General features: G+C 73.2%; 84 protein-coding genes and 3 pseudogenes (2 of these 87 cut by a window edge). 54 read left to right on the top strand and 33 right to left on the bottom strand.

Annotated features, from left to right (window positions below; genetic code table 11):
- From scpA to IE275_RS15360, 3 genes are all read right to left on the bottom strand, one after another.
- Nucleotides 1-278 carry the beginning of a methylmalonyl-CoA mutase gene (gene scpA / locus IE275_RS15370; protein ID WP_189711825.1) on the bottom strand. 1,897 nt of this gene lie to the left of the window's left edge, so the window shows 278 of its 2,175 coding nt (coding positions 1-278); its start codon is at nucleotides 276-278; its stop codon lies off the left edge, out of view.
- Nucleotides 278-2,086 (bottom strand): methylmalonyl-CoA mutase family protein, encoded by a 1,809-nt coding sequence (locus IE275_RS15365; protein ID WP_189711824.1) that lies wholly within the window; start codon nucleotides 2,084-2,086, stop codon nucleotides 278-280. Before IE275_RS15365 ends, scpA begins: the two co-directional genes overlap by 1 nt.
- A 264-nt stretch (nucleotides 2,087-2,350) precedes the next feature.
- Nucleotides 2,351-3,298, bottom strand: a complete 948-nt coding sequence (locus IE275_RS15360) for a methionyl-tRNA formyltransferase (RefSeq protein WP_189711823.1) — start codon at nucleotides 3,296-3,298, stop codon at nucleotides 2,351-2,353.
- A 253-nt stretch (nucleotides 3,299-3,551) separates the two neighbouring features.
- Here IE275_RS15360 and IE275_RS15355 point away from each other — a divergent pair, with 253 nt between their 5' ends.
- Both IE275_RS15355 and IE275_RS15350 read left to right on the top strand, forming a co-directional pair.
- Entirely contained in the window at nucleotides 3,552-4,892 is a 1,341-nt protein-coding gene (locus IE275_RS15355; RefSeq protein ID WP_189711822.1) for a lysine N(6)-hydroxylase/L-ornithine N(5)-oxygenase family protein, read from the top strand.
- Between the two features lie 416 nt (nucleotides 4,893-5,308).
- On the top strand, nucleotides 5,309-5,812 hold the full coding sequence (locus tag IE275_RS15350) for a GNAT family N-acetyltransferase (protein WP_189711894.1): 504 nt from the start codon (nucleotides 5,309-5,311) through the stop codon (nucleotides 5,810-5,812).
- Nucleotides 5,813-5,873: 61 nt separating this feature from the next.
- On the opposite strand, the gene argB is transcribed toward IE275_RS15350, so the two are convergent.
- The 8 genes from argB to IE275_RS15310 all read right to left on the bottom strand — a co-directional run bounded on the left by argB (nucleotide 5,874) and on the right by IE275_RS15310 (nucleotide 15,276).
- Entirely contained in the window at nucleotides 5,874-6,719 is an 846-nt protein-coding gene (gene argB / locus IE275_RS15345; RefSeq protein ID WP_268255266.1) for an acetylglutamate kinase, read from the bottom strand.
- Between the two features lie 18 nt (nucleotides 6,720-6,737).
- The gene (locus tag IE275_RS15340; RefSeq protein WP_189711821.1) at nucleotides 6,738-7,403 is read right to left on the bottom strand and encodes an isochorismatase family protein; all 666 of its coding nucleotides are present in this window, start codon (nucleotides 7,401-7,403) and stop codon (nucleotides 6,738-6,740) included.
- 121 nt (nucleotides 7,404-7,524) lie between these two features.
- Nucleotides 7,525-8,910, bottom strand: coding sequence for a Tat pathway signal sequence domain protein (locus IE275_RS15335; RefSeq protein ID WP_189711820.1), 1,386 nt, complete (start codon nucleotides 8,908-8,910; stop codon nucleotides 7,525-7,527).
- A gap of 170 nt (nucleotides 8,911-9,080) precedes the next feature.
- Complete coding sequence (locus IE275_RS15330) at nucleotides 9,081-9,776, bottom strand: response regulator (RefSeq protein ID WP_189711819.1); 696 nt, start codon at nucleotides 9,774-9,776, stop codon at nucleotides 9,081-9,083.
- A gap of 195 nt (nucleotides 9,777-9,971) precedes the next feature.
- On the bottom strand, nucleotides 9,972-12,170 hold the full coding sequence (locus IE275_RS15325; protein ID WP_189711818.1) for a sensor histidine kinase: 2,199 nt from the start codon (nucleotides 12,168-12,170) through the stop codon (nucleotides 9,972-9,974).
- Between the two features lie 291 nt (nucleotides 12,171-12,461).
- The gene (gene dmpG / locus IE275_RS15320) at nucleotides 12,462-13,481 is read right to left on the bottom strand and encodes a 4-hydroxy-2-oxovalerate aldolase (protein WP_189711817.1); all 1,020 of its coding nucleotides are present in this window, start codon (nucleotides 13,479-13,481) and stop codon (nucleotides 12,462-12,464) included.
- Nucleotides 13,478-14,413: an acetaldehyde dehydrogenase (acetylating) gene (locus IE275_RS15315; protein WP_189711816.1), complete on the bottom strand. Its 936-nt coding sequence runs from the start codon at nucleotides 14,411-14,413 to the stop codon at nucleotides 13,478-13,480. The genes dmpG and IE275_RS15315 overlap by 4 nt, the downstream gene beginning before the upstream one ends.
- A complete protein-coding gene (locus IE275_RS15310; RefSeq protein ID WP_189711815.1) occupies nucleotides 14,410-15,276 on the bottom strand; it encodes a 2-keto-4-pentenoate hydratase in 867 nt (288 codons plus the stop codon). The genes IE275_RS15315 and IE275_RS15310 overlap by 4 nt, the downstream gene beginning before the upstream one ends.
- A gap of 108 nt (nucleotides 15,277-15,384) precedes the next feature.
- Between IE275_RS15310 and IE275_RS15305 the strand changes: the two genes are divergently transcribed.
- A complete protein-coding gene (locus IE275_RS15305) occupies nucleotides 15,385-16,107 on the top strand; it encodes an IclR family transcriptional regulator (RefSeq protein ID WP_189711892.1) in 723 nt (240 codons plus the stop codon).
- 56 nt (nucleotides 16,108-16,163) lie between these two features.
- Here IE275_RS15305 and IE275_RS15300 read toward each other — a convergent pair whose 3' ends face one another.
- Both IE275_RS15300 and IE275_RS15295 read right to left on the bottom strand, forming a co-directional pair.
- Entirely contained in the window at nucleotides 16,164-19,124 is a 2,961-nt protein-coding gene (locus IE275_RS15300; RefSeq protein ID WP_189711891.1) for a glycosyl hydrolase 115 family protein, read from the bottom strand.
- A 229-nt stretch (nucleotides 19,125-19,353) separates the two neighbouring features.
- Entirely contained in the window at nucleotides 19,354-20,013 is a 660-nt protein-coding gene (locus IE275_RS15295; protein WP_229870246.1) for a sigma-70 family RNA polymerase sigma factor, read from the bottom strand.
- A gap of 74 nt (nucleotides 20,014-20,087) precedes the next feature.
- On the opposite strand from IE275_RS15295, the gene IE275_RS15290 reads away from it, so the two are divergent.
- Together IE275_RS15290 and IE275_RS15285 are read left to right on the top strand one after the other, a co-directional pair.
- A complete protein-coding gene (locus IE275_RS15290) occupies nucleotides 20,088-21,038 on the top strand; it encodes an alpha/beta fold hydrolase (protein ID WP_189711814.1) in 951 nt (316 codons plus the stop codon).
- A complete protein-coding gene (locus tag IE275_RS15285) occupies nucleotides 21,035-21,925 on the top strand; it encodes an SCO6745 family protein (protein WP_189711813.1) in 891 nt (296 codons plus the stop codon). Before IE275_RS15290 ends, IE275_RS15285 begins: the two co-directional genes overlap by 4 nt.
- A gap of 312 nt (nucleotides 21,926-22,237) precedes the next feature.
- Here IE275_RS15285 and IE275_RS15280 read toward each other — a convergent pair.
- A pseudogene (locus IE275_RS15280) lies at nucleotides 22,238-22,732 on the bottom strand (methyltransferase domain-containing protein); the annotation flags it as partial.
- A gap of 28 nt (nucleotides 22,733-22,760) precedes the next feature.
- On the opposite strand from IE275_RS15280, the gene IE275_RS15275 reads away from it, so the two are divergent.
- The 4 genes from IE275_RS15275 to IE275_RS15260 all read left to right on the top strand — a co-directional run bounded on the left by IE275_RS15275 (nucleotide 22,761) and on the right by IE275_RS15260 (nucleotide 27,614).
- On the top strand, nucleotides 22,761-23,180 hold the full coding sequence (locus IE275_RS15275) for a MerR family transcriptional regulator (protein WP_189711812.1): 420 nt from the start codon (nucleotides 22,761-22,763) through the stop codon (nucleotides 23,178-23,180).
- Between the two features lie 10 nt (nucleotides 23,181-23,190).
- The gene (locus IE275_RS15270) at nucleotides 23,191-23,649 is read left to right on the top strand and encodes an RpiB/LacA/LacB family sugar-phosphate isomerase (protein ID WP_189711811.1); all 459 of its coding nucleotides are present in this window, start codon (nucleotides 23,191-23,193) and stop codon (nucleotides 23,647-23,649) included.
- Between the two features lie 248 nt (nucleotides 23,650-23,897).
- Nucleotides 23,898-26,282 (top strand): phosphoketolase family protein, encoded by a 2,385-nt coding sequence (locus IE275_RS15265; RefSeq protein WP_189711810.1) that lies wholly within the window; start codon nucleotides 23,898-23,900, stop codon nucleotides 26,280-26,282.
- Between the two features lie 354 nt (nucleotides 26,283-26,636).
- Nucleotides 26,637-27,614, top strand: a complete 978-nt coding sequence (locus IE275_RS15260) for an ATP-grasp domain-containing protein (RefSeq protein WP_189711809.1) — start codon at nucleotides 26,637-26,639, stop codon at nucleotides 27,612-27,614.
- On the opposite strand, the gene IE275_RS15255 is transcribed toward IE275_RS15260, so the two are convergent.
- Nucleotides 27,598-29,553 carry a PAS domain S-box protein gene (locus tag IE275_RS15255; RefSeq protein ID WP_189711808.1) on the bottom strand — a complete coding sequence of 652 codons (1,956 nt, stop codon included), beginning with the start codon at nucleotides 29,551-29,553 and terminating at the stop codon, nucleotides 27,598-27,600. The two genes, IE275_RS15260 and IE275_RS15255, sit on opposite strands and share 17 nt — an antisense overlap.
- 107 nt (nucleotides 29,554-29,660) lie before the next feature.
- Nucleotides 29,661-30,464 (bottom strand): polyphosphate kinase 2, encoded by an 804-nt coding sequence (ppk2, locus tag IE275_RS15250; RefSeq protein ID WP_189711807.1) that lies wholly within the window; start codon nucleotides 30,462-30,464, stop codon nucleotides 29,661-29,663.
- Between the two features lie 120 nt (nucleotides 30,465-30,584).
- On the opposite strand from ppk2, the gene IE275_RS15245 reads away from it, so the two are divergent.
- Complete coding sequence (locus IE275_RS15245; protein WP_189711806.1) at nucleotides 30,585-31,442, top strand: fructosamine kinase family protein; 858 nt, start codon at nucleotides 30,585-30,587, stop codon at nucleotides 31,440-31,442.
- Between the two features lie 26 nt (nucleotides 31,443-31,468).
- Here IE275_RS15245 and IE275_RS15240 read toward each other — a convergent pair whose 3' ends face one another.
- On the bottom strand, nucleotides 31,469-31,831 hold the full coding sequence (locus tag IE275_RS15240; protein ID WP_189711805.1) for a DUF6479 family protein: 363 nt from the start codon (nucleotides 31,829-31,831) through the stop codon (nucleotides 31,469-31,471).
- Nucleotides 31,832-31,961: 130 nt separating this feature from the next.
- Between IE275_RS15240 and IE275_RS15235 the strand changes: the two genes are divergently transcribed.
- Nucleotides 31,962-32,345, top strand: a complete 384-nt coding sequence (locus IE275_RS15235; RefSeq protein WP_189711804.1) for a four-helix bundle copper-binding protein — start codon at nucleotides 31,962-31,964, stop codon at nucleotides 32,343-32,345.
- A gap of 176 nt (nucleotides 32,346-32,521) precedes the next feature.
- Here the strand turns inward: IE275_RS15235 and IE275_RS15230 are convergent, their stop codons facing one another.
- Together IE275_RS15230 and IE275_RS15225 are read right to left on the bottom strand one after the other, a co-directional pair.
- Nucleotides 32,522-33,085: a histidine phosphatase family protein gene (locus IE275_RS15230; protein WP_189711803.1), complete on the bottom strand. Its 564-nt coding sequence runs from the start codon at nucleotides 33,083-33,085 to the stop codon at nucleotides 32,522-32,524.
- The gene (locus IE275_RS15225; RefSeq protein ID WP_189711802.1) at nucleotides 33,082-33,339 is read right to left on the bottom strand and encodes a hypothetical protein; all 258 of its coding nucleotides are present in this window, start codon (nucleotides 33,337-33,339) and stop codon (nucleotides 33,082-33,084) included. The genes IE275_RS15230 and IE275_RS15225 overlap by 4 nt, the downstream gene beginning before the upstream one ends.
- Before the next feature lie 109 nt (nucleotides 33,340-33,448).
- On the opposite strand from IE275_RS15225, the gene IE275_RS15220 reads away from it, so the two are divergent.
- Entirely contained in the window at nucleotides 33,449-34,627 is a 1,179-nt protein-coding gene (locus tag IE275_RS15220) for an acyl-CoA dehydrogenase family protein (protein WP_189711801.1), read from the top strand.
- Nucleotides 34,628-34,855: 228 nt separating this feature from the next.
- Here IE275_RS15220 and IE275_RS15215 read toward each other — a convergent pair whose 3' ends face one another.
- Entirely contained in the window at nucleotides 34,856-35,311 is a 456-nt protein-coding gene (locus tag IE275_RS15215; RefSeq protein ID WP_189711800.1) for a hypothetical protein, read from the bottom strand.
- 43 nt (nucleotides 35,312-35,354) lie between these two features.
- The gene (locus IE275_RS15210; RefSeq protein ID WP_189711799.1) at nucleotides 35,355-35,744 is read right to left on the bottom strand and encodes an amidase domain-containing protein; all 390 of its coding nucleotides are present in this window, start codon (nucleotides 35,742-35,744) and stop codon (nucleotides 35,355-35,357) included.
- Between the two features lie 130 nt (nucleotides 35,745-35,874).
- Between IE275_RS15210 and IE275_RS15205 the strand changes: the two genes are divergently transcribed.
- The 18 genes and pseudogenes from IE275_RS15205 to IE275_RS15120 all read left to right on the top strand — a co-directional run bounded on the left by IE275_RS15205 (nucleotide 35,875) and on the right by IE275_RS15120 (nucleotide 56,579).
- Nucleotides 35,875-36,150, top strand: coding sequence for a hypothetical protein (locus IE275_RS15205; protein WP_189711798.1), 276 nt, complete (start codon nucleotides 35,875-35,877; stop codon nucleotides 36,148-36,150).
- A pseudogene (locus tag IE275_RS15200) lies at nucleotides 36,150-38,469 on the top strand (heavy metal translocating P-type ATPase). Before IE275_RS15205 ends, IE275_RS15200 begins: the two are co-directional and overlap by 1 nt.
- Nucleotides 38,466-39,005, top strand: a complete 540-nt coding sequence (locus tag IE275_RS15195) for a copper chaperone PCu(A)C (RefSeq protein ID WP_189711797.1) — start codon at nucleotides 38,466-38,468, stop codon at nucleotides 39,003-39,005. Before IE275_RS15200 ends, IE275_RS15195 begins: the two are co-directional and overlap by 4 nt.
- 69 nt (nucleotides 39,006-39,074) lie before the next feature.
- The gene (locus IE275_RS15190; protein WP_189711796.1) at nucleotides 39,075-39,743 is read left to right on the top strand and encodes a hypothetical protein; all 669 of its coding nucleotides are present in this window, start codon (nucleotides 39,075-39,077) and stop codon (nucleotides 39,741-39,743) included.
- A 228-nt stretch (nucleotides 39,744-39,971) separates the two neighbouring features.
- On the top strand, nucleotides 39,972-40,577 hold the full coding sequence (locus tag IE275_RS15185; protein ID WP_373299227.1) for a sigma-70 family RNA polymerase sigma factor: 606 nt from the start codon (nucleotides 39,972-39,974) through the stop codon (nucleotides 40,575-40,577).
- A gap of 191 nt (nucleotides 40,578-40,768) precedes the next feature.
- Complete coding sequence (locus IE275_RS15180) at nucleotides 40,769-41,524, top strand: aspartyl/asparaginyl beta-hydroxylase domain-containing protein (protein ID WP_189711794.1); 756 nt, start codon at nucleotides 40,769-40,771, stop codon at nucleotides 41,522-41,524.
- A gap of 217 nt (nucleotides 41,525-41,741) precedes the next feature.
- Nucleotides 41,742-43,112: an MFS transporter gene (locus tag IE275_RS15175; RefSeq protein WP_229870245.1), complete on the top strand. Its 1,371-nt coding sequence runs from the start codon at nucleotides 41,742-41,744 to the stop codon at nucleotides 43,110-43,112.
- Between the two features lie 33 nt (nucleotides 43,113-43,145).
- On the top strand, nucleotides 43,146-44,198 hold the full coding sequence (locus tag IE275_RS15170; protein WP_189711793.1) for a beta-ketoacyl-ACP synthase III: 1,053 nt from the start codon (nucleotides 43,146-43,148) through the stop codon (nucleotides 44,196-44,198).
- Entirely contained in the window at nucleotides 44,195-44,437 is a 243-nt protein-coding gene (locus IE275_RS15165; RefSeq protein ID WP_189711792.1) for an acyl carrier protein, read from the top strand. The genes IE275_RS15170 and IE275_RS15165 overlap by 4 nt, the downstream gene beginning before the upstream one ends.
- A gap of 22 nt (nucleotides 44,438-44,459) precedes the next feature.
- A complete protein-coding gene (scoE, locus tag IE275_RS15160; protein WP_189711791.1) occupies nucleotides 44,460-45,350 on the top strand; it encodes a (3R)-3-[(carboxymethyl)amino]fatty acid oxygenase/decarboxylase in 891 nt (296 codons plus the stop codon).
- On the top strand, nucleotides 45,347-45,865 hold the full coding sequence (scoD, locus tag IE275_RS15155; protein ID WP_189711790.1) for a (2E)-enoyl-ACP glycyltransferase: 519 nt from the start codon (nucleotides 45,347-45,349) through the stop codon (nucleotides 45,863-45,865). Before scoE ends, scoD begins: the two co-directional genes overlap by 4 nt.
- Before the next feature lie 14 nt (nucleotides 45,866-45,879).
- Nucleotides 45,880-47,409, top strand: coding sequence for a fatty acid-ACP ligase ScoC (gene scoC, locus IE275_RS15150; RefSeq protein WP_189711789.1), 1,530 nt, complete (start codon nucleotides 45,880-45,882; stop codon nucleotides 47,407-47,409).
- 27 nt (nucleotides 47,410-47,436) lie between these two features.
- On the top strand, nucleotides 47,437-47,682 hold the full coding sequence (locus IE275_RS15145) for a phosphopantetheine-binding protein (protein ID WP_189711788.1): 246 nt from the start codon (nucleotides 47,437-47,439) through the stop codon (nucleotides 47,680-47,682).
- Complete coding sequence (locus IE275_RS15140; RefSeq protein WP_189711787.1) at nucleotides 47,679-51,953, top strand: non-ribosomal peptide synthetase; 4,275 nt, start codon at nucleotides 47,679-47,681, stop codon at nucleotides 51,951-51,953. The genes IE275_RS15145 and IE275_RS15140 overlap by 4 nt, the downstream gene beginning before the upstream one ends.
- 88 nt (nucleotides 51,954-52,041) lie before the next feature.
- Nucleotides 52,042-53,082, top strand: coding sequence for an ABC transporter substrate-binding protein (locus tag IE275_RS15135; RefSeq protein WP_189711786.1), 1,041 nt, complete (start codon nucleotides 52,042-52,044; stop codon nucleotides 53,080-53,082).
- Nucleotides 53,083-53,138: 56 nt separating this feature from the next.
- Nucleotides 53,139-54,104 carry a FecCD family ABC transporter permease gene (locus IE275_RS15130; protein WP_189711785.1) on the top strand — a complete coding sequence of 322 codons (966 nt, stop codon included), beginning with the start codon at nucleotides 53,139-53,141 and terminating at the stop codon, nucleotides 54,102-54,104.
- A gap of 3 nt (nucleotides 54,105-54,107) precedes the next feature.
- Complete coding sequence (locus IE275_RS15125; RefSeq protein WP_189711784.1) at nucleotides 54,108-54,932, top strand: ABC transporter ATP-binding protein; 825 nt, start codon at nucleotides 54,108-54,110, stop codon at nucleotides 54,930-54,932.
- A gap of 408 nt (nucleotides 54,933-55,340) precedes the next feature.
- A complete protein-coding gene (locus IE275_RS15120) occupies nucleotides 55,341-56,579 on the top strand; it encodes an MFS transporter (protein ID WP_189711783.1) in 1,239 nt (412 codons plus the stop codon).
- Between the two features lie 210 nt (nucleotides 56,580-56,789).
- Here IE275_RS15120 and IE275_RS15115 read toward each other — a convergent pair whose 3' ends face one another.
- The 3 genes from IE275_RS15115 to aceA form a co-directional block, all read right to left on the bottom strand.
- The gene (locus tag IE275_RS15115; protein ID WP_189711782.1) at nucleotides 56,790-57,659 is read right to left on the bottom strand and encodes a 3-hydroxybutyryl-CoA dehydrogenase; all 870 of its coding nucleotides are present in this window, start codon (nucleotides 57,657-57,659) and stop codon (nucleotides 56,790-56,792) included.
- Nucleotides 57,656-59,254 carry a malate synthase A gene (gene aceB / locus IE275_RS15110; RefSeq protein ID WP_189711781.1) on the bottom strand — a complete coding sequence of 533 codons (1,599 nt, stop codon included), beginning with the start codon at nucleotides 59,252-59,254 and terminating at the stop codon, nucleotides 57,656-57,658. Before aceB ends, IE275_RS15115 begins: the two co-directional genes overlap by 4 nt.
- 81 nt (nucleotides 59,255-59,335) lie before the next feature.
- Complete coding sequence (aceA, locus tag IE275_RS15105; protein ID WP_189711780.1) at nucleotides 59,336-60,619, bottom strand: isocitrate lyase; 1,284 nt, start codon at nucleotides 60,617-60,619, stop codon at nucleotides 59,336-59,338.
- 377 nt (nucleotides 60,620-60,996) lie between these two features.
- On the opposite strand from aceA, the pseudogene IE275_RS15100 reads away from it, so the two are divergent.
- From IE275_RS15100 to IE275_RS15065, 8 genes and pseudogenes are all read left to right on the top strand, one after another.
- Nucleotides 60,997-62,410, top strand: a pseudogene (locus IE275_RS15100) (short-chain fatty acyl-CoA regulator family protein).
- A gap of 194 nt (nucleotides 62,411-62,604) precedes the next feature.
- On the top strand, nucleotides 62,605-63,450 hold the full coding sequence (locus tag IE275_RS15095) for an oxygenase MpaB family protein (RefSeq protein ID WP_189711779.1): 846 nt from the start codon (nucleotides 62,605-62,607) through the stop codon (nucleotides 63,448-63,450).
- A gap of 54 nt (nucleotides 63,451-63,504) precedes the next feature.
- The gene (locus IE275_RS15090) at nucleotides 63,505-65,808 is read left to right on the top strand and encodes a serine/threonine-protein kinase (RefSeq protein ID WP_189711778.1); all 2,304 of its coding nucleotides are present in this window, start codon (nucleotides 63,505-63,507) and stop codon (nucleotides 65,806-65,808) included.
- A gap of 83 nt (nucleotides 65,809-65,891) precedes the next feature.
- The gene (locus IE275_RS15085; protein WP_189711777.1) at nucleotides 65,892-67,460 is read left to right on the top strand and encodes a phytoene desaturase family protein; all 1,569 of its coding nucleotides are present in this window, start codon (nucleotides 65,892-65,894) and stop codon (nucleotides 67,458-67,460) included.
- Nucleotides 67,461-67,621: 161 nt separating this feature from the next.
- Complete coding sequence (locus tag IE275_RS15080; protein ID WP_189711776.1) at nucleotides 67,622-68,746, top strand: NAD(P)H-dependent flavin oxidoreductase; 1,125 nt, start codon at nucleotides 67,622-67,624, stop codon at nucleotides 68,744-68,746.
- The gene (locus IE275_RS15075; RefSeq protein WP_189711775.1) at nucleotides 68,743-70,296 is read left to right on the top strand and encodes an acyl-CoA synthetase; all 1,554 of its coding nucleotides are present in this window, start codon (nucleotides 68,743-68,745) and stop codon (nucleotides 70,294-70,296) included. The genes IE275_RS15080 and IE275_RS15075 overlap by 4 nt, the downstream gene beginning before the upstream one ends.
- A gap of 57 nt (nucleotides 70,297-70,353) precedes the next feature.
- On the top strand, nucleotides 70,354-71,847 hold the full coding sequence (locus IE275_RS15070; protein ID WP_189711774.1) for an acyl-CoA synthetase: 1,494 nt from the start codon (nucleotides 70,354-70,356) through the stop codon (nucleotides 71,845-71,847).
- 63 nt (nucleotides 71,848-71,910) lie between these two features.
- Nucleotides 71,911-72,765: an alpha/beta fold hydrolase gene (locus IE275_RS15065; protein WP_189711773.1), complete on the top strand. Its 855-nt coding sequence runs from the start codon at nucleotides 71,911-71,913 to the stop codon at nucleotides 72,763-72,765.
- Between the two features lie 11 nt (nucleotides 72,766-72,776).
- Here IE275_RS15065 and IE275_RS15060 read toward each other — a convergent pair whose 3' ends face one another.
- Nucleotides 72,777-74,381: an acyl-CoA synthetase gene (locus tag IE275_RS15060; protein ID WP_189711772.1), complete on the bottom strand. Its 1,605-nt coding sequence runs from the start codon at nucleotides 74,379-74,381 to the stop codon at nucleotides 72,777-72,779.
- 243 nt (nucleotides 74,382-74,624) lie between these two features.
- On the opposite strand from IE275_RS15060, the gene IE275_RS15055 reads away from it, so the two are divergent.
- The 7 genes from IE275_RS15055 (at nucleotide 74,625) to IE275_RS15025 (ending at nucleotide 80,698) form a co-directional block, all read left to right on the top strand.
- Nucleotides 74,625-75,425, top strand: coding sequence for a crotonase/enoyl-CoA hydratase family protein (locus tag IE275_RS15055; protein WP_189711771.1), 801 nt, complete (start codon nucleotides 74,625-74,627; stop codon nucleotides 75,423-75,425).
- 21 nt (nucleotides 75,426-75,446) lie between these two features.
- Nucleotides 75,447-76,388: a Zn-ribbon domain-containing OB-fold protein gene (locus IE275_RS15050; protein ID WP_189711770.1), complete on the top strand. Its 942-nt coding sequence runs from the start codon at nucleotides 75,447-75,449 to the stop codon at nucleotides 76,386-76,388.
- A complete protein-coding gene (locus IE275_RS15045) occupies nucleotides 76,385-77,461 on the top strand; it encodes a thiolase family protein (protein WP_189711769.1) in 1,077 nt (358 codons plus the stop codon). Before IE275_RS15050 ends, IE275_RS15045 begins: the two co-directional genes overlap by 4 nt.
- Nucleotides 77,458-78,624 (top strand): thiolase family protein, encoded by a 1,167-nt coding sequence (locus IE275_RS15040; protein ID WP_189711768.1) that lies wholly within the window; start codon nucleotides 77,458-77,460, stop codon nucleotides 78,622-78,624. Before IE275_RS15045 ends, IE275_RS15040 begins: the two co-directional genes overlap by 4 nt.
- An 83-nt stretch (nucleotides 78,625-78,707) precedes the next feature.
- Complete coding sequence (locus tag IE275_RS15035; protein WP_189711767.1) at nucleotides 78,708-78,950, top strand: DUF397 domain-containing protein; 243 nt, start codon at nucleotides 78,708-78,710, stop codon at nucleotides 78,948-78,950.
- Nucleotides 78,951-79,060: 110 nt separating this feature from the next.
- Entirely contained in the window at nucleotides 79,061-79,954 is an 894-nt protein-coding gene (locus IE275_RS15030) for a universal stress protein (RefSeq protein ID WP_189711766.1), read from the top strand.
- A gap of 246 nt (nucleotides 79,955-80,200) precedes the next feature.
- On the top strand, nucleotides 80,201-80,698 hold the full coding sequence (locus IE275_RS15025) for a glycosyltransferase family protein (RefSeq protein ID WP_189711765.1): 498 nt from the start codon (nucleotides 80,201-80,203) through the stop codon (nucleotides 80,696-80,698).
- 10 nt (nucleotides 80,699-80,708) lie between these two features.
- On the opposite strand, the gene IE275_RS15020 is transcribed toward IE275_RS15025, so the two are convergent.
- Entirely contained in the window at nucleotides 80,709-82,616 is a 1,908-nt protein-coding gene (locus tag IE275_RS15020; protein ID WP_229870244.1) for an N-acetylmuramoyl-L-alanine amidase, read from the bottom strand.
- A gap of 267 nt (nucleotides 82,617-82,883) precedes the next feature.
- Entirely contained in the window at nucleotides 82,884-84,023 is a 1,140-nt protein-coding gene (locus IE275_RS15015) for an aminoglycoside phosphotransferase family protein (protein ID WP_189711763.1), read from the bottom strand.
- Nucleotides 84,024-84,255: 232 nt separating this feature from the next.
- Here IE275_RS15015 and IE275_RS15010 point away from each other — a divergent pair, with 232 nt between their 5' ends.
- Nucleotides 84,256-85,752 (top strand): DNA-binding protein NsdB, encoded by a 1,497-nt coding sequence (locus IE275_RS15010; RefSeq protein ID WP_189711762.1) that lies wholly within the window; start codon nucleotides 84,256-84,258, stop codon nucleotides 85,750-85,752.
- A gap of 33 nt (nucleotides 85,753-85,785) precedes the next feature.
- Here IE275_RS15010 and IE275_RS15005 read toward each other — a convergent pair whose 3' ends face one another.
- Nucleotides 85,786-87,186 (bottom strand): PP2C family protein-serine/threonine phosphatase, encoded by a 1,401-nt coding sequence (locus tag IE275_RS15005; protein ID WP_189711761.1) that lies wholly within the window; start codon nucleotides 87,184-87,186, stop codon nucleotides 85,786-85,788.
- Nucleotides 87,187-87,535: 349 nt separating this feature from the next.
- Between IE275_RS15005 and IE275_RS15000 the strand changes: the two genes are divergently transcribed.
- Nucleotides 87,536-87,949, top strand: a complete 414-nt coding sequence (locus tag IE275_RS15000) for an SsgA family sporulation/cell division regulator (protein WP_189711760.1) — start codon at nucleotides 87,536-87,538, stop codon at nucleotides 87,947-87,949.
- Between the two features lie 13 nt (nucleotides 87,950-87,962).
- Here IE275_RS15000 and IE275_RS14995 read toward each other — a convergent pair whose 3' ends face one another.
- Together IE275_RS14995 and IE275_RS14990 are read right to left on the bottom strand one after the other, a co-directional pair.
- Nucleotides 87,963-88,988, bottom strand: a complete 1,026-nt coding sequence (locus IE275_RS14995) for a Gfo/Idh/MocA family protein (protein ID WP_189711759.1) — start codon at nucleotides 88,986-88,988, stop codon at nucleotides 87,963-87,965.
- 78 nt (nucleotides 88,989-89,066) lie between these two features.
- Complete coding sequence (locus IE275_RS14990; RefSeq protein ID WP_189711758.1) at nucleotides 89,067-90,164, bottom strand: baeRF3 domain-containing protein; 1,098 nt, start codon at nucleotides 90,162-90,164, stop codon at nucleotides 89,067-89,069.
- Nucleotides 90,165-90,455: 291 nt separating this feature from the next.
- On the opposite strand from IE275_RS14990, the gene IE275_RS14985 reads away from it, so the two are divergent.
- From IE275_RS14985 to IE275_RS14965, 5 genes are all read left to right on the top strand, one after another.
- Nucleotides 90,456-92,165, top strand: coding sequence for a fatty acyl-AMP ligase (locus tag IE275_RS14985; RefSeq protein ID WP_189711757.1), 1,710 nt, complete (start codon nucleotides 90,456-90,458; stop codon nucleotides 92,163-92,165).
- Between the two features lie 133 nt (nucleotides 92,166-92,298).
- Nucleotides 92,299-105,987, top strand: a complete 13,689-nt coding sequence (locus IE275_RS14980; RefSeq protein WP_189711756.1) for a type I polyketide synthase — start codon at nucleotides 92,299-92,301, stop codon at nucleotides 105,985-105,987.
- Between the two features lie 79 nt (nucleotides 105,988-106,066).
- Entirely contained in the window at nucleotides 106,067-108,613 is a 2,547-nt protein-coding gene (locus tag IE275_RS14975; RefSeq protein ID WP_268255265.1) for a thioester reductase domain-containing protein, read from the top strand.
- Nucleotides 108,610-109,746, top strand: a complete 1,137-nt coding sequence (locus IE275_RS14970; protein ID WP_189711754.1) for an alpha/beta hydrolase — start codon at nucleotides 108,610-108,612, stop codon at nucleotides 109,744-109,746. Before IE275_RS14975 ends, IE275_RS14970 begins: the two co-directional genes overlap by 4 nt.
- A gap of 63 nt (nucleotides 109,747-109,809) precedes the next feature.
- Nucleotides 109,810-110,586 carry an alpha/beta fold hydrolase gene (locus tag IE275_RS14965; RefSeq protein WP_189711753.1) on the top strand — a complete coding sequence of 259 codons (777 nt, stop codon included), beginning with the start codon at nucleotides 109,810-109,812 and terminating at the stop codon, nucleotides 110,584-110,586.
- A gap of 21 nt (nucleotides 110,587-110,607) precedes the next feature.
- Here IE275_RS14965 and IE275_RS14960 read toward each other — a convergent pair whose 3' ends face one another.
- Complete coding sequence (locus IE275_RS14960) at nucleotides 110,608-112,221, bottom strand: alpha/beta hydrolase (RefSeq protein ID WP_189711752.1); 1,614 nt, start codon at nucleotides 112,219-112,221, stop codon at nucleotides 110,608-110,610.
- Nucleotides 112,222-112,519: 298 nt separating this feature from the next.
- Here IE275_RS14960 and IE275_RS14955 point away from each other — a divergent pair, with 298 nt between their 5' ends.
- Entirely contained in the window at nucleotides 112,520-113,206 is a 687-nt protein-coding gene (locus tag IE275_RS14955) for a chaplin (RefSeq protein ID WP_229870243.1), read from the top strand.
- Nucleotides 113,207-113,268: 62 nt separating this feature from the next.
- Here IE275_RS14955 and IE275_RS14950 read toward each other — a convergent pair whose 3' ends face one another.
- Nucleotides 113,269-113,745, bottom strand: a complete 477-nt coding sequence (locus IE275_RS14950) for a nucleoside deaminase (protein ID WP_189711750.1) — start codon at nucleotides 113,743-113,745, stop codon at nucleotides 113,269-113,271.
- A 49-nt stretch (nucleotides 113,746-113,794) separates the two neighbouring features.
- A complete protein-coding gene (locus IE275_RS14945; RefSeq protein ID WP_189711749.1) occupies nucleotides 113,795-115,063 on the bottom strand; it encodes an MFS transporter in 1,269 nt (422 codons plus the stop codon).
- Nucleotides 115,064-115,121: 58 nt separating this feature from the next.
- Here IE275_RS14945 and IE275_RS14940 point away from each other — a divergent pair, with 58 nt between their 5' ends.
- Nucleotides 115,122-115,343: the 5' portion of a MerR family transcriptional regulator gene (locus IE275_RS14940; protein WP_189711888.1), read on the top strand. Its footprint extends 147 nt past the window's final position; 222 of the gene's 369 nt are visible here — the first part of the coding sequence; the start codon lies at nucleotides 115,122-115,124; its stop codon lies off the right edge, out of view.

The following is a 115,343-nucleotide window of genomic DNA, read 5'->3' as shown; positions in this document are numbered from 1 at the left end:
GAGAAACCCGCGTACTGGCGGATCGTCCACGGCTGGTTGACGTACATCGTGGGGTACGGGCCGCGCAGATACGGGGCGATACCCGGGTGGGTGCCCAGGAAGTCCAGGCCCTCCAGGTCCTGCCCGGTGTAGAGCGGCTTGACCGGGATGCCCTCCGGGGTCTCCCAGAGCAGGTCGTCCCCGCCCGCCGCCCTCTTCACTGCGGTACGCCACTCGTCGGCGCCGCCGCCGGTGGTGGGGGTCCCCAGGTCGATCCCGGAGAAGTCGGGGATTTCCATCAGGACACTCCCATGCGGTCGAGGGTGGCGGTCAGGACGGCGACGGCGTCACAGCCCGCGAAGACATGGGCGTCGACGTCGGCGTACGTCCCGGGACGGCCGGCGAGGAACACCTGCGTGGCACCGGCGGCCTTCAGCCGCCCGGCGACGGCGGCCGCCTGCTCCTCGTACACCGCGTCGCTGGAGCACAGCACGGCCTCGGTGGCGCCGCTCTCCTCGAAGGTGCCCTCGGCGACGGGCTCGATACCGCCCGCCTGGAAGAGGTTGGCGGCGAACGTGGTCCGCGCGGTGTGCGCGGCGGCCGGGCCGAGCGAGGCCAGGTAGATCCGCGGCCGGGCGCCGGTGGCGGCGAGGTGGGCGTCGGAACGGGCGCGCAGGACCTCGTAGGCCTCGTCGCGCCGTACGCGCGGCAGACCGCCGGAGGGCCGCTCGGGCGCGGGGGCGCGCTCGACGGGCCGCTCCCCGAGGAACGGGAACTCGCTGACCCCGGTGACGGGTTCGCGCCGCTTCGCGAGCCGTGCGGCGCGCACCGCCCAGGTGCCGGCCAGGTCGCGGCCGAGGTCACCGGAGCGCAACGCGGCCGCCTGGCCGCCGAGGCCCTCGATCCGCTGGAAGAACTCCCAGCCCGCGTGGGCGAGTTCGTCCGTCAGCCGCTCCACGTACCAGGAGCCGCCGGCCGGGTCGATCACCCGGGCCAGATGGGACTCCTCGACCAGGATCGTCGAGGTGTTGCGGGCGATCCGGCGCGCGAAGGCGTCGGGCAGGCCCAGGTCGTGGTCGAAGGGGAGCACGGTCACGGCGTCGGCGCCGCCGACCCCGGCCGCGAGCGTGGCGACCGTGGCGCGCAGCATGTTCACCCACGGGTCACGGCGGGTCATCATCACCGGCGAGGTCACGACGTGCTGGAGCTGGGCACCGGCGCCCGGGGCCCCGCAGACCTCCGCGACCCGCGCCCACAGCCGGCGGGCCGCCCGCAGCTTGGCGATGGTCAGGAACTGGTCGGCGGTCGCCGCGTACCGGAACTCCAGCTGCGCGCAGGCCTGTTCGACGCTCAGACCGGCCTCGGTCAGCGCCCGCAGATACGCCACACCGGTCGCGAGCGAGGCGCCCAGCTCCTGCGCGGCGGAGCCGCCGGCCTCGTGGTACGGCAGCGCGTCCACGCTCAGCGCCCGCAGCCCCGGGTACTCCTCGGCGCACAGCCGGGCGAGCGCGACGGCCGGCGCCAGGTCGCTCACCTGCCCGGTGCGGGCCTCCTGGGCGAGGGGGTCGGCGCCGAGGTTGCCGCGCGCCGCCTCCTTGGCCACGCCCCGCTCCTCGTACAGCCGCAGCAGTTCGCGCGCGGCGGGCCCGGTGGCGCTTCCCGCGTCGAGGACCACGGCGGCCAGGTCGAGGTAGACACCGTCGAGCACCCCGGCGAGCGAGGACACGGGGATGCCCGCCTCGCCGACGGTCAGCCACAGCGAGGTGGCGCCGTTCTCCAGATCGGCGAGGACCGCCTCGCCGTCCGCCGTGGTGTGCCGCTGGCGCACGTCCCAGCCGCCCGTGGTGTTGCCCTCGGGGCGGCTGCCGCGCACGAAGGGCGCGAACCCCGGGAAGCCGGGCTCGGGCGCGGTGTCGCGCCGCGTGTACAGAGGGCGGGTGCGCAACCCGTCCTCGAGGGTGGTGGACAGGGCTTCCTCGGCTTCGGCGCCCTCGACGTCCTTGCCCGACTTGCGTAGTACGCCCGCTACAAGGCGCTGCCACTGCTCGTGGGTGGTGTCAGGGAACTCGCCGGCCAGCTCGAGCCCGTCGTCAGGCAGGACCGTCATGCTCGGATGCTAGGACAGAGACGCAAAGGAGCAGCAGTGGGTGCCGTGTGACCTTTCCCTCTTCGTGGCTGTGACCTTGCCCTCTCGCTGTTCCGGGAGCCCTTTCGGCAGCCCGTTCGGGGGGTCTTCGGGCGCGTCGTCGGGCATCGGAGGGGGCATCCCGCGTGTGAGTCACGGCGCCCTGCCGGGGACCGCCGTCGGCCGGTCCCGTGACCGTGACGGGACCGGCGCGTGGGCGTGCGTACGGGGGGTGGCGAGGGCCGGTCAGGGGCGGGCGGTGAGGTAGCCGCCCATGGTGGTGAAGTACTCGCTCGCGCCCAACTCCCGGCCGTCCTCGGTCCGTACCCGCGTGACCGCCAGGCCGTGGTTGCGGCCGGTGCGGGCGTCGGCTCCGGCGACGATCACCACACCGTCGCCCTCGCGGTAGAAGATACGGCCGGGCGTCCCGCCGTAGCGGGCCTCGGAGACCACGGCGGAGAGGATGTCGAGGCGCTTGCCCCGGTGGAAGGTGAAGGCGCTCGGGTAGGGGGCGGACTGGGCGCGGACCAGGCGTTCCAGATCCTCGGCGGGCCAGTTCCAGTCGATCCGGCTGTCCTCCAGGGACCGCTTGTGGAAGAAGCTGGCCTGCGAGCGGTCCTGCCGGGTGAACTCGGTCCGCCCGGCGGCGATGAGGCCGAGGGCGCCCGTGGTCACCGGGGCGATCAGGTCGACGGTCCTGTGGAACAGGTCGGTCGCCGTGTCCGTCGGCCCGACCGGTACGGCCCGCTGGAGGACGATGTCGCCGGCGTCGAGCTCCTCGTCCATCAGGTGCGCGGTGACGCCGACTTCGGGTTCGCCGTTGACGAGGGCCCAGATCAGGGGGGAGAAGCCGGCGTATTTCGGCAGCAGGGAGTCGTGGACGTTGAGCGTGCCGTGGCGGGGGAGGCCGAAGATGCGCGGGGGGATCCAGGTCCGCCAGTTGTTGGCGACGATGATGTCCGGGTCGGCGTCCTTGAGGCGCTCGAACAGCTCCTCGTCGTCGGGTCGGTTGCGCAGGAGGACCGGGATGCCGTGCTCCTCGGCCAGGTCGGCGACCGAGTCGCTCCAGATCCGCTCGTAGACGTGTTCGCTCCTGGGGTGCGTCACGACCATCACCACGTCGTGCTCGGATTCCAGCAGGGCCTGGAGGGTGCGGTGGCCCCAGGTCTGATAACCGAACATGACGACCCGCATGGGGGATCCTCCTCTGGGCAGAAATGGGACGGTGCAAGTAAAGCAAGGCTTACCTAACGTGGCAATGCCGCGCGCCCGGTGGTCATTTGACGGAGGGTCATGCGTGTCGGTCGTCGCAGAGTGTCCGGTTCGTCCCGTCGACACTTTCACAAGATAAGCTTAGGCTTCCCTAAGTTTGGCGGGTTCGCGTCGGCGTGCCCTTCTCCCGTACTTCCAGCGCCCGATCGCGGCCGCCCCGCACGATGGGAGTGACATGTCTCAGGTTCTTCCTGGCGACGCACCTCTGGTACACGACCTCATTGGCATCGGCTTCGGCCCGTCCAATGTGGCCATGGCGATCGCTCTCACCGAGCACAATGCACGCGTCGGCAGGCAGGAGGCCGTCACCGCCCAGTTCTTCGAGCAGCAGCCGCGCTTCGGCTGGCACCGGGGCATGCTGATCGACGACGCGACGATGCAGGTGTCCTTCCTCAAGGACCTGGTGACCCTGCGCAACCCGACCAGCGAGTTCAGCTTCCTGAGCTATCTCCAGGGCAAGGGGCGGCTGATCGACTTCGTCAACCACAAGAACTTCTTCCCGCTGCGGATGGAGTTCCACGACTACTTCGAGTGGGCCGCGGCCAAGGTCGACGACATGGTCTCCTACGGCCATGAGGTCCTCGGCGTCGAACCCGTCGTGCGGGACGGGGGCATCGAGTACCTGGACGTGACCGTCCGGGCCGGTGAGGGCCTCGTGGTGCACCGCGCCCGCAACCTCGTCATCGGCACCGGGCTGCGGCCGCGGATGCCGGACGGTGTCGAACGCACCGAGCGCATCTGGCACAACTCCGACCTGCTGGCCAAGGTCGACGCCCTGGAGGGCACCGGCCCCTCCCGGTTCATCGTGGTCGGCGCCGGCCAGAGCGCCGCGGAGAACGTCGCCTACCTGCACCGCCGCTTCCCCGGCGCCGAGGTCCACGGCGTCTTCTCCCGCTACGGCTACAGCCCCGCGGACGACAGCAACTTCGCCAACCGCATCTTCGACCCCGAGGCGGTGGACGAGTACTACTCCGCACCGGAGGACGTCAAGCGGAAGCTGATGGACTATCACGGGAACACGAACTACTCCGTGGTGGACATCGACCTCATCGAGGACCTGTACCGCCGGGTGTACCAGGAGAAGGTCATGGGCACCGAGCGGCTCCGCTTCCACAACGTGTCCCGGCTCACCGGTGTCGCCGAGACCCCGGACCGGGTCCACGCCACGATCCGCTCGCTGGTCACCGGCGAGGAGACCGTGCTCGACGCCGATGTCGTCGTCTTCGGCACGGGGTACCGGCCCGCCGACGGGCTGGCGCTGCTGGGTGACGTCGCCGGTCTCTGCCACCGTGACGAGGAGGGCCGGGTCCGGGTCGAACGCGACTACCGGGTGGCGGCCGGCCCCGAACTGCGCTGCGGCGTCTATCTCCAGGGCGGCACCGAACACACCCACGGCATCACCTCGTCCCTGCTGTCCAACACGGCGATCCGGGTGGGCGAGATCCTGGACTCGATCCTGGCCCGCGGCCTGAACCCCGCCGAGCCCCTCACGGACGGCATCGGCACCGCCCGCTAGCCCGCCACGAGCGGGGGCACCGAAGGTCCCCCGTTCCGCGCCGCGTTGCGTACCGCCCGGGACGACGTGCCGGGCGGTACGCGGCCGACCGGGCGGGCGGGCACGTCCCGGTCAGGCGTGGCGATGCGCCACCCCGGCGCACCCGGACCCGCCGATCGTCCCGCCGACGGCCCGCTCGGGCGGAGTCGCTCGCCGTTCCGGTGGAGTGCCTCGCCTGCTCGGGCGGAGTGCCTCGCCGCTGCGGTGGAGCGCCTCGCCCGCTCCGGCAGAGCCCCTCGCCGCTCCGGCGGACCCCCCGCCCGCCTGGGCCACCCCGCGCACGGTCGCGCACGGGGCACGGAAGGAACACCTTGACCACCGCGACGCCGCCCCCCGCCCCGCCCCCGGCCCTGCTCCGGGCCCCGCTCCCGGCTGCCCTGCTCCCGGCCCCGCACCCGGCCCCGCTCCGGGTCCCGGCGGCCGTACGGCCCGCGCACCCGGACGACGCCGAGGCGCTCGCCGCCCTCTCCCGGCCGTTCGTCCGTACCGGAGCCCTGCGCGAGCGCCCCGTCGCGCTCTACGCCGCCCGGGCGGCGGACTTCGTCGTCGTCCAGGCCCCCGACGGAACCCTCGACGGATGTCTCGCCCTGCGCGTCCACGAGGCCGGACCTGTGGCCGGACCCGCGCCGTCGGGCGTGCTGTACAACTTCTGCGTCGCGCCCCACCGGCAGGGACACGGCGTCGGCAGCGGGCTGCTGCGCGCCGTCATGGCCCGGGCCCGCGCCCGGTCGGTGGGCACCCTGTTCACGGCCACCGTCGGCGGCGGCGGACTCTTCCTGCGGTACGGCTTCGGGCCCGCGTCCTCCGGCACGGCACCGGCCGCCTGGACGGCTTCCCTGGACCCGCGCCGCAACGCCCGGGTGCTCGCCCGGACCCTCTGACCTCGCGAACGGGTACGGCGCTCGGCGGTCCGCCGGCGCCCCGGCCGGGCGGCCGTACCGCTCAGCGTCCGTGGGTGCCGGAGGCGGGGCCGGGGCCCGGTACCACGGTGGTGCCGGGGGCGGTGTCGCCGAGGACGCCCCTGAGCACGGCGTGCGGCACCCGGCCGTCGAGCACCTGCGCCCGGCGCACCCCGGAACGTACGGCCCGCAGGCACCCCTCCATCTTCGGCAGCATCCCGCCGGCCAGCCCCGGCAGCAGCGCCTCCAGCTGATCGGCCGTCAGCCGCTCGATCACCTCGGTGTCGTGCGGCCAGTCCTGGAACAGCCCCGCCACGTCGGTGAGCATCACCAGCCGCTCGGCGTCCAGGGCCGAGGCCAGCGCGGACGCGGCGAGATCGGCGTTGACGTTGTAGACCTCGCCGTCGGTGCCGCGCGCCACGGGGGAGACCACCGGGATGCGTCCCTGGGCCAGCAGGGCGCGCACGGTGTCCGCGTTCACCTCCACGATCTCGCCGACCAGGCCGATGTCGACCTGCCGCCCGTCGACCCAGGCCGGCCGCCGCACCGCGGTCATCGTGTGCGCGTCCTCGCCGGTCATGCCGACGGCGAACGGGCCGTGGGCGTTGATGGAACCGACCAGCTCGCGCTGCACCCGGCCCGTGAGGACCATGCGCACCACCTCCATGGTCTCCGGAGTGGTCACCCGCAGGCCCGCCGTGAAGCGGCTCTCCAGGCCGAGCCGGTCGAGCATCGCGCTGATCTGCGGTCCGCCGCCGTGCACGACGACCGGACGCAGCCCGGCCCGCCACAGCTCCACGACGTCCTCGGCGAACGTCTGCTGAAGCGTTCCGTCCACCATGGCGTTGCCGCCGAACTTGACGACGATCACGCTGCCCGCGTGTTCCACGTGTCCCACTCCGTCCGCTCAGGCCCGTCCGTTCGAACCGGTGTCGCGCCGCTCCCGGTGCAGGAGCAGTTCCCGCACGAGCCCGTCCGTCGTGCGGACCACACCGCTGCGCGCCACCCACCGCAGAGCCATCGAGTGCTCCTCGGCGGAGAAGTCGGCCACGGCGTCCGCGACGACGAAGGGCTGGATGTCGTTCATGGCGGCGTCCGCCGCGGTGAGGAGGATGCCGAGATGTGCGTACAGCCCGCAGACGATCAGCTGGTCGCGGCCCTGCGAGCGCAGCAGTCTGCCGAGATGACTGCGCAGGAAGGCGTTGGGCCGCACATTGCGCAGCAGATGCTCGCCGGGGCGCGGGGCGAGCCGCTCGACGACCGCCGTGCCGTCCGGCCCGGGGGCGCCGCGCGTCGCGTTCCCGGGCCTCCGGGAGCCGTGGCGCGGTGCGGCCGGCTCCGCGCTGAAGACGGCCGGCATGCCGAGCGCCCCCGCGAGCTCGCGCAGTGCCGCGATGTTCTCGACGAGTTCCCGCACGGGCGAACACCCCGCCGGGAACGCGTCGATGAACTGGTTCTGCATGCCGTGGATCAGCAGCGCGGCCCGCTCGGGAGCGATGGTCCAGGTGACGTGCGGCGCGGGGAGGGCGGAACGATCCGGCATGGGGTACGACTCGATGGCCGGTAATCCCATGGGCGCTTCCCTTCCTGTGCACCGCGCCGGTGTGTCACCCCTGCTGATTTTCTTAGCTTAGCCTAACCTTAGTAGTTGTGTCAGGGGATTGACGGGGCGTCGGATCGTCCGGGCCCTGTGCTCACCACGGGTTGCTGCGGGTTGCCGCGAGCAGGTACCAGGCGGTGGCCCCGGTGTGCAGGTACGGGTAGTAGCCGAACCCGAATCCCGTGTCGAGCGGACTGCTCGCCGAGACGATTCCGGAGCGCGCGGCCGGGGCCGTGCCGCCGAGGGTCTGGCCGCCGCCGAGCAGGTCCTGGGCGCGCTCGGCCGACGCGAGCAGCCGCCGGGCGCGCGCCTCGTCACCCCGTGCGCCCCGGGTGCGCAGGGCGAGCGCCAGATGCGCCGTCCCCTCGAACCAGACGCCGTCGCGGTTCGGCCGGGGCTGGCCCTCGGCGATCGGGGCGTCCTCGTTCGCGGACCGGCTCGCCGAGCTGAAGGTGACCCCCTCGTACGACTGCCCGACGGGGACCGTGCTGTTGCGGCGGTCGGCCGAGTCCAGGACGGCCAGCTCGGCCGCCGCCCAGTCCAGCGACCGGGCGTGGGTGCGGGACCCCAGCGCGAGGTACGTCCAGGTCTGGGTGTCCTCCGGAATCGGGGACCTGTTGATGTTCACGCCGTCGTTGGTGCCGGTGTAGAAGAAGCCCCCGGACGGCTCCCACATCTTTCGCACGAAGGCCTCGGCGCGCTCCCGCCGCTCTCGCCACACCCGGTCGCCGGTGAGCCGGGCCAGCTGTCCGAACAGGCCGACCAGGTCGGTGTTGTGCTCGGTCGAGGTGAAGGGCAGCCGCCGGTCGGCCCCGTCGACGCCGAACTTGTAGCCGCCGAGCGGTTCGTCGGTGCGCCCCACCCGCTCGATCCACTCGCCGATCCGCATCGCGCCGGTACGGAAGCGGTGCTTGCCGGTCCGCAGGGCGAGGGTGCTCAGCGCGATCCCGGCCCAGGCCATGTCCCCCACGGCGGTCCCCGTGAAGCCGAACTGGGTGCCGACGTTGGCCGTGCCGTCCGCCCGCACGAACCCGTCCGGCTGCGGCACCCCGTCGTAGAAGGTGTACGGCCCGACGTTGTAGGCCTGCCGCAGCCTGCCGTCGTCGTACACCGGGTCGTGCGCCTGGGCGAAGAGCAGGGCGTCGCCGAGGGCCGTGGCCCGGGTCCGGCCGTCCTGGGTGCGGGACGCGAGGAGGGCCAGGATCGCGAGGGCGTTGTCGTAGGTGAACGCCGTACTGAACAGGCCCGCCTGGTCGGTGTAGCTCTGGGCCAGCCGGAGCGGGCCGTGGTCCGGGTGGGCGTCCATGGCGGCGGCGAGGAAGGCGGCCGCCCGGCGTGGGGCAAAGGCGCGGGCGGCGGGCGCCGGTTCCCCGGCGTGGGCCGCGGCGGCGCCGGCCGCGGTGACGGCCGCGACGCCGACGCCGAGGCCGGTCCCGATGAGCGCACGGCGGCTGATGGCCGGGCCCTGGCTGCCGGTCATGGGTCTCCTTGGGGGAGGGGGCGGATGGTTTGAGAGCGCTCTCAAGCGTGCGGGCTCATTCTGCTGTCGCGTCCGGACCGGGTCAACGTCTGGGAGTCGTGCCGTGGTTGGGAAATGACGCGGCCCCGCTCCCGCCGTGCGGGAACGGGGCCGTGCGCCAAGGTGGCGGCTCAGGCGGCCGGGCGCACCAGTCCGGACTCGTAGGCGAAGGCGACCGCCTGGACCCGGGCGCGGGCGCCGATCTTGGTGAGGATGTGGCTGACGTGGGACTTCACGGTGGTGGGGGCGATGGACAGCCGGGAGGCGATCTCGGCGTTGGACCAGCCGGACGCGACGGCGACGAGCACATCGCGTTCGCGTCCCGTGAGGGTGTCGAGGTCGACGTCCCGCGGGAAGGGGTGGGTGTCCTGCCGGCGGACGGTGTCGATGAGGGTGCGGGTCAGCGCCGGGGTGATCACGGCGTCTCCGGAGGCCACGACCCGCACGGCCGCGGTCAGTTCGTCCGGAGTGGCGTCCTTGGCGAGGAAGCCGCTCGCCCCGGCGCGCAGGGCGGCGTACGCGTACTCCTCGTGACCGGCCGGGGTCAGCACGAGGATCCGCGGGCGGGGGCCCGGGGTGCCGGTGGGTTCGAGGGGGTGGGGGAAGCGCGGGGGCCGGGCGATCCGCCGGACGGTTTCGAGGCCGTCCGTCCCGGACGTGTGGATGTCCATCAGGACGACGTCGGGGCGGAGCGTGTGGCCCAGGCGGAGCGCCTCGGTGCCGTTCGCGGCTTCTCCGGCCACGGTCAGGCCGGGCTCGGCGCTCAGGAGCATCCGCAGGCCGAGGCGCTGAAGGGACTGGTCGTTGACGATGAGTACGGAGACCATGTCAGTCGTTCTCCATGCGCTCCTGAACGAAACGGTTTCGTTCACCTGGGATTCAGGCTACCCCTCTCGCTATCGAAACGGCACCGTTTTCGCGGTGGGGTGAATCACAGGGGGGCGGGGCCCGGGGAGGCGGGCCGGGCCACGCTGTGCCGGGCCGGGCCACGCTGCGCGGGGCGGCCCGGCCCGGGCGGGGCCTCAGCCCTCCCGTTTCCCGTCGGTCCCGCCCGCGTCCGGCGAGCGCCTGCTCCTGGGGACGCGCCGGGGGAGCGTCTGGGTGGCCGGAGCCGGCTGTGTCCGCTCGTCCCACGCCTCGTAGCCGCTGAAGGGGTCCCCGCCGGAGTCCAGGTCGGACAGGGAGGCCAGGGTGGCGGCCGAGTAGCGCGACGCGTGGGGGGCCTTGACGGCGGCCAGCGTCAGGGTGTCGGCGTCGGACTCGGTACCGGCCGCGCGGTGCACGAGGGAGTCGGGCAGCATGACGAGCGAGGTGGTGCCCGAGTCCGCGCCGGAGGGCCGCAGCTGGACGCGGATGGCGTGCCGGTCGGCGAGCCGGCCGACCACGAACAGGCCCATGTGCTGCGAGATCCCGGTGTCCACGGTCGGCGGGTTGGCCAGCTTGTGGTTGAGGTCGGCGAAGTCGTCCGGCGTCAGTCCGATGCCCCGGTCGTGGATTTCGACCATGGTCCGCCCGTCGGGCAGCCGGGCGGCGGTCACCGTGACCTCCGAACGCGGGGACGAGAACGCGGTGGCGTTCTCCAGCAGTTCGGCGAGCAGATGCACCAGGTCGGTCACGGCCCGGCCGTGGATCAGGGTCTCCGGAATGCCGGCGAAGGCGATCCGCTCGTACTGCTCCACCTCGGACGCGGCCGCCCGCAGGACGTCGACCAGCGGGAGGGGCTGGTCCCACTGCTGGGCGGGCTTCTCGCCGCCGAGCACCAGGAGGTTCTCCCCGTTGCGGCGGACGCGCGTGGCGAGATGGTCCAGCCGGAACAGGTTCTCCAGCTGTTCGGGATCCGTCTCGTGGTCCTCCAGGTCGGTGATCAGCGCCAGCTGACGCTCGATCAGGGACTGGTTGCGGCGCGAGAGGTTGGTGAAGATCGCGTTGATGTTGCCGCGCAGCAGGGCCTGTTCGGCGGCGAGCCGGACGGCCTCGCGGTGGACGTGGTCGAAGGCCCGTGCCACCTCGCCGATCTCGTCCGTCGTGGTGATCGGGATCGGCGCGACCTCGGTTCCGGCCCGGTCGGGAGCGGCCTGGGACAGCTGGGTGATCACCGTCGGCAGCCGCTGTCCGGCGATCTCGATCGCGGAGGCGCTCAGCCGGCGCATACCGCTGCTCATCGTGCGGGCCACCCAGGCCGCGAGCAGGAACGCGAGCAGCACGGCCGTGAGGACCAGTGAGGCGTTCATGATCGCGTCGTTGCGCGCCTCGTCGGCGATGTCCCGGGCATTGGCGAGCGCGGTGTCGGCGAGATCGACCTGGATCCCCCGGTAGGCGTCGAAGCCCAGCGTGGAGGCGGCGAAGAACGTCTCCGGGGTGATGCCCAGCGCGGCCAGCTCCGAGGTCGGCCTCCCGGAGGAGATCTCGCTGATCATCTGTTCCATGGCCGGAGGCTCGACGAACGTCCGGCCGTCCGCCCGGGCCGCCGCGGCGGCGTCGGAGACCTGCTGCTCGCCCTTCTTCTCCGCGGCCGCCAGCGCCTGCTGGAGCAGGGTCACGTCCTCGGAGGTGCCGGCGCCCAGGTACTCCTGGAGCGCGACCTGCTCCAGATAGGCGTACGAGCGGAAGGAGGCGAGCTGGACCTCCAGTTCGCCCTGGGCGAGCGCGTCGCGGTCCTCCACCAGCAGATGGGTGCCGATGGCCCGGATCAGTGACTCGGCCGCCTGGGTCAGGGAGATGGCGTAGAGCGTCCGGCCGAAGCTCGCCTGGTTGCTGCTGCCGAAGCCGAGTTCGTTGGAGATCTCCATCAGCGGGTGCTGGACGAGGTGGTAGCTCTCCTCCGTCTGCACGCCGCTCATCCGGTCGGTGAACGCGTTGGCGCGCAGTCCCGGGAGCTGCTCCTCGCCGGCCCGCACGAGCGCCACCCGCCGTGCCAGGCCGGGGGAGTCGGGCATGCGGTCGACGGCGCGGTCGAAGGCCTGTGCGTCCGCGTCGGTGATCGCGCGGGCCTGGGTGACCGCCTCGGACGCCTTGCCGTTCTGCACCAGCGGGATGACCGAGACGTCACGCTCGTTGATCGCGTCGCTGGCGTACTTGTTCGCGGCCTGGACCAGTTCGGCCACGCGCACGGCGTCGTCGGCGTCCTGCCAGGTGTCCACGGACCGTTTCACCCGCGCGCCCCCGAGCACCAGGGCGACGAGGACCGGGATCAGCAGCACCGCCCTGAGCCGCCTGGCCACCGGCCAGTTGCTCGTGAAGGACCTGCGCGGACCGGCCGGCGAACGGGGTGCGGCGGGGGTCGCGGACGTGGCGGGCGCGGCGTCGGCAGCGGCGCGCGCGTCGCCGCCCGTGCGACGGCGTGAGGGGGAGGGGTTCTTCGGCAAAACAGTCCTATCGGTGCACGGCGAGATCCCGGCTGGCCCACTTTCTAGCAGTAAGCGCTCGCTGTCGACTGGTGTTTGGCCGAAGTGATGCGTTTCGAGGGCGATTTCTGTCTCAATTCGAGGTTTGTTCCGGCGGCCGGACCGGAATCAGGCCACGGCCCGCGCGCGGGCGGCCAGATCCAGGGCGATGTCGGTGATCATGTCCTCCTGACCGCCGACCATGCCCCGCCGTCCCACCTCGACGAGGATCGCGCGGGTGTCGAGGCCGTACCGCGCGGCGGCGCTCTCGGCATGGCGCAGGAAGCTGGAGTACACCCCGGCGTACCCGAGCGTGAGCGTCTCGCGGTCCACCCGCACCTCACGGTCCTGGAGCGGTCGTACGAGGTCGTCGGCGGCGTCCATCAGGGGGAACAGGTCGCAGCCGTGGTCCCAGCCCATGAGATCGGCGACCGCGACGAACGCCTCCAGCGGACAGTTGCCCGCGCCCGCGCCCTGCCCGGCGAGCGAGGCGTCCACCCGCACCGCGCCGCTCTCCACCGCGACCACCGTGTTCGCCACCCCCAGGGCGAGGTTGTGATGGGCGTGGATGCCGAGCTCCGTGGCCGGATCGAGCACGTCCCGGTAGGCGCGCAAGCGGTCGCGCACGCCGTCCATGGTGAGCCGGCCGCCGGAGTCGGTGACGTACACGCAGTGGGCGCCGTAGGACTCCATCAGAGCGGCCTGGCGGGCGAGTTCGGCGGGCTCGGCCAGGTGGGACATCATCAGGAACCCGGCGACGTCCATGCCCATTTCCCGCGCGGCGGTGATGTGCTGCGCGGCGATGTCGGCCTCGGTGCAGTGGGTGGCGACCCGCACCGAGCGGATGCCCAGCCGGTGCGCCTGCCGCAGGTCGTGCAGGGTGCCGATGCCGGGGAGCAGCAGCGTGGTGGGCACGGCGTGGTGCGTCACGTCGGCGACGGCCTCGATCCACTCCCAGTCGGTGTGGGCGCCGACGCCGTAGTTGATGCTGGAGCCGGCCAGCCCGTCGCCGTGGGCGATCTCGATCGCGGCCACCTCGGCGGCGTCCAGCGCGGCGGCCACGGCACGGGCCTGGCCGACCGTGTAGCGGTGCCGGACGGCGTGCATGCCGTCCCGCAGGGTGACGTCCTGGACGTAGAGCCTGGTCATTCGGCTGTCTCCGTACCGTGGTGGGCGGCCATGCGTTCCGCGGTGCGCAGCGCGGCCGAGGTCATGATGTCGAGGTTCCCGGCGTACGCCGGAAGGTAGTGCGCGGCGCCCTCGACCTCGAGGAACACCGACACCTTCAGGGCGTCGGCCGTACCGGGCGCGAGGGCGCGCAGCGGGTCGTCCGCCGCCACCCGTTCGCACTGCACCTTCTGCTTGAGCCGGTAACCGGGCACGTACGCCCGGACCCGGCCGGCCATCTCCTCCACGGACGCCGTGACGGCCTCGGTGGCGCACTCGGAGACCAGGCAGTGCACGGTGTCCCGCATGATCAGCGGGGGTTCGGCCGGATTGAGGACGATGATCGCCTTGCCCCTCCTCGCCCCGCCGACCCGCTCGACGGCGGCCGATGTGGTCTCCGTGAACTCGTCGATGTTCGCCCGGGTGCCAGGCCCGGCGGAGCGGGAGGCGATCGAGGCGACGATCTCGCCGTAGTGGACCGGGGTGACCGCGTTCACGGCGGCGACGATCGGGATGGTGGCCTGCCCGCCGCACGTGACCATGTTGACGTTCGGCGCGCCGAGGTGGGCGTCGCCGTTGACCGGTGGGACGACGTACGGGCCGAGGGCCGCCGGGGTGAGGTCGACGAGGGTGCGGCCCAGCGGGCGCAGCACCGCGTCGTGGTGGCGGTGGGCACCCGCCGAGGTGGCGTCGAAGACGATCTCGACGTCCGCGAACTCGTCCAGCGCGACCAGCCCCTCGACGCCCTCGTGGGTGGTGGCGACCTTCAGCCGGCGGGCCCGGGCCAGACCGTCGGAGGCCGGGTCGATCCCGGCCACGGCGACGATCTCCAGGGTCTGCGACAGTCGCCGGATCTTGATCATGAGGTCGGTGCCGATGTTGCCGGAACCGATCACGGCGACCTTGGTGCTCATCGGGTCTGCCCTCCTGCTTCCTCGGCTTCTCCCGCTCCCGCTTCCTCGGCGAAGCCGACCCGTACGGAGCCCAGGCCGGGGACACGGGCCTCGAACACGTCCCCCGGCGCGGCGGGCACCATCGGCCCCAGCGCCCCGGTCAGCACCAGATCGCCCGCGCGCAGCGGCTCTCCCCGCTCCGCGAGCGCCGAGGCCAGCCAGACCGCCGCGTTCAGCGGGCTGCCGAGGCAGTCGGCGCCGGTACCCTCGGAGACGGTCGCGCCGCCCCGGGTCATGGTCATCGGCACGGTCCGCAGATCGAGGGCCGTGAGCGGTACGGGGGTCGCGCCCAGCACGTACAGACCGCAGGAGGCGTTGTCGGCGACCGTGTCGACGAGGGAGATGTCCCACCCCCGCACCCGGCTGTCGACGATCTCCAGCGCGGGCAGCGCGAAGTCCACCGCCCGCAGCACGTCGACGACCGTGCACTCCCGGTGCGGCAGGTCGTGCCCGAGGACGAGTGCCACCTCGGCCTCCACCTTCGGCCGGAGCAGCCGCCCGACGGGCACCTCGCCACCGTCCGGCACCGCCATGTCGGCGAACAGCGCGCCGAAGTCCGGCCGTTCCACACCGAGTTGACGCTGTACGGCGACGGAGGTCAGCCCGATCTTGCGGCCGACGATCCGGCGGCCGGCGTCCAGGGCGCGCCGGACGTTCAGCCGCTGCACGGCGTAGGCGGTGTCCAGGTCACCGCCGTCGGCGAAGAGAGTCCGCACCGGCGGGCAGGCGACCCTGGTCCGGGCGGCCTCCACCAGCAGGTCGGCGGCCTCGACCACGGCCGGTGGGACGGCGTCCGGGCGGACGCCGTCGAGCACGGTCGGCATCGGTACCTCCAGGGGTGCAAAGAAGCGGGGGCTGGACCTCGATATAGACATCGACCCCTGACCCGGCACAAACTTTGTTCCGTGACACGGAACAACACGGGCGGCAGCATGCTGGAGAAGGCTGCGAGAATCCTGGAATCCTTCAAACCGAGCGGCGGCTCGTACCGTCTGGCGGAACTTTCCGAGCGCACGGGCCTGCCCAAGCCGACCGTGCACCGGCTGGCGGCCGACCTCGTCCGGCTGGGCTGGCTGGAGCGCTCGGGTCCCCGCTACCGGCTCGGCGCGAAGCTGTTCGAGCTGGGCTCCCTGGTGCCGCACCGGCTCGATCTGCGGGAGACGGCCCTGCCCTTCCTCCAGGACCTGTTCGAGGCCACCCGCGAGACCGTCCACCTCGGGGTGCGGGAGGGCATGGAGGTCGTCTACCTCGAACGCATCCATGGCCACGAGGCCCTCAGGCTGCCCTCCCGGATCGGCGGCAGCCTGCCGCTGACCTGCACCGGAGTGGGCAAGGCCCTGCTGGCCTTCTCCGACGCCGAGCTGACCGAGGAGGTCCTCTCCCGCCCGCTGCCGAGCCTCACCCCCCACTCGATCACCGACCCGGCCCGGCTGCGCATGGCCCTGGAGAAGATCCAGGTCTCCGGCCTGGCCTACGAGGAGCAGGAGGCCGCCCTGGGCGTGGCCTGCATCGCGGCCCCCGTCTTCGCCGGCGGCACCACCGTCGCCGCCCTCTCGGTCGCCGTACCCCGCGCCCGCTTCAGCCCCGCCCGGCTGGCCCCCGCGGTGCGGACGGCGGCGCTGGGCCTGTCCCGGGTGCTGCGGGCGGGCGCCTGAGGCAGGGCGCCCGAGGCCGGGCCCGGCGGCACGGGCGGGCCGGTCACGCCTTCTGCCTACTGGCCGGGCACGTCCAGCCCCACCCCGGTCCCCGCCCCTTCCCCCACCCCGGTCCCCGCCCCTTCCCCCGCCCCGGATTCCGGCTCGGGGTTGAACACCGGGTGGTAGCTCTCCGGCGGAGCGAGGTACGAGGCGGGCAGTCCGCCCGTGTCGACGACGATCTGGTCCACGGCGATCCCGGGATCGACCATGAAGATCCGCAGGACATGCTCACCGGGCGCGTCCACGGTCACCGGCGCGGTCAGCCTCTCGACGCCCTCCTCCACATTGCGGGCCCAGGCGTCCCCGCGGTTGCCGGTCGCGATGTTCTGCCCCGACACCACGGTGACCGGCCCGTCGTCGAGGGAGAGCGCCAGCCGTCGCGCGCCGCGCTCGTCGAGCGAGGGCAGCCGGAAGACGGTGACCGGGAAGGTGCCGGCCCGCGCGAAGCGCACCCGGTAGCGCAGCTCGGGCGCCCGGGAGGCGTGCTCCGTGGTGACCGGGGCCGCCGTCGACGGCACGGCCTCCACGGCCCCCGTACGACGGCCGAGACCGGGGACGGTCCGCCAGCGGGCGCCGCCGCGCGCCACCCGGCGCTCGGTGTGCACGGCGTCGATCGAGACCCAGCCGTGGGCCTCGACGAACCCCCGCGCCCGACGGCGGCCCCGCTCCCCCTCGTTGACCACGCGCAACGGCACCTCGAAGCGCTGCGCGCCGCCGCTGAACACCACCGTGGCGTCGAGGACGCCCTCCGGTGCGAGGTCCCAGTCGATCTCGACCCACACCCGGGTCTGCTCGGTGAGCGAGCCGCCCGCCGAACTGAGCCTCACCCAGGGCCGACCCGCCTCGGCCGTCCAGACCAGCTCCAGGAAGCCGGTGTTGAAGACGTCCACGAAACGCCGGTCACGGGTGGCGGAGGAGAACGACAGCGGCCGGTCGGCACCCGTCTCGTTGCCCTCGGCCGCCACGCCCAGCCCCGAGGTCTCCTGCCGGGCGACCCGGGTGACGGCGGGGCGGCCCGGAGCCTTGGGGATCTGCGAGGGATAGGGGTTGATGAAGCCGTCCCACTTCCCGTCCGCCACCTCGGTGTTGTACCGCAGGGTGAGGGCTGCCTCCGCGGAGTGCGCGGCCTCGGCGAGGTCCGCGAAGCGGTTGGTCCCGGCGCCCCGGCCCTGCCGTACCGCGAGCGCGTTCCGGTCCGCCCAGTAGTACTTCAGGTTCATCAACCAGGCCCCGTGCACCGGGTACTGGACGAGCTCGTAGAAGGCGTCCCGGAAGTCGTCCGGCAGTCCGGCGGCCACCGTACGGACTCGCTCCAGCAGCCGCTCGTACGCGCCCAGCCGGCGGCCCGCCTCGTCCCCGTGGTGCACCACGGAGAAGATGCCACGGTCGATGAACTCGGGGCGCCGCTCGGCCGCCAGCCGGTGGTACTCGGTGCGGATGGCGGCGATCTCCTGACGGTGGCGCTGCCCGAACTGCCGCCCGTACCACTCCGCGAGGACGTCCTCGACGTCGTCGGCGCCCCGGCGCGCCACGTCCCAGGCCAGGTCCATGGAGAAGGAAAGACCGGTCTCGATCGACTTCAGGTCACCCACGTTGAAGATCCACATCCGGTCCGCACCGTGCTCGTAGGCCCGGCTCAACTCCTGCCGGATCTTGGCCGGTTGGGTGGTGTCCAGCCAGAGATAGCTGCGCGGGCGGCCCCAGTAGGAGAGGTGGTAGTAGATGCCGTTGCCACCCGGGCGGGCGCGTTCCGTGCCGTCCGGCAGCTGGCGCATGTTGCCGTGGTTGTCGTCCGGCCAGATCAGGGTGATGTCGTCCGGCACCCGGACACCCGCGTTGTACAGGTCCAGGACCTCCTTGTACGGGATGAAGATCTGCGGCTCGGCCGCCGCTCCGACCTCCTCGGCCAGGATCCGGCGCTGGTCGGCGATGATGTCGTTCATCACCGCGACCTTCTCCGGGATCGTCGTGGCGTTCCGGGTCTCCAGCGCGGTGTCGTGCAGCCCGCGCATGCCGATGGTCCAGCTGCTCTCGTACGGCGCGTTCTCCCGGGCCCTGGCTCTCCAGTAGTCGGAGATGACGGCCGGGTTCACGGTGTAGTCGTACACCGGCAGGCCGCCGTCCGCGCCCCGGTGCTCCTCCGCCCAGGGCGCCCACTCGTGGACGCCGTTGCGCAGCAGGGCCTCGGGGTGGCTGGAGCCGACGACGATGCCGTAGCGGTCGGCGAGTTCGGGGTTCTCCCGGTACTTGTTGAAGAAGTCGGAGTACGGATGCATGGCGGGCCACAGGTAGTTGGCCTTCAGGCGCAGCAGCAGCTCGAAGAGGCGCCGGTACGTCCTCGGGCCGATGTTCTTGTCCGTCTCCTGGGTGCGGTGCGACCAAGTGGTCAGATTCTGCTCGTCGTTGATGAACACACCCCGGTAACGCACCGACGGTTCGAGCCGCTTGACGGTCTCCGAGGGCACCGTCACCGTGTCGCGCCGCTCCACCGGGACATCGGCCCACCAGTACCAGGGGGAGACGCCGATGCGTTCCGAGGTGTCGTAGACGCCGTAGACCGTGCCGCGCCGGTCGCTGCCCGCGATCACCAGGGCGCGCTCCACGCCGGGCGCGGGGCGGTCGACCACCTGGGTCACGGAGGCCTCCCAGCGGCCCTCCACCCGGGAGACGTCCAGACGCCCCCGGGCCACGAGCCGGTCGATCACCGGGCTCGCGCCGAGCGTGCCCACCAGGACCAGCCCGGCCGACCGGTCCGGCACGGTGTGCCGTAACTCCGGCCGGACACCGGTGACCCGCTCGACGTCCGCCAGGAGGTCGCCGGCGGCGCGGAGCACGGCGGGGTCGTCCGCCGCGTCCACGTACACGTCGACCGCCACACCGTCCCGGACCAGGGCGAACTCCGCACGGCCGGCCGCCGGGGCCTCGGTCGCGGGCAGTACGGCGGACAGCCAGGGGGCGGCCCCGGCGGCGGCCATGCCCCGCAGGAACGACTTCCGGCTGAAGGGGCCGGACCTCTCGGGGGCGGAGCTCTCGGACGGGTCCGGCGAGGCGGGGTGCGGCACGAGACACTTTCCTTCCGTCTGGCATGGCCATGTTAGAAAGCGCTTGCTGCTCGGCACCCTAGATCAGCCCCGGAAGAGACGTCCATAAGCGTGCGCGGATCGGTTGCCCTGCGGCCGGTCGCGCTGGAGCCGGCGGCGCGGATCAGTCGCCCCGCAGCCGGTCGCGCTGGAGCCGGCGGGCCAGCGCACGCCGCACGGAGGCCGATTCGTCGGCGGTGACCTCGGCCGGAAGGTCGAGTCCCCGGCTGATCAGGTCGTACGCGGCCCGGTGGCTCGCGGGCAGCTCGGCCCGCCGCAGGCGCAGGTCCTCCTCGACCAGACGCCGCAGCCGGTCGACGTTCTGCGGCGTGAAGCGCTTCCTGTCCCGGTCGAGTGCCTCGATGTACCGGGTGCAGTGGGCCGCGCCGTCGAGGCGCCGGGAGATCTCCTCGGCCAGACCCCACAGGCGCCCTTCGAGCCAGGGGGCGTCGCACTGGTCGAGGGTGAGTTCCATCGGGTGTGCGGCACGGCCCGTCCGCCCTCTGCCCGCCAGCTGCTTGGACACGGCGGGCTGGCTCATCCCGGCGAGCCGGGCGATGGTGTCCTGGGTCCAGCCGAGACCGACGAACACCTGGATCAGCTCGGCGCGCAGCTTCCGCATCTCCTCGCCCGCGCGGATGACCTCGTTGATGTCGGCCAGCATCCGGCCGGCCTGCGCCTCGGTCAGGCCGTCGGCCGACGCCTCGGCCGGACCCGCGGCCCGCGTCTCGCTCGACGCCCCGGGCGCGCGCCGTGCGTCCTCTTCACCCTCGTCAGCTGTCACCACCAGGTTATACACCCCGCCCAGTCGCCATAACCCGGTTGTATAACCTGGTTATGACGTGCCAGGATCGCCTCATGCCCACCTTCTCCGCACCCGACGGAACCCGGCTCGCCTACCGCGTGACCGGTGACGGGGACCCCCTGGTCTGCGTCCCGGGCGGCCCCGCGGACTCCGCCTACCTCGGTGACCTCGGCGGCCTGTCCGCGCACCGCCGGCTGATCGTCCTGGACCTGCGCGGCACCGGTCGGTCCGCCTCGCCCGAGGACGTCTCCTCCTGCCGCTGCGATCGCCTCGTCGACGATGTCGAAGCCCTGCGCGTCCATCTCGGGCAGCCCCGGATCGACCTGCTCGGCCACTCCGCCGGCGCGAACGTCGCGACCCAGTACGCGGCCCGGCATCCGGCGCGCGTCGGCAGGCTGGTGCTGGTCACCCCGGGCACCCGGGCCGTCGGCATCGAGATCGCCGGGGAGACGCGGCGCGAACTCGCCCGGCTCCGGCAGGGCGAGCCGTGGTTCCCGGAGGCGTTCGCCGCGCTGGAGGCCATCACCGAGGGCAGGGGTGGTGACTGGGAGGCCGTCGCCCCCTTCCTCCACGGCCGGTGGGACGCCGCCGCGCGCGAACACCACGTGCGGTCCCGCCCGGCCGACGAGGAGGTCGTCGCCGCCTTCGGGAGCGAGGGCGCCTTCACACCGTCGGCCACCCGTACGGCGCTGGCCGCCCTCGGGTCTCCCGTCCTGTTGCTCGCCGGGGAGTTCGACCTGAACAGCCCGCCCCGGTCGGTGGCGGAGTGCGCGGCGCTGTTCCCCCACGCCACCTACGTCGTGCAGCCGGGGGCGGGCCACTCTCCGTGGCTCGACGACGCGGAACGGTTCGGCGCCGAGGTCACGGCGTTCCTCGACACGCCCGCGCCGGCGTCGGCGGCCGAGCCGTGCCGCGCCGTGCCCCGGGGGGTTGTTATGACCGCCGTCATGAACGATGCTGCCTCCCGGCACCAGCCGCCGACGAGCCGGGAGGACGCGGAGTGAGGGACACCGTCGCACGGGCGATGTGGGAGAGGTTCGAACCGGTCCACGATCTGGTGTACTTCGCCCCCGAGGTCCGCGCGGTCGCCGACGGACTCGGCATGCGCGGGTACTGGATGGGCTACTTCGCCCTGCGCGCCGCCCCGCTCGGCCCGGCCCCCGCCTCCGTCGTCACCAGCTGCTTCTACGTCTTCCACCCCGACCGCGTGACCCGCGCGCTGCCGGACGCCTGGGGCCACGCGGCCCCGGCGGACGTGCTCGCGGCACGCGCGCGGGGCGTGGGCGCCGCCATGACCGGACTCTTCGGCCCGGGGGCCGTCGCCTCCGCGGAGATGACCGAGGCCGCCGACCTGGCCTGGGCGGCGGCGCAGGCCGCCGACACGGCGGGGCGGGTCCTCGGCGCCGCCAACCAGGCCCTCGCCCGCCCCGCACAGCCGCACCTCAGGCTCTGGCAGGCCCTCACCACCCTGCGCGAGCACCGCGGTGACGGGCATGTCGCCGTGCTCGTCGGCCGTGGTCTCGGCCCGGTCGCCGCGATGCTGCTGAAGGGCGCGGCGGGAGAGGTGGACGAGGAGTTCCAGCGCCAGACCCGCAAGTGGGACGCCGAGCAGTGGCAGCGGGGGAAGACGGAGTTGCGCGAGCGCGGGTGGGTCGACGCGGACGGACACCTCACCAAGGAGGGGGTGGCCGTCCACGAGGAGGTCGAGGCCGAGACCGACGCGGCGGCGGCCGGGCCGTGGACGGCGCTGGGCGCCGAGGCCACCTCCCGTCTGGCCCGCCTGCTCGAACCGCTCGCCCGGACCGTCCTGGACTCGGGGGTGGTCCCGGCCGGCAATCCGGTCGGAGTGCCGGGCGCTTCCGCCGGGTTCTCGGCCGTCCCGGGTCTCTGAGTCCGGGAGAACCTGGGGTCCGTCCGGCGGGCAGGGCCGTCGGCCGGCGTCGGCGGTGCTCGCGGTCGCCGACGCCACGAACAGGGGCAGTGCGAGGAACAGCCGGTCGGACACGGCCCGTGCCCGTTGCTCGGCGAGCCAGGCGTCCGTGCGTTCCGCCGGGAACGACCGGACGCCCGCCACGAGTCCGGTCAGCAGCGGCAGGGCCGCCGGCCCGCCGAGTACGGTCGTCCGCACCTCGACGGTCGCGTCGGTGAAGCCGGCGCTCAGCAGCAGGGTGCGGTAGGCGCGGGCGGCGCGAGGGGCGGTGACGCGGTCCGCGCGGGCGTGGACCAGGGCGCGGGTCAGTGCCGGATCGTCGGAGTCGACGACCAGAGTGTCCCAGTCCTGGCCCACCAGGACGATCCTGCCCCCGGGCGCCAGCACCCGGCGGGCCTCGGTCAACGCCCTTTCCGGCTCGGCGAGTTCATGGAACACCTTGTCGGCACGGTAGCCGTCCGTCGAGGCGTCCGGCAGCGGCAGCGCGTAGGCGTCCCCGAGCCGGACGTCCGCGCCGGGCCACCGCGTCCGCGCGGCGGCGACCATCCGCTCGTCGGGGTCGATCCCGGTCGCCCGCACGCCTCGGCCGGCCAGCTCGGCGACCGCCCGTCCACCACCGCAGCCGACGTCCACGACCCGGGTGCCGGGCGCGGCGCCGAGCAGGTCGTAGGAGTGCGCGCGCAGGGCGGCGGCGCCCGGCCATCGGTCGGCCGCGTCGAGCCGGGCGAGGAGGGAGGCATGGGCCGCGTGGCCGGATTCGTCGGTCATGGGGGTCAGGCTGCGACTTAATGTCGGCATGAAGTCAAGCGACCCACCCGACCGTCGGGCGTCCCTGAGCATCGGTTCCCTCGCCGAGCGCTTCGGGCTGGCCCCGCACGTACTGCGGCACTGGGAGAGCCGGGGCCTGCTCACCCCCGCCCGCGACCCGGCCGGCCGTCGCCGTTACGGGGCGGCCGACCTCGCCCGGGTCACCGTGATCCTGCGCGCCAAGCAGGCGGGGCTGTCGCTGGACGCCATCCGCGCCCTGGTCGCCGAGCCCGCCGCACGCCGGGACGTGCTGCGGGCGCAGGCCGAGCGGCTGCGCGCCCGGATCGCGGCCGCGCAGGACGCGCTCGCCCTCGTCGAGTGCGCCCTCGGCTGCGACCAGGCGGACGTCAGCCGGTGCGCCCACGCCCGGCGGTCGCCCGGGGCGACAGAGCCCGCCCCAGGTCAGTAGGCTCCTCGGCATGCGGATCTCCGTCTCCTCGGACATGGACGAACCCGTCGCCCGCGCGCTCGTCTCGCAGCTGCGCGGCCGCGGGCACGACGTGCTCACGTACGGCGCGCTGCGCCCCGGCACCGACCCGCAGTGGGCGGTGTGCTCGGCGGCGGCGGCGCGGGACGTGGCCGCCGGGACCTCCGAACAGGCCGTGGTGTGCTGCTGGACCGGCACGGGCGCGTCGATCGCCGCGAACAAGGTGCCCGGCGTCCGGGCGGCCCTGTGCACCGACGCCTACACCGCGGACGGCGCCCGCCGCTGGAACGACGCCAACGTCCTCGCCCTCAGCCTGCGGCTGACCTCCGAGCCGCTGCTCAAGGAGATCCTGGACGCCTGGTTCACGGCCGAGGCCAGCCCCGAGGCCGAGGACCGGCGCAACGTGGCCCACATCGCGAGTCTCGACACCGGCCGGGCGGACACGCCGTAGGTCCCGCGGCCCGGACACGGGCCCTGACGCGGGCTTAGGGGGTGTCTCGCCGATCATGCCGGGCTCGCGGGGTCCCTGATCCGGCCCGATCGACGAGACACCCCCTAGGACCCCGGCCCCCGTACGGACGGCTCGAATGCGCCGTATGGACCGTTCGGCCCTGTCGGGTCCGGGGCCGGCGGGAGAGGGTGGGAGGCACGGACCGGCACGCACCTCCGAGCGACCCCGATCCGGAAGGGAATCCCGAGATGTCCGTCGACCCGCAGCAGACGTCCGCCCCGCTCACCGACGACGAGCTCCGGACGCTCGACGCGCACTGGCGCGCCGCGAACTATCTGGCCGTCGGCCAGATCTATCTCATGGCCAACCCGCTGCTCACCGAGCCCCTGCGCCCGGAGCACGTCAAGCCGCGGCTGCTCGGCCACTGGGGGACCTCGCCCGGCCTGAACCTCGTGTACACCCACCTCAACCGTGCCGTGCGCACCCGCGACCTGAACGCCCTGTGCGTCTGGGGACCCGGCCACGGCGGCCCGGCCGTCGTCGCCAACTCCTGGCTGGAGGGCTCGTACACCGAGATCTACCCCGACGTCACCCGGGACGCGGCCGGCATGGCCCGGCTGTTCCGGCAGTTCTCCTTCCCCGGTGGGATCCCCAGCCATGTCGCCCCCGAGACCCCCGGCTCGATCCACGAGGGCGGCGAACTCGGCTACGCCCTCTCCCACGCCTACGGCGCCGCCCTCGACAACCCGGACCTGCTCGTCACCTGTGTGATCGGCGACGGAGAGGCCGAGACCGGGCCGCTGGCCGCCTCCTGGCACTCCAACAAGTTCCTCGACCCCGTCCACGACGGCGCGGTCCTGCCGATCCTGCACCTCAACGGCTACAAGATCGCCAACCCGGCCGTGCTGGCCCGGATCCCCGAACCCGAACTCGACGACCTGCTGCGCGGCTACGGCCACGACCCGATCCATGTCACCGGCGACGAGCCGAACGCCGTCCACCGCGCGATGGCACAGGCCATGGACACCGCGCTGGACCGTATCGCCGCCCTCCAGCGTGCCGCCCGCGCGGACGGCGCCCGCGAGCGCCCCCGCTGGCCGGTGATCGTGCTGCGCACCCCGAAGGGCTGGACCGGCCCCGCCCACGTCGACCGGCTGCCGGTGGAGGGGACCTGGCGCGCCCACCAGGTACCGCTGTCGGCCGTCCGGGACAACCCCGACCATCTGCGCCAGCTGGAGGCGTGGCTGCGCTCCTACCGGCCCGACGAGCTGTTCGACGAGCAGGGCAGGCCCCGTCTCGACGTCCTGGCCTGGATCCCCGAGGGCACCCGCCGCCTCGGCGCCACCCCGCACGCCAACGGCGGGCTGCTGGTGCGCGAACTCCCCCTGCCCGGCCTGGACACCTACGCCGTCCCGGTCGACAAGCCGGGCACCACCCTGCACGAACCCACCCGGGTGCTGGGCGACTTGATCGGGGACGTCATGCGGTCCACCGCCGGGCGCCGGGACTTCCGGCTGGTCGGGCCCGACGAGACCGCCTCCAACCGGCTCCAGGCCGTCTTCGGCGCCAGCGGCAAGGCGTGGCAGGCGCAGACCCTCCAGGTCGACGAACACCTCGACCGGCACGGCCGGGTGATGGAGATCCTCTCCGAACACACCTGTCAGGGCTGGCTGGAGGGCTATCTGCTGACGGGCCGTCACGGACTGTTCTCCTGCTACGAGGCGTTCGTGCACATCGTCGACTCGATGGTCAACCAGCACATCAAATGGCTGCGGGTGACCCGGCGACTGCCCTGGCGCGCGCCCGTCCCCTCCCTCAACTACCTGCTCACGTCCCACGTCTGGCGCCAGGACCACAACGGCTTCTCCCACCAGGACCCCGGCTTCGTCGACCACGTCCTGAACAAGAGCCCCGAGGTCGTACGGGTCTACCTCCCGCCGGACACCAACACCCTGCTGTCCGTGGCCGACCACGCGCTGCGAAGCCGCGACTACGTCAACGTGATCGTCGCCGGCAAGCAGCCCTGCTTCGACTGGCTGTCCATGGACCAGGCCCGGGTGCACTGCGCGCGCGGCGCCGGTGTCTGGGACTGGGCCGGCACCGAGAACGGCAGCCGTGAACCCGACGTCGTGCTCGCCTGCGCCGGTGACGTCCCCACCCAGGAGGTGCTGGCCGCCGCCCAGCTGCTGCGCCGCAACCTGCCCGAACTCGCCGTCCGGGTCGTCAACGTCGTCGACATCGCCCGACTGCAGCCCGCCGAGGAACACCCGCACGGCATGGGGGACTTCGAGTACGACGGCCTCTTCACCACGGACAAGCCGGTCGTCTTCGCCTACCACGGCTACCCGTGGCTCATCCACCGCCTCGCCTACCGCCGCACCGGCCACCGCAACCTGCATGTGCGCGGCTACAAGGAGATCGGCACCACGACCACCCCGTTCGACATGGTCGTCCGCAACGACCTCGACCGCTACCGGCTCGTGATGGACGTCATCGACCGCGTCCCCGGCCTCGCCGTGCGCGCCGCCGCGGTCCGTCAGCGGATGGAGGACGCGCGACTGCGCCACCACGACTGGATCCGGACCCACGGCATCGATCTGCCCGAGGTCGCCGACTGGTCCTGGGACGGCTGAGACCGCAGGTCACCGGCGTGCGGGACAGGGCGCACGGACAGGGGCGGACGGCGCAGGGCGGGGGTCAGGAGGCGGCCGGGCGTGCGCCCTGTCGATCCGTCCCGGCCCGTGCCTACAGTGGTCGGCCAGCCCTGCGCCGCGGATCCTGCGGGGCGAGCCCCACCAGCCCCTCGGGTCACGTCCGTCCCCGGCCCGGCATCCGTCCGGACCCGGTACGGCCCCGCACACCGGCGCGGTTCCAGGGCGACGGGTGCGAGGACCCACCGCGCGACAGGCACCATCCGTGACACCGCTCGGGCCGCGCATCAGGGAGCCCGCGGCACGAGCGTGCGTCGACTGCCCATGGAGGCCGCTGTGTCCCGACCGAGCATCGCCCTGATCGCCGATCCCACCTCGTCCGAGGGGTGCCGGGAGTACCTCGCCGAGGCCGTGGAACTGCTCACCGGCGCACCGCCCGTCCGTGTCGACTCCCGGCACTTCGCGACCGGCGGATCCGGCCGCGGCGTCCCCGACGGCGGCCGGTTACGGCTCCAGGTCCCCGAGGAGCGGCTGGACTTCGTCCCCGACGTCGTCCTTCTCTACGAGATCCCGCCGCACCGCCGGCGCGACCTCGCCGCCTTTCAGGAACTCCTGCGTATCCACGACGTGGTGACCCTCGGCACCGGCCCCGACGCCTGGCGGACGGCGACGGAGAAGAACCTCACCGTGGCCCGCTTCCAGCGCGACGGCGTCGCCCAGATGGAGACCGTCGTGCTGTCCGACCCCTCGGCCGGGGAGGCGGCCGAGGCGTTCGAGCGGCTGGGCGGCGACACCTGGGCCAGGCCCGTCGTCGGCACCGGCGGCGACGACACCTTCCACATCACCACCGGGCCGCGGCTGGCGGAGGCCACCGCCTACTACGCCGAGCACGGCACCGACTGGATGCTGTCCCGCGACGCGGGCAACGTCACCGCCGACGGCATGCGCCACCAGTTCCGGGTGTTCGTGCTCGGCGGGCGGGTCGTGCACGCCCGCGAGCACCTCCAGCCCGAGCACGACACCCCCTGCAACACCTGCCGGGGCGCCACCCCCGTCCACATCGACCCGCGGGACCTGCCGGCCCGCCTCGGGGAGCTCGCCGTCGCCGCCACCGCCTCGGTCGGCCTGCCCTTCGCCGGCGTCGACCTGGCGATCGAGAACGGCGGGGTGGTCTTCGAGGTCAATGTGCAGCCCGCCTTCGTGGACGGGGCGGTGGAGCGGGAGAAGGTCGCCGTACCGTACGTCCAGGCGCATCTGGACGCCTTCGAACTGGCCGGCGGCGGACCGTCCCGGGGGCTCACAGCCTCAGCGTGAACCAGGTGGTCTTGCCCTCGTCCGTCGGCCGTACCCCCCAGCTGGCGGCGAGGGCACGGACCAGGATCAGGCCCCGGCCGGACTCCTCGTTCTCACCCGCGAGGCGCGGCTGGGGCAGCTGCGGACTGCGGTCGCTGATCTCGACGGTGAGAGCGGTGTCCGTGCGGTGCAGATGCAGGCCCAGCGGGCCCTCGGCGTGCTGCACTGCGTTGGTCAGCGTCTCCGACAGCAGCAGGAGGGCGTCGTCGGCGGCACCGGCGCAGTTCCACGAGGTGAGCGTCTTGTGCAGGAAGGCGCGCCCCTCCGGCACGGAGCAGGGGACGGCCGGCAGGTCGGTGGTGACGGCGGCCAGCGGGGCCGCCGGGAGCTGTGCGAACAGCAGGGTGACATCGTCGTTGTGGCTGTCGGCGTCCGGCAGCAGCTCCGTCAGCACATGGTCCGCGGCGGCCTCCAGGGACGGGCTGCCGGTGAAGAACTCGTCCAGCAGGAAGGTGAGTTCGTCGATCCGGAACTCGATGTCGCTGCCCGGGGTCTCGATCAGTCCGTCCGTGTAGAGCACCAGGGTGGCGCCCGGGGGTATCGCCGAGCTGGCCTCCTCGTACAGGACGTCACCCACCCCGAGCGGCGCGTTCACCGGGCACGGCAGGGCGCTGACGCCTTCGCCGACCCCGGCGACCAGCACCGGCAGATGGCCCGCCGAGCAGACGGTGACGGTGCCGGCGTCCGAGGCGATCACCAGATAGCAGCAGGTGACGAGCTGGTCGGGGACGTCGAGGTCGGACACGCACCGGTCCAGGGCCCGCATCAGCTGGTGCGGCTGCATCCCGGTCTTCGCCAGCGCGTGCGCCGCCGAGCGCAGCTGCCCCATCACGGCGGCCGCCTCCAGACCGCGGCCCATCACGTCACCGATCAGCACGCCCACCCGGTCGGCGCCCAGCGGGATGAGGTCGAACCAGTCGCCGCCCACCCCCGCGCCCTGGGTCGCGGGCCGGTAGCGGCTGGCCGTGGCCAGGCCCGGGAGCGCGGGCGGGGTGCCCATCAGACTGCGTTGGAGGGTCAGCGCGATGTGCCGCTGCTGCTCGTACAGCGCGGTCAGTTCGGCCTCCGCGCGCTTGCGGTCGCTGATGTCCCGGACGATCGCGCACGCCCCGACCACCGTGCCGTGCGTGTCGTGGGTCGGCCACAGCGTCACGTCCACGTCCAGCAGCCCGCCCCCGCTGGTCAGCCGTAACGTCTCGAAGTGCTCGACCTTCTCGCCGTGCCGCAGCCGCTTCAGCAGCGCGCGGATCTCGCCGCGCAGCTCCGGCGGGGCCAGCAGCGAGACGTGCCGGCCGATGACCTCCTCGGCGGTGTAGCCGTACAGCCGCTGCGCGGCCGCGTTCCAGTACGTGATGTACCCGTCGAGGGTGTTGGCGAGGATCGCGTCCTGCGACGACTCCACCAGCGCGGCCAGCTCGTTGATGCGGGCCTCGGCCGCCTTGCGGTCGCTGACGTCGCGCACGGCCGCCGAGACCAGCAGCCCGTCCGTGGTCTCCAGCGGACTGAGGCTGATCTCGACGGGGAACTCCGTGCCGTCCTTGCGCAGCCCGTGCAGTTCGAGGCCGGCGCCCATCGGACGCACCTGCCGGTTGGCGGCGTAGCCGCTGCGGTGCCCGGTGTGCTGGTCGCGGAAGCGGTGCGGGATGAGCAACTCGACCGGGTGGCCGAGCAGTTCCTCGCGGCCGTAGCCGAACAGCGCCTCGGTCTGGGCGTTGACCAGTCTGATGGTGCCCGTGTCGTCCACGATGACCATCGCGTCCGGCGCCGCCTCCAGCAGCCCCCGGAACCGCTCCTCCGCCCCACCCGGTGCGCGCTCGGCCGCGGGCGCCTGGCAGGAGCACCGTTTCTGCTCCGTGGTGCTCGCATGCCGCACCGGTTCTGCCGCCATCACGTCGGACATCTTCCACCTCACCCTGCGCGACGATTCAGGCCATCACAGCGCCTTCCGGCCGTCTCCGCTTCGTGAAGTCGTTTACTGTCCGTTCACTTACGAACCTGAGCAGCGGGTCACAGACTCGCCGCGTGATCCGGGACGTAGTTCTGCAGTTCGCGCGGAGTCCGTACGTACCCGGTGGATTCCGGCCGTTCGGGCAGCTTCAGCACCGGCGGGGGCACCTCGCGGTAGGGCACCGAGTCCAGCAGATGGGCGATCATGTTCAGCCGGGCCCGCCGCTTGTCGTCGCTCTCCACGATGTGCCAGGGCGCCTCCGGCAGGTCGGTGTGCACCATCATCTCGTCCTTGGCCCGCGAGTACGCCTCCCAGCGGCTGAGGGACTCCAGGTCCATGGGCGACAGCTTCCAGCGGCGCAGCGGATCCTCCAGCCGCTTGCGGAAACGGTCCTGCTGTTCGGTGTCGCTCACCGAGAACCAGTACTTGCGCAGCAGGACGCCGCCCTCCATCAGCATCCGCTCGAAGATCGGGCACTGGCGCAGGAACAGCTGGTACTCCTCCCTGGTGCAGAACCCCATCACGTGTTCGACACCGGCCCGGTTGTACCAGGACCGGTCGAACAGCACGATCTCCCCGGCGGCCGGCAGATGCGCGACGTACCGCTGGAAGTACCACTGCGTGCGCTCCCGCTCGGTCGGCTTGGGCAGCGCGGCGATCCGGGCGATCCGGGGGTTGAGGTGCTCGGCGACCCGCTTGATCGTGCCGCCCTTCCCCGCCGCGTCCCGCCCCTCGAACACGACCACCAGCCGCGCACCCTCGGCCCGCACCCATTCCTGCAGCTTCACCAACTCCGTCTGGAGCCGCAGCAGTTCGCTTTCGTAAGCGGTCCGCGGCACCCGCGCCGCCTTGTCCTTGGCCATCAGCCTGAACCCCTCGCCGACGTGTCGATCCGAGCAGTGCCACGGTACGTGATCACGGTCCGCGACACGTCCGCGCGCCACCGCCGCCACGGCCCCGGGGGCGCGTCGTACGCTCCTTCCGTGCCCTCGCCGTCCGATCCCGGAGCCGCCGCCGCCCGCCTCACCGGAGCGTCCGCGCACCGCACGCGCCCCCTGTCCGGAGCGCTCACGGAGGCCGCGCTGGCCGACGGGCGGGTGGTGATCGTCAAGCGCGACGACCGGCCCGGGGCGGTGCGGGCCGAGGCCGCCGGGCTGCGCTGGCTGGGTGACGCGCGGGCGGTGCGGGTGCCGGTGGTGTACGGGCACGACGACCGGTGGCTGGTGAGCGAACGGGTGGCGACCGGGGCCCCGGCCCCCGGAGCCGCGCTCCGGCTGGGACGCGCGCTGGCCGCCCTGCACCGGGCCGGCGCGCCCGCGTTCGGCGCCCCGCCGCCGGGCGGACCCGAGGCGGCGTTCATCGGAGGCGCCCCGATGCGGAACACGCCGGGGCGGGAGTGGCCGGCGTGGTACGCCGAGCACCGGGTGCTGCCGTATCTGCGGGCGGCCGTCGACGCCGGCACGGTGCGGTCCGCCGAGGCGGCCGTCGTCGAGCGTGTCTGCGCCCGGCTGCCCGCGCTGGCCGGACCCGCCGAACCGCCCGCCCGGCTGCACGGCGACCTGTGGCACGGCAACGTGCTGTGGGGCACGGACGGACACGCGTGGCTCATCGACCCGGCCGCGCACGGCGGCCACCGCGAGACCGATCTGGCGATGCTGGAACTGTTCGGCTGCCCCTTCCTGGACCGGGTCCACGAGGGCTACGACGAGATCGCCCCGCGGGAGCACGGATGGCCCGGCCGCGTCGGCGTGCACCAGTTGTTCCCGTTGCTGGTGCACGCCGTACTGTTCGGCCGGGCCTACGCCGAGCAGGCCCTGGCGATCGCTCGGCGCGTGCCGTGACGGGCGGCGGGTGCCGCCCGCCGTCCTCAGTGGGCGCCCAGCCCGCCCCCGCCGAAGGAACCGCTGCTGCCCTTGCTCCAGCGCGGCCGGGTCTTCGAGGAGCTGGCCCGGGTCTGCATGTTGGTCAGTTGGTACGGGGTGAGAGGGCGGCCGCCCTTAGGAGTCCGGGGCACCTCCTCCGGCTCGCGGTTCTCGCGGATCTCGTGCACCGCGCCTTCCGGAGGCAGATGCGGCTGCTCCTCGGGGCGCGGCCGGGGCGACTCGCGCGTCTTGATGCGCGAGCCCATCCAGAAGCCGCCGGCCAGCAGGGCGATGACCGCCATGCCGACCACGAACAGCATGAGGCTGAGCAGGCCGCTCGCGGCGGCCAGCTGGCTTGCGGTAGTCATATCGGCTGAATACCCCAGGAAACGGGCGTGAACCGCCTCACGTCACCCCTTACTCACCGTACCCGGGCCACTGCGCGGCGCGTCCGGACGGGACGGGTTTGGCGTGGGCCTCCGGGGCAACCCGCCGGGCGTGACTTCTACGACTTCCCAGCAGGAGCTGTTCCGCTTCCTGGAGGACCGCTTCGTCTGCGCGCAGGCGTGCGCCGAATGCGCGCACGCCTGCGCGCTGCGCGCGGGCCTCGTGGCTCCGGACGGCACGGAACCCCACGAACGGGTGCGACGCCAGGGCATTCTGTGCGCCGACGTGTGCGACGCGACCTGCCGGGCGCTGTCCGAGGACCACCGCATGGACGAGGCGGCCCTGCACGCCCAGCTGGAGTGGTGCCGGACCGTCTGCCTGGAGACCGCGCACGCCCTCGACCGGCACCCCGGCGCCCACGAGACCGCGGCCGCCTGCCGCGACTGCGCCAAGATCTGTACGGAGTTCATGACGACCCTGGCGGGGCCCCGCTGACCGCTACAGCGGCCGGCCGATGCGCACGTTTCATCGCCCGGTCCGGCCGCTGAGTTCCATCGCGGTCGGTGGTGGCACGTCGGTGCGCCAGAATGCCGCGTCGGGTGCACGTCGGTGCGCCAGAACGCCGCGTCGGGTGCTCCCGGGGCCCGCACCGCCGCCGCCCGGGTCGACCGCTACAGCGGCCGGCCGATCCGTACGTTCCACCGCCCGGTCCGGCCGCTGAGTTCCACCATGGTCAGTGGTGGCACGTCGGTGCGCCAGAATGCCGCCTCGGGTGCCCCCAGGGCCCGCACCACCGCCGCCCGGACCACCTCGGGCTCGGCCACCGCGACGGTCCGCCCGTCCGGCTCCGCCGCCGACTCCAGCCATGCCGTGACCCGGTCGCACACCGCGCGCACCGACTCCCCGCCGTGCGGCGCCGCCTCCGGGTCCGTGAGCCACGCGGCCAGCGCCGTCGGCTCCCGGGCCCCCACCTCCGCCAGCGCCTCGCCGCGCCACCGGCCCGCGTCCAGCGCCGCCAGGTCCGGCGCGTCAACGGCGTCGAGCCCGAGCGCGGCCGCCGTCTCCCGGCAGCGAACGGTCGGCGAGCACCAGGCCCGCTCCGCCGCCGGCAGCGTTGCCGCGGCGGCCCGTGCCTGCCGTAGCCCGGCCGCGTCGAGCGCGCAGCCGTCGTCGAAGCGTGCCTCGCGCAGCGACGCGGTGAGCGCGGGGGTGACCAGGACCAGCCGGCTCGTCATCCGGCACCTCCCTCGCGCGCCTCGCCCGCCGTCCGCCGCGTCACCGCGACGGGCGGTCCGGGACGCCGGGCGGCGTCCTGCGTGCTCTCGGTGTCCCGCTCCATCCCGACCAGGGCCCGCGCGGGCGGCCGTGGGTGCCGCCCGGCCGGGTACCGCCACGCCGCCCCGGCCGGCGGCACGTCCTCGTGCCGCCGGTGATCCGCGCGTTCCCGACCGGCCCGTCCCGGCGGCGCCTTGCGTTCCTGTCCGTCCATGGGACGACATCCTCCCCGGATCGCTCGGCGCCCCGCCATTCCCAATTTCTGCAACGCGTTCTACCGTGTGCGCCGTCAGGACACCGGCCTTGGGAAGCCAGGAGGCGCCGTGCACCTCGACCACACGCCCGAGCACCAGCGACTGCGCGCCGAACTGCGCGCCTACTTCGCCGAGTTGGTGCCGGACAATGCCTACGCCCGGCACGCCGACCCGGTCGGTGCGAAACGGTTCTACCGCGCCACCATCCGCCGGCTCGGCGCGGACGGCTGGCTCGGCGTCGGCTGGCCCGAGGAGTACGGCGGCCGCGGACTGACCCCGATCGAGCAGTTCGTCTTCTTCGACGAGGCCGCCCAGGCCGGCGTACCGCTGCCCCTGATGGCGCTCAACACGGTCGGTCCGACGATCATGAAGTACGGCACCGAGGAGCAGAAGGCCTACTTCCTGCCGAAGATCCTCGCCGGCGAGATCGACTTCGCCATCGGCTACAGCGAACCCGACGCCGGCACCGACCTGGCCGCGCTGAAGACCCGCGCCGTACGCGAGGGCGACCAGTACGTGATCAACGGGCAGAAGATCTGGACGACCAACGGGGACACCGCCGACTGGGTCTGGCTCGCCGTGCGCACCGATCCCGACGCGCCCCCGCACAAGGGCATCACCATGCTCCTCGTGCCGACCACCGACCCCGGCTACTCCTGCACGGTCATCCGCACCCTCGCCTCGCACGACACCACCGCCAGCTACTACGAGAACGTCCGCGTCCCCGTCTCCCGGCGCGTCGGCGCCGAGAACCAGGGCTGGCGGCTGATCACCAACCAGCTCAACCACGAGCGCGTCACCCTGGCCGCCCACGGCACCATGGCGATCCGCGCCCTGCACGACGTCCAGCGCTGGGCCGGCGAGACCAAACTCGCCGACGGCCGCCGCGTCATCGACCTGCCCTGGGTGCGCCGCCGCCTCGCGCAGACCCATGTCGAGCTGGACGCCCTCAAGCTCCTCAACTGGCAGATGGTCGGCGCCCTCCAGGACGGCACCCTCACCCCGCAGGACGCCTCCGCCGTCAAGGTCTACGGCTCCGAGGCCCGCCGGGACGCCTATGCCTGGCTGATGGAGATCGTCGCCGCCCCGGGCGCCCTCCAGGAGGGCTCGACGGGCGCCGTCCTGCGCGGCGAACTCGAACGCGGCTACCGCTCCGCCGTGATCTTCACCTTCGGCGGCGGCAACAACGAGATCCAGCGCGAGATCATTTCCTGGATCGGTCTGGGGATGCCGCGGGTACGGCGTTAGCCGGTGAATGCCGTCACCCTCCAGTACGCCCGGGAACTGAGCGGCACGAACATCCTGATCGACGCCGGCGTAGTGCCCTGGTGAAGTGCACGGCGCCTCGCCCACGCAGCCACGAGGGTGAGGCCGCTTCGCCCACGCGTCTCGAACAGGTTCATCGACTGCTTCGGCCGCCCCGGCCGACGCTCCGGCCGTCGCGGCAGTGCGGGCCGGTTCACGGTTGGTTGTCCTTCAGGAACCCGTGGGTGTGGCGGTCGAGGCCGGGGTCTTGCCGGGCGGGACGGGCTGGCCGGTGAAGACGACGAGGTGCCACGTCCCGTTTTCCCGGGTCACCGTGAAGGTGTCGGTCATCGGTTTGCCCGCCTTGTCGGTGGCGGAAAAATGGGCGCTGCCGGTGTCGGGACCCATGTCGTGGTCGATCTCGAGGTCGCTGATCTTCCATCCCCGTCCGCCGTTTGCAGCGAGGATCTCTGCTGCTTCTCGTCGCGACCAGGGTTCGTCCTTCACGCCGCCGACCCGGATGAGGTCGGCCGTACTGCGGGCGTTGAGGGCGGAGACGTAGTCGCTGACGGCCTGGCGTGCGCCGTCGGTCGGTGAGGCAGCGGGTTTGGCTTCGTCGTTGTCGGACGAGCAGCCGGCCAGGGGCAGTAACGCGAGCGCGGCGACGGCGATGCGGCGACGGTCCACGGCAGTGCTCTCCTTGTCCTGTGTTGGGGGGTAGGGCAGCCCGTCAGGTGCGATGGGCGTACCACCAGGTGTTCGGGTGGTCCGAGACGAGCGTGCTCACGGGTTTGTTGTGCGTGTTGGAGGAGTGGTACGTGAGGTAGGGCATGCCCCTGTACTTCTTGGTGACGAACATCGAGTGATCGATGACGTTGTTGCGGTTCCGGTCGGCCTGGAGAACATCCGAGGCGAGCAGGTCGTCCACGTTGCGCAGCGCCTTCGTTCGCTTCGAGTGCTTGATCGCGAACCAGTACCAGTTCTCGGCCCCGCCCCAGGTGTACGACGTCCACAGGCTGGTAGGGCCATAGAACCGGACAACTCCCCGACGACACCTGGCTGCTGCGGCGTTCGCCCTGGTGCGCGGCCGATCCCTCCAGGGGCGAGGCGAGTGAGACACTCGCGCTTCGTGTGACGCACGTCACGATTGGGTGTCGGAACTCGGTACGGTGCCCCGCCGACTACTGAAGCGGTACGGCTTCAACCGCCGTCTTCCGCAGGACGGTTCGACGCGACCAGGAAGGTCGAGCATGGCCGAGTTCCGACAACCGCCTTCTCTCGTGGACGCGGGTCCGCGAAGGCTGCTGCCTCCGCCCGCGCTCTTCGGTTTCCTGCTGCTGCTCGCGCTGGTCTTCTCGGTGTCGTACGCCGTCGGATCGGCCGCGGGACCGGTGGCACCCGGCATGCACGGCACCAGGACCGGCACAGGAGAGGGCACCGGCTCAGGTACCGGATCCGGTACGGACGGCACCAGCGACGCAGACATGGACGACATGCCCGGGATGACCCACGGAGGCGGCCAGTGATGCCGACGGAGCCGATGGCGAACCTGGTGGTCACCGACATCACCGTCGGCGGAATGACCTGCGCGGCGTGTGTCCGGCGGGTGGAGAAGAAGCTCGGCAAGCTGGAAGGCGTCACGGCGACCGTGAACCTGGCCACCGGCATGGCCCGGGTCAGCCATCCGGCGAGCGTGCCGCCGGAGGATCTCGTCACCGCCGTCGAACAGGCCGGCTACCAGGCCGCGCTGCCCGCGCCGCCCCCCGGCGCGGAGGAGCCGACGGGGGGCCGGCCCCGCGGAGGAGTCCGAGACGGTCGCCGCCCGGCAGGAGCGCGAGCGGCTCCTGGTCACCGCGCTGCTCGCCGTGCCGGTTCTCGTCCTGTCCATGGTTCCGGCCCTGCAGTTCCGCAACTGGCAATGGCTGTGCTTCGCGCTGGCCGCGCCGGTCGCGGTGTGGAGCGCGTGGCCCTTCCACACGCGGGCGGTACGGGGGCCGCGCCACTCCACGGCCACCATGGACACCCTTGTCTCGCTGGGCGTCGTGGCGTCCTTCTCCTGGTCGGCGTACGCGCTGTTCCTCGGAGGAGCGGGCGAGCCCGGGATGACGATGCCGTTCGGTCTGCTGCCCTCCGCGTCCGACGGCGTCGCCCACGTCTACCTGGAAGCCGCGGTGAGCGTGCCGCTGTTCGTGCTGACCGGGCGGTACCTGGAGGCGCGGGCGCGGCGGGGGACCGGTGCCGCCCTGCGGTCGCTGGCCGAGCTGGCGGCCAAGGAGGTGTCCGTCCGCGACGAGCGCGGCGAGCGGTCGATCCCCATCGAGCAGCTGCGGGTGGGACAGGTCTTCGTCGTACGCCCGGGGGAGCGGGTCGCCACCGACGGGCGGGTGACGGAGGGCAGTTCCGCGGTGGACCTGTCCCTGGTCACCGGGGAGAGCGAGCCCGTGGAGGTGAGCCCCGGCTCGGCCCTGGTCGGCGGGGCCGTCAACGCGGGCGGACTGCTGTTGGTGCGGGCCACGGCGGTCGGCGCGGACACCCGGTTGGCCCGGATCACCCGCCTGGTCACGGAGGCCCAGGCGGGCAAGGCGCGGGCGCAGCGGCTGGCCGACGCGGTGGCCGGCGTGTTCGTGCCCGTCGTCCTCACGATCGCGGTGACCGTGCTCGGCTTCTGGCTCGGCGCCGGGGCCGACCCGCAGGCCGCGCTCACCGCCTGCGTCGCCGTTCTCGTCGTGGCCTGCCCGTGTGCGCTGGGTCTGGCCACCCCGACCGCCCTGATGGCCGCCACCGGACGCGGCGCCCAGATGGGCGTGCTGGTGAGCGGGCCGCAGACACTGGAGGCGCTTCAACACGTGGACACGGTCGTCCTCGACAAGACCGGAACCCTGACCTCGGGCCATATGACCGTCGCGAAGGTGACGGCCATGCCGGGCGAGGTGGGCCAGGAGGAGCTGATCCGGCTGGCCGGAGCCGTGGAGCAGGGCTCGGAGCACCCCATCGGGCGGGCGGTCACCGCGTACGCGCGCCGTGCGGCGGGCGAGGAACCGCTGCCGGACGTACGGGACTTCGCCGCCACACCCGGGCAGGGCGTCAAGGGCCACGTGGACGGCCGTGCCGTCGAGGTGGGCGTGCCGGACGGCAGACTGCCTCCCGTGCTGGCCAAGGCCCTGGCCGCGGCGGAGGACTCCGCGCACACCCCTGTGCTCGTACGGGTCGACGGCCGGGCCAAGGCGCTGATCGCCGTCGGCGACCTCGTACGGCCCGGCAGCTTCCGTGCCGTGGACGGGCTGCGCAGGCTCGGCATCCGCCCGGTGCTGGCCACCGGTGACCGTCAGGCTCCCGCGCGGGCCGTGGCCGACGCCCTCGGTATCGAGGAGGTGCATGCCCGCTGCTCTCCCGAGGACAAGGCCGCCCTGGTCCGACGGCTGAAGGAGGAGGGCTGCCGGGTCGCCGTGGTCGGCGACGGTGTGAACGACGCCGCCGCGCTGGCCGGAGCCGATCTGGGCATCGCCATGGGCAGCGGCACCGACGTGGCCATCGGCGCGGCCGACCTCACCCTGGTACGCGGGGACATCGAGGCCCTCGGCGACGCCGTCCGGCTGGCCCGGCGCACGCTCGGCACGATCCGCGCCAATCTCGTGTGGGCCTTCGGCTACAACGTCGTCACCGTGCCGCTCGCCATGGTGGGGCTGCTGAACCCGATGGTCGCCGCCGCCGCGATGTCGGCCAGTTCCGTGCTGGTGGTGGCCAACAGCCTGCGGCTGCGCGCCTGGCAGCCCTCGCCCGGCCCCGGCGGGGGTCCCGGGACGCGGTCCCCGAGGACCCGATCCCGGAAGGACGCCGCCCGATGAAGCGCGCCCCGGCCCGGACGCCGTCCCGGATCGGCGACCGCCGGCGGCTCAGGGAGGGCGCGCTCGCCGCCCTCGTCCCCGTCGCCGCGTGCAGCCTCGCCCTGGCCGGCCTCACCGCCTGGACCGGCACCGGAAAGGCCGGTACCCCCGCACGCGTCCACGTCACCGACGGCCGCGTCCTGCTGCCCTCCGCCGGGGTCGCCGAGACGGCCGCGTTCTTCCGTATCGCCAACGAGGGCGGCTCGGTCGACCGGCTCATAGGGGTCACCACGCCCGACGCCGCCGACGGCGTGACGCTCGCTCAGCACCGTATGAAAGAGGGGAACGCGGCCTACCGGGCGACGATCGACTCCGTGGCGATACCGGCAGGCGGCAGCCTCGCCATGTCGCCGACCGGCGTGGACCTGACCGTGTCCGTGCCCTCCGGGAAATGGAGTTCGGGTGACCTGGTGCCGTTCGTCCTGGAGTTCCGGCACACCGGCCGGGTGAAGGTCCTGGCCGTGGTGAAGCGCCCCGGGACCGTCTCCTTCCGGTAAGCCGTTCCGGGGGTGCCCGTTCGCGCCCTCTGTCGGCGATCGGACGCCGGGTGCGAAGATGGGCGGGCCATGACTGTCCGAGGGTGGTGCCGCACGCTGCGGGCCGGTGTGTTCGCCGCCGCCTGTGTACTGCTCGCCGCCCTCGGCCACGTGATCATGTCCGGAACGTCCGTCCCCTGGTGGGCCATGTCCGCGGGCGTGGCCGGCACCGGAGTGATCGGCTGGCTCCTCGCCGGCCGGGAGCGCGGACGCACGGTGATCGTCACGACGGTGACCGCCGCACAGGCGGTGCTCCACGAGACGTTCTCCCTGGCGCAGAGCCTCACCCCCGACGCGGCGGCGGACCACACGGCCCTGTCCGCCGGTGGCCCGGCGGACATGAGCACGATGGACATGGGCGCCATGGACATGAGCTCCATGGCGCACGGCCTGGGCGGAGTCCAGCACGCGCACGGCACGGGCGGCGCCCCCTCCTTCGGCATGCTCGCCGCCCACCTCCTGGCCGCGGTCCTGTGCGGGCTGTGGCTCGCCCACGGCGAGCGTGCCGTCTTCCGCATCCTGCGGGCGGCCGCGGCCCGGCTGGTGGCACCCCTGCGGCTGCTGCTGGCGCTGCCCGCGCCCGTCCACAGCTCCTCCACCCGCCGGCGCCGAGCCGAGGACAGTCCGGCTCCGGCGCGCCTCCTTCTCTGCTTCTCCGTCACATCCCGGGGGCCGCCCGTGGGTCCCGCTGTCGCCTGAGACAGCCGGATCCACCGGGGCCCGCCTCACCGCTCGGCCTGCCGCGTTCTCGCGCAGCCCCCGAGGGACTCCTCGCCTTGCCGTGTCCGTGTCGACGCCGCGGGCCGAGACGTCCTGGAGGGCCCCGGGCGTCGCCGTACCCCAGCGCGTACGGCCGCACCTCCTGTGCCGTTGGGCCCGCCCTCCCCGCTGAGGAGACGGGCCCGGATGACCCGAGAAGGACATCACGTGACTGTTTCCGTCCTGCCCGCTCCCCGGGTGGACCGTGCCTCGGCAAACGCGTCGGCGACCGCCTGGGCACTCGCCGCCCGGGGCGGCGACCCCGTCGCGGCCGAGCACTTCGTCCGCGCCCTGCACGGCGACGTACTGCGCTACGTCGCCCGTCTCAGCGGTGATCCTCAGACTGCCCACGACCTGACCCAGGACACCTTCGCGCGCGCCTTCGACAGCCTGCACCGCTATGAGGGCCGAGCCTCCGCCCGTACCTGGCTCTTCTCCATCGCCCGCCGCACCGTGGCCGACAGCTTCCGTCGCGCCGCCGCCCGGCCGCGGATCGCGGACACCCCCGACTGGCAGGCGGCCGTCGAACGCGCCCAGCCGTGCGGCCTGCCCGGCTTCGACGACGGACTGGCCCTGCTCGCCCTCCTGGAGGCACTGCCCGAAGAACGCCGTGAGGCGTTCGTCCTGACCCAGATCGTCGGGCTGTCGTACGAGGAGACGGCCGGTTTCGTCGACTGCCCGGTCGGCACGGTGCGTTCCCGGGTTGCTCGAGCCCGGGCCGCTCTGGAGCGGCTCCTCCTGGAGACCGACGCCCCGGCCGACCTGGCGGCCTGACGCGAAGCGCCGGTGCCCCTGCCGGGCACCGGCATCCGCCGAGGCCGGGCGCGCTGCCGACCGAAACGGCAACTCCATTGGTGCAGCCGAGAATTGGCGAGAACTCGCGGGAACTCACCGGCCCCTCCGCCCGACTACTAGTGCGACACCGGCTCGCCAGCCGGTCGTGGCACCGGCCGGGAGGGGCCCGCATGACACCCGAGATAGAGGACGCCTTCGCGGCGATCAGGGACGCGTACGGCGTGGACTCCGTCCGGCGCGTGGAACGGATGCTGGAGCCCGGGGGCGGAGCGCCGCGACACCCGCTCCAGAGGGCCGCCAAATGGATCCTGCCGGGGCTGTCCGCCACCCCGTGGCACGATCCGTACGGCCATCCCGAACTGACCCCGGTCGTCGAGGCGCTGGAAGCCGCCCACCCGGCCGTCAAGGCGGAGCTCGACGCGGCCTGGTCGGGACGGCGTGAGGCGTTCTCGGACTACGAGCACTATCTGACCCGCCAGGAGGACTGGCAGGCCCTTTATCTGTACCGGGGTGGGGCCCTGGTCGAGGAATCGGCGGGCGCCGTGCCCACCACGTACAAGGTGCTCCAGGAGTTCGCCGTCGAGACGGAGAAGATCTGTCCCCTCCTCGAATGCCACTTCTCCACCCTGCTGCCCGGAGCATTTGTCGCCCCGCATTGCGACCTGTGGAACTTCAGCATCAATCTGCATCTCGCCGTCGACATTCCCGAGGGGTGTTCCCTCACCGTCGCGGGGGAGACCCGTTCATGGCAGGAGGGGAAGTGTCTGCTCTTCGACTACTCCTTCGAGCACGCGGCTCGTAATGACGGCGACCGCCCGCGGACCTGCCTTCTTGTGGATCTCTGGCATCCGGAAACGACGATTCCGGAACGCGTGGCGCTGGTGGCGCTCATGACGGAGATCAGGCGGCTCATGGGCGACGGCTGACCGCCCGAGATATGTGCTGAATATGATCCGGCAGTTCCGTGCCGCCGGAAATTCAGTGCTGCCCGAAAATCGAAACACCCGCCCTTCTCCGGTGATTTCAAGTCGGCCATTCTCAAGGCTTCTCGGTGGTGTTATCGTGACTGAAAATGATCGACGAATGAGGGTGCTCATTCGGAATTCATCGTTGTTTTCCATTTAGTGATGAGGAGGGTGTCCGGTGCGTGCACGACTGTCCCTTCTCGTCCTGGCGCTGGCCCAGCTGGTCATCGCGCTCGACTACAACATCGTCTACGTCGCGCTCCCCGACATCGGATCCGGTCTCGGCTTCTCCGCGCACGACCTGCAATGGGTGGTGAGCGCCTACGTCGTGACGACCGGCGGCTTCCTGCTGCTGGGCGGACGGACCGCCGATCTGCTGGGCCGGCGCCGGACGTTCGTGGTCGCGGCCCTCGTGTACGCGGGCTCCTCACTGGTGGGCGGCCTGTCCCCGTCGGCGGGGATCCTGGTCGCCGTCCGCGCTGTGCAGGGCATCGGCGGATCGCTGCTGTTCCCGGCCACCCTGTCCCTGCTCAACACCCTCTACGAGGAAGGACCCGCCAGGAACCGTGCCCTCGCGGTGTGGGGTGCGGCCGGGGCCGGCGGACTGTGCTTCGGGTCGCTGCTGGGCGGGGTGCTGGTGGAGGCGTTCGGCTGGCCGTCGGTGTTCTTCGTCAACGTGCCCGTCGCGGCGGCCCTCGCCTGGGCGGGGTGGCGGCTGTTCCCGGCGGACGTTCCGCGCGCGGCCGTACGGCGGTTCGACCTGGGGGGCGCCCTCACCGCGACCGGCGGAATCACCCTCCTGGTGTTCGCGCTGGTGCACGCGCCCGAGGCCGGCTGGACGAGTCCGTCCGCGCTGCTCGCCGCGGGTCTCGCGGTCACCCTGCTGGCGCTCTTCGCGGTCGTCGAGTCCCGCTCGCACGACCCGCTGGTCCCGGCCCGGCTCCTCACCCACCGGGGCCTGCGCGCCGCGATGGCGGTCACCGCGCTGTACAGCGCCACCTTCAGCTCCCTGCCCTACTTCCTGACCCTGTACTTCCAGACCGTGCGCGGCTACGGCCCGTTCGCGACCGGCCTCGCCTTCCTCGTCCCGGCCGTGGTGACCGCGCTCGGCGCCCACGCCGGTGAACGGGCCGTGGCGCGGGTCGGCGTACGGCGCATGCTGGTCGGAGGTCTGGTCTCGGGCGCGGTCGGAGCCGCCGCCCTCGGGCTCGCCCTCACCACGGACGGCTCGTACGAGCTGCTGCTGCCGGGGATCGTGCTGCTGGGCCTCGGCCAGGGTGCCGCCTGGACCGGTATGTGGATCGCCGCCGCCTCCGGGGTCGCCCCCGAGGACCAGGGCGTGGCGTCCGGCATGGCCTCCACCACCCTCCAGGTCGGCGGAGCGGTGGGTCTCGCCCTGCTGGTCGCGCTGTCCGGCGGCGTCGGCGAGGGTCCGCCGGACGACGCCCTGCTGACCGGCATCAGGGTCGCCGTGTTCGCCGTGGCGGCCGGGCTCGGCTGCGGTGTGCCGCTCGGCCTGACCCTGCGCAGAACCGCCACCGCTCACTAGACCGCCCCACCCCACCCCACCAGGAGTACAGCTGTGCTCAGCGATGCCCCCAGCCCGCCCGCCCCGGCGGCCGTCCTGTGCGGACTGGCCGGATGGGTGCCGCCCCGTGTGGTCACCAACGACGAACTCGCCGAGCGGCTGGACACCGACGACACCTGGATCCGTACCCGCACCGGAATCCGCACCCGCCACCTGGCCGACCCCGGCCAGGCGACCTCCGACCTCGCGGTCGAGGCGGGACGGCTCGCCCTGCGCTCCGCCGGAGGCGGCTCCGTCGACACGGTGATCGTCACCACGACCACCCCGGACCGCCCCTGCCCGGCCACCGCGCCCGGCGTCGCGGCCCGCCTCGGCCTCGACGGGGTGGCGGCCTTCGACGTCGGCGCCGTGTGCACCGGGTTCGTCTACGGACTGGCCACCGCCGCCGGGCTGATCGCCGCCGGTGTCGCCCGAAGGGTCCTGCTGATCGGCGCCGACACCTACTCCACGATCGTGGATCCGCTGGACCGGGCCAACGCGATCATCTTCGGCGACGGTGCCGGAGCGGTCGTCCTGCGCGCCGGACACCCCGACGAGCCCGGTGCCGTCGGCCACTTCGACCTCGGCAGCGACGGAGCCCACGAGGAACTGATCACCATCGCCGCGGGTGGGTCCCGGCAGCGTTCCCGGCCGGGTGAACCCACCTGGGAGGAAAGGCACTTCGCCATGCGAGGCACGGAGGTCTACCGGCACGCGGTGACCCGTATGGCCGCCTCGGCGAGGGCGACGCTGGACAAGGCCGGCTGGAAGATCGACGACGTCGACCACTTCGTCCCCCACCAGGCCAACCTCCGCATCCTGCACTCCGTCGCCGACAGCCTGGACCTGTCCAGGGAGCGCTGCGTCGCCCACATCGACGCCGTCGGCAACACCGGAGCCGCCTCCATCCCGCTCGCCCTGGCCGACGCCGCCGCCCGGCAGCGGATCCGCCCCGGCGAGCGCCTCCTGCTCACCGCCTTCGGCGGCGGCCTCACCTGGGGCTCCTGCCTGCTGACCTGGCCCTCGCTCCCCGACCCACCGCGCCAAGAGGAACGGACCACACCATGACCACCACCTACGAGCAACTCGTGGACATCCTCACGACGTTGCACGACACCCCCGCCGACCGCACCCGCCCCGAGGCCACCCTCGGCGAACTGGACGTCGACTCACTGACCACGGTCGAGATCGGCATCCGCATCGAACGCGACCTCGGCGTCACCGTCGGCGACGACGAACTCCAGCCCGACCGCACGCTCGGCGAGATCGCCGCACTCGTCGACTCCCGCCGTTCCGCCGCCGTCTGACCCCACGGAAGGAAGCACACCCATGCAGATCAAGGACCAGCCCGGCGCCGCGCTCGGCGCGACCGTCGAGGACTTCGACCACACCACCGCTTCCGAGGCCGACATCGAGACGCTTCTTCGGACGGTCTACACGAAGAAGATCGCCGTCCTGAAGGGCCAGGACCTCACCCCGGAGCAGTTCCTCGCCCTCGGCCGGCGCCTCGGCCGCCCCGAGACCTACTACGAACCGATGTACAAGCACCCGGACGTCCCGGAGATATTCGTCTCCTCCAACGTCCCGGAGGGGGGCAAGCAGATAGGAGTCCCGAAGACCGGCAAGTTCTGGCACGCCGACTACCAGTTCATGCCCGACCCCTTCGGCATCACCCTGATCCACCCCCAGGTCATCCCGGAGAAGAACCGCGGCACCTACTTCATCGACATGGGCAAGGCGTACGAGAGACTGCCCGCCGAGCTGAAGCGGGAGATCGACGGCACGCGGTGCCGGCACTCCGTCCGCAAGTACTTCAAGATCCGCCCGCATGACGTCTACCGCCCGATCTCCGAGATCATCGAGGAGGTCGAGACCAAGACCCCGCCCGTGGTCCAGCCCACCACCTTCACCCACCCGATGACCGGCGAGACGGTCCTCTACCTCAGCGAGGGCTTCACCGTCGGTATCGAGGACGGAGCCGGCAACCCGCTCGACGAGGACCTGCTCAAGCGACTGTTCGACGCCACCGGCCAGCTCGACGAGTCCTTCGAGCACGAGAACATCCACGTGCAGAGCTTCGAACAGGGCGACCTGCTGATCTGGGACAACCGCAGCCTCATCCATCGCGCCCGGCACACCGCCACCCCGGAGCCCACCGTCTCCTACCGCGTCACCGTCCACGACGCGCGCAAACTGCACGACGGGATCACGACGGCATGACGACAGCCGTCGAACACCGCACGGACGAGGACTTGCTGGCCAGAGTCCTCGGGCCCTACAAGGACCACTGCAAGTACCTCACGTCCGCCCACGTCACCGCCGACGCCGGACTCAGCGCAGCCCGCTGCGAGTTCGCCATTCCGGAGTCCTGCTACATCGACGACACCGGCCACCTGAACGCGGTCGAGGTCAACATCGCCTACAACCAGATGATGTACTACCTGGTCGCCAAGTCCGTGAAGGAAGGACTCCTGACCGGGTTCGAAACCTGGACCCTGGACGACTTCTGGCGCCACCAGCTGCCGGACATCCTCATCGCCCGCTTCGCCGGCAGCTTCCGCCGCCCCATCGATCCTCGTGTCTTCTCCGGGGAGATGGAGTTCCGCTCCGTGGCCCGGCGGGCTCCCGCCGGCGGCGCCCCCTTCCTGCACGCCGCTACCGCCTACCGCTACTGGGACGCCCACGGCGGCCGGTGCGACGGCGAGGCGACCCTCGCGATCGTCAACGTTCCCTGACCCCGAAGGGCCCCATGAAGACGCTCGTCCAGACCACCCGCCGCCACGCCGAGCACCGGCCGGACACCCCGGCCGTGCTCTGCGAGGGCCGCACCCTGACGTACGCGGAACTGCACCGCGCCAGCAACCGCGTCGCCCACGCGATCCGGGCCGCCGGACTCGTCCCCGGCGACCGGGTGGCGTACCTCGGCAAGGAGTCCGAGCACTATTACGAGATCCTCTTCGGCTGCGCCAAGAGCGGCACGGTCCTCGTCCCCGTCAACTGGCGGCTCACCGCACCCGAGGTGAGCCACATCCTCCAGGACTCCGCCACCCGACTGCTGTTCCTGGAGGACGAATTCGCGAAGATCGTGGAGGGCATGCCCACCGCGCCGCCCGAAACGGTCGTTTCCCTGGCGGCATGGGAGGAGTGGTGCGGACAACACGGCGACGGGGAAACCGAGTTCGACGCGACTCCCGACACTCCCGTCGCCCAGCTCTACACCAGCGGCACCACCGGACTGCCCAAGGGCGTGGTCCTCGCCCACCGCAGCTTCTTCGCGATCCGGGAGGCCCTGGCGGGCGAGGGGCTGGACTGGATCGACTGGCGGCCCGGCGACATCGCGCTCGTCGGCATTCCCGGGTTCCACATCGGCGGCCTGTGGTGGGCCACGCAGAACCTCGACGCCGGGACGACGGTCGTCGCGATGCGCGCCTTCGAGGCCCGTCGCGCCGTGGACCTCATCCGCGACCTCGGTATCACGACAGCCTGTGTCGTACCGGCGATGCTCCGCATGATGCTCACCGAACCGGGCGTGAGCGGGAAAGACTTCACCACCCTGCGGAAGACCGTCTACGGCGGCTCCCCGATCTCCGAGGCCCTGCTGGAGGAGAGCCTCGCCGTCCTGGACTGCGAGTTCGCACAGATCTACGGCCTCACCGAGACCGGCAACACCGCCGTCTGCCTGCCCCCGGCCGCCCATGTCCCCGGCGGACCGCTGATGCAGGCGGCGGGACGGCCGTATCCCGGCGTACGGGCCAAGGTGATCGACGGCGACGGACGGGAACTCCCGCCGGGCGCGGTCGGGGAGGTCTGTCTGCACACCCCGGCCAGGATGGTCGAGTACTGGGGACTGCCGGACAGGACGGCCGAGACGCTCGTCGACGACTGGATCCACACCGGCGACGCCGGCTACCTCGACGAGGACGGATACGTCTTCATCCGCGACCGCATCAAGGACGCCATCCTGGTGGCCGGCGAGAACGTCTACCCGGCCGAGATCGAGAACGCCCTGGAGAGCCACCCCGGGGTGGCCGAGGCCGTCGTCGTCGGCGCACCCGACGAGCGCTGGGGCGAATACGTGCACGCCTTTGTCGTAGCGGACCCCGGACAGCCGCCCAGCCCCCGCGATCTGCACACCCACCTCGTGCCACGGCTCGCGAGCTTCAAGCTGCCCGCCCGCTACGAGTTCATCGACAGCGTGCCCCGCAACCCCAGCGGAAAGATCCTGCGCCGCGCCCTGCGCGACCGCTTCTGGGGCGACACCGCCCGCAAGGTCAACTGACCCGCCCCTACCCGGAGAGAGACCGACATGCCCGCTCCCCTCACCCTGGACGGCTTCCGCGCCGACCTCGCGGAGTACCTGTACCTGGAGCCCCATGAAGTGGACCTCGACGACAACCCCCTCGACGCCGGGCTCGACTCCCTGCGCATCGCCACCCTGATGGAAGGGTGGCGATCGACCGGCGTGGACATCACCTTCGTCGAACTCGCCGAGTGCACGTCCTTCGCCCAGTGGTGGCAGCTGCTCTCCGCCCGCCGGGGGGACACCCCATGACGGTGCGCCGTTCGCTGCCGGCCGCCCAGGAGGGCATCTGGACCGGCCAGCAGCTCGACCCCGACAGCCCCGCCTACAACACGGCCGAGTACGTCCACATCCACGGCCCGGTGGACGAGGCCGCCTTCGACGCCGCCCTGCACCAGGTCGTCGCCGAGACCGAGGCCCTGAACGTCGTCTACGTCGTCGATGAGCAGGGCCGTCCCTGGGAGGCACCCGCCCCGACCGGCGCATGGCGGCTGCACTCGGCCGACCTCACCGCCGAGCCCGCCCCGCACGCCGCGGCCCTGGCCTGGATGGACGAGGACATGGCCCGCCCCGTCGACCTCGCCCACGGCCCGCTCTTCGGCCACGCCCTGCTGCGGATCGCCGGCGACGAGTACCTCTGGTACCACCGCGTCCACCACATCGCCCTCGACGGCTTCGGGCTTTCCCTCGTGGCCCGGCGCGTGGCTCAGGTCTACACCGCGCTCACGGCCGGCGAGGCCGTGCCCGACAGCGGCTTCGGCACCCTGGAGTCCGTCCGGGCCGAGGAACGCGCCTACCGCGCATCCCCCCGCCACGCCGAGGACCGGGCCTACTGGACGGACCGCTACGCCGACCGCCCGCCCGTGGCCACCCCGGCCGGCCGTACAGCCCTGCCGGCCCGCACCTTCCACCGCCGGGTCATCGACCTCCACCCGGCTCGGGCCGACACCCTGCGCACGGTCGCCCGCGAACTGTCGGTCACCTGGTCGGAGGTCCTGCTCGCGGCGACCGTCGCGTACCTGCACCGGATCACCGGCGCGCCGGAGATCGTCCTCAGCCTGCCGGCGATGGGCCGCCTCGGCTCGGTTTCCCTGCGGGTGCCCGCCATGGTGCGCAACATCCTGCCCCTGCGGGTCCCCGTCACCCCCGACGACAGCCTCCGTGACCTCGCGGCCCGTCTCTCGCGCGAACTGCGCGCCGGGCTGCCCCACCAGCGCTACCGCTACGAGCAACTGCGCCGCGACCTGAAGCTGGTGGGCGGTCGGCGGCGGCTCTCCGGGCCCGGCGTCAACATCATGCCGTTCGAGTACGACCTGCGCTTCGCCGGTCACTCCAGCACCGTCCACAACGTCTCCGCCGGGCCCGTGGACGACCTCGCCGTCAACGTCTACGACCGCTCCGACGGCACCGGTCTGCGCATCGCCCTGGACGCCAACCCCGGCCTCTACACGGAGGCGGAGGTGGCGGACCTTCAGGAGGGCCTGCTCACGGTGTTGGAGGAGGGGCTCGCCGACCCGGACCGCGCGCTCGGCGCCCGCCCGGACGCCGAGCGCGCGGTCCGGGTTCTCGACGGCGGACCGTTGCCCGCCCCGGCCCGCCCGGTGCTGCACCTGATCGCCGACCACGCCGCCCGCCGGGGCGCGGCCGTCGCCCTGGAACACGCCGGGGACAGCCGCACCTACGCCCAGCTCTTCGGCTCCGCACGGAACCTCGCCCGCCGCCTGGCCGGCCGGGGCGTCGGCGGAGGCGACGTGGTGGCGGTGGCCCTGCCCCGAGGGATCGAGGCCGTCACCGCCGTCCTGGGTGTCCTGCTGTCGGGTGCCGCCTACTGCCCCCTCGACCCGAAGGCCCCGGCCGACCGTACGGCCCACCTGCTGGCCGACACGGCTCCGGCGCTCGTCCTGACGACCGGTGAGCGCGCGGCCGACTTCGCGGAGCACCCCGTACTCCTGCTGGAACAGCCGGACACCGGCCCCCGCACCACCCGGGCCCCGTCGGCACCCGCGCCCACGGACCTCGCGTACGTCCTGCACACCTCGGGTTCCACCGGCCGCCCCAAAGCCGTCGAGATCGGGCACGGAGCGCTGGCCCACTTCGTCGCCGCCGCCACCCACCGCTACCGCCTCCGACGCACCGACCGCGTCCTGCACTTCGCCCCGCTGCACTTCGACGCCAGCGTGGAGGAAATCTTCCTCACGCTGTGCGCCGGCGGCACGCTGGTGATCCGCACCGACGACATGACCGAGTCGGTTCCCCGCTTCCTGGACGAGTGCGCGCGGCTGCGGGTGAGCGTGCTGGACCTGCCCACCGCCTACTGGCACGAGGTGGCCTACACGGTCTCGACCGGCTCCGTCCTGCCGGAGAGCGTGCGGACCGTCGTCATCGGCGGCGAGGCGGCCCTGCCCGAACGGGTCGACCGCTGGCGCAAGGCCGTCGGCACCTCGGTCGCGCTGCTCAACACCTACGGGCCGACCGAGGCGACCGTGGTCGCCACCGTCGCCGACCTGCACGACCCGGCGCTCGCGCCCGGCGAGGTCCCCATCGGCCTGCCCCTGCCCGGCATCCGGGCCGCCGTCGTCGAGGGGGAGCTGTATCTGCTGGGCGACACCCTGGCCCGGGGCTACCGGGGAGCCCCGCGGGACGGCTCCCGCTTCGCCCCGCTCACCGATGTCCCCGGCGCTCCCCGCGCCTACCGCACCGGTGACCTCGTGCGCGTCGACGAGGACGGGCAGCTGCGTTTCCTGGGCCGGTCGGACGACGAGTTCAAGATCAGTGGTCATCGTGTCCAGCCCGCCGAGGTCGAGAGCGCCCTGCTCACCCACCCCGGGATCCGTGAGGCGGCCGTCGTCGGACAGACCCTCGCCGACGGCACCCGGCGTCTGGTCGCCCATCTGGTGGCACAGTCCCCGGCCCCGTCGGCGTCGGAGATCAGGGTGCACCTGCGGGCACGCCTGCCCGCCGCGATGATCCCCTCTGCCGTCGAGGCCGTCGCCCGGCTGCCCCGCACCGACTCCGGCAAGATCGACCGGACGGCCCTGAGCACGCCGCCGGTCCCGCAGGCCCCGGCCACGGGCAGCGACCTGGAGCGGACCATCACCGGCGTCTGGCGCCAGATCCTCGGCGCCGACACCGTCACGGTGGACGACGACGTGTTCGACCTGGGCGCCCAGTCCCTCCAGGCGATCCAGGTCGCCAACCGGCTCGGTGCCGAACTCGGCCGCGACGTACGGGTCGCCTGGCTCTTCCAGCACCCCACCGCAGCCGCACTGGCCCGCTTCCTGGACGAGACGTCACCACCGCCGCCGACGACCTCCGCCGCGGCGTTCCTGGCCGACGCCGTGCTCGACCAGGGCATCGGACCCGGCATCCACCGCACCCCGGGCGCCGCCCCACGGAGGATCCTCCTCACCGGCGCCACCGGCTTCGTGGGCGCCCATCTGCTGGCGGAACTCCTCGACGTGACGGAAGCCGAGATCGTCTGCCTGGTCCGGGCCGACGGCAGACCCGAGGCCGGCGCCCGCATCCACGAGACCCTCGCACGCCACGGAATCACCCTCGACGAGCGGGCCCGGGACCGGCTGACCGCCGTCCCCGCCGACCTCGCCCGCCCGGACCTCGGCCTGACCCGGGACACGCTCGGCGACCTCGCCGCCACCTGCGACGCGATCTTCCACAACGCCGCGACCGTCAGCATCCTGCGCGACTACGCCACCCTGCGCGCCGTCAACACCGAGTCCACCGCCCACCTCCTGCGCCTGGCCGCCGTACGCACCACACCCCTGCACTACGTCTCCACCCTCTCCGTGGCCCCGCCCGCGAGCCTGAGCCCCGAGGTGCCGGAGGCGTTCCTGCCGGCCCACGAGGGACTGCGGTACGGCTACCAGCAGTCCAAGTGGGCGTCCGAACGGCTGCTGGAGCAGGCGGCCGAACGCGGTCTGCCGGTCACCGTGCACCGCCTGGGCCGTGTGGTCGGACCGTCCGGGACGGGATACGTCAACGAGCGGGACTTCCTGTGGAGCGTGCTGCGGGCGGGTGTCCCGGAGGGAATCGTCCCGGAGCTGTTCGAGGACGAGGTGTGGACGCCGGTGGACTTCGTCGCCCGGGCCCTGGTCCACCTCGGCCTCCACCCGCGCGCATCGGCGGGCGGCCCCGTCTTCCACCACGCGACCCTGCCCCGGGTACGGCTGAGCGAGGTCTACGACTGGGTGCGGGAGTACGGCTATCCGGTGCGGTGCCTGTCGCTCGCCCGGTGGCGGGAGCTGCTGCCCCGCTCGGCCGACGTCGCCGCCACGACGATCGCCTTCTTCGACGCGGCGGAGCAGGCCGACGCGACCGACCTGCGCCTCGGTCGGATCCAGGCCGACAACGTGCGCACCGGGCTCGAAGGCAGCGGCATCAGCTGCCCGCCCGTCGACCGCGACCTGGTCTTCCGCCACCTGGACCACTGTGTGACCTCGGGCGTGCTGCCGGCCCCGGAGGCGCCGCTCCGTCCCCGACGGGCGACGCCCCCGAGAAATTCGTGAACTGCCGGGAACTCAGGCTCACTTCGCCCCGACTACTGCAACAGGACCTTTCAGCCCGATGAGTCCTTCCGCCACGCAAGGAGCCCGCATGTCGATCAACCGGCCGGTCGCCACCGCCCTGGCCGCAGCCCTCTGTCTGCTCACGGCGGCATGCGGCGGCTCATCGTCCGACGACGGGGCGAGTACGAAGTCCACCGAAGCCGCGGCCACGAAGAACGGCTACCCGGTCACACTGGACAACTGCGGCCAGAAGCAGACCTTCGAGAAGGCCCCCAGCCGGGTCGTCGTCATGAACGGCGCCTCCGTCGCCGAGGTCTCCACCCTCCTCGCCCTCGGCCTCGAGGACAAGATCGTCGCCAACCAGCAGAGCTACGGCATGTCCGAGGTCCCTGGCCGGGCCGCCGCCATCAAGGCCCTGCCCACCGGCGACATCAAGCTCAACGAGGCCTACGACATCCCCCGCGAGGCGATGATCGGCCTGCGCCCCGACCTGGTGCTGTCGACGACGTCGTACGGCTTCGACGAGAAGAACGGCTTCGCCACCCGCGACCAGCTCAAGGACGTGGGGTCCCGGACCTATGTCTCCCCGCAGGGCTGCGACCAGGACACCTCCAAGATGACCGTCGCCGACAGCTACCAGCTCCTGCGCGACATGGGGAAGATCTTCAACGTCAGTGACAAGGCCGAGAAGCTGATCGCCGCCTCCGAGAAGAACATCACGGCCGTCTCGGCCAAGGTGAAGGGCGAGAAGCGGCCCAACGTCATGGTGCTCTTCTCCAACATGTCCATGGGCGGCAACGACTTCAGCTCGGTCGTCGCCAAGGGCATCTACAACGACATCCTCGCCGAAGCCGGCGGCTCCAACGCCTTCGAGAACGCGTCCAAGACGTCCTTCGCCGATCTGAGCAAGGAGAAGGTGGCCGCGACCGACGTGGACGCCCTCGTCGTCATCGCCTACAACGACCCGAACCCGGCGGCCTACGCCAAGACCCTGCTCAAGGAGTTCCCCCAGTGGCCGGCGGCCAAGAACAACGCGTACGTGACGCTGTCCGACTCGATGTACCTGGGCCCCAGCAACGACCTGGCCGTGGAGAAGATCGCCAAGACGCTGCACCCGGACGCGTTCTGAGCCGTCTCAAGGTCCCGCTGGCCTTCACGCTGCTGCCCGTCGCGCTGGCCGTCACCATGATCGTGGCGATCAGCATCGGCGCGGTGAACATCCCGCTCGGTGATGTGTGGGGGGTCGTCCTGCACCACCTCACCGGCGCGGGGCCGGCCCCCGCCGATCCCGCCCTCGACCAGATCGTCTGGAACTTCCGCACCCCGCGCGTGCTCCTGGCGGCCCTGGTCGGCGCCGGCCTGGCCGTTTCCGGAACCGTTCTGCAGACCGTGGTCTCCAATCCGCTCGCCGACCCCATCGTGCTGGGCTTCTCCTACGGCGCCACGCTCGGCGCGGTCCTCGTCATCACCCTGGGCGGCGGCGCGGCGCTCGCCGGGCTCGGGGTGTCGGCCGCGGCCTTCCTCGGCGCGATGGCCGCCGGCGCGCTGGTCTTCGCGCTCGGGCAGCGGCAGGGCAGACTGGCCCCGACCCGGCTGGTGCTGGCGGGCGTCGCCATCGGCTACGTCTTCCTCTCCGCCACCAGCTTCGTCCAGCTCCAGGCGACACCGACCGAACTGCGGACGGTGATGTTCTGGATGCTGGGCAGTGTGGCGGGCGCCGAGTGGGACCAACTCCCCACGGTCACCGTGGTGGTGCTCGTCACCACCGCGCTCCTCACCCTGTTCGGCCGGCGTCTCAACGTCCTGCTGGCCGGCGACGAGTCCGCCACCGCCCTCGGCGTCGACGTCAACCGGCTGCGGGCCGTCCTGCTGGTCCTCAGCGCACTGCTCACCGGAACCGTCATCGCCGTCGCCGGCAGCATCGGCTTCGTGGGCCTGATGATCCCGCACCTGGTGCGTCTGACCATCGGCGCCGACCACCGCCGCCTGCTGCCGCTGACCGCGCTGCTGGGCGCCGTCTACCTGGTCCTCGTCGACCTCCTCTCCCGCACCCTCAACCGCCCCAACGAACTGCCCCTCGGCATCCTCACCGCCCTCCTCGGGGCCCCCTTCTTCCTGTGGCTGCTGCGCCGCAACAAGGGCCTGGACTGACGCATGAAACTCACCATCGACCAGCTGCACGTCACCCTCGACCGCAACCCGATCCTCCGTGAGGTGACCCTGGAGGCCGCCAAGGGCGACATCGTCGGACTCGTCGGCCCCAACGGCAGTGGAAAGTCCACCCTGTTGCGCACCGTGTACCGCTCACTGCGCCCGGCTCAAGGGATCGTGCGGGTGGGCGAGGACGACGTATGGAGGCTGTCCGCCCGGGCCGCCGCCCGCCGCACCGCGGCCGTCCTCCAGGACTCCGGCGGCAACACCACCGGCCTGACCGTCACCGAGATCGTCGCCCTGGGCCGCTCCCCCCACCACAGCCTGCTGGGCCGCGACGGGACCGAGGACGAACGGGCCGTGACCGACGCCGTCGACCGCTGCGGCGTACGCCCCTTCGCCCACCGGGACTACGCCTCCCTGTCCGGCGGCGAGCGTCAACGCGTCCTGCTGGCCCGCGCGCTGGCCCAGGACCCCCGGCTCCTCGTCCTCGACGAACTCACCAACCACCTCGACATCCGCGCCCGGTTCGAACTCCTGGACCTCATCCGCGCCACCGGGATCACCACCCTCGCCGTCCTGCACGACCTCGACCTGGCCGCACGGCTCTGCGACCACCTGGTCGTCCTGCACGAGGGGGTTGTGGTCGCGGCCGGGCCCGTGCTGGAGGTGCTGACCCCGCAGATCCTCGCCGACGTCTTCGGCGTCCGGGCGAGCACCGACCGGCACGCCGACGGCGTCATCCGCATCACCTATGAGGCCCAGCCGCTCGCGGACGGCGCCCGCGCGACGGAGGACACCCGGCCGACGGAAACCGCCGGCCCTTGAGGGGTGGTGGGGTGGTCCGCCCGGGGTCCTCTCGGACGGACCCTCCGCCCGGTGGCGCTGCTTGCCGTCGGCCACACCTGGCTCGGCGACGTCGCAGCGGGCGCGATCCTGGGCCTCGTCCGCACCACAGCGGTGGCCGTTCTCGCCGGTGTGGTCGCCGCTGCCGCGGCTCGAGGTCCGTGTCGCGGGCGAGGAGTCCGTCGAAGATCTTGGAGTTGCCGTCCTTGCCGTACCCGGGCAGGCGGCGAGCCCAGTCAGGGCGACCGCCGCCGCGACGGCGGCACTTCTTGTCCGAGGAACGTCATCAGCCTCACACCCCACCTGAGAGTAGCGACAGTCTCGCAAGTGCAAGTAATGTGCAACAAGCTTGACGGACCCTTACTTGCCCGTGACGTGTGGAGCGTTGTCATGCCCCGCTTGATGCCGGACTCCGGACCGCAGCGTGTCCTCGCTGCCTCGAACTTCGTCTACACCGTCGGCAGTGGCCTGTATCTGACCGCTGGGGTGCTGTATTTCACCGAAGCGGTTCACCTACCGGCGGGCCAGGTGGGGACCGGGCTCGGAATCGCCGGATGTGCCGCTCTGGTCCTGGGCGTCGCGGTCGGTCATCTGGCGGACAGGTACGGAGCACGCGGCGTCTACGCCGTCACCCTCGTGGTCCAGGCTCTGGCCACGGCCGGCTTCGTGCTGGTGGACAGTTTCTGGCCCTTCGTTGTCGTGGTCGCCGTGGCCGCCGGAGCCAAGGCAGCTGGAAAAGCCGCACACAGTCCGCTCGTCAGACGCTACGGAGGCGACCGGCCACAGGAGTTCCGCGCCTACCTCCGGGCGGTGACCAATGTCGGCATCTCTCTCGGTGCCCTGGGGGCGGGATGGGTGGTTCAGGCGGGCACACTCACCGCCTATCAGCTCATGGCCATCGGCAACGCGATCGCCTTCGTGGTCTCCGCGGCGTTCCTCGTCTCCCTGCCGCCGGTCGCGCCGCTCCCGGCGGCCGGCGGCCCTCGCTGGATCGCCCTCCGGGACCGCCCCTACCTGCTGCTCACCGTCCTCGACGGCATCATGGCCATCCAGTTCAAGGTGCTCACCGTGGCCATCCCGCTCTGGCTGGTCGGTGCCACCACCGCCCCGCGCTGGCTCATCTCGGGCACCATGCTGACCGGCACTGTCATGGTCGTCGCGTTCCAGGTGCGAGCCGGCCGCGACATCGACTCCCCCGAGGCCGGCGGCAACGCCTACCGCCGGGCAGGAGTGGCCTTTCTCATCGCCTGCTCGCTGATATCCCTGTCCGCGGGCATACCGGCATGGGCTGCCGCAACCCTGCTCCTTCTCGCAGTGGTGATCCACACGGTCGGCGAGCTCTGGCACGCCGCCGCCGGCTTCGAGGTCTCCTTCGCCCTCGCCCCCGAGCACGCCACCGGCCAGTACCTGGGAGTGTTCGGCCTGGGCGCCGGACTGGCCGACGCACTTGGGCCAAGTCTGCTCATCGCCCTCTGCATCACCTGGGGCCGGCCCGGCTGGTACGTCGTCGGAGCCATGTTCGCCCTGACCGGCCTGGCGGCACCACTCGCTGTCCGCTGGGCACAACACCACCACCAGCACGCTCGGCAGACGCAGCCTGATTCCCTGGGGAAGGCGCAAGTCGCCTAGCTCAGGAGCCGCCGATCGGCCCCGTTGGTGAGCAGGCGTCAATGGCTGTGGGGCACGCAGGACGCCCTCGACCGCCTGGCCCGCGCCGCCGGCCCGAGGCCACTCCTACGAGGGACCGGACCAGCGGGCGGTGCCGACGGTGCCACGCGACTCCCGGACCCTCATCCGGCGGCGCGGTCCGGGCCCCTCGGCCCGGGTTCGCCAGGATGCTCAGTCCTCGGCGTAGGTGTGGAACCCCCGGCCGGTCCTACGGCCCAGCAGGCCGGCCTCGACCATCCGCTGGAGCAGCGGGGGCGGGGCGTAGAGGGGTTCACGGAACTCGTCGTACAACGACTCGGCGATCGAGGCGACGGTGTCGAGCCCGATCAGATCCGCCAGCCTCAGCGGACCCATGGGGTGGGCGCAGCCCAGCTCCATGCCGGTGTCGATGTCCGCGGCGGTGGCGAAACCCGACTCGGCCATCCGGACGGCGGACAGGAGGTACGGGACGAGGAGGGCGTTGACGACGAAGCCCGCCCGGTCCCGGGAGCGGATGACCGTCCTGCCCAGCGTTTCGGCGGTGAAGCACTCGACGGCGGAAACCGTCTCGGGGGCCGTGTGCAGGGAGGCCACGACCTCGACGAGGGGCAGGACCGGCACGGGGTTGAAGAAGTGCAGGCCCACGACCCGGTCGGCGCGGCCCGTGGCCCTGCCGAGCCGCATGATCGGCAGGGAGGAGGTGTTCGTGGCCAGGATCGCGTCCGGGTCCTCGACGATCTTGTCGAGAGCGGCGAAGATCTCCGTCTTCGCGCCGGCGTTCTCGATGACGGCCTCGACGACGAGCTGCCGGTCGGCCAGATCGTCCAGTTCACCGGTGAACACGAGGCGGCCCAGGGCCTCTTGAGCGGCTGCGGGATCCAGTTTGCCCCGCCGGACGGCGCGCTCGAGCGAGGAAGCCACCCGGTCCCGCGCGGCGCGGGCGGCGGTGGCGTCGGCCTCGCAGACCACGGTGTCCAGGCCGGCCCGCGCACAGACCTCCGCGATGCCGGCGCCCATCTGCCCACCGCCGACGACACCGACGCGTGTGATGCCGACGCTCATGCCTGGGCCTCCGCCCGCCGCACGAGGTGACGGGAGTACGCGTCCGGGGTGAAGAACAGCGGCAACTCGCCGGCGAGCGTCGTCCGCTCGAACACCGCACGTGCCTCCTCGACCGGCGCCCACGGCCGGACGGCGGTGAGGGCGGCGACCTCCTCGTCGAGGATGCGCAGGACCGTCTCCCGGTCGATCACCCGGTGCCGTAGCCACTGCCAGATCTGCACCCGGGCGATCTCGGCGGTGGCGGCGTCCTCCATCAGGCCGTCGATGGCGACCGCGCCCTGTCCGCGCAGCCAGGCGTCGAAGTAGCCCAGCGCCACCGCGATGTTGGTGCGGACGCCCCCGGGTGTGGGCGGGCCGCCGACGCGGCGCACCGACAGCAGGTCGGCGGGCGTCACCTCGACGTCGTCGCGGGTGCGGTCCAGTTGGTGGGGCCGGTCGCCGAGGACGTTGTCGAAGACGTCCCGGCAGACCCGGACCAGGCCGGGGTGGGCCACCCAGGAGCCGTCGAAGCCGGCCTCCGCCTCGTGTTCCTTGTCCCGCCGCACCGCGGCCAGGACCGCCTCGTTCGCGGCCGGGTCCTCGGCCGGCATCTGGGCGGCCATGGCGCCGATGGCGTGCGCGCCGCGCTTGTGGCAGGTACGGACGAGGAGTTCGGTGCAGGCCCGCATGAAGGGGGCGGTCATCGTGACCTCGGCGCGGTCGGGCAGGAGAAAGTCGGTGCGGTGGCCGAAGGTCTTGATGAGGCTGAACAGGTAGTCCCAGCGGCCTGCGGTCAACCCTGCGCTGTGCTCGCGCAGTTCGTGGAGGATCTCCTCCATCTCGAACGCGGCGGTGATCGTCTCGATGAGCACGGTGGCACGGATCGTGCCGCGCGGGATGCCGAGCAACTCCTGGGCGGAGACGAAGATGTCGTGCCACAGCCGGGCCTCGTACCGGTTCTCCAGCTTCGGGAGGGAGAAGTACGGGCCGTGTCCGGCGTCGATCTGCCGCTGGGCGCAGTGGAAGAAGTACAGGCCGAAGTCGACGAGCGCGGCGGGCACGGGCCGGCCGCCGTACTCCAGGTGCTCCTCGTCGAGGTGCCAGCCGCGCGGCCGTACGACGATGGTGGCGGGCTGGTCGCGGTCACCGAGCCGATGCGCCGTGCCGTCGGCGGTGGTGAAGTCGACGCGCCGCTCGATGGCGTCGAGCAGGGTCAGCTGGCCGCCGATGACGTTGTCCCAAGCAGGCGCGGTGGCGTCCTCGAAGTCGGCCATCCACACACTGGCACCGGAGTTGAGGGCATTCACCGCCGTACGACGATCCGGAGGGCCGGTGATCTCGACCCGGCGGTCGGCCAGGCCGGGCGCGGGCGGAGCGACGCGCCAGCCGGGATCGTCGCGGACGGCGGAGGTGACCACGGGGAATTCGAGCGGGGAGCCGGCCGCGAGGCGGATGGCCTGCCGTCGGCGTTCCTTCAGCAGACCCTCACGGCACTCGCCGAACTCGGCGGCGAGCCGGCCGACGAGGTCCAGCGCGGCGGGGGTGAGGATCTCGTCGTGCCGGTCGCCGGGCTCGGCCAGGACGCGGACATGCTGCGCGAGAGTGGTGGTGGACATCAGGACTCCTGAACGGGGAGCTGGGTGGCGGTGACTGCCGCCCGGCCTCCATCGGACGGGGGCCGGGCCGTGACGGGCGGCCTAGTGGAACTGCTCCTCCTCCGTGGACCCGGCCAGCGCGGTCGTCGAAGAAGCCGGGTTGACGGCGGTGGAGACCAGATCGAAGTAGCCGGTGCCGACCTCACGCTGGTGCCTGACCGCGGTGAAGCCGTGCTCCTGCGCGGCGAACTCGCGCTCCTGGAGGTCGACGTAGGCGGTCATGCCGTGCTCGGCGTAGCCGCGGGCCAGGTCGAACATGCCGTGGTTGAGGGAGTGGAAGCCGGCCAGGGTGATGAACTGGAAGCGGTATCCCATCGCCCCCAGCTCGCGCTGGAACTTGGCGATCCGGTCGTCGTCCAGGGCCGCCTTCCAGTTGAACGACGGCGAGCAGTTGTAGGCGAGCATCTGGTCGGGGTACCGCGCGTGGATCGCCTCGGCGAACTCGCGGGCCTGCGCCAGGTCCGGGGTGCCCGTCTCCACCCAGATCAGGTCGGCGTACGGGGCGTAGGCCAACCCGCGGGCGATGACCGGCGCCATGCCGTTCTGTACGCGGTAGAAGCCCTCCGCGGTGCGCTCGCCGGTCACGAACCGGGCGTCGCGCTCGTCGACGTCGCTGGTCAGCAGGCTGGCGGCCAGAGCGTCGGTCCGGGCGACGAGCACGGTCGGTACGTCGGCGATGTCGGCCGCGAGCCGGGCCGCGTTCAGGGTGCGGATGTGCTGCGAGGTCGGCACCAGGACCTTGCCGCCGAGGTGGCCGCACTTCTTCTCGGAGGCGAGCTGGTCCTCGTAGTGGATGCCGGCCGCACCCGCCGCGATCATCGCCTTGGTCAGCTCGAAGGCGTTCAGCGGACCGCCGAAGCCGGCCTCGGCGTCGGCGACGATCGGCGCGAGCCAGTCGGTGGTGTCCCCGGCGTCTTCGGCGGTGGCGATCTGGTCGGCGCGCAGGAGGGCGTTGTTGATCCGACGGACCACCTGGGGAACGGAATTGACCGGGTAGAGGCTCTGGTCGGGGTAGGTGTGCCCGGCCTGGTTGGCGTCGGCGGCGACCTGCCAGCCGGACAGGTAGATGGCCTGGAGCCCGGCCTTCACCTGCTGGACGGCCTGGCCGCCGGTCAGCGCGCCGAGGGCGTGGATGTAGTCACGCTCCCGCAGCTGGCGCCACAGGCGCTCGGCGCCGCGCCGGGCCAGGGTGTGCTCCTCGCGCACGCTGCCGGACAGCCGTACGACATCCTCGGCGCTGTGGGTGCGCTCAATGCCCTGCCAGCGGGGGTCGGTGGCCCAGCGCCGCGCGAGTTCCTCGGCCGCCTGCGTCCTCGCATCTGCCATGACTGTCACCGTCTCCTCGGTCTGTTGTGTCTGCCAAGCTCCCGGTCCAGGGTGAACAGGGATGGCACTGTGTGTCGTACAGCTGCGGTGCGGCCCGCCGTGCCGCCGTGCGGCGGAGCTGAGCAATGCTGCCGGTGTCGACCGTTGCCCATGCCGGGATCTCCCATTTCAGGGCATGAATCGCGCCCCGGGTGCGGGCGGTGGCGCCGGGGGCCGACGGGCCGCACCCAGACTCTGGCATTGGCACTCAGTGCCATCAACTGTGGACGATTGCCAACTTCTGCGAATCTTCGGACCGCCATCTGCCAAGCTTGCGAAGGGTCCGATCCGAGCCCTGATCACATACGCTGACCGCGTCCCGGACACGGAGGAGCGCGGTGAGCAAGATCTATGCGGGCGCGCGGCTGCGACGCCTGCGCGAGGAACGCGGGATGAGCCAGGCCGAGCTCGCCCGGGTGCTGGGCATCTCGCCGAGCTATCTGAACCAGATGGAGCACGACTCCCGCCCGCTCACCGTGCCCGTCCTGCTGCGCTTGACCGAGGCGTTCGGCGTCGACCCGGGCTTCTTCTCCGAGCGCGACACCAGCCGTCTGATGGCCGACCTCCGCGAGACCCTGGCAGGCGAGATCACCGCTTCCCGGGTGAGTGCGACCGACCTGGCCGAGCTGGCTTCCCGGATGCCCACCGTCGCCCAGGTCCTGCTCGACCTCAGCCGTCGCAGTCACCTCCTGGCCGAACGCCTCGCCGGCGCGACAGACGCCCGCGACACCGACCCGGCCGCGCCGCGCTCACCCCACTCGCCGCACGAGGAGATCCGCGACTTCTTCTACCGCCGCCAGAACTACCTCCACGACACCGACCTCGCGGCGGAGGAACTCGCCCGGGAGATCGGCGTGCGCCCCGGGGATGTCCTGCGGGTCCTCACCGCACGCCTCACCGACCACCACGGCGTACGGCTGACCGGTGAATCCGGCGACCGTCTGCACCACTACGACGAGCCGACTCGCAGCCTCCACCTCTCGGCCCGGCTGCGCCCCGGTCAGCGCGCCTTTCGCATGGCCACCCAGCTCGCCCTGCTCGAACACCGCGACGAACTCGACCGCCGGGCCGCCGAGGACTTCGAACCCGGCACCCCCACCCACGCCCTGGCGCGCATCGGCATCGCCAACTACTTCGCCGCCGCCCTGATCCTCCCCTACACCGCGTTCCACACGGCGGCCGAGGAAGCCCGCTACGACATCGAACTCCTCACCGACCACCACGGCCTCGGCTACGAGACCGTCTGCCACCGCCTCAGCACCCTCCAACGCCCCCGGCTGCGCGGCGTACCCTTCTCCTTCGTCCGCGTCGACCGCGCCGGCAACATGTCCAAGCGCCAGTCCGCGACCGGCTTCCACTTCTCCCGGGCCGGCGGTACCTGCCCGCTGTGGAACGTCTACGAGGCGTTCGCCGCCCCCGGCCGGATCCACGTCCAGATCGCCGAAATGCCCGACGGACAGCGCTACCTGTGGACCGCCCGGGCCGTCACCCGGCACCGCGGCGGCTGGGGCGAGCCCGGCAAGACCTTCGCCATCGGCCTGGGCTGCGAGATCCGCCACGCCCACCGCCTCGTCTACTCCGACGGACTCGACCTCACCACCACCTCCGCCGCCACCCCCATCGGCATGGGCTGCCGCGTCTGCGAACGCCTCGACTGCCCCCAGCGGCGCACCGCCCCTCGGCCGACCCCTGCGGATCGACCAGAACACCAGCACCTTCGTGCCGTACCCCGTGACCGATCACACGACTTGACCCACGGATTGCCTTGATGGCCGCAGTGCGCCGGTCGAGCCTCACCCGAGGCCAGGGAATCCGGTGCGAATCCGGAACTCACACCCCGCCCCGCAGGGCGCGACGCGCGTGAAAGCCGGTCGAGTCGGTTGGCATCAGTGCTGGTCACGGGGGGTTGCCTTGTGCCGGCTAGCAGGCCTGGTCACACTGCCGGTATGACGGGCGACCCGGGGCTGTTCACTCCGCAGAGCGTGACCTGGCAGATGCACGGCGACCCGATGATGTGGGTCGCCGGCGTCCGGGCCCTCTACCTCCAGGCCCTCCATCCGCGCGCCGTGCGCGGGGTCATGCAGAACTCCGACTTCCGGCGCGACGCCTGGGGCCGGCTCCTGCGCACCGCCGACTTCGTCGGGACCATCACCTACGGCACCACGGAGGCCGCCGAGAAGGCCGGCGCACGGGTCCGCAAGATCCACCGGATGCTCTCGGCGACCGATCCGGACACCGGCGAGCGGTACCAGGTGGACGAACCCGAGCTGCTGCTGTGGGTGCACTGCGCCGAGATCGACTCCTATCTGCACGTCGCGCGCCGCTCCGGCTATCCCCTCACCGACGCGGCCGCCGACCGCTACCTCGCCGAACACCGGGCCAGCGCCCGCCTGGTGGGGCTCGACCCCGATGCCGTCCCCGCCGACCGGGCCGCCATGGCCGCCTACTTCGAGAAGATGCGCCCCGAACTCGCCGCGGGAGACGACGCCCGCGCGGTGGACGACTTCCTGCTCCGCCCGCCGACCCACCCCCTGCTCGTCCCGGCGCGCGCCCTGCTGTGGCGGCGCGTGGCGCAGCTGGCGTACGTCTCTCTGCCGCCGTACGCCCACGAGCTGTACGGCAGGCGCGCGCCCCGGCCCGCCACCGTCACCCGGGAGTTGCGCGCCACCGGCACCCTGCTGCGCTGTGTTCCCGCACGGCTGCGCTGGCAACTCCCGCCCGGACACATCCTGCGGGCCATGGACCGGCTCGGGCCCGATACGCGCCCTGCGCCATACAAAGTCGGACCATAGACCGCCATACTGGACGGGCCAGGGGAGGGCCGGACGTCACGGGGGCGGCGCACTATGGCGGAGAACACGCTGATCCAGGGCCGCTACCGGCTGCTGGAGCTGATCGGGCGCGGCGGGATGGGCGAGGTGTGGCGCTCGCGCGACGAGTCCCTCGGCCGGCAGGTCGCAGTGAAATGCCTCAAGGCTCACGGGCCGCACCACGACCCGTCGTTCACCCGCGTCCTGCGCGAGAGGTTCCGGCGCGAGGCCCGGGTGGCCGCCGGACTCCAGCACCGCGGAGTCACCGTCGTCCACGACTTCGGCGAGTTCGACGGTGTCCTGTTCCTGGTGATGGAGCTGCTCGACGGCCGCAACCTCTGCCAGCTGCTGGACGACAACGAACGGCGCCCGCTGCCGGTGCCCGACGTCGCCGAGATCGCCGACCAGGTGTCCGCCGCCCTCGCCTACACCCACCGGCAGGGCATCGTGCACCGCGACCTGAAACCGGCGAACATCGTGCGGCTCACCGACGGCACGGTGAAGATCTGCGACTTCGGCATCGCCCGTCTCGGCCACGACATCGGCTTCACGTCCCGGCTCACCGGCACCGGCATCGCGCTGGGCACCCCGCACTACATGTCCCCGGAGCAGATCGGCGGCGACGAGGTCGACCAGCGCAGCGACCTGTACTCGCTGGGCTGTGTGCTGTACGAACTCGCCACCGGGGCACCGCCGTTCGACCTCGACGACCCCTGGGCGATCCTCGTCGGGCACCGTGACACCCCGCCCCGGCCGGCCCGTGAGCAGCGGCCCGAGCTGCCCGAGTACCTCGACCGGATCATCCTGGACCTGCTCGCCAAACGGCCCGGCCAACGCCCGTACGACGCCCGTGAGGTGGGACGCCGGATCACGGCGGGCCGGACGACCCCGGCGTACGTGCCGACGGTCGTGACACCCCGGCCGGAGCTGCGACCTCCCGAGTCCGGCGTGTGGCCTCCCGGGCCAGGCCCGCGGCCTCCCGAGTCCGGCCCGCTGCCTCCCGAGCCCGGTCCGCGGCCGGTCGGGCCCGCGCGGCTGCCGTCCTGGACCCAGGGCATGACCACCGGTCACAAGGCCACCGGTACAGGCCCCTTCGGCCCGCCCCCGGACGCCGGCGCGGGCCTGACCGGCGAGTGGATCGCCCGCCCGGCCCTCGGCACCGTCCCCGCGCCGCCCGCCCCCGACGCCCCGTCCCCGCGGGCGCTCACCGCGCTCGCCGCACGCCACAACGCCGGCCTCAGCCTGGGCCGGCTCGGCCGCTGGGCCGAGGCCGGGGAGGTGCACCGCGCGGTCGCCGCCGAACGCGCCCATCTGCTCGGCCCGGACCACCCCGAGACCCTCGCCAGCCGCTACGAGGTCGCCTTCACCCTCAGCCGCACCGACCGCGCCGCCGACGCCCTGCGCGAGTACCAGCACGTGGCCGCCGCCCGCACCCGGATCCTCGGCGCCGACCACCCGGACACCCTCGCCACCCGCCAGGAGACGGCGTACGTGCTGGGCCGGCTGGGCCGCCACTTCGACGCCCACCAGATCTACACCTCGGTGCTCGCCGCCCGGGAACGCACCGCGGGAGCGGACCACCCCGACACCCTGCGCTGCCGGCACAACCTCGCCTTCAACCTCAGCCGGCTCGGCCGCCTGGAGGAGTCGTACCGGATGGCGAGCGAGGTGGCCGCGGCCCGGCGCCGGGTACTGGGCGCGGACCACCCGGACACCCTCGTCACCCGCTACGAGGTGGCCTACGCCCTCGGCCAGCTGGGCCGCTGGCCGGAGGCGCTCCAGACCTACCGCGAGGTCGCCGCGGCCCGCGCCCACGCCCTCGGCCCCGACCACCCCGAGACCCTCGCCGCCCGCTACGAGACCGGCATCAGCCTGGGACGCCTCGGCCGCAGCCAGGAGGCGCTCCAGCTCTACCGCGAGCTGGTCGACGACCGCACCCGGGTGGACGGCCCCGCCCATCCCGAGACCCTGCGCGCCCGGCACGGCCTCGGCGTCAACCTCGGCCGTCTCGCCCGCTGGGAGGAGGCGCTCGCCGAGTCCCGGGACGTGTGCGCGATCCGCGAGCGGGTCCTGGGCGCCGACCATCCCGACACCCTGGTCAGCCGGCGGGAGGTCGCCGTCGGCCTGGGCTGGCTCGGCCGCTGGGCCGACGCGCTCACCGAGTACCGGCGGGTGGCCGCGGCCCGCGAGCGGGTGCTGGGCGCCGACCACCCCGACACCCTGGCCGGCCGGGGCGACGAGGCCCACTGCCTGGAACGGCTCGGCCGGGGCCCGGAGGCCGTCGCCCTGTACCGGAGGGTGGCGGCGCTGCGGGAGCGCCGGGCGGCGGGCGGCGCGTGACGGACGGGACCGGCTCCGCCCGCGCCGGTCCGTCCGCGGGGCTCCCTGTGTCCAAGACGCCGTGGACCGTGTTACGAAGAATCATGCGTGCACACGAGCTCCACCCCAGTTACGACGCCGTGATCGTCGGCGGCGGCCACAACGGTCTGGTCGCCGCCGCCTACCTGGCCCGGGCCGGACGGTCCGTGCTGGTGCTGGAGCGGCTGGACCACACCGGCGGAGCCGCCGTCTCCACCCGCCCGTTCACCGGCGTGGACGCCCGGCTGTCGCGCTACTCCTACCTGGTCAGCCTGCTCCCGCAGAAGATCGTGCGGGACCTCGGCCTGCGGTTCCGGGTCCAGGGGCGCACCATCTCGTCGTACACCCCGGTGGAACGGGGCGGGCGGCCGACCGGGCTGCTCGTGGGCGGAGGCGAGGAGCGCACCCGGGAGGCCTTCGCGCGGCTGACCGGCGGCGAGCGGGAGTACGCGGCCTGGCAGCGCTTCTACGGCATGACGTCCCGGGTCGCCCAGCGGGTCTTCCCGACGCTCACCGAGCCGCTGCCCGGCCGGGACGAACTGCGCCGCATCGTCGACGACGAGGAGGCCTGGCGCGCGCTCTTCGAGGAACCGATCGGGGTCGCCGTCGAGGAGCGCTTCGCCGACGACCTGGTGCGGGGCGTGGTCCTCACCGACGCGCTGATCGGCACCTTCGCCGACGCCCACGACGTCTCCCTCAAGCAGAACCGCTGCTTCCTGTACCACGTCATCGGCGGCGGCACCGGCGCCTGGGACGTGCCCGTCGGCGGCATGGGCGCCCTGACCGACGCCCTGGCCGCCGCCGCGCGGGACGCGGGAGCCGTCATCGCCACCGGCCACGAGGCCGTACACATCGCCACCGACGGCCGCGGCGCCGAGGTCACCTTCCGCACCGCCGACGGCGAGGGTGTCGCCGCCGCCCGGCACGTGCTGGTGAACGCTTCCCCGCAGACGCTCGCCGCCCTCACCGGCGACGAGCCGCCCAGCCCCGCCGAGGGCGCCCAGCTCAAGGTGAACATGCTGCTCAAGCGGCTGCCGAGGCTGCGGGACACCGCCGTCGACCCGCGCGAGGCCTTCGCCGGCACCTTCCACATCGCCGAAGGCTACGAGCAGCTGGCCGCCGCCCACGCCCAGGCCGCCGCCGGCGATCTCCCCACCGCCCCGCCGTCCGAGATCTACTGCCACTCCCTGACCGACCCGACGATCCTCGGGCCCGGCCTGGTCGAGCAGGGCTACCAGACGCTCACCCTGTTCGGTCTGCACACCCCGGCCCGGCTCTTCGAGCGGGACAACGACGCCGTGCGCGAGGACCTGCTCAAGGCCACCCTCGCCCAGCTCGACGCCCACCTCGCCGAACCCCTCGCCGACTGCCTGGCCACCGACGCCGACGGCCGGCCCTGCATCGAGGCGAGGACCCCGCTCGACCTGGAGCGCGACCTCGGCCTGCCCGGCGGCAACATCTTCCACCGCGACCTGTCCTGGCCGTACACGGACGAGGGCACCGGCCGCTGGGGCGTGGAGACCCCGCACCCGCACGTCCTGCTGTGCGGGGCCGGCGCGGTGCGCGGGGGAGGGGTGAGCGGGGTGCCGGGGCACAACGCGGCGATGGCGGTGCTGGAGGCCACGGCCGGGTGACGGGCCGGTTCGGGCCCGCAATACCGCCATCGGCCCGCGGGACCGTCCCGGTGAGGCGGGAGGCGCACTTACGCGGTCCGGCCGGCCGGCGGCGAACAAGAATCTGACGGTGTATCAGAAAAGGCCTTCCGTCGACCGGAGGACTGCGGCATCCTGCGCCCATGCAGACGGAGCTGAGCAAGCAACTGGGAGTCGAGCACGCCGTCTTCGGCTTCACGCCGTTCCCCGCCGTCGCCGCGGCCATCAGCCGCGCCGGCGGCTTCGGCGTGCTCGGCGCGGTCCGCTACACCGCTCCCGAGGACCTCAAACGCGACCTCGACTGGATCGAGGCGCACGTCGAAGGACGGCCGTACGGACTCGACGTCGTCATGCCCGCCAAGAAGGTGGAGGCCCCGAGCGGTCAGGCACTGAGCGAGGCCGACGTCGAGGCGATGATCCCCGAGGGGCACCGGCAGTTCGTGCGGGACACCCTCGCCAAGTACGGCGTGCCCGAGCTGGCCGAGGGCGAGGCGTCCGGCTGGCGGATCACCGGCTGGATGGAACAGGTCGCCCGAAGCCAGCTCGACGTCGCCTTCGACTACCCCATCCGGCTGCTGGCCAACGCCCTCGGCTCCCCGCCCGCCGACATCGTCGCCCGCGCCCACGAGCGGGGCGTCCTGGTCGCCGCGCTCGCCGGCAGCGCCCGGCACGCCCGCAAGCACCAGGAGGCGGGCATCGACATCGTCGTGGCGCAGGGGTACGAGGCCGGCGGCCACACCGGTGAGATCGCCTCCATGGTGCTCACCCCGGAGGTCGTCGACGCCGTCGACCCGCTGCCGGTGCTCGCCGCCGGCGGCATCGGCAGCGGACGCCAGATCGCGGCCGCCCTCGCGCTCGGCGCCCAGGGCGTCTGGCTCGGCTCCCTCTGGCTGACCACCGCCGAGGCCGACCTGCATTCGTCCGCCCTCACCCGCAAACTCCTCGCGGCCGGCTCAGGCGACACCGTGCGCTCCCGTGCCCTCACCGGGAAACCCGCACGTCAGCTCCGTACCGAGTGGACCGACGCCTGGGACGCCCCGGACGGACCCGGCACCCTCCCCATGCCCCTCCAGGGCCTGCTGGTCGCCGAGGCCGTCTCGCGCATCCAGAAGTACGAGGTCGACCCGCTGCTCGGCACCCCCGTCGGCCAGATCGTCGGCCGGATGAACGACGTCCGCAGTGTCCGGGCCGTCTTCGACGACCTCACCCGAGGCTTCGAACAGGCCGTGGACCGCGTCCAGCGCATCGCCGGAAGGAGCGGCCAGTGACCAGCACACCCCCCACGGGCTTCTGGGCCCAGGCGACCGCCGACCCCGACCGCACGGTCCTCGTCGCCCCCGACGGGCAGGAGTGGACCGCGGGACGGCTGCACGCATCCGCCAACCGGCTGGTGCACGGTCTGCGCGCGGCCGGGATGGAGCGCGGCGACGCCTTCGCCGTCGTCCTGCCCAACTCGGCCGAGTTCTTCACCGCCTACCTCGCCGCCTCCCAGGCCGGCTTCTACCTCGTGCCCGTCAACCACCATCTCGTCGGGCCCGAGATCGCGTGGATCGTCTCCGACTCCGGCGCCAAGGTCCTCCTCGCGCACGAGCGCTACGGCGACCAGGCCGCCCGCGCCGCCGACGAGGCCGGCCTGCCCGCCACCCACCGGTACGCCGTCGGCGACGTCGGGGGATTCCGCCCGTACGCCGAACTCCTGGACGGGCAACCGGAGTCGGCCCCCGCCGACCGCACCCTCGGCTGGGTCATGAACTACACCTCCGGCACGACGGGGCGCCCGCGCGGCATCCGGCGCCCGCTGCCCGGCAAGCTCCCCGAGGAGTCCTACCTCGGCGGCTTCCTCGGCATCTTCGGCATCCGGCCGTTCGACGACAACGTCCACCTCGTCTGCTCGCCGCTCTACCACACGGCCGTCCTCCAGTTCGCGGGCGCGTCCCTGCACATCGGCCACCGGCTGGTCCTGATGGACAAGTGGACGCCCGAGGAGATGCTCCGGGTCGTCGACGGCCATCGCTGCACGCACACCCACATGGTCCCGACCCAGTTCCACCGCCTGCTGGCCCTCCCGGACACCGTCCGGGCCCGCTACGACGTCAGCTCCCTGCGCCACGCCATCCACGGCGCCGCGCCCTGCCCCGACCATGTGAAACGCGCCATGATCGAGTGGTGGGGCGACTGCGTGGAGGAGTACTACGCGGCCAGCGAGGGCGGCGGCGCCTTCGCCACGGCCGAGGACTGGCTGAAGAAGCCCGGCACGGTCGGCAAGGCCTGGCCCATCAGCGAACTGGCGGTCTTCGACGACGACGGCAACCGCCTCGCGCCGGGTGAACTCGGCACCGTCTACATGAAGATGACGACCGGCGGCTTCGCCTACCACAAGGACGAGGCCAAGACGAGGAAGGGCCGCATCGGCGACTTCTTCACCGTCGGCGACCTCGGCGTCCTCGACGAGGACGGCTATCTCTTCCTCCGCGACCGCAAGATCGACCTGATCATCTCGGGCGGCGTCAACATCTACCCGGCCGAGATCGAGTCCGCGCTCCTCGCCCACCCCGCCGTCGCCGACGCGGCCGCCTTCGGCATCCCGCACGACGACTGGGGCGAGGAGGTCAAGGCGGTCGTCGAACCGGCACCGGGCCACACCCCCGGCCCCGCCCTCGCCGAAGCACTCCTCGCCCACTGCGCGGAGCGCCTCGCCGGCTACAAGCGCCCCAGGAGTGTCGACTTCATCACCGAGATGCCCCGCGACCCGAACGGCAAGCTGTACAAGCGGCGGCTGCGGGAGCCGTACTGGGAGGGCCGCACCCGGCCGCTGTGACACCCGGGCACCCGGGCGACTTGACCTGCCCCGGCGGCCCGTCGAGGATCATGTGGCATGACGCCCGGACACGGCAGTACCGTCGACGGGGTGCTGCGGCGCAGTGCCCGCCGCACCCCGGCCCGCGTCGCGGTCGAGTACCGCGACCGCACCTGGACCTACGAGGAACTCGACGGGGCCGTCTCCCGTGCGGCGACCGTCCTGCTCGGCCAGGGCCTCGCACCCGGCGACCGGGTCGGCGCCTACGGCCACAACTCCGACGCCTACCTCGTCGCGTTCCTCGCCTGTGCCCGGGCCGGCCTGGTGCACGTCCCCGTCAACCAGAACCTCACCGGCGACGACCTCGCCTACCTCGTCGGCCAGTCCGGCAGCACACTCGTCCTGGCCGATCCCGACCTGGCGGACCGGCTCCCCGAGGGGGTACGGACGCTGCCCCTGCGCGACGCCGACGACTCGCTGCTCGCCCGGCTGCCCGGCAGCGAGCCGTACGACGGTCCCGAGCCGCGCGGCGAGGACCTGGTGCAGCTGCTGTACACCTCGGGGACGACGGCGCTGCCCAAGGGCGCGATGATGAGCCACCGGGCGCTGGTGCACGAGTACCTCAGCGCGATCGCCGCCCTCGACCTGAGCGCCGGCGACCGCCCCGCGCACTCGCTGCCGCTCTACCACTCGGCCCAGATGCACGTGTTCCTGCTGCCGTACCTGGCGGTCGGCGCCACGAACCTGATCCTCGACGCGCCCGACGGGGACCGGCTGTTCGACCTGATCGAGGAGGGCCGCGTCGACAGCCTCTTCGCCCCGCCCACCGTGTGGATCGGCCTCGCGGGCCGGCCCGACTTCCCCACCCGCGACCTGAGCGGGCTGCGCAAGGCGTACTACGGCGCCTCGATCATGCCGGTCCCCGTCCTGGAGCGGCTGCGCGAGCGCCTCCCGAAGCTGGGTTTCTACAACTGCTTCGGGCAGAGCGAGATCGGTCCCCTCGCCACCGTCCTCGCCCCCGACGAGCACAAGGGCCGTATGGACTCCTGCGGCCGCACGGTCCTCTTCGTGGACGCCCGGGTCGTGGACGAGGACGGCGCGGACGTCCCCGACGGCACCCCCGGTGAGATCGTCTACCGCTCCCCGCAGCTGTGCGAGGGCTACTGGGACAAGCCCGAGGAGACCGCCGAGGCCTTCCGCGACGGCTGGTTCCGCTCCGGCGACCTCGCCGTCCGTGACGCCCACGGCTACTTCACCATCGTCGACCGGGTCAAGGACGTCATCAACTCCGGCGGTGTGCTGGTCGCCTCACGGCAGGTCGAGGACGCCCTCTACAGCCACGAGGCCGTCGCCGAGGCCGCGGTGATCGGCCTGCCCGACGACAAGTGGATCGAGGTGATCACCGCGGTCGTCGTCCCGCGCACCGAGGTCACGCAGGAGGAACTCATCGCCCACGCACGGGAGAAGCTCACCTCCTTCAAGGCGCCGAAGCGGGTCGTCTTCGTGGACGAACTCCCGCGCAACGCCAGCGGAAAGATCCTGAAGCGGGAGCTGCGGGACAGGTTTGCCTGACCCGGCAGGGGGCGGGCGGATTTCCGTTGCGGGAGGGCGGCGCCGGCACCGAGGATCGGGGACATGCCGATCTTCACCGCACCCGACGGAACCCGGCTCGCCCACCACGTCCGGGGCGAGGGCGACCCGCTCGTCGTCCTGCCCGGCGGGCCGATGCGGGCCTCCCGCTACCTGGGCGACCTCGGCGGGCTCACCGCCCACCGCCGCCTCGTCCTGCTCGACCTGCGCGGCACCGGCGACTCCGCGGAGCCGGCCGACCCGGCCACCTACCGCTGCGACCGCCAGGTGGACGACGTCGAGGCGCTCCGCGTCCATCTGGGGCTGGAGCGGATGGACCTGCTCGCGCACTCGGCGGGCGGCAGCCTCGCGACGCTGTACGCGGCGCGGTACCCGCACCGGGTGGCCCGGCTCGCGCTGGTCACCGTCATCCCGTGGGTCCTGGGCGAGCGGGCCACCGCCGAGGACCGGCTGGCGGCGGCCCGGCTGCGCGCGGACGAGCCGTGGTTCGGGGCGGCGTTCCCCGCGCTGGAGGCGTGGCTGGCGGGCGAGGACGACCCCGACTGGGACCGGCTCGCCGCCTTCTTCTACGGCCGCTGGGACGCCACGGCCCGGGCGCACGACGCGGCCTCGGACGAGGAGTGCAACGACGAGGCGGGCGACCGCTTCCACGACCTGGCCGCCTTCGACCCGCCCGCCCTGCGCGCCGCTCTCGCGTCGGTGACCGCCCCGGTCCTCGTCCTCGCCGGCGAACTTGACGGCGGCCCCCGTCCCGCGCTGGCCCGGCACACCGCCGACGCCTTCCCGAACGCCCGGCTCGCCGTACAGCCCGGCGCCGGCCACTATCCGTGGCTGGACGACCCGGAGGGGTTCGCCGGGCGTATCGTCGCGTTCCTCGACGGTGCCGCGCCGGCCGGGTGAGTCCCGTGTCGTCAGTCGTCCGCCGCCACCGCCACCTCCCGTGCCCACCTGTAGTCCGCCTTGCCGCTCGGTGAGCGGCGGATGGCGTCGGCGACCACCAGCTGGCGCGGGATCTTGTAGCCGGCCAGGCGGGTGCGGCAGTGCGTCTGGATGTCCTGGAGGGAGGGCGCAGGCGCGCCCTTGCGCATCTGCACCACCGCCGCCACATGGTTGCCCCAGGTCGCGTCCGGCACCCCGGCCACCAGGGCGTCGTACACGTCCGGATGCGACTTCAGGGCCTGTTCGACCTCCTCGGGGTACACCTTCTCGCCCCCGGTGTTGATGCACTGCGAGCCCCGGCCGAGGACGACGACCACGCCCTCCTCGTCGACCGTGGCCATGTCGCCGAGCAGCACCCAGCGCTCGCCGTCCTTCTCGAAGAACGTCTCGGCCGTTTTCACCGGGTCGTTGTAGTACCCGAGCGGGACGTGGCCGTGCTGGGCGACCCGGCCGACCTCGCCCGGCGCGATCGGCTCGTACGTCGCCGGATCGACCACCCGGGTACGGGAGTTGACCTTGACCCGGAAGCCGCGGACGGGGCCCGAGTCGTCGGTCGCCGTGCCGTTGAAGCCGGACTCGGAGGACCCGAAGTTGTTCAGCAGCATCGCGTTCGGCAGCAGCGCCCGGAACTGGCCGCGGACCGTGTCCGACATGATCGCCCCGGACGAGGACACGCTGAACACCGAGGAGCAGTCGGTGCCCCGCATCGGGCCCTCCAGCGCGTCGATCAGCGGCCGCAGCATCGCGTCACCGACCAGGGAGATGGCGTTGACCTTCTCCTTCGCGATGGTCCGCAGCACCTCCTCGGGCGCGAACTTGCGGTGCAGCACGACCCGTTGGCCGAAGTTGAAGCCGATGAAGGCGGTGAGGGTGGAGGTGCCGTGCATCAGCGGCGGTGTGGGGAAGAAGGTGATCCCCGAGCCGCCGGCCGCGACCCGCTCGGCCAGCTCCTCCGGCTTCTTCACCGGCTCCCCGGTCGGCGCGCCGCCGCCCAGCCCGGAGAAGAACAGGTCCTCCTGGCGCCACATCACCCCCTTGGGCATCCCGGTCGTGCCGCCGGTGTAGATGATGAACTGGTCGTCGCCCGAGCGGGCGGGGAACCCGCGCTCCGGGGAGCCGCCGGCCTCGGCGTCCGTGAAGGCGGTGAATCCCTCGCCGGGCGCTCCCACCCGGATCAGGTGCCGCAGTGCCGGGGTCTGCGGCAGCGCAGCCGCCACCCGGTCCGTGAACTCGGCGTCGAAGACCAGCGCGACCAGGTCGGCGTCCCGGTAGAGGTAGACCAACTCCTCCTCGACGTACCGGTAGTTCACGTTGACCGGCACGATCCTGGCCTTCAGGCAGCCCAGCACGGTCTGGAGGTACTCCACGCCGTTGTAGAGGTGCAGGCCGAGGTGCTCGCCGGGACGGATCCCGCGGTCCAGCAGATGATGGCCGATGCGATTGGCCGCCGCGTCCAGCTGCGCGTAGGTCAGCCGGCGCTCCGCGCCCGTACCCGGGTGGTCGACGTACACGAGCGCCTCACGGTCCGCCGCCACGTCGACGACCGACTCGAACAGGTCGGCAAGGTTGTACTCCACCGCTCCTCCTGACCTCACGACGGCCTGGGTCCCCGAGGGATGCCGGTCATCAGAGCAAAGGGAGCGGCAAGTGGGAAGGGTTCGCGCGGCAGAAATCTGACTGACTGTCAGAGTTAGGTGCAGGGGAGCCCTCGGGAAATCCTCCCAACAAATCTGACTGACTGTCAGAAAACTCTTGAAGTGCCTCCGCACCTCCTGCAACCTGTTCTCGTTCTGGACGCGGAACGGAGACGGGAGACGGCGATGGGCGGGACGGAACACCTCACCGTGCAGCGCGAGGGCGCCACACTGGTGCTCACGCTCAACAGGCCCGAGGCGAAGAACGCGCTCTCGCTGGCGATGCTCGTCGGCCTGTACGACGGCTGGATCGAGGCCGACGCGGACGACTCGGTCCGCTCGATCGTGTTCACCGGCGCCGGCGGCACCTTCTGCGCCGGCATGGACCTCAAGGCCCTCGCCGGCCACGGCATGGAGGGCGAGCAGTACCGCGACCGGCTCAAGGCCGACCCCGATCTGCACTGGAAGGCGATGCTGCGCCACCACCGCCCCCGCAAGCCGGTGATCGCCGCCGTCGAGGGGTACTGCGTGGCCGGCGGCACCGAGATGCTCCAGGGCACCGACATCCGGGTCGCGGGCGAGTCCGCCACCTTCGGCCTGTTCGAGGTGAAGCGCGGCCTGTTCCCCATCGGCGGCTCCACGGTCCGCCTGCCCCGCCAGATCCCGCGCACCCACGCCCTTGAGATGCTCCTCACCGGCCGCCCCTACAGCGCCCGCGAGGCCGCGGACATCGGTCTCGTCGGGCATGTCGTCCCGGACGGCACCGCCCTGGAGAAGGCCCTGGAGATCGCCGAACGCGTCAACGCCTGCGGCCCGCTCGCCGTCGAGGCCGTCAAGGCGTCGGTCTACGAGACCGCCGAGATGACCGAGACCGACGGCCTCGCCGCCGAACTCACCCGCGGCTGGCCGGTCTTCGACACCGCCGACGCCAAGGAAGGCGCCCGCGCCTTCACGGAGAAGCGGCCGCCCGTCTACAAGCGCGCCTGAACCTCCCAAGGAGGCACCCCGATGCCCGAAGTCCTCAAGGCCCCCCTCGTCGTCGAGTTCCCCTTCACCCGCTCCCTCGGCCCCGTCCAGAGCGCCTTCCTCACCGGGCTGCGCGAGCGGGTCGTCCTCGGGGTGCGGACCACCGACGGCCGCACCCTCGTCCCGCCCGTCGAGTACGACCCCGTCACCGCCGACGAACTGCGCGACCTCGTCGAGGTCGCCCCCACCGGCACGGTCACCACCTGGGCCTGGAACCACGCCCCCCGCCGCGGCCAGCCCCTCGACACCCCCTTCGCCTGGGTCCTGGTCCGCCTCGACGGCGCCGACACCGCCCTCCTGCACGCCCTCGACGTCCCCGGTCCCGACGCCGTCCGCACCGGGGCACGGGTGCGCATCCGCTGGGCGGCCGAGCGCTCCGGCGCCATCACCGACATCGCCTGCTTCGAGCCGTACGACGGCGAACCCGTGCGACCCGGCGGCAGCACCGGCGAGTTCGCGGATCCGGTGACCGGCATCGTCGCCGCCGCCCGGCTCGACTACACCTACACCCCCGGCCGCGCCCAGACCGCCTACCTCGACGCCCTCGCCGAGCACCGGGCCGTCGGCGAACGCTGCCCCTCCTGCCGCAAGGTGTACGTCCCGCCCCGAGGCGCCTGCCCCACCTGCGGCGTCGCCACGACCGAACGGGTCGAGGTGGGCCCCGGCGGCACCGTCACCACCTTCTGCATCGTCAACATCAAGGCGAAGAACCTGGACATCGAAGTGCCGTACGTCTACGCCCACATCGCCCTCGACGGCGCCGACCTCGCGCTGCACGGACGCATCGGCGGCATCCCCTACGACCAGGTGCGGATGGGCCTGCGGGTCGAACCGGTGTGGACGCCCGGCGCCCGCCACCCCGACCACTACCGGCCCACCGGCGAACCCGACGCGGACTACGACACGTACAAGGAGCTGCTGTGACCCGGGAGATCGCCGTCGTCGCCTTCGCACAGACCGACACGCTGCGCACCACCGAGGAACACTCCGAGGTGGAGATGCTCATGCCGGTCCTGCACGCCGTGCTGGACCAGACCGGCCTGAAGACCGCCGACATCGGCTTCACCTGCTCCGGCTCCAGCGACTACCTGGCCGGCCGCGCCTTCTCCTTCACCCTCGCCCTCGACGGCGTCGGCGCCTGGCCGCCGATCTCCGAGTCGCACGTCGAGATGGACGGCGCCTGGGCCCTGTACGAGGCCTGGACCAAACTGCTCACCGGCGACGCGGACACCGCACTCGTCTACTCCTACGGCAAGTCCTCGCCCGGTTCGCTCCGTGACGTCCTGACCCGCCAGCTGGACCCGTACTACGTCGCCCCCCTGTGGCCCGACTCCGTCGCCCTCGCCGCCCTCCAGGCCCAGGCGCTCATCGACGCGGGCGACACCGACGAGCCCGCCCTCGCGGCGATCGCCGCCCGCTGCCGCGCCACCGACAACCCGCACGCCCAGCTCCGGGGCGAGGTCCCGCACGGCGACTACCGAGTACGGCCGCTGCGCACCGGCGACTGCCCGCCGATCGGCGACGGGGCCGCCGCCGTGATCCTCGCCGCCGGCGAACGCGCCCGCGAGCTGTGCCCGCGCCCCGCCTGGATCCGCGGCATCGACCACCGCATCGAGGCCCACTCGCTCGGCGTGCGCGACCTGACCGACTCGCCGTCCACCCGGCTGGCCGCCGAACGCGCCGGCGCCTTCGAACTCCCCCATGGCCTCAAGGGCATGGGAGGTACCCCCACCGTCGACACCGCCGAACTGCACGCCCCGTTCACCGCGCAGGAAGTCGTCCTGCGCAAGGCCCTGGGCCTCGGCGACGAGGTGCGCGTCAACCCCTCCGGCGGCGCGCTCGCCGCCAATCCGATGATGGCCGCGGGCCTCACCCGCATCGGCGAGGCCGCCGCCCGCATCCACCGGGGCGAGTCCGACCGCGCCCTCGCCCACGCCACCTCCGGCCCGTGCCTGCAACAGAACCTGGTCGCCGTACTCGAAGGGGATCCGCGATGAGCAAGGAACCGGTGGCCGTCGTCGGGATCGGCCAGACCAAGCACGTCGCGGCGCGCCGGGACGTGTCCGTCGCCGGACTGGTCCGCGAGGCGGCCTGCCGGGCCCTCGACGACGCCGAGCTGACCTGGGCCGACATCGACGCCGTCGTCATCGGCAAGGCGCCCGACTTCTTCGAGGGCGTGATGATGCCCGAGCTGTACCTCGCCGACGCGCTCGGCGCCGTCGGCAAACCGATGCTCCGGGTGCACACGGCGGGCAGCGTCGGCGGCTCCACCGCGCTGGTCGCGGCCGGCCTGGTCGCCGCCCGGGTGCACGGCACGGTGCTCACCCTGGCCTTCGAGAAGCAGTCCGAGTCCAACGCCATGTGGGGACTCTCCCTGCCGATCCCCTTCCAGCAGCCCCTGCTGGCCGGCGCGGGCGGCTTCTTCGCCCCGCACGTGCGCGCCTACATGCGGCGCAGCGGCGCACCCGACACCGTCGGCTCGCTGGTGGCGTACAAGGACCGCCGCAACGCGCTCAAGAACCCCTACGCCCACCTCCACGAACACGACATCACCCTGGAGAAGGTCCAGGCCTCGCCGATGCTGTGGGACCCGATCCGCTACTCGGAGACCTGCCCCTCCTCCGACGGCGCCTGCGCCATGATCCTCACCGACCGCGCGGGCGCGGCCCGCGCGCCCCGCCCGCCGGCCTGGATGCTCGGCGGCGCGATGCGCAGCGAACCGACGCTCTTCGCGGGCAAGGACGCGGTGTCCCCGCAGGCCGGCCGGGACTGCGCGGCCGACGTCTACCGGCAGGCCGGCATCGCCGACCCGCGCCGTGAGATCGACGCCGTCGAGATGTACGTCCCGTTCTCCTGGTACGAGCCCATGTGGCTGGAGAACCTCGGCTTCGCCGACGAGGGCGAGGGCTGGAAGCTCACCGAGTCCGGCGTGACCGAGCTGGACGGCGACCTGCCCGTCAACATGTCGGGCGGTGTCCTGTCCACCAACCCCATCGGCGCCTCCGGCATGATCCGCTTCGCCGAGGCCGCGCTCCAGGCACGCGGCCAGGCGGGGGAACACCAGGTGGAACGGGCCGGGAAGGTCCTCGGGCACGCCTACGGCGGCGGCTCGCAGTTCTTCTCCATGTGGCTCGTGGGAGCGCGGCCACCCGAGTCCTGAAAGGTCCTTCTCGTGTGCTCTGTCGGCACCCGTGAGCGATCGCTAGGCTGGCCCGCGGACGACGAACCGGGAGGAGCACGGACGTGGCCGAGAGCACCATCCAGCAGCAGCCGCTCACGGGCTGGGACAAGCCGGAGCTGGACCTCAGCAACGCCGAGTGGCAGTCCAGCAGCCAGGGACGGGGGGATGTCCAGATCGCCTTCGTCGAGGGATTCATCGCGATGCGCAACAGCGGCAGCCCCGAGAGTCCCTCCCTGATCTTCACCCCCGCGGAGTGGGGCGCGTTCGTTTCGGGCGCGCGGGAGGGGGAGTTCGACCTGACCTGAGACCGTCGGGGCTCATTTTCCGGACACGCGACCGCGTACGCCCTCCCGGGGGCCCGCCTGGGCAAGGCTGGCCCCCGTAGGACACTGGTCGTATCCCGGAGGTGAGGACCATGAGCACCCTGCCGGTCGTCGTGGCCGTAGACGGTTCCGAGAACAGCTGGCGCGCCCTCGACTGGGCCCAGGACGCCGCCCGGCGGCGCGGCGCCCCGCTGCGCGTGGCCCATGTGCGCCACCACTTCGCCTGGACCCAGCCCGGTGCCCCCGTCGTCGTCCCGCCGCCGCCCGACGACGACCCGGTGCTCGCCGACGCCGGCGCCCGCCTCGCGGCGGCCGGGGACGGGCCGCGGACCGAGTACGTGGGCCTCGACGGCGCGCTGCTGCCCGAACTGGGTTCCGACGCACAACTGTTGGTGCTCGGCTCGCGGGGCCGCGGCGGCTTCGCCAGCCTGCTGCTCGGCTCCAACGGACTGTCCGCGGCCCGGGACGCCGAGTGCCCGGTCGTCGTGGTGCCCCCGCCCGGCCGCGAGGTCGACGACGTGCTGCCGGCCGAGCCCGGACCCCGGGTGGCCGTGGGCCTCAAGGTCGACGCCCCCGACGACGCCACCCTCGGGTTCGCCTTCGCCGAGGCGGCCGTGCGCGGCGCCCGCGTCCAGGTGGTCGCCGCCTACCCGTGGCCGATCCAGAGCTGGGTCGCCCCCGGTGACCTGGCCCTGCCGGTCTACGACCAGGACGCCATCGAGCACGAGACCCGCACCCTCGTCGACGGCTTCCTCGCCCCGCACCGCGCACGCCACCCCGAGGTCGAGGTGGAGCCCCGCCCGGCTCCCGGCGACGCCGCCGGCCTGCTCGTCGCCGCCTCGAAGGACGCCGCCCTGGTCGTCGTCGGCCGGCACCGCCGCCGCCTGCTGACCCCCGCCCGTATGCTCGGCTCGGTCACCCACGCGGTCCTGCTGCACGCGGCGAGTCCGGTCGCGGTGGTCCCCCCGGCCCCGGCCGAGGAGTGAACCGCCGCGGCACGGACCGGCGCCGGGGGCGGGCGGTGCGCGACGGCACCCCGCCCCGGCGTTCCGGCCGCACCCCTTCGGCACGGCCGGGTTCCCCCGTGGGCGGCCCGGCGAACCGCCCGCCGGCGAACAGCCGATCGGTGGAGCCCCACCCCTGGGCACGCTCCCGCGAAAGGCCCCGCCACCACCGGTGATGACGGGTGGCCCGCACGACGCCGACCCCTGTCGTGCACGTACCATGGCGGCATGTCGTTCCTCCGCCGCCGCAGCGCCACCCCCGCCGGCCCCGACTTCGACGTACTGGCCATGGATCCGGGCGACTGGCCCGGCAATCTCGGCGCCGGGCTGCTGCCCGCCCCCGACGGCACCTGCCAGGGCGTCTTCCTGCGCTACGACCTGTTCGGCGGCCGTGGCCCCGCGATGATCATCGGCAATCTCCCCGAGGGCTCCCCGGCCCGCGAGGTCGCCGAGGGAGAGGTCCCCTTCGAGGTGGCCCAGCTGCTCCTCGCACTGGAGAACGACGAGGAGGTCACGGTCGTCGGCGTCGAGGACATGCCCGTCATGCAGGGCGACAACCTGCTGATCGTGCGCCGGCTGAAGCTCTCCGAGGGCCGGATCTCCTGTGTCCAGTTCGACCGCAGCGACAACGTCCTGGTGACGATCGCCGCCTGGGACCGCCCCATCACCGACGACCTGTACGCCCTGCTGAAGCCGCTCCCTGCGGAGCTGTTCCAGCAGGGCTGAGGCCGGCCGGTCAGCCGGCCGGGACCACCTGCGCGTCGGCGGCCCGGACGAACGCCACCCGGTGGCCGTACTGGATCTCGTAGTACAGGTCCTTGCCGACCACGACCCGGTGCGAGCCGGTGCCGTAGGTGACCGCGTAGTAGTACTCGCCCGGGACCTTGCCGCCGGCCACGTACCGCTGCCCCTTCGGCAGGGTGTACGACAGCGGCGAGACGGCCTGGGCCGGTACCCCGGACGGGTAGGCCGAGGACTCCGGATAGGCGCGCCCGTACACCGGGACACTGGCCACGCCCGCCTTCGGGGTGATCAGCACACCGGTCGAGGGCACCGCCGTCGGCTGCGCGGCCGGGTTCCTGAACCAGGCCTTCTGCCCGAGGTACCAGATCGCCGTCCAGTCGCCCCAGGTACCGGCGACCGCGTACTGCTGGCCGGTGGAGACGCGCGAGGAGATGTCGTTGACGCCGGTCGTCGGCGCGGTGCCCCGGCCGACATCCTTGATCAGGGCGGACTTCTCGTCGTGGTCCGCGTACAGCCGCACCTCGCTCGAACCGTGCGCGGCGCACGGCTGCCCCTTGGTGACGCAGTCCGTGTACAGCGGGCGGTTGGCGGTGTAGTCCGGCCGGATCGTCACCAGACCGGTGCTCTTGCCGGCCGCGGCGTCGAACGGCTTGCCGAGCAGCTCGAAGTAGTGCCGCCAGTCCCAGTACGGGCCCGGGTCGGTGTGCATCCCCGGGACGGCCGCCGTGGTTCCGCCGGGCACGTTGTCGTGGCCCAGGATGTGCTGCCGGTCCAGCGGGATGCCGTGCCGCTCCGCCAGGTACGCCACCAGCCGGGCCGACGACCGGTACATCGCCTCCGTGTACCAGGAGTCGGGCTGGGCGAGGAAACCCTCGTGCTCCAGGCCGATCGACTCCGCGTTGACGTACCAGTTGCCCGAGTGCCAGGCCACGTCCTTCGCCTTCACATGCTGCGCGACATGGCCGTCGGTGGAGCGCAGGGAGTAGTTCCAGGAGACGTAGGTGGGGTCCTGGACCAGATTGAGGACGCCCGCCCAGCCGCCCTCGGTGTCGTGGACGACGATGTACCTGATCGCCTGGGACACCGGGCGGTCGCCCACGTCGTGGTTGCCGTAGTCGCCCTCGCCGAACTCCTCGTACGGCGCCGGGATCCACTCGCAGGCCACGGTCGTGGGGCACTCGGTGCCCGCGGCGGACGTCCGGCGCAGGCCCGTGCGGCTCAGCTGCGCGGTGTCCGGGGCGACGGAGGGCCGCGCGGCCAGCGCCATCACCTGCCCGGTGTCCGTGGTGCGCCGCTCGCCGGTGCGCAGCACGTCGTACACGTCGTCGGCGTACCGGGCGGCCGTCGCGGTGTCGTCCGCGCCGGAGAAACGGGCCACCGCGCCGTACCACCGGGCCGGGTCGGGGTCGGCCGGCTCACCCAGCTCCCGCTGGGCGGCGGCGAGCAGGGCGGCGCCGCCGCGCACATTGGCCGCGGGGTCCGTGCGCAGTTCCTCCGGGCTCAGACCGGTCAGCTCGGCCGCCTTCGGGAGCGTCTTCAGCCGGTCCGGCACCGCCTCGGCGGCCGGGAGCCTCGGCTCGGGGCGCAGCGGGGCGCGGGCGGTGTCGCCGCGGGGGTCCTCGGTGCCCTCGCCGTGGTGCGGGACCGTGCCGAGGGCGGCGCGGGCGTCGGTGAGATGCATCGGGCCGTAGCCGCCGGTCACACTCGGCGCTCCACCGTGTCCGTCCCAGCGGGACTGGAGATAGGAGACGGCCAGCAGCACGCTCTGCGGCACGTGGTACTCGGCGGCCGCGGCGGCGAAGGCCTGCTGGAGTCCCGGCGCCGGGGGCCGGCCGTCCGAGGTCCGGGCGGGCGAGGGCGCCGCGCCGAGCAGCGGCAGCAGCAGAGCCGCCGACGCCACGGCGCCTGCGGCTCTACGGGGGGCACGGCGAGGGGATCTGCGGGGCCCGGGGTGAGTGACGGGTTTTCGCAACGCGGCCTCCTGAGGCGGGCGGGGCGGGGGCGTGCGGGGCCGTACGTCGTGCGCTGTGCACACCTCGTCCCGGCTTGCCGACGACCCGTCAATCATGCCCACAAACAGGAGATTTCCCTTGTCAAGACACTGTTCTCGGTCATACGAAGGTCCGCGGTGCGCCGCCGTTCGGGCGCACCGCGGACCTTCGCCCCCTCAGCGAGTGCCGACCGCCGCGCGCACGGCCCGGCGGGCCAGCTGGCAGTCGTCGTGCAGCCGCCGCAGCAGCAGCCGCTGTTCCTCGCCGGACGGCGCGGCACCCGGGTGGGCCGGTCCCGGGGCCGTCGGGGTCGTGTCGTGCATCGAACGCTGCACGGCCGTCTCGTAGGTACGGATCTCCCGGGTCAGCACCAGCATCAGGTTCACCAGGAAGGCGTCCCGGGACGCCGGTCCCGCCGACTGGGCGAGCTGGCTGATCTGACGGCGCGCCACCGGTGCGTCCCCCAGCACCGACCACAGCGTCGCCAGGTCGTAGCCCGGCAGGTACCAGCCCGCGTGCTCCCAGTCCACCAGCACTGGACCGGCCGGTGACAGAAGGATGTTCGACAGGAGGGCGTCGCCGTGGCAGAACTGGCCCATGCCCTGCCGGCCCGCGGAGGTCGCGATGCCGTGCAGCAGCTTCTGCAGGTCGCCCATGTCCCGGTCGGTGAGCAGACCCAGCTCGTGGTAGCGGGAGATCCGCGCCGGGTAGTCCAGCGGGGCGTCGAACGAGCCGGCCGGCGGCCGCCAGGCGTTCAGCCGGCAGACCGCGCCCAGCGCCGCCCTGATGTCGGCGCGCGGCGGGGCCTCGGCCGGGTGCCGCTGGAGCGCCGCCACCCGGCCCGGCATCCGCTCGATGACCAGGGTGCAGTTGTCCGGGTCCGCCGCGATCAGTCTCGGCGCGCGCACCGGGGGGCGCTGCCGGACGAACGTGCGGTATGCGGCTATCTCGTGCCTGATCCGCTCGGCCCACACGGGGGAGTGGTCGAGTAAACACTTCGCGACCGCCGTACTGCGACCGGTCGTGCCGACCAGGAGGACGGACCGGCCGCTGCGGCGCAGCACCTGGACCGGGGCGAACTCCGGGCAGATCCGGTGCACCGAGGCGATCGCCGTGCGCAGTTGGGCGCCCTGGGGGCCGGACAGGTCGAGCCGCCCGCTGAGCGGCTGCGTGCCGAACCCCGGGGGGCGGCGGACACCGCCCGCGCCGAGCACGGGGGCCGCCGGTCGCGCCGGGGCGAGGTAGGGGCCGCCGCCGCCCGGGCGGGGGTGCAGCGACCGGGGCGGGGCGGACACGGAGGACGATGCTGCGTACATGGGCGAAACAGATCCCTTCGTGTGCCGGACGTCAAAACGCTGCCCCGACCGGTCCACCCGGGTGCACCCTGGGGAATGTCCCTCGGCGACCGGGTCGGGGTGGCGCTTTCCTACCTGACACCCGATGCCCAGTGGCACACCATCTGGCGGACCCTGGCGAACCCTGGCGAATAGTCGCCCGGCACCTTCCCCCGGGCTACTGTCAACTCAGCCGAGAACCTGGGGGCTTGACGTGAGCGGACAACCCAACACCCGCCTGGCGGACCTGTTCGGCCTGGCCGGCTGGTCCAAGGGTGAACTCGCGAGGCTGGTCAACCGGCAGGCGGCGGCCATGGGCCACCCCCAGCTGTCGACCGACACCTCCCGGGTGCGGCGGTGGATCGACATGGGAGAGATCCCGCGCGATCCGGTGCCGCGGGTGCTGGCGGCTCTGTTCACCGAGCGTCTCGGCCGTGTCGTGACCATCGAAGACCTCGGTCTGGTCCGGCACGGGCGTACGGGGAAACGGCCGGGCGGCGGGAGTGTCGATCATCCCGACGGCGTGCCGTGGGCGCCCGAACGGACTGCCGCGGTCCTCACCGAATTCACGGGAATGGACCTCATGCTCAACCGACGCGGCTTGGTGGGCGCGGGTGCCGCGCTCGCCGCGGGATCAGCACTCAGCAGCGCCATGCACGACTGGCTGCACACCGACCCCACCCTTTCCGCCGACGCTCCCGTCATCGACCACCCCCTCCTGCGCCATGCCGACCCCGCTGGGTTCGACCGCTACGAGGCCGCCCCCATCGGAGCGGAGGAGATCGAGGAACTGGAGCGCTCGGTCGAGGTGTTCCGAGCCTGGGACGCGGCCCGCGGGGGCGGGCTGCAACGCAAGGCCGTCGTGGGACAGCTCAACGAGGTGGGCGGCATGCTCGCCTACCACCACCCCACCCATCTCCAGCGGCGCCTGTGGGGCGTCGCCGCCAACCTCGCCGTCCTCGCGGGCTGGATGTCGCACGACGTCGGCCTGGAGCCCACGGCCCAGAAGTACTTCGTCATCGCCGCCCACGCGGCCCGGGAGGGCGGTGACCGGCCGCGGGCCGGCGAGGCGCTCTCCCGGGCGGCCCGCCAGATGGTCCACCTGGGCCGGCCCGACGAGGCCCTCGACCTGATGAAACTCGCCCAGTCCGGAGCGGGCGACAACGTGTTGCCGCGCACCCGGGCGATGTTCCACACCATCGAGGCCTGGGCGCAGGCCTCCATGGGCAAGGGGCAGGCCATGCGCCGCACCCTCGGCCGGGCGGAGGACCTCTTCGTCTCCGAGAAGGGCGACCTGGAACCGCCGCCCTGGATGCAGACCTTCAAGGACGAGGATCTGTACGGGATGCAGGCGCTGGCGTACCGCACGCTGGCCGAGTTCGAGCCCCAGGCGGCCTCGCACGCCCAGTACTACGCGGAGAAGGCCCTGGCGCTGCGCGTCGACGGGCGGGAGCGGTCGAAGATCTTCGACCATCTCTCCATGGCCTCGGCCTGCTTCATCGCGGACGACCCCGAACAGGCGGACCGGTACGCCCGGTTGGCTCTGGTGTCGATGGGCTCGAACTCCTCCCGTCGTACCTGGGACCGGCTGCGCGAGATGTACCGGCTGACCGCGGAGTACGCCAACTACCAGAGCATCAGCGAGCTGCGCGAGCAGATCGTGCTGGCGCTGCCGAAGGCGAAGGGAGGCAGGGGCAGCACCCAGGTGTAGGCGGGACGAGGCGGCGAGCCGACCGCCGACGAGCTACGGAGTCACCCGGGCGACGAGCACGCAGGCGTCGTCCTCGCGCTCGCTCGTACCGCACTCCGTCACGATCATCCGTACGCAGTCCTGTGCGGTGCGTGCCTCGCGCAGGCGGGGGGCGAGGTCGAGGAGCCGGTCCGGTGCGCCCGCGCGCCCCAGTGCGGCGGTGTGCAGCAGCACCAGGTCGCCCGCTTCCAGGGTCACCTCGGCCTGTCCGTAGACGGCGCCCGAGGTGGCGCCGAGGAGAACGCCGTCGGGGGTCTCCAGTCGACGCCCCGTCCCGTCGCGGTACAGCAGCGGGGCGGGGTGTCCGGCCTGCGCCCAGGTCAGGGTGCGGGTGTCGGACCGGTAACGGCAGCAGACGGCACCGGCCAGGGCCGGCTGGACGGTGGCGTCCAGTAAGTGGTTCAGCCAGGTCATGAGCTGGGCCGGCGCGGTGCCCGCCATCGCCATGCCGCGCAGGGCGCCCAGCATCATCGCCATGCTCGAGGTGACGGCCGGGCCGTGCCCGGTGAGGTCGCCGACGCTCAGCAGTGTCTGGCCGTCGGGGAGTTCGAGCGCGTCGTACCAGTCGGCGCCGATCAGGGAACCCGTGGAGGCGGGCAGGTACTGCGCGGCGAGGTCGAGCGAGCGGGGGCCCTGGCGCGGGAGCCGCAGGGAACCGCGCCAGGGCGGCATGACGGCCTCCTGGAGCTCGACGGCCAGCCGGTGTTCGCTCTGTGCGCGCTGCCGGTGGCGGTCCAGCGAGTCATGGGTCTCGCGCACCTCCCGCCGGCGGCTGCGCAGTTCGCTGACGTCGCGGAGCACGGCCCACATGGTGGCGGTGCCGCCGTCGGCGTCGAGTACCGGCTCGCCCATCATGTGCACGGTGCGCACCTCGCGGTCCGGGCGGACGACGCGGAACTCGCCGTCGATGGGCCGGGCGTCGACGAGGCAGGCCGTGACCATGGCCGTCAGCTTCGGCCGGTCCTCCTCGTGCACCAGGGACGGCAGTTCGTCGAGGGTGAGCGCGGGAGTGGCCGGGTCGCGGCCGAGGATCCGGTGGAGTTCCTCGGACCACACGGCGTCGTCCGTCAGCAGGTTCCACTCCGCGCTGCCGACCCGGCTGAGCAGCGAGCCGCGCCGGGAGGCGGCCGGCAGGGCGGCGCTCACCTCCGGGGCCGGCGCCGGGCCGTCCCGCAGCTGTGCCAAGTGCGCGTCGAGGTCGTTGAGTTGGTGCAGCGCCAGGTCGTAGAGCGCGCGCTGCCAGCGCCCCTGCGGGTCGGCCGCGTCCCTGGGTGCGTCCCGTCGTACGGCGTCCACGTCTCCCCGAAGCCGTCGCGTCTGCGTGATCAGCGCGTCGACCGAGCCGCGTCCCGGCGGCTGGGCGGCGGGGTGGTCCGCAGAGAGAGGGGACGACATGACGCGACTCCGATGCGGGAACGGTCCGACGAAGGGGACGGAAGGGCCGTTACGACTGTTGCACAGCCCGCGACGCCGTGTAAGGGATTTGGCAACACACGATTCGGTGGTGCTTCTGGCATATGCCACAGTCTTCAAGGCGTGGCCGGGGGGTGCCTGAAGGCCACCCGGTGGGGGCGTCAAGTCGTAGGTGACGTACGTGACTTGAGGGACTCGTGAGGGGTACGGAAGGACTGTCCGCCGGGTGTTCGACGGCCGTGTGTTCCCCTCAAGGGAAATCGTGACGCAGGTCACATATTTTGTGCCCGGTTCCGCGTAATGCGAAGGGCCCCCACGGGGTCGTACATGCATGGACATCACCCTCGAACAGCCCGTCCGCGCCTGCCTGATCACCGGGGAGGACCAGGAGCTGCCGGTCGCCGCGACGCTCCGCTACGCCTCCACCGAGCCCTTCGCCGTGCACCTCGACTTCCCGCCGGAAATCGCCCTCGCCGGCGAGGGCGTCACCTGGACCTTCGCCCGCGGCCTGCTGGAGGAGGGGCTGCGTGGGCCGGCCGGGAGCGGGGACGTGCACATCTGGCCGTGCGGCCGGTCCCGGACGGTGGTGGAGTTCCACTCACCGCTCGGGATGGCCCTGCTCCAGTTCGACACGCCCGCGCTCAACCGTTTCCTGCTGCGCAGCTATGCCGTGGTCGCGGCGGGCCAGGAGGACGTCGGTGCCGCTGTCGACCGGGGCCTTCAGGCCCTGCTCGGCAATGTCTGACGCGGGCTTCGCCTCAGCGACCGGTCACCGCGTACAGCTCCGGGAGTGCGGCGAGGTCCACGGTCGTGCGGGTGCCGCTCTCCAGGGCGGCGACCCCGGCCTCGGCGACGACCGAGGCCGCGTAGCCGTCCCAGGCGGTCGGCCCGGTGACCCGGCCCCGCCGGGTGGCGTCGACCCAGGCCTGCACCTCGCGGTCGTAGGCGTCGGCGAAGCGGACCAGGTAGTCCTGGGGGACCTCGGCACCGGCCGAACCCCCGGCGGTCACCAGCATGCCCCGGTCGTCGCCGATGCGCGCGGCGCCCCGCTCGCAGACGGCCTCGCAGCGCACCTGGTAGCCGAACCCGCAGTTGACGAAGACCTCCACGTCGACCAGCGCGCCCCCGGCCGTCTCGAAGAGCACGAACTGCGGGTCGAGCAGGCCCTGGGGCGCGCCGGCGGAGGGACGCGGCCGCAGCACGGTGACCGCGGTCAGCTCCTGGCCCAGCAGCCAGCGGGCCGCGTCGATCTCGTGCGACACCGAGCTGTTGACGAGCATGGCGCTGGTGAAGTCCGGCGGCGAGGAGACATTGCGGTGGACGCAGTGCAGCATCAGCGCGCGCCCGAGCCGGCCGTCGTCCAGCAGGGCCTTGAGGCGGCGGTACTCGGTGTCGTAGCGCCGCATGAACCCGATCTGGGCCAGCCGCCGCCCGAGTCGCGCCTCCGCCTCGACCACCCGCAGCGCGCCCGCCGAGTCCGGCACCATCGGCTTCTCGCACAGCACGGGGAGCCCGCGCGCGAACGCCGAGAGCAGCGCCTCCTCGTGCGCCGGCCCGGGGGAGGCGATCAGTACGGCCTCGACGCCCGGCGCGTCCAGCGCGGCCTCGGCCTCGGTGTGGACCGAGGCCCCTTCCGTCCCGGCGACGGCCTCCTTCGCGCGTGCGGCGTCCGGGTCGGCCACCGCGGCCACCCGTGCCCCGTTCACCATGCGGTCGAGGCGTCGTATGTGATCGGCCCCCATGTGTCCGGCACCCAGTACCGCGACGCCCAGCAGGTCACCCACGCGTGCTCTCCCTCCCAGCCGACGATCACGCTGACGATCAGGCCGTAGCGTACGCCGGTGCGGGGAAGGGGCCGCTGGTCAGTACCGCAGGACGCCCGCGATCCCGGCCGCGTCGCCCAGGGTGCCGTCCGGGACGAACCGTACGTCGGCGCCGGTCTCCAGGCACTGCTCGACGATCTCGTCCACGATGTCCTCGCGTGCGTCGAGGTCGCCGCTCAGGGCCGGGATCAGATGGTCGCCGTCGTCGCGCACCGTCACCCGGTAGTTCTCCTCGACGGCCAGCAGCCGCACCCGGCCCTCCCGGGCGTTCTGCCAGACCTCGTCGACGCCGGCCGCGAACCGCTTGCGCCCGAGGGCCGATTCGAGTTCCCGGTGGACCGTGTCGACGCCCTTGCGGGTCTCGGCGTCGACCACGGGACGCATCGCCTGCCACACCGCGTCGGGGGTCCCGTGCGACAGTCCGCCGTGCGGGACGTGCACCGCGTGCTTGGTGACGGTGCCGATCTCGTCGAGCGCCGACAGCGCCGCCTGCTCGCCGGTGACGTACAGGGGCCGCGGGTCCGCGCGCAGCAGGCGGCCCATCGCCGCGTCGGCCTCGCGCAGGAAGTGGCGGGTGTCCTCGTCGCGGAACGCGCTCGGGTGGTCGCCGATCCGCTCCTGGCGCTCGGCGTCGAAGTTCTCGCGGTGGTCGCTGGTGAGCGGGAAGCCGCCGGTGGCGTGCTCGGTGACGTGCTCGACGCCGCCGTTCCACAGCGTGACGCGGTCCGGCGAGACCGACAGCACCCAGAAGGGCCGTTCGGCGGCCTGCGCGGAGACCAGGTTGCGGGTGAGGAAGGTGTCCGCGAGGACGACGCGCTCCGGCACCGGGCGGGCCAGGGACCACACCTGGTGCTCGCCGGGCGCGGCGAAGATGACCAGGCCGTCCTCGGCGTGCGCCAGGTCGATCTCGGCCAGGGCGCGGTCGAGCTGGCCGGCGACGTCGGCACGCCGTTCACGGGTGACCGACGGATCGGACTCCAGCTGCTTCTTCGCCTCGGCCACGACGTTGCGCAGCCGGACGGGGTCCTGGGCGTTCTCTGGTTCCCGGCGGTGTGTGGGTGTCAGCACGGACACCGCCGGGTAGGGGCGCGGGCGCCGCAGTTCGGAGAGTGTCGCGGGGCTGAGTGCGTTCTCCATATCAGCACCATAGGACTGATTCGTCCGGCGGGCATGGCGTGCTCCGTCCGGTGGAACCGCGAGCGCGTCCGTGTGCGTCGGCCCCGGGTGAGGCACCCCCCGTGAAGCCTGTTGGATACGCAGGGTTTACCGTTGTTCGACACACTGTGCGAGTCGGCTTGCTAGGGTGTTACTCATCGGTAGCAAATTGAACGAGGGGTATTCGACGGCGAATCCTCACGGATCACCGCAAGTTGAAACTCGAACAAGAGTTCCCTCTTCTCTTCTTCCAGACAGGTGAGACTCGTCAACATGGCTCGTTCCCTGGTCGATCTGCTGACCACGCACGCCACGCACCGGCCCGATCAGACCGCCTACCGCTACCTCGTCACGGGGGACTGCGACGGGGAGATCCAGGAACTCTCCTACGCCCGACTGGCCACCCGCGCCCAGGCCGTCGCCGGCCGGCTCCAGGAGAGCGGTCTCGCCGGCGGCCGGGCCCTGCTCCTGCACCCGCCGGGCCTGGAGTTCATCTGTGCCTACCTCGGCTGTCTGGCCGCCGGAGTCGTCGCCGTGCCCGGCATACCCCCGCAGGGCCACTCCTGGAGCCACCGGGCCCTGACCCGGACGAAGCGCCTGATCGCCGACGCCGACGCCGGGGCGATCCTCGGCAGCCGCGAGGTCGTCGCCTCCCTCGACGCACTCGCCGAGCAGCTGCCCGAACTCGACGGCGTCGCCCGCGTGGTGACGGAGGACATCCCGGACGAGGCGGCCGCGGGCTGGCGCGCCCCCGACCTCACGGCCGACTCGGTCGCCTTCCTCCAGTACACCTCCGGTTCCACCTCGGCCCCGCGCGGCGTCGTCGTCACCCACGGCAACCTGATGGACAACGAGCGGGTCATCACCGAACGCATGGGCCACACCCCGGAGGTCATCGAGGAGTACGGCCGCGAACTGATCGTCAGCTGGCTGCCCGTGTACCACGACATGGGACTCGTCGGACCGGTCCTGAACACCGTTCACCTCGGACTGACCACCACCCTCTTCTCCCCGCTGCACTTCCTCCAGCGGCCGCAGCGCTGGCTCGAGGCGATCAGCCGCTACCGCCCGCACACCAGCGGTGCCCCCAACTTCGCCTACGAACTCGCCCTGAAGCACGCCACCCCCGAACTCCTCGACGGCCTCGACCTCCGCTCCTGGCGGGTCGCCTTCAACGGCGCCGAACCCGTACGGCCGGCCACCCTGCGCCGCTTCGCCGAGACCTTCGCCCCGGCCGGCTTCCGCCGCGAGGCCTTCTACCCCTGCTACGGCCTGGCCGAGGCCACCGTCATGGTCACCGGCGGCACGGTGGGCGCGCCCCCGGTCCTCCTGAAGCGGGAGAACGGCGCAGCCGACGCCGCCGCCGTCGGCTGCGGAGCGCCGGGCGAGGGCATGACCGTCGTCATCGCCGACCCCGACCGCAAGGAGGAGCTGCCCGAGGGCGCGACCGGTGAGATCTGGGTCCAGGGCGAGAGCGTCGCCCGCGGCTACTGGCGCAACACCCTCGCCAGCAGGGAGACCTTCCGCGCCACCCTCCCCGGCCGCGAGGGCCGCTTCCTGCGCACCGGCGACCTCGGATTCCTGCGCGACGGCGAGCTGTTCGTCACCGGCCGGCTCAAGGACCTCCTCGTCGTCGACGGCCGCAACCACTACCCGCAGGACCTGGAACTCGCCGCCGAGCTGTGCCACCCCGCGCTGCGGCCGGGCTGCACCGCCGCGTTCTCCGTGGACAGCGGCGTCGAGGGCGAACAGCCCGTGCTGGTCGCCGAGCTGGCGCCCGAGGCGGACGGCGACGCGGAGACGATCGCCGACCTGATCAGGGCCGCGATCGGTGAGACGCACGGGCTGTCCGTGCACGACGTCGTCCTGGTCCGTCCCGGCACCATCCCCAAGACCTCCAGTGGCAAGATCCAGCGCCGCGCCTCCCGCGCGGCCTACCTCGACGGCACACTCTCCCCGGTCGGCGTACCCGCCACCGGATGACGACGGCCCCCGCCGGCCCGCCCTCCGGGCCGGCGGCCGTCCCCGGACTCGCCGCAGTCCATCCGCCCCGTACGCCTTGAGACACGGCGTGGGGAACCCGCCGCGCACCCCCGTTCACGAGGACACCTCTGCGATGCCTGCGAACGCCTCCCGCCCCTCGACTCCCGCCCCGCTCCTGACGACCGCCGAGGACGTCCGCGACTGGCTGGCCTCGGCCGTCGCCGAGCCTGCCGGACTCGACCCCGCGGCCGTGGACCCGCACCGCCCGATCGCCGAACTCGGCCTGGGATCACGCCGGCTGGTGACCCTCGCCGCCGAGCTCGCCGAACGGACCGGCCGCTCGCTGGAGCCCACCCTCGTCTTCAACCACCCCACGATCGCCGCGATCGCCGACGCGCTGTTCGCGCAGACGCCCGCCGTCCCGGCCGCGCCTTTGGCCGCGCGGGCCGAGGACGACGTCGCGATCATCTCCATGGCCTGCCGCTTCCCCGGCGGGGCCGACGACCCCGAGGCGCTGTGGCGGATCCTCGACGCCGGACGGGACGTCACCTCCGAGGTACCGGCGGGCCGTTGGGACACCCGAGGACTCCTCGACCCCGACCCGGAGGCCACCGGCAAGGCCTACACCCTGCGCGGCGGCTTCCTCGACCCCATCGACCGCTTCGACGCGCCCTTCTTCGGCATCTCCCCGCGCGAGGCCGACGCCATGGACCCGCAGCAGCGCCTGCTGCTCCAGACCGCCTGGGAGACCCTCGAACGCGCCGGTGTCGTCCCCGGCACCCTGGCCGGCAGCGACACGGGCGTCTACCTCGGCCTGTACGACAGCGGCTACCTCGCCGCGGCCTCGCTCGGGCAGCTCGACGGGCACACCGGGACCGGCCAGGCCGCCAGCGTGGCCTCCGGGCGCATCGCCTACACCCTCGGCCTCCAGGGACCCGCGGTCACCGTCGACACCGCCTGCTCCTCCTCGCTCGTCGCCCTGCACCTCGCGGCCCGCGCGCTCACCGCCGGCGAGTGCGACCTCGCCCTGGCGGGCGGCGCCACCCTGATGGTGACCCCGCGCGGGCACGTCGAGTTCAGCCGGCTGCGCGGGCTGTCGCCGTCCGGCCGGTGCAGCCCGTTCTCCGCCGACGCGGACGGCGTGGTGTGGGCCGAGGGATGCGGACTGGTGCTCCTCAAGCGGCTCGCCGACGCCCGCCGGGACGGCGACCGGATCCTCGCCGTGGTCAAGGGCTCCGCCCTCAACCAGGACGGCCGCAGCCAGGGTCTGAGCGCACCCAACGGCCTCGCCCAGGAACGGGTGGTGAAGGCCGCCCTGGACGCCGCCGGACTGCGCCCCGAGGACATCGACCACGTCGAGGCGCACGGCACCGGCACCCCCCTCGGCGACCCGATCGAGGGCGGCGCGCTCGCCGCCGTGTTCGGCCCCGGCCGCCCCGCCGAGCGGCCGCTCGGCGTCGGCTCCCTGAAGTCGAACCTCGGACACACCCAGGCGGCCGCCGGCATCGGCGGGGTGATCAAGACCGTCCTGGCCCTCGGCCACGAGCGCCTCCCGGCCTCCCTGCACGCGGAGACCCTCACCGGGCACATCGACTGGGAGGGGAGCGGGCTGCGGGTCCAGCGCACGGCCGAGGCCTGGCCGCGCCGCGCGGACCGGGCACGGCGGGCCGGCGTGAGCGCCTTCGGCATCAGCGGCACGAACGCCCACGTGGTCCTGGAGGAGGCGCCCCGGTCGCCGCAGCAGGCGGACCCGCCGGTGCCCGCCCCCTCCCGCCCCGCCCTCTTCCCGCTCTCCGCCCGGACCCTCCCCGCCCTGCGCGGACAGGCCGAGCGGCTCGCCGAAGCCCTGCGCGAGCGGCCGGACACACCCCTGCCCGCCGTGGCGGCGACCCTCGCGCGCCACCGCACCCACTTCGAGCACCGGGCCGTGATCCAGGCCGCCGGACGCACCGAACTGCTGGCCGCCCTCGAGGAGCTGGCCGCCGGACGGCCCGACCCCGACCGCACCGTCGGACCGCGGCGGACCCTCCCGACCGGCAAGGTGGCCTTCGTCTTCCCCGGCCAGGGCGCCCAGTGGCCCGGCATGGCCCGCGACCTGCTCGCCTCGGATCCGGTGTTCGCGGACGAACTCGACCGCTGCGACGCCGCGTTGCGCGCGTTCACCGAGTGGTCCGTCGCGGCCGTGCTGCGCGGTGACGCCGGCGCCCCGTCGCCGGAGCGCGTGGACGTCGTCCAGCCGCTCCTGTTCGCCGTGATGGTGTCCCTGGCCGCCGTGTGGCGGGCCCGCGGCCTCCGCCCGGACGGCGTGATCGGACACAGTCAGGGCGAGGTCGCCGCCGCCTGTGTCGCCGGAGCCCTCAGCCTCAGCGACGCCGCCGCCGTGGTCGCCCTGCGTTCCCGCGCCCTGACGGCACTGTCCGGCTCCGGCACCATGGCCGTGGTGGCGCTGCCCCACACCGAGATCGAGGCCAGGCTGGCCGGTCTCGGCGGCCGGGTGTCCGTCGCCGCCGTCAACAGCGGCCGCTCCACGGTGCTGGCCGGCGAGGTCGAACCGCTCCAGGGGCTGCTCGACGAGTGGGACCGCGAGGGGGTCTTCGCGCGCCGCCTCGACGTCGACTACGCCTCCCACAGCACCCAGGTCGAACCGGTCCGCGCCGAGATACTCGACGAACTCGACGGCGTCACCACCCACCCCTCCCGCATCGCCTGGTACTCCACCGTCACCGGCGCACCCGTCACGGAGGAACTGGCGGCCGCCTACTGGTACACCAATCTGCGCGAGCCCGTCCGCTTCGCGCCCACCGTGGAGCGCATGGCGGCCGACGGCTACCGCTTCTTCGTCGAACTCGGCCCGCACCCCTCCCTGCTGACCGCGCTGCGCACGATCGACGAGGACCTGGTCGCGGTCGGCTCCCTGCGCCGGGACGCGGACGGCCCCGCCTGCCTCGACCGCGCGGCCGCCGAACTCCACGTCCACGGACGGTCCGTCGACCGGCGCCCCCTCGCCCCCGGCACGGCACCCGTCGACCTGCCGACCTACGCCTGGGACACGCGACGGCACTGGATCGAACCCGAAGGCTCCACCGGCGGCGGGGCCGGCCTCTTCGAGCGCTCCGCGCATCCGTTGCTCGGCATCCAGCTCCGGTCGGCCGACGCGTCCCGCTGGATGTTCCGGGGCGAGTGGTCCCCGGCCACGGCCGACTGGCTGGCGGACCACTCCGTGTTCGGCAGGACCGTCGTCTCGGGCACGACCCTGCTGGAACTCTGCCGCGCCGCCCTGGCCACGGCCCGCCCCGACGAGCCCGCCGATCTCACCGGCCTGCTGCTGCTCGCCCCCCTCACCCTGCCGGCCTCCGGCACGGTCGAGGTGTCCGTCGAGGTGACCACCGACGGTCCCGCGCCGGAGGTCACCGTGCACAGCCGCCCGCGCGGCCCGGAGGGGACGGGCTGGACGCTGCACGCCACCGCCTCGGGCACCGGGCAGGGGACGGAAACGGGAACGGGCGGTGCGCCACCGGTCTGGCCGGACGAGGCGCCGACCGCCTGGACCGCGGAGACCTACGAGCGGCTGAGCGGTGTCGGCCTCGGCTACGGCCCCGCCTTCCGCGGCGTACGGGAGGCGGCGCGTGCCGGTGACGGCCGGCTGCTCGCCCGGCTGTCGCTGCCGGCCGCCGCACGGGACGTCGCCGACCCGTACCCGGTCCACCCGGCGCTGCTCGACGCGGCCCTGCACGTCGCCGCGGCGTTCGACGGCTCCGACGCCTTCGAGGACCGGGTGCTGCTGCCGGTGGCCGTCGGACGCTGCACGCTGACCGGCACCCCCGCGAACGACCTGACCGCGTCGGTGCGCCGCACCGGCGACTCCACCCTGGACGTCACGCTGTGGGACGCCGACGGCCTCCCGGTGGGCCGGCTGGAGGACGTACGGCTGCGTGCCGTGACCCCGGCGGATCTCAGCGGCGGGCCCGAGAACGCCCGGCACCTGTACGAGGTGGCGTGGACGGCCGTCGATCCGGTGGCGGACGCGCCGGAGCGGGAGTGGACGGTCGTCGGTGACCCCGACGTGCTGCGCGAACTGTCGGCGGCCGGGGTCCCGGTGAGCGACTCGGGCACCGACACCGTCGTACGGTTCTGGCCGCGGCCCGAAGGGGAACCGGCGCCGGCCGCCCACGAACTGGCGGCGACGGCCCTCGCCGAACTGAAGGCGCTCGTCGCCGATCCGCCCGCCCGCACGGTGTGGGTCACCCGGGGTGCCGTCGCGGCCGCCGGCGGGGACGGTGTGCCCGGTCTCGCCCAGTCCGTGCTGTGGGGACTGGCCCGCACCGCCCGCGCCGAGCACCCGGACCTCGGACTGACCCTGCTCGACCTCGACGGCTCCGATGCCGCCGGCGCCCTCCGCGCGGCGCTGGCACACCCGGACGAACCCGAACTCGCTTATCGCGAAGGCGAGTTGCTTGCACCTCGGCTGGTCAGGGCCCGAGCCGAGGAGAACGGGAACCTGCCCGACGGCGGCACGGTCCTGATCACGGGCGGACTGGGCGCCGTCGGCCGGCACATCGCCCGGCTGCTCGCGGAACGCGGCGTGTCCCGCCTGCTGTTGACGTCCCGTCAGGGACCCGACGACCCCCGTGCCGACGAGACCGTCGCCGAACTGGCCGCGCTCGGCGCCCACGCCGAAGTGGCCGCCTGCGACGTCACGGACCCGGCCGCCCTCGCCGCGGTCCTGGCCCGCACCGGTGGCGAGGCGCCGTTGCGCGGTGTCGTGCACTGCGCCGGCCTGCTCGACGACGGGGTGCTCACCGCGCTGACCCCCGAGCGGCTCGCCCACGTCCTGCGGCCCAAGGTCGACGGCGCCGCCCACCTGCACCGGCTCACCGCGCACCTGCCCCTGGACATGTTCCTGCTCGTCTCCTCGGCCGCCGGGGTCGTCGGCAACGCCGGCCAGGGCAACTACGCGGCCGCCAACGTCTTCCTCGACCAGCTGGCCCACCACCGGCGTGCCCAGGGCCTGCCCGCGGTGTCCGTCTCCTTCGGCGCCTGGGCCGGCGAGGGTCTCGCCGCCGAACACGCCGACCTGGTCCGCGCGGCCCGGCTCGGCCACCGCGCCCTGACCCCCGAACAGGGCCGTGACCTGGTCGAACTCGCCGTGCGACGCGGCACCCCCCACCAGGTCGCCTGGGTCCTCGACCTGCCGCGCGTCCGGGACTCCGTGGCGGGCGCCGCACTGTGGCGCTCCCTGCTGCCCGCGCCCCGGACCGCGCCCGGAGACGGCGGCGGCCTGGCCGGCCGGCTGGCCGCGCTGCCCGAGACCGACCGCGCCGACCGCGTCCTCGCCCTCGTCCGCGAGGAGGCCGCGCGCGTCCTCGGCCTGCGCTCCGCGGAGGCCGTCCGCGGCGACCAGCCACTGCGTGACCTCGGCATGGACTCGGTGACGGCGGTCGAGCTGCGCAACCGCCTCGGCGCCCGCCTCGGCACCAGGCTCCCGGCCACCCTCCTCTTCGACCACCCCACACCCCTGCGGCTCACCCGCCATCTGGTGGACGGTGTGCTCGCCGGCGCGGCACCTCGCAAGGCCGTGAGCGCGCGCCCCGCCGACGCCACCCCCACCCCCGCCGACGAGCCGATCGCCGTCGTGGCCATTGCCTGCCGGCTGCCCGGCGGCGTCCACGGCCCCGACGACCTGTGGCACCTGGTCGCGGACGGCCGGGACGCCGTCGGCCCCTTCCCGGCCGGACGCTGGGACGTCGAGTCCCTCTACGACCCCGACCCGGACGCCCCCGGCAAGTCCTACGCCCGCGAGGGCGGCTTCCTCGACGACCTCGCCTCCTTCGACGCCGGCTTCTTCGGCATCACCCCGAAGGAGGCCGCCGCCATGGACCCGCAGCAGCGGCTGCTGCTGGAGACGGCGTGGGAGGCGCTGGAACGCTCCGGGACCGTGCCCGCGGCCCTGGCCGGCAGCACCACCGGCGTGTACGTCGGCATGTTCGGCAGCGACTACCTGTCCGGCTCGCGGCTGGACCAGCTCGACGGGTACGTCGGCACCGGCTCCGCCCTCAGCGTGGCCTCCGGACGGCTCGCCTACGCCCTCGGGCTGCACGGACCCGCCCTCACCGTCGACACGGCCTGCTCCTCGTCGCTGGTCGCGACCCACCTGGCCGCCCAGGCCCTGCGATCGGGCGAATGCGACCTCGCCCTCGCGGGCGGGGTCACGCTGATGGTGACCCCGCAGACCTTCGTCGAGTTCAGCCGGCTGCGCGGACTCTCCGCCACCGGCCGCTGCCGCTCCTTCTCCGACGACGCCGACGGCGCGATCTGGGCCGAGGGCGCCGGGATGCTCGTACTGAAGCGGCTCGGCGACGCGCGACGGGACGGCGACGAGGTGCTCGCGGTGCTGCGCGGCACCGCCGTCAACCAGGACGGCCGCAGCCAGGGGCTGTCCGCGCCGAACGGGCCCGCGCAGGAGCAGGTCGTCCGGCGCGCGCTGGAGCTGTCCGGGCTCACCCCCGCAGACATCGACTACGTGGAGGCCCACGGCACCGGTACCGCCCTCGGCGACCCGATCGAGGCGCACGCCCTGTCCGAGGTCTTCGGCGCCTCCCGCCCCGACGGCCGGCCCCTGTACCTGGGCTCGCTGAAGTCCAACCTCGGCCACACCCAGGCCGCTTCGGGCGTCGCCGGGCTGATCAAGGTGGTGCAGGCGCTGCGCCACCGGACGCTCCCGGCCACCCTGCACGCCGGCACACCCAGCCGGCACGTCGACTGGGACGACAGCGGACTGCGGCTCCTGAACGAGGCCCGTCCGTGGCCGGTGACCCAGGAGCGGGTCCGGCGGGCCGGGGTCAGCGCCTTCGGGATCAGCGGGACCAACGCGCATGTGATCGTCGAGGAGGCACCCGCCGCCCCCGAGCCGGCCGGCGCGGCCGAACCGGCGGACGGCAAGCGGCTGTTCGTGCTCTCCGGGCGGAGCGAGACCGCCCTTCGCGGACAGGCCGCGCGGCTCGCCGCCCACCTGGCCGAGGACACCGCCCTGCCCGACCTCGCCCACACCCTGGCCCGGCACCGCAGCCACTTCGAGCGGCGCGCGGCGGTCGTGGCCGGCGACCGGGACGAACTGCGCACCGTCCTCGACGCGCTGGCGTCCGGCCGGGCACCCCTGGCCGCGCACCGGGAGGACCGCGAGGGGAAGACCGCCTTCGTCTTCTCCGGGCACGGCGGCCAGTGGCCCGGCATGGGAGTGGAGTCGGCGGCCGCCTCGCCGGCCTTCCGCGAGGAGCTCACCCGGATCGACGAGGCCGTCGAACGGCACGCCGGCTGGTCCGTGCTCAACGCACTGCGCGCACCCGAGGAGTTCTCCCCGCTGGAGCGCACCGAGTACCTCCAGCCCGTCCTCTTCGCCCTGAACGCCTCCCTCGCCGCCGCCTGGCGCGCCCTCGGCGTCACCCCGGACGCCGTCGTCGGGCACAGCCTGGGCGAGATAGCCGCCGCCTACAGCGCGGGGGCACTCGACCTCGACGAGGCCGTGACCGTGGTGACCGGGCGGGCCCAGGCGGTCGCCCCGCTGGTCGGACACGGCGGCATGATCGCCGTCGAGCTGCCGTGCGCGGAGGTCGAGGAACTGCTCGCGCCGTACGCGGGACGGCTGTTCGTCGGCGCCGTCAACAGCGCCCGTGCGACCGCCGTCTCGGGTGACACCGACGCGCTCGCGGAACTGCGTGCCCAGCTGACGGAACGCGGGGTCGGCGTACGGCCCCTGTCGACACCGTTCGCCTCCCACAGCCCGCGCATGGAACCCCTGCGCGACGCCCTGCTCGACCGCTTCGCCGGCGTCCGCGGCACCCGGACGGCCACCCCGCTGTACTCGGCCGTGCGCGCCGAGCCGATCGACGGGGACCGCCTCGACGGCGCCTACTGGTTCGCCAACCTGCACCGGCCCGTCCGCTTCGCCGACACCGTCCGCCGGATGCTCGACGACGGCTACCGCTACTTCGTCGAACTCAGCCCGCACCCGTCGCTCACCGCCGCCGTGGAGGCCGTGGCCGCCGAGGCCGGTGTCGACGCGGTCGCCGTCGGCTCGCTCCGCCGCGGCCAGGACGGCCCCGGCGTCCTGCTGCGCCGGCTCGGCGAGCTGTACACCGCCGGGCACCAGCCGGACTGGACGGCCCTGTTCCCGCACGGCCGCCGGGTCGACCTGCCCACGTACGCCTTCGCCCGCGAACGCCACTGGCTCGCGCCCTCCCCGGCCGGCGCGCCCGGCGCCTCCCCGCTCCTCGGCACCCATGTCGAGGCCAGCGACGAACCCGGCCGCCACCTCTTCCAGAGCGAACTCGACCTGCGCGACAGCCGTTTCGCCCACCTCGCCGACCACCGGGTCACCGGCGAGATCTGGCTGCCCGGCGCCGCCTTCCTCGGCATGGCCCTGGAAGCGGGCGGCCTGGCCGCCGACGGCGGCGAGGTACGGCTCGCGGACGTGGCGTTCCTCCAGCCGCTGCGGCTGACCGAGGAGCGGCCGGTACGCCTCCAGCTCGTGCTGCGCCCCGCGGACGACAGCGGTTCACGGGCCTTCGCCATCTCCTCGGCGGACGCCGACGGGCAGCGCTGGGAACGCCATGTCACCGGCTCGGTCGTGACCGGCGGCCCCGCCCCCGACGCCCGCCCGGACGACGTGCGCGACCGCTGCGCGGAGCCCGTCGAACTGGCCACCCTGTACACGGAGTTCAGTGCGCTGGGCATCGACTACGGCCCCGCCTACCGCAACCTGGAGGCGGCTCACCGCACGGACACCGCCGCGTTCGGCCGGCTCGCGGAGCGGCCCCCGGCCGGGCATCTGATCCATCCCGCCGTCCTCGACACCGCGTTCCACACGGCCGCCCTGCCCGGCGACGCGCCCACGGGACGGGCGTTCGTGCCCGCCGGCTTCGGCCGCGTCCGCCTCACCACCCGGCGGTCCACGCCCGCCTGGGTGAGCTGCGAACTGCGGTCCGTCGCGGGGGACACGGCCCTCGTCGACCTGCGTCTGTGGGACAAGGACGAACACCTCCTCCTGGAGATCGAGGAATTCCGGCTCGCCGCGCTCTCCCCGCTCGACAGCGCCCTCTTCGAGACCCGCTGGCAGCCCCGCCCGGCCGCCCAGGAACCCCCGGCCGACGGCGCATGGCTGATCCTCGCCGACGAAACCGGCATCGCCGAGACACTCCTCGCGCGCCTCGACGCGACGACCGTGCCGTACGTCGTCGCCCGACCGGGGACGGACTTCGCCGTCGAGGGCCCCGGCCGGTACGTCCTCGACCCCGCCGACCCCGGGCACCTGACCCGGCTGCTCGACGAGGCCTGTGCCGACCGCCTGCCCGCGCGGATCGTGCAGCTCGGCGCACTGGACGCGCCGCCCGTCGTGGACTCCCGCACGGCCGAGGAGGCGGCCCGGCTGGGCTGCCTGGCCACCCTCCACCTGGTGCGGGCGCTCACCGACCGGCCGCGCGGGCCCGCCCCGCGACTGTTCACCGTCGTCCGGGGCACCCAGGCCGCCGGCGACAGCGAACAGGTCGTCCACCCGCAGCAGGCGCTCGCCTGGGGCTTCGGTCTCGCCCTCGCGCAGGAGTACCCGGAACTGGCGGTCACCCTCGTCGACCTGCCGCCCGTGGGCGGCGCGGACGCCCTGTGGACCCAGCTGCACCACGCCGACGACGAACGGCTCGTCGCCCTGCGCGAGCCGGGCCGGCTGGTCCCGCGCCTGGCCCGCACCCGCCCCGACGGCCGCCCCGGCGGCACCCCGGACGGCGTGCACCTCGTCACCGGTGGTCTGGGCGGTCTCGGCCGGGTCGCCGCCGAGCGGCTGGTCCGGCGCGGGGTCCGACAGCTCGCCCTGATGAGCCGGGGCACGCCCACGCCCGACGCCGAGCACTGGATCCGGGACCTGGAGCGGCGCGGGGTCACCGTGCACCTCGCCCGCGCCGACGTCGCCGACCGCGCCGGACTCGCGGCCGCCCTGGACGCCGTACGACGAGTCGGCGGGCCCATCGCCGGGATCGTCCACGCGGCCGGTGTCCTCGACGACGCCACCGCGGCGAACCTGACCGACGAGCGGGTCCTGCGGGTCCTCGCCCCCAAGGTGCTGGGCACCGCCCTGCTCACCGAACTCGCCCCCGAGGCGGAGAACCTGGTGCTGTTCGCGTCGGCGGCCGGACTGCTCGGCTCCGCCGGACAGAGCCCCTACTCGGCGGCCAACGCCTTCCTCGACGCCTGGGCCCACCACCTCGTCCACACCGGACGCCGGGCGCTCAGCCTCGACTGGGGCGCGTGGTCCGGCGTCGGCATGGTCGCCGAGTCCGGCACCCGGGCCGCCGAGACCGGGCGTTCCGGACTGGTCGCGTTCACCCCGGAGGAGGGCGGCGAGCTGTTCGACCGCCTGCTCGACACCTCCCGCCGTCAGCTCGCGCCCCTCGCCCTGGACCGGGAGCTGCTCGCCCTCGCCCCTGACGCGGTCCGCTCCCGCCCCCTCCTCGCCGACCTCGTCACCGTCCCCACCGGCACGGGTGACACCGACGCCCTGGTGAAGAAGGTGTTCGCCGCCGCCACCGCCGAGGACCGCGTCAGCTGGCTGGAGGAGTACGTCCGCGCCCGCGTCGGCGAGGTCTCCGGCGGCATCGTCGACGTATCCGCCGGCACCGCGCTGAAGGAACTCGGCCTGGACTCCCTGATGCTGGTACGGCTGCGCAACGCCTTCGCCCGCGAACTGGGCGTCGAACTGCCCACCGCCGAGATGTTCGCCGCCGCCGACATCCGGGACCTGGCGAAGACCCTCGCCGGCGCCCTGCCCGAACGCCCCGTCGCCGAACCGGCCGCCGACAGCCCGGCGCGGGAAGTGCCGGAGACGGAACTGCTGCCGGTCACCCGCGACGTCGTCCGGCTGCTGCGCAGCGCCCGCCCGGACATGCCCCAGGCGGCCCACGCCGTCGGACTCGCCCTCCGGCTCACCGCACCGACCACGCACCCGGCGCTCCTCGGCGTCGTCACCCGCCTCGCCGCACGGCACGCCGCGCTGCGGACGTCCGTGGTGTCCGACGCCGACCGCGGCCGACAGCTGTGCGTGACGCGGGAACTGCCCGAACCGCCCCTGCGGTGGACGCCGGTCGACGCAACTCCGGACGCCGGCGAACGGCTCCGCGCCCTGCTGGAGACGCCCTTCGACCTGAGCGCCGCCCCGCTGTGGCGGTTCGAACTGCTGGACGGCGGCCCGGACGGCCAGCTCCTGCTCTTCGGCGCCCATCACGTCGTGAGCGACCTCCAGTCGCTCCTCCTGGTGGCCGCCGAGATCGACACCGAACTCTCCGGCACCACGCTCGGCACCGAGACCACCAACCGCGACCTCCATCTGCTCATCGAGGCCCAGCAGTCCGGCGAGGGCACCGCCGACGAGGCCTGGCACCAGGCCTTCGAGGGCAGCGAGCGGCTCGACCTCACCCTCTCCCGGCCGCGCCCCGCCGAGCGCTCCTACCGGTCCGGCAGTGTCACGGTGCACATCCCCGACGGCCTCATGGAGCGGGTCGCCTCGGCCGCGGGCAGGCTCGCCGTCACCCCGGCCGCCTTCTGCCTCGGCGCCCTCACCGTGCTGCTGGCGCGGCGGCGCGCGAGGGAACGGTTCGTGCTCGCCGTACCGGTCGACACCCGGATCCACGCCGACGCCTTCGACGCCGTGGGCTTCTACGGTGTGCCCGTGCCGTTCCCCGCCGAGGCGCGGGCGGGCGAGCCGGTCGAGGAGGTGCTGCGCCGTACCGACCTGCGACTGCGCCGGATCCTGGCCAAGGGCGCCATGTTCTCGGACGTCCTCGCCACACTGGCCCGGCAGGACCTGCACCGGGGCGACGCGCCTCTGGTGGAGGTGTACTTCAACTACGTCCGCCACGGCGGCCGCCTCGACCGGCTGGAGGTACTGCCCGCGGGTACCGGCCACTCCGACCTCGACCTGATGATCACGATGACCCCGGACGCGGCCCGGATACGGCTCGACCACAACCTCGACATCCTCGACACGGCGGACACGACCGGACTGGGGGAGGAGTTCCTGCGGCTGCTGGCGGAGGCGGCGCAGGACGCGAGCGTCGTCGTACGGCCGGTGGAGGACGCGGCCACGTCCGAGGGGTCGGCGCGGGACACGGCGGATCCGGTACGGCCGGTGCGGCGCGAGACCGGTCCCGTGCGGCCGGTGCGGGACGCGGCCGGTCCCGGACAGCCGGGGCAGGACACGCGTGCCCCGGGTGCCCTCGCCCTCGCCGCCACCTTCGCTCTCGGCAACCTCCCCCTGATGTGCGCGACGGCGCTCGGGGACGGCGCCCCGACGGTCGCCGAGGCGCCGTACCACCAGGTGCTCGCCGCGCTGCGCGACCCGGCCGGGGTCTTCGCCGACCCCGCCACGGCGGTCGGCGTGGTGCTGCTGCGGGCCGGGGACCTGGAACGGTTCGGTCCGGTGGACGACACGCTCCTCACCGAACTGCGCGCGGAGTACCCGGCCGCGCTGCACGCCGTGGCCGAGCGCACCCGCAAGCCGCTGATCGTCGGCTTCCTGCCGTCGCCCCGCGAGGACGAACGCCTCGCCCGCTGGGAACGCGAGGTCGCCGCCGCACTCACCGACCGGCCGGGGATCGCCGTACTGCACGCCGACGACTGGACCCGCCACCACACCGTCGCGGACCCCTTCGACGAGCGCACCGAACGGCTCGCCCACCTCCCCTTCACCCCGCCCTTCCAGGCGGCGGTGGCCCTCTGCCTCGCCGAAGCCGTACGCACCGTGCTGCGGCCCGCGCCCAAGGTGATCGCCGTCGACGGCGACGAGACCCTGTGGGGCGGAGTGGCCGGAGAGATCGGCCCCGACGGCGTGGACCTGTCCGGGCCCCGGACGCTGCTCGCGCGCCGGCTGCTGCGGTGGCGCGAGGCCGGGGCGCTCCTGGCGCTCGTCAGCAACAACGACGAGGAGACCGTACGGGCCGTCCTGGACCGTCCCGACAGCCTGCTGAAGGCCGCGCACTTCAGCGTCCTGTCCGCCGCGTGGGGCCCGAAGCCCGACCGGCTGACGGAGGCGGCCCGCACGCTCGGCCTCGGCCTGGACAGCTTCCTCTTCCTGGACGACAACCCGGCCGAGATCGGCCGGATGCGGTCGGTCCTGCCCGAGGTGCTGGCGGTGACCTGCCCGGCGGAGCCCGAACTGGAGGAGTTCCTCCACCGGTTGTGGCCGCTGGTCCCGGTGGCCGCCACGGCGGAGGACACGCTGCGGGCGCGCTTCTACGACCAGGAACGGGAGCGGGACGCCGTCCGGGAGCAGGCCGGGTTCGAGGAGTTCCTCGCCCAGCTGGACCTGGAGGTCGACATCCGCCGGCTGGGCGACGACGACGTCCCGCGGGCCGAGCAACTCGTCCGCCGGACGAACCAGTTCACCCTCCGCGCCCGTTCCGCCGACGGAGGCGACCTGGACCGGTGGCGGCAGCGGGGCGAGGTGTGGACGGCCGCGGCACGCGACCGCTTCGGCGACTACGGCCAGATCGGTCTGCTCGCGGTCCGCGCCGAGGGCGACCAACTCGACGTCCTGGCATGGCTGATGAGCTGCCGTGCCCTCGGCCGGGGCGTCGAGGAACGCCTGCTGGCCCGGCTGGCCGACCGCGCCGACGAACTCGGCTGCACGAAGATCCGGTTGACGGCGGAACGCACCCCGCGCAACGCGCCGGCCCGGCGGATCGTGGCCGCGCTCGGCGGGGGCGACGAGGACGACGAGCTGTTGGAGACCGTGGCCACACCGGACCACCTGCGGGCGTTCCGGTCGTGGGAGCGGCGGTGACGCCGGGCGACGGGGTCGCCGCGGCGGCGAAGAGGCGAAGGCAGGACCATGCACAACGTGAAGGGCTCTGATGCGTGACATGAACGAGGACGCGACGGCGCATGCCGGGCAGCGGGCCGTCGCCGAGTCGATCGAGCGGGGCGGGGGAGACGGCGGCGGCCTGAGCGTGACGGAGCTGCTGGCCCTGGTCGCCCAGGACGCACGCGAGGCGGCGGTGGAACCCGGCGCCCCCGGCGGCGCGGCCGATTCCTCCGTCCCGGACGTGGAGGGCCTGGCCGCCGCCATCGCGAAGGCGGCCGGACGGTATCTGCCCGCGGGGCATCTCGCCCCGGACGCCGACTTCTTCGACGCCGGCGGCAGTTCCGTGCACGCCGTGGAGCTGGCGGCGGAGCTGGAGCGCGACCTGGGCGTGGAGCTGGAGCTCGACGACGTCTTCGCCGACGCCCGCCCGGTCGGCCTGGCCCGGCGCTGGCTGGAGACGGCCGGCGCCGCGGCGAGCCTCGCCCTGCCCGCACCCCCGGCGGCCCCGGCGGTGCTCCCGGCCCCCAGAAGCGGCGACGGTACCTCCGCCGGCACCCGCGCCGAGAGTGCCCCTGGCACCCGCGCCGAGAGTGACCCCGGCACCCGCGCTGAGACTGCCCCCGGCACCCGCGCCGAGAGTGCCCTTGGCACCCGCGCCGAGACTGCCCCCGTCACCCGAGCCGAGACCGCCCCCGGCACCCCCACCACCGCCGACCTGCCCCCGCTCACCGCCACCGCTGCCGTCGCGACCGCTGCCACCGTCGCCACCGCCCGCCGGGAGGATCTCGACCAGATCCTGGCCGACCTCGCGCTCGCCGACCGGCTGCCCTTCGTCCGGCCGCCCGAGCCCGTGCCGCCGCGCCGGATCCTGCTCACCGGAGCGACCGGCTTCCTGGGCGGGCACATGCTCCTCGACCTGCTCCGGCACAGTGACGCCCATGTCCACTGCCTGGTCCGCGCGGCCGACGTGGAGACGGCGACCGCCCGGCTCGGCGAGAGCCTGCGCCGCAACCGGCTGCCGTGGAACGCGGAGATCCGCCGCCGGGTGACCGTGCTCCCCGGCGACATCCGCGAGCCCCGCCTCGGCCTGTCCGACGAGCTGTGGCACACCCTCGCCCAGGAACTGGACAGCGTGGTCGGCGTCGCGGCGGCCGTGGACTTCCTGCGCGGCTACCGGTCCCTGCGCCGCAGCAACGTCCTCGGCGCGCTCACGCTCGCCGAGCTGGCCGCCACCGGCCGCCCCAAGCCGCTGCACCACATCTCCTCGATCGCCGTCTTCAACGAGGTCGGCATCACCTCCCTGGGCGAGGACGACCACCTCGCCCATGTGGACCGGCTCGTCGCGGGCTACGACCAGTCCAAGTGGGCCGCCGAGGCGGCGCTGCGCCGCGCCCGCGACCACGGTCTCGTCGTCTCCGCGCTGCGCCCCGGCGGCATCGGCGGCCATACGAAGACCGGCGCGCACAACGCCCTGGACCTCAGCAGCGGTCTGATCTCGGCCTTCGGGCGCTTCCGCACCGTACCGGCGTTCCGCCACCTCAACGTGGCCCCCGTCGACTGGGTCAGCCGGGTCGCCGGGGCCGTCGTCTGCGAACCCGACGCCTGGGGCTTCGACTACAACCTCACCGGCGTCCCGCAGACCCTCGACGACGTCGTGCGGGACATGGCGCTCGGCGGGATGCACGTCCGCGTCCACGACTGGGACGAATGGCGGGCCGACACCCTGGCCCGGCTGGAGGCCGACCCGGTCCCCGAACTCGCCTTCCTCACGCGGGTGCTGACCAGCCCCACCGCGCTGAAGCTGTGCGAGGCCACCCTGACCGGACCCGCCGCCGAGGGCGAGCGCACGGCGGCCCTCGTCGAGGCCCTCGGCCTGCCGCCCGCCGCCCGCTACGACGCGCAGGCCCAGCTCAGGACCTTCGAGCGGCTCGCCGACGACGGCCTCGCCCGGCTGCCGGACAAGGACGACCAGCCCTACCTGTGGTTCACCGAGACCACCGAGGGCACGGTGCGTCCCCTCGACGGCGGCCGCACCGACGGGGCCCCGTGCTCGATGTCCCTCACGCTCTCCCTCGCGAGCATGTACCAGCTGGTACGGGAACGGCGGCTGGACGTCACCGGCAGGGTCGACTGCCCGGCCGCCCACCCCGAACCCCTCACCGTCGTACGCGGTGACGTCTGGGTCCGCCCGGACGAGGGCATCCCGCACCGGCACGGCACGAAGCACCAGCTTCTGCGCTACCGGCTCCGGTTGAGGGCGCAGGACGGTGAACTCTGGTGGCTGGAGGGCCACAAGTACGCCCGCGCCCGCCGTGACCTGTGGCGCCAGACCCGCACCCTCACGGTCGAACTCGGCCGCGAGGGCGGACCGGCCACGCTGGCCGGCGAGGTCGTCGTGCCCGCCGACTCCTACGTCCGCGACCAGGTCGACGGCATCCAGGTCGCCCCGCACCTGACCGGTCAGGAGAAGCGCGCGGCGAAGCTGACCTGGCTCGCCTGGTTCGGCCTCGAGATGGGCCGCGGACTGCTCGGCCCGTTCGCCCGGGCCGGCGCGGACCTGCTCGACCTGCGCCGCACCCCGAACCCCACGGAGCACCACCGATGATCTTCAGGACCACCCCCGTGACCGCCCGTCGGCCCCTGCGCAGGGTCAGGACCGCACCGGCCCTGCGCCCGCTGCGGCACCGTCTCGACCCGGCCCGGGTCGAGGAGATCCCCTTCCAGGCGCCCGACGGCGTCCGGCTCGGCCTCACCCGCGTCGACCCCGGCGACAGCGGCCGGCCCGCGGTGCTCCTGCTGCACGGCCACACCGCGTCCGCCGACATGTTCCTGCTCCCCGAGGCCCGCAACCTCGTCGACTCCCTCCTCGACGACGGCTACGAGCCCTGGCTCCTCGACTGGCGCGGCAGCCGCCGGCTGCCCTACAACGAGACCGGGCAGCGGTACACGTACGACGACGTGGCGCTGTACGACATACCGGCCGCCGTGTCCCGTATCCGTGAGCGGATCGGCGACCGGCCGCTGTCGGTCGTCGCGCACTGCGTCGGCGCCCTCGCGCTGTCCCTGTCCCTGACGGCCGGACTCGTGCCCGGGCTGGCCGGGGTGGTGTCCCAGGGTGTCTTCCTCACCCCGAAGCTGGCCGGCCGCACCTCCCTGCGCATGTCCCTCGCGGGGGAGCTGCTCAGGAGCCGCGTCGACCACATCCCCGTCGACTTCCGCAAGGTCGGGCTCCGTTCCCGGTACACCGCGCTGTTCGCGCTCGCCTCCCGCAACGCGAGCTGCCCGGACCCGACCTGCCAGATCCTGCACAACTCCGCCTGGGGCACGGGCGCCTCGCTCTTCGTGCACGAGAACCTCGCCGAGGCCACCCACGACCGGCTCGCCGAACTGCTCGGCCCCGCCCCGCTGTGGATCCTGCCCCATCTGCGCCGCATCGAGCTGGCCCGCACGGTGGTCCGCTGGCACGACACCGACCAGCGCTACCGTGCCCTGCCGCCCAACGCCCTGGACGCGGCCGGCCGCATCGACACCCCGGTGCTGCTGCTCTCCGGCAGCGAGAACGGTCTGTGGGGCGACTCGCAACGGCTCTGCCACGACATCCTCGCCCACCGGCAGCCCCAGCTCGACGTGCGCTACACCGAGATCCCGGGCTACGGCCACCTCGACACGTTCCTCGGCCGGGGCGCCGCCCTCGACGTCTTCGGACACATCCTCGAATTCCTCGGCGAACGACGGTGACGGCGACCCCGATCGCCGGTTACCGTACGCGTCAGTAACCCGGACATACCGCAGGAGGCACCCATGCCGCAGCTCGAAGTCGACGGCGCTGCACTCACGTACGACGACGAGGGCCCGCGCGACGGCGGCGGGGTGCCCCTGGTGTTCGTGCACGGCTGGACGGCGAACCGGCACCGCTGGGACCACCAGCTCGCCCACTTCGCCGAGAAGCGCCGGGTGGTCCGGCTCGACCTGCGCGGACACGGCGACAGCGGCGGGGCCGGGGTGAAGACGGTCGCCGAACTGGCGAACGACCTGATCGCCCTCCTCGACCACCTCAAGATCGAACGGTTCGTCCTGGTCGGTCACTCGATGGGCGGGATGATCGCGCAGACGATCGCCCTCGCGCACCCCGAGCGCGTGGAGCGCATGGTCCTGGTGAACTCCATCGCCAAAATGGCCTTCAGCCGCGGCCGCGGCCTGCTGATGGCCGCCTCCACCCTCGTCCCCTTCAAGCTGTTCGTCGCCACCAACATCCAGCGCGCCTTCGCCCCCGGATACCCCCGTGAGGAGATCCGCGGGTACGTCAGGTCCTCCGCGGACACCCCGCGCGAGGTCGTGATGACCCTGTACGGCGCCATGCGCGCCTTCGACGTCCTCGACCGCGTGGGCGAGATCCAGGTGCCCACCCTGATGATCCACGGCTACCACGACATCCAGCTGCCGGTGCAGCAGATGCTGCGGATGGCCAAGGCCTATCCGGACGCCACCGTCCGCATCATCGACGCGGGGCACGAGCTGCCCGTGGAGAAGCCGGCCGAACTGACCGCCGCCATCGACGCGTTCGTGACCACGGGCTGACGCGCCTCGGTCCGACGCGCCTCAGTAGTCGTCCGTGTCGGCCCCGCAGGAGCTGCCGCTGGGCGGCAGCGAGCCGTACAGCAGGAAGTCGTCGACCTTGCGGTGCACGCACTTCGACGAGCCGTAGCCGGTGTGGCCCTCGCCCTTGTTGTCCAGCACCACGGCCGCGTCGCCGAGCCGCTCGGCCGTCTCCTCGGTCCAGCGGTACGGCGTCGCGGGGTCGCCCCGGGTGCCGACGAGCAGCATCTCCGGGGTGTCGACGTCCTTCACCCGCTCCCGGATGTAGTCGGTGCCCTTGGGGCGGCCGTAGCAGAGCAGCACCTCGGCGAGGCGGTACCGGCCGAAGACCGGTGACGCCTCGTCGTAGGCGGCCCGCAGCCGTTCGAGGTCGGCGGTGATCTGCTCGGCGGTGGGGCGGTCGGGGTCGTCCGCGCAGTTGATCGCCATCAGGGCGGCCGGCAGGTTGTCGAGCGGCACGTCCTCGGGCTCGGCCAGCGGGGACGGCTCGCCGCCGCCCGGCTCCCGCACCCCGAACGCCAGGCCGCCGGTCGCGAACGCCGCGACCCCGCTGGTGTCCCCGTCCTCCACGAGCCGGGCGAGCGCCCGCTCCAGCGACGGCCACAGCTCCTTGCTGTACAGCCCCTGCCCGAGCGCGCCCACCAGGTCCTGGCCGGTGAAGTCGTCCCCGAAGTCCGCCGGTACCGGGTTCTCGTCCAGCGACCACACCAGCCGGACGATCATCTCGCGGGCCGAACGGGCGTCCTGGCCGAACGGGCAGGCGATGTCCCGCACACACCAGTCGACGAAGTCGTCCAGCGCCGTCTGCTGCCCCCGGGCGCCCGCGATGCCCTGCTCGGTGAGCGGCTCGGTCAGCGTGTCCACGCCGTCCAGGGCGAACCGGCCGACCTTGTGCGGGAACCGGGCGGCGTACACCGCGCCGAGCCGGGTGCCGTAGGAGAAGCCCAGGTAGTTGAGCTTCTTGTCGCCGAGGGCCGAACGCAGGACGTCCATGTCCCGCGCGGCGTCGACCGTGCCCATGTGCCGCAGGACCGGCCCGGAGTTGTCCGCACAGGCCGCGGCCGCCCTCCGCAACCGGGCCAGGGCCGTCCCGGGATCGCCGAGGGCCCCGTCGTCCTCCAGCGCGGCGAGCCCCTCCAGCTCCCCCTCGCCGCAGCTCACGGGCGAGGAGCGGCCCACGCCCCTGGGGTCGAAGGAGACCACGTCGTAGCTGTCCGTCAGCTCCATGAACTCCTTTCCCGCGTACGCCAGTTGGGGCACGCCGGGACCACCGGGGCCGCCGAAGTTCAGCACCACCGAGCCCCGCTTGTCGCCGGTGGCCCGGTAGCGGGCGAGCGCCAGGTCGAGCGCACCCGCCTCGGGGTGCGCGTAGTCGAGCGGGACGGTCACCCGGCCGCACTGGAGGTCGTCGGGCACCCCGTCGACGTCGCACGTCGACCAGGTCACCTTCTGGTCGTAGAACCGGGACAGGTCGGGGCCGTCGTCGCCGTCGGCCCGCGTCGTCCCCAGGGCCGATCCCACCAGTGCCGCTCCCGCCAGGGACAGCGCGGCGGTCGCCGCGGTCGCGGCGAGCACGCGACGGCGCGGGCCGGGCCGGATCGGCGGCGTGGCCGGCATGAGTGCCTCCAGGGACGCCTCTCAGCGGACCGGGAACGGCGCCCAGGGCCCCACGATAGGCGGCACCCGCACGGCCCGCCTCCGGAGCCGGGGCGATGCTCCGATGGCCCTGCCGTCCTCGGTTTTCGATGAAATATTGGGTGGTTTTGTGATCAGTTCGACGGCCGTGGCACTCGATGGGGTGAAAGGTCGTTTGGCCATTACTTGGTTGGTTCGCCCGCGTTTTAACGGATGCGGGTGAGTGCCCGCGACCATGTCTGGAAGGCAGGGACCCATGAGACGGGTTACCCGAAACGGTGTGCTCGCCGTCGCAGCCGCCTCGGGCGCGATGGCGGCTGTGACCATGCCGGCGTTCGCCGACTCCACCGCGACCGGCACCACGGCGGACTCGCCCGGTGTCGTGTCCGGCAACGGAATCCAGCTGCCGGTGCACCTCCCGGTGAACCTGTGCGGCAACACCGTGAGCGTGGTGGGCGCGCTGAACCCCACCGTGGGCAACGCCTGCGCCAACAAGGGCGGCGGCACCACCGCGACCGGACCGTCCTCCGGGGCGGCCGCCGAGGGCGACGCGGTCGGCTCGCCCGGCGTCGTCTCCGGCAACGGCGTCAAGGTGCCGGTGGACCTCCCGCTGAACGCCAGCGGCAACAGCGTGAACGTCGTCGGCGTCCTGAACCCGGTGCTCGGCAACAAGTCCGAGAACGGCCCCGGCGAGGAGTACACCCCGCCCACGCCGCCCACCAAGCCGAAGCCGCAGCCCCCGGCGCGCCACACCCAGCCCGCCGAGCCCCAGCCGGCCGAGCCTCAGCCGGCCGCGCCCAAGCCCGCCCCGCCCGCCCACGAGCCCCAGGCTCCGGGGCCGCAGGCGGTCTCCTCGCTCGCCCAGACGGGCAGCGACGCCGCGCTGCCCGCCCTCCTCGGCAGCGCGGCGCTGATGCTCGGCGGCGCGGTCCTCTACCGACGGTTCCGCCCCGGCACGGAGCGCTGACCGCCGCAGGGTGATTCCGCGGGCCCCCGCCGGTCGTACCGGACGGGGGCCCGCGGCCGTGGTCAGGCGCCGTGGAACCGCCGGTGCAACGCGCGCACCTCGTCCACCAGCTCGGGGACCGGCCCCTCGACGAGCACCCCCGGGGCGACCTCCCGGATCGGCAGGGTCCGCACCGGAGGCGCCGGAACCCCCAGCTCGCCCAGCCACGCGGCGAGCTGCTCGGACGAGGCCACGTACACGATCCGCCCCAGGCCCACCCACGCATGGGCGGCCGCGCACATCGGGCAGTGCTCGCCCGAGGTGTAGACCGTGGCCGCCGCCCGCTCCCCGGGCGACAGCCGCGCCGCCGACCAGCGGGCCAGCTCGAACTCCGGGTGCCGGGTGCGGTCGCCGGAGGCCACCCGGTTGTGGTCCTCGGCGAGCACCGTGCCGTCCCCGCCGACCAGCACCGACCCGAACGGCTCGTCCCCGACCCGCAGCGCCTCGGCGGCCAGCTCGACACAACGACGCAAGTGCGCCAGCTCGGTGGCCTCGATCATGACGGACGGCTCCCTCGTCGCGCTCGGCTGTGGACGATCTCCGGCCAGCCTAGGACAGGTCCCGGGTCACGGAGGCGGTCCGGGCCCGCTCGCGACGACCGGCACCCCCATCCGCACCCGCACCCGCACCCCGGGCGGCCGGGAAGGCGTGCCGCCGTCCGAGCGTCACCGCGATCAGGGCCAGGGCGACCAGCGGGAGGGCCGTCCAGGGCAGGGCCCCCGGACCCAGGCGCTCCAGCACCACCCCGCCGGTCAGCGAACCGCCCGCGATGCCCGCGTTGTAGACCGTGGTCTGGAGCGAGGTCGCCACGTCCGAGGCGGCGGGCCCCGAGGCGCCCACCAGGGCCGTCTGGATCAGTGTGGGCGCCCCGCCGAAGGCCGCGCCCCACAGCGCGACCGCCGTCAGGAGCACGGCGGGGACACCGGCGAACGCGCCCAGTGCGAGCATGACGGCCGCGCAGCCGGCGAGCGCCCCCAGCAGCGTGGCCCGCGGATGCCGGTCGACCAGCAGCCCGGTACCCCAGATCCCGGCCACCGTGGACGCCCCGAACACCAGCAGCACCACGTCCGTGCGCCCGAAACCCGCGTGCGCCGAGAACGGGGCGACGTACGTGTACATCACCTGGTGGCCCAGCAGCAGGAACAGCGTGACGGACAGGACCACCGGGAGCCCCGGCAACAGGGCCACCCGGGTGAGCGGCACGCGTGCGGCCCGCTCCTCGCCCGGAAAGCCGGGCACCCGCCACCGCACCCATCCCGTCAGCAGCACGGCCACCCCGGCCAGCAGCGCGAACGCCGCACGCCAGCCGGTCAGCCCGGCCAGCGCGGTCCCGGCGGGGACGCCCAGCGACAGCGCGAGGGTGATCCCGGCCAGCACCACGGCGATCGCCCGCCCGCGCCGGTCGGCCGGGACCATCCGGGCCGCGTACCCGGCGAGCATCGCCCACAGGGCGCCGCCCATCACGCCGGCCACCAGCCGCGCCGCGAACGTGACGCCGTACGACGAGGACAGCGCGACCACCGCGTTGCTCAGGGCGAAGCCCAGCAGGGTGCCGGCCAGGACCGGCCGGCGCGGCAGACCGCGCAGCAGGGCGGTCACCGGGATCGCCGCGACGAACGAGGCGACCGCGTACCCGGTGACCAGGAATCCCACCCGGGCCTCGGACACACCGAGCGCCGGTGCCATGGCCGGCAGCAGTCCGGCGGGCAGCAGTTCGGTCACGACGGCGGTGAAGGCGGCCGTGGACAGGGCGAGCAGCCCGGACCAGGGCAGGGCGGAGGGCACGGGGGTGCCCTTGACCAGGGAGGCGGTGGACATGGGACCATGGTCGAACGTTCACATCAGTGTGAAGGCAAGCGTGACCCCGGAGGGCGCCGTGAAGATCGGCGAACTGTCCCGCCGCACCGGCGTCCCCACCCGGCTGCTGCGCTACTACGAGGAGCAGGACCTGCTCCACCCCGAGCGCGGCGGGAACGGCTACCGCGCGTACGGCGAGGCGGCCGTCCGGGACGTCCAGCAGATCCGCGGGCTGCTCGATTCCGGGCTGACGACGGAGATGATCCGCGCGATCCTGCCGTACCTGTCGGGCCCGGACGAG

It is taken from the genome of Streptomyces phaeofaciens, assembly GCF_014648915.1.
Taxonomy (GTDB): Bacteria; Actinomycetota; Actinomycetes; order Streptomycetales; family Streptomycetaceae; genus Streptomyces; species Streptomyces phaeofaciens.
Note: the sequence above shows the minus strand (reverse complement) of the source record. Positions and strands in the feature narration are given on the sequence as shown.

What these genes read in the sequence shown, in the direction of transcription:
- IE275_RS15140 (WP_189711787.1), top strand. Translation starts at nt 47,679, where the DNA reads ATGACGGTGCGCCGTTCGCTGCCGGCCGCCCAGGAGGGCATCTGGACC.
- IE275_RS14965 (WP_189711753.1), top strand. Translation starts at nt 109,810, where the DNA reads ATGCCGCAGCTCGAAGTCGACGGCGCTGCACTCACGTACGACGACGAG.
- scoC (WP_189711789.1), top strand. Translation starts at nt 45,880, where the DNA reads ATGAAGACGCTCGTCCAGACCACCCGCCGCCACGCCGAGCACCGGCCG.
- IE275_RS14945 (WP_189711749.1), bottom strand. Translation starts at nt 115,063, where the DNA reads ATGTCCACCGCCTCCCTGGTCAAGGGCACCCCCGTGCCCTCCGCCCTG.
- dmpG (WP_189711817.1), bottom strand. Translation starts at nt 13,481, where the DNA reads ATGACCAGGCTCTACGTCCAGGACGTCACCCTGCGGGACGGCATGCAC.
- IE275_RS15065 (WP_189711773.1), top strand. Translation starts at nt 71,911, where the DNA reads ATGCCGATCTTCACCGCACCCGACGGAACCCGGCTCGCCCACCACGTC.
- IE275_RS15145 (WP_189711788.1), top strand. Translation starts at nt 47,437, where the DNA reads ATGCCCGCTCCCCTCACCCTGGACGGCTTCCGCGCCGACCTCGCGGAG.
- IE275_RS15135 (WP_189711786.1), top strand. Translation starts at nt 52,042, where the DNA reads ATGTCGATCAACCGGCCGGTCGCCACCGCCCTGGCCGCAGCCCTCTGT.
- IE275_RS15195 (WP_189711797.1), top strand. Translation starts at nt 38,466, where the DNA reads ATGAAGCGCGCCCCGGCCCGGACGCCGTCCCGGATCGGCGACCGCCGG.
- IE275_RS15095 (WP_189711779.1), top strand. Translation starts at nt 62,605, where the DNA reads ATGACGGGCGACCCGGGGCTGTTCACTCCGCAGAGCGTGACCTGGCAG.
- IE275_RS15125 (WP_189711784.1), top strand. Translation starts at nt 54,108, where the DNA reads ATGAAACTCACCATCGACCAGCTGCACGTCACCCTCGACCGCAACCCG.
- IE275_RS15270 (WP_189711811.1), top strand. Translation starts at nt 23,191, where the DNA reads ATGCGGATCTCCGTCTCCTCGGACATGGACGAACCCGTCGCCCGCGCG.
- IE275_RS15080 (WP_189711776.1), top strand. Translation starts at nt 67,622, where the DNA reads ATGCAGACGGAGCTGAGCAAGCAACTGGGAGTCGAGCACGCCGTCTTC.
- aceA (WP_189711780.1), bottom strand. Translation starts at nt 60,619, where the DNA reads ATGGCAGATGCGAGGACGCAGGCGGCCGAGGAACTCGCGCGGCGCTGG.
- scoE (WP_189711791.1), top strand. Translation starts at nt 44,460, where the DNA reads ATGCAGATCAAGGACCAGCCCGGCGCCGCGCTCGGCGCGACCGTCGAG.
- IE275_RS15025 (WP_189711765.1), top strand. Translation starts at nt 80,201, where the DNA reads ATGTCGTTCCTCCGCCGCCGCAGCGCCACCCCCGCCGGCCCCGACTTC.
- IE275_RS15330 (WP_189711819.1), bottom strand. Translation starts at nt 9,776, where the DNA reads ATGGTCTCCGTACTCATCGTCAACGACCAGTCCCTTCAGCGCCTCGGC.
- ppk2 (WP_189711807.1), bottom strand. Translation starts at nt 30,464, where the DNA reads ATGGCCAAGGACAAGGCGGCGCGGGTGCCGCGGACCGCTTACGAAAGC.
- IE275_RS15050 (WP_189711770.1), top strand. Translation starts at nt 75,447, where the DNA reads ATGCCCGAAGTCCTCAAGGCCCCCCTCGTCGTCGAGTTCCCCTTCACC.
- IE275_RS14985 (WP_189711757.1), top strand. Translation starts at nt 90,456, where the DNA reads ATGGCTCGTTCCCTGGTCGATCTGCTGACCACGCACGCCACGCACCGG.
- IE275_RS15040 (WP_189711768.1), top strand. Translation starts at nt 77,458, where the DNA reads ATGAGCAAGGAACCGGTGGCCGTCGTCGGGATCGGCCAGACCAAGCAC.
- IE275_RS14970 (WP_189711754.1), top strand. Translation starts at nt 108,610, where the DNA reads ATGATCTTCAGGACCACCCCCGTGACCGCCCGTCGGCCCCTGCGCAGG.
- IE275_RS15230 (WP_189711803.1), bottom strand. Translation starts at nt 33,085, where the DNA reads ATGACGAGCCGGCTGGTCCTGGTCACCCCCGCGCTCACCGCGTCGCTG.
- IE275_RS14975 (WP_268255265.1), top strand. Translation starts at nt 106,067, where the DNA reads ATGAACGAGGACGCGACGGCGCATGCCGGGCAGCGGGCCGTCGCCGAG.
- IE275_RS15265 (WP_189711810.1), top strand. Translation starts at nt 23,898, where the DNA reads ATGTCCGTCGACCCGCAGCAGACGTCCGCCCCGCTCACCGACGACGAG.
- IE275_RS15355 (WP_189711822.1), top strand. Translation starts at nt 3,552, where the DNA reads ATGTCTCAGGTTCTTCCTGGCGACGCACCTCTGGTACACGACCTCATT.
- IE275_RS15340 (WP_189711821.1), bottom strand. Translation starts at nt 7,403, where the DNA reads ATGGGATTACCGGCCATCGAGTCGTACCCCATGCCGGATCGTTCCGCC.
- IE275_RS15300 (WP_189711891.1), bottom strand. Translation starts at nt 19,124, where the DNA reads ATGGCCGCCGCCGGGGCCGCCCCCTGGCTGTCCGCCGTACTGCCCGCG.
- IE275_RS15085 (WP_189711777.1), top strand. Translation starts at nt 65,892, where the DNA reads ATGCGTGCACACGAGCTCCACCCCAGTTACGACGCCGTGATCGTCGGC.
- IE275_RS15310 (WP_189711815.1), bottom strand. Translation starts at nt 15,276, where the DNA reads ATGCCGACCGTGCTCGACGGCGTCCGCCCGGACGCCGTCCCACCGGCC.
- IE275_RS15130 (WP_189711785.1), top strand. Translation starts at nt 53,139, where the DNA reads ATGATCGTGGCGATCAGCATCGGCGCGGTGAACATCCCGCTCGGTGAT.
- IE275_RS15190 (WP_189711796.1), top strand. Translation starts at nt 39,075, where the DNA reads ATGACTGTCCGAGGGTGGTGCCGCACGCTGCGGGCCGGTGTGTTCGCC.
- IE275_RS15030 (WP_189711766.1), top strand. Translation starts at nt 79,061, where the DNA reads ATGAGCACCCTGCCGGTCGTCGTGGCCGTAGACGGTTCCGAGAACAGC.
- IE275_RS15240 (WP_189711805.1), bottom strand. Translation starts at nt 31,831, where the DNA reads ATGACTACCGCAAGCCAGCTGGCCGCCGCGAGCGGCCTGCTCAGCCTC.
- IE275_RS14980 (WP_189711756.1), top strand. Translation starts at nt 92,299, where the DNA reads ATGCCTGCGAACGCCTCCCGCCCCTCGACTCCCGCCCCGCTCCTGACG.
- IE275_RS15115 (WP_189711782.1), bottom strand. Translation starts at nt 57,659, where the DNA reads ATGAGCGTCGGCATCACACGCGTCGGTGTCGTCGGCGGTGGGCAGATG.
- IE275_RS15360 (WP_189711823.1), bottom strand. Translation starts at nt 3,298, where the DNA reads ATGCGGGTCGTCATGTTCGGTTATCAGACCTGGGGCCACCGCACCCTC.
- IE275_RS15305 (WP_189711892.1), top strand. Translation starts at nt 15,385, where the DNA reads ATGCTGGAGAAGGCTGCGAGAATCCTGGAATCCTTCAAACCGAGCGGC.
- IE275_RS14960 (WP_189711752.1), bottom strand. Translation starts at nt 112,221, where the DNA reads ATGCCGGCCACGCCGCCGATCCGGCCCGGCCCGCGCCGTCGCGTGCTC.
- IE275_RS15180 (WP_189711794.1), top strand. Translation starts at nt 40,769, where the DNA reads ATGACACCCGAGATAGAGGACGCCTTCGCGGCGATCAGGGACGCGTAC.
- IE275_RS14950 (WP_189711750.1), bottom strand. Translation starts at nt 113,745, where the DNA reads ATGATCGAGGCCACCGAGCTGGCGCACTTGCGTCGTTGTGTCGAGCTG.
- IE275_RS15205 (WP_189711798.1), top strand. Translation starts at nt 35,875, where the DNA reads ATGGCCGAGTTCCGACAACCGCCTTCTCTCGTGGACGCGGGTCCGCGA.
- IE275_RS15070 (WP_189711774.1), top strand. Translation starts at nt 70,354, where the DNA reads ATGACGCCCGGACACGGCAGTACCGTCGACGGGGTGCTGCGGCGCAGT.
- IE275_RS15365 (WP_189711824.1), bottom strand. Translation starts at nt 2,086, where the DNA reads ATGACGGTCCTGCCTGACGACGGGCTCGAGCTGGCCGGCGAGTTCCCT.
- IE275_RS15015 (WP_189711763.1), bottom strand. Translation starts at nt 84,023, where the DNA reads ATGTACGCAGCATCGTCCTCCGTGTCCGCCCCGCCCCGGTCGCTGCAC.
- IE275_RS15165 (WP_189711792.1), top strand. Translation starts at nt 44,195, where the DNA reads ATGACCACCACCTACGAGCAACTCGTGGACATCCTCACGACGTTGCAC.
- IE275_RS15090 (WP_189711778.1), top strand. Translation starts at nt 63,505, where the DNA reads ATGGCGGAGAACACGCTGATCCAGGGCCGCTACCGGCTGCTGGAGCTG.
- IE275_RS15315 (WP_189711816.1), bottom strand. Translation starts at nt 14,413, where the DNA reads ATGAGCACCAAGGTCGCCGTGATCGGTTCCGGCAACATCGGCACCGAC.
- IE275_RS15120 (WP_189711783.1), top strand. Translation starts at nt 55,341, where the DNA reads ATGCCCCGCTTGATGCCGGACTCCGGACCGCAGCGTGTCCTCGCTGCC.
- IE275_RS15005 (WP_189711761.1), bottom strand. Translation starts at nt 87,186, where the DNA reads ATGTCGTCCCCTCTCTCTGCGGACCACCCCGCCGCCCAGCCGCCGGGA.
- IE275_RS15290 (WP_189711814.1), top strand. Translation starts at nt 20,088, where the DNA reads ATGCCCACCTTCTCCGCACCCGACGGAACCCGGCTCGCCTACCGCGTG.
- IE275_RS15000 (WP_189711760.1), top strand. Translation starts at nt 87,536, where the DNA reads ATGGACATCACCCTCGAACAGCCCGTCCGCGCCTGCCTGATCACCGGG.
- IE275_RS15335 (WP_189711820.1), bottom strand. Translation starts at nt 8,910, where the DNA reads ATGACCGGCAGCCAGGGCCCGGCCATCAGCCGCCGTGCGCTCATCGGG.
- IE275_RS15255 (WP_189711808.1), bottom strand. Translation starts at nt 29,553, where the DNA reads ATGTCCGACGTGATGGCGGCAGAACCGGTGCGGCATGCGAGCACCACG.
- IE275_RS15225 (WP_189711802.1), bottom strand. Translation starts at nt 33,339, where the DNA reads ATGGACGGACAGGAACGCAAGGCGCCGCCGGGACGGGCCGGTCGGGAA.
- IE275_RS15275 (WP_189711812.1), top strand. Translation starts at nt 22,761, where the DNA reads ATGAAGTCAAGCGACCCACCCGACCGTCGGGCGTCCCTGAGCATCGGT.
- IE275_RS14990 (WP_189711758.1), bottom strand. Translation starts at nt 90,164, where the DNA reads ATGGAGAACGCACTCAGCCCCGCGACACTCTCCGAACTGCGGCGCCCG.
- aceB (WP_189711781.1), bottom strand. Translation starts at nt 59,254, where the DNA reads ATGTCCACCACCACTCTCGCGCAGCATGTCCGCGTCCTGGCCGAGCCC.
- scoD (WP_189711790.1), top strand. Translation starts at nt 45,347, where the DNA reads ATGACGACAGCCGTCGAACACCGCACGGACGAGGACTTGCTGGCCAGA.
- IE275_RS15055 (WP_189711771.1), top strand. Translation starts at nt 74,625, where the DNA reads ATGGGCGGGACGGAACACCTCACCGTGCAGCGCGAGGGCGCCACACTG.